This is a genomic window from Mesorhizobium sp. WSM3224 (assembly GCF_000427725.1).
Lineage (GTDB): Bacteria > Pseudomonadota > Alphaproteobacteria > Rhizobiales > Rhizobiaceae > Mesorhizobium.
This window is the reverse complement of sequence record NZ_ATYO01000017.1, coordinates 56,737-160,321: the sequence shown is the minus strand read 5'-3', so window position 1 is coordinate 160,321 and position 103,585 is coordinate 56,737. Positions and strand designations below refer to the sequence as shown.

Below are 103,585 nucleotides of genomic sequence, written 5' to 3'. Positions count from 1 at the left end.
GGGTGTGGGTGTCGGAGGTGTCGACATCGCCGTAGGTGACGGTGCCCGAGGTGGTGCGGGCGGCGGCGTTGTCGTCGCCTTCCGAGACCGCGCCGTCGTCATGCGCCGTGATGATCGGCGCGTCGTTGGTGCCGGTGATGGTGACGACGACATCGCGGGTGATGACACCGCCATGCTGGTCGTCGAGCGTGACGGTATAGGTCTCATGCACGACCTGGCCGGCCGCGAGCTTGTCGAGGGCCGAATCCGCAGCAGTAAACGTCCAGGTGACCAGGCCGCCGGACCCGGTGCCTGTGGTGTCGGTCGTCTTGACCGCGTTGAGCGAACCAAGCTGGCCGCTATAGTCGGTGCCCTTGAACACCGCCGAGACCAGGTGCACGTCGGTAAGGTCGACATCGCTGAACGCAATGGTTCCACCTGCGGTCTCGGTCGGAGTATGGGCGTCCTCGGTAACGGCGCCCGCAAGCGTGGCGGCGCCAATCACCGGCACATCATTGGTGCCAGTGATGGTGATAACAACATCGCGGGTTATGACACCACCATGTTGGTCATCAAGCGTGACGGTATAGGTCTCGTGCACGGTCTGGCCGGCCGCAAGCTGGTTGAGCGCAGCATCCGAGGCCGTGAAGGTCCAGGTTATCAGGCCGCCGGAGCCGGTGCCTGTGGTGTCAGTCGTCTTCATAGCGGCGAGCGATCCGAGCTGGCCGCTATAATCGGTGCCCTTGAACGCAGCTGAGACCAGATGCATGTCGTTGAGGTCGACGTCGCTGAACGCGATAGTTCCGCCGGCGGTCTCGGTGGGGGTATGGGCATCCTCTGTAACAGCGCCCACAATGGTGGCTGCACCAATTACCGGCTTGTCGTTGGTGCCGGTGAACTGAATTGTGGTCGTAGCCCAGCTCAGCGTGCCGTTGCCGAGCTGAATGGCGTAAGTCAGCTTGTCAGTAAGAACCTGCCCCTGCGCAAGCGACTGCAACAGCGTATTGATATCCGCCGTGTTGTAGTGGATCGTGCCATCACTGGCGATCCAAATACGGGCCCCCAGATAGCTCAGGTCGGTGGTCGGGGGCGTCCCTGGAGCGCCGGCAAGCGCTACGCTGTCGCTGGAATATGTGGTGTCGCGCACCAGCAAGTCCGACGGCGCGGGTGTTTTCGTTGCTGTCGATGCACTAATCGAGTCGTCGATGGAATAGAGCTGCTTGGCCGCACCTCCCAGATCATTCGCCAATACATTCAGGATCAGAACGCCAGTCGAATCCTCTGAAAAGAAAAGGACCTCATCCTTGGCCTGCGGCGTGTTGGAGAAGGAAACAGTCGTGCCGCCTGCGCCGGCAACCTGCTGAGTGGCCATTTTTTATCCCCCTGTCGGCAGACGCGGCGCATCTGCTCGTGGCCGCACGTGACGGCCGACAACCCCATGCCGAAACCTTTATGGCGTTCGGCGCTCAGTTACGTGAGGTGGGAGCGATCAATGCACCGAGCCGCAACCCCTCGCTCCCGCCCGCGGATAGCCAGCATAAGCGTGGCAATCCACCAGACAGGTGGTGGCTCAATGATGATTGCTACGACGGCTATGATCCCCGCCTTGCGTTTCCCTAACCCCAGTAGCGCCATGACTCGTTGTTGCCGGTCGGGAGATGTTCACGCTACCTTTATATTAGGACATTATTAACTCTACGGAAGCAAGGGTCAACGTCCAATCGAATGAAGGGTTAATGCCATTATGCGTACTTGTACGTGCATGTTTCTAACTTGCCCTTCGGGAACTCACCCATCCGCCCTACGATCGGGATGGGCCCTCAGGCGTCATCTTGATTCATCGGGAAACGCCCTTGAACGCCCGCGTCCGGCGCAACCAGGATTTCCAGTTTGACGGCCGCAATGTCGGCTTTCGAGATAGAAGAAACCCACATCGCGTGCTGCGCGCCGGAGCTCTCGAGGAATCGCCTGCGGGAGTCCGGATCGGAATTGTAGCCGGAAAAATCCAGCACCGGGATTGTTCTCGCGTCGCTGACGTTGCTCATTTCCACCCTCTTTCTCTGAGGCGGAAAGCGTTTCATCACCGAGGTGGGAAACAAAGAAAATGCCGACCTTTTCGGCGGCGGCCGAAAGAATTCGCGTATCGAGGACGCAGCCGCGAAGGAGAATTTCGGTTAATTCCCAAAATGTTAGACCTTGACCCTGGTCGCACGCAATATCGCAACGAGGTGTGAGGCTGCCGCTTCGAGTAGGAGACCTATGTCAATCGGCGCCGAACTTTGACCCCTGATTGGAGTGCGCCCCTGAGGGTGGACAGATCGGAATGTGTGGATTGACCAGCCTTCCGGGTTTTCGGAGAGAGAACCCATGGCAAAGCACCGCAGTCACAGCATCGAGTTCAAACGCCAGGTCGCGCAGGAGTTCATCGCCGGCGAGACACTGCACGGCTTGGCTAAGCACCACGATGTCTCGCGCAACCTGATCCGCATCTAGGTCCGCAAATATGAGCAAGGCGCGTTCGACGATGATGCGCAGGCTGCCGACCTGATCCAGGAATACGAAGCCCGGATCACAGCGCTCGAACGGTTGGTCGCGCGGCTCTGTCATAGCTCGGCTTGCGGCCCCGGTAGCGGTCTTCCTGCGCCCGAGCGGCCTCTATCCCTGCCCGCTGGGCCTCTTTCGAGGGTTCGGCCTGCACTTGTGCGGTTGCCGCCATGAAGCCTATCAGTGCGTCCCGCACCGCCATCTGCATCGGGTCTTTGGTCGCGCCGTCGAAGGTCATGTTGTTGATCACCGTGCGGACCACCACACCCTTGCGCATGAACTCCCGGATTGTGTCGCAAACGTCCTGGTAGTTGCGGCCCAGCCGGTCCACCCAGCGGACCACCAGCATGTCTCCTCGCCGCAGCATATCGCGGAGCCGTCCGCCCGTACATTGGGCCACCCGCATGTCCGATTAGACGCACCGTCGCTCGTCCCCACGCAACATGAAGCGAACATGCACGTTGAATTGACAGCGGAAGCCTTGATCAGGGGAAGGTGACTACGATGTCAAAATTCAAAGACGCCCTCGAACGCGGCAAGAAGGCCCAACGCCAGCACGAGGTTCGTGCGGAAGAGGACGCTCCGTTGGCAGACTTCGGCGCACAGGCCAAAGCTTGGTTGGATGAGGTTGTGGTTGCAGTTCTGAAGGCAGCCAAGGGCGAGGTAGCGGAAGATGTGACCATCGAGATAGACACCGCGCCGGACAGTCAAGTCAAAGTGGTAGCACCCTCTGTGAGGTTTCAAGTCTACCCAAAGGGACGAGATGAGAATTCAGCTGTAAGGACCTTCACAGTCACAGTTCCGGTCAGCGGGGAGGTATCTGTCTCGGCACCCGGCATGGTGGCGGAGGATGTGGGCAATATAGGCGAAAGGTCCGACGAGAGGTTCCGCAACTTCCTTGCGAAATTGATCGAGGAGGCGGCAAAGCAAAACCATCCGCCCATGTGAGATGACCAGGTGCCCTCTGTCGAATGTCAGCGTTCGTTGTGCCTGACAAATGAGTGGTAGAGAGGCATTCGGGTCTGCCCGATGTCCTACACCAGCGAACCCGTGGAAGCCGCTCCGGCCGCTACGGCACGAAAGAGGCCTATTGGTGGCCGAGCGTGGGGCCGGGCGCGACCCCGCCGGGAGATATGCGCTGCTGCAACTGTTGAGTTCGACCCCTCGGATTTTTTCGTCAGTTTGAACGGCCCCCTCCATTCTCGGAACCATTTCGTGGTGGCCGAGTTTCGACCGCACCCGAAGGATCTCCGGAAATGGCAGAGTTTGACAGAACAGGGCAGAAGTCTGTTGAAGAGGACATGCAGCAACTGATCCGTTCGGAAGACAATCGTCGGCGGTTGCGCGTCATGCTAAATTCTAGCCGTCGACCCAGGATTGCCGCGTCCTCTCGCTTTATTACTTGAGGCGCTGCAGCAGGCCAATCAGGATCCAATGCCGGACTCCAAACGGACAACCCGCTAAACGCGTTAGATATTCTCGCCCCGAAGTTCACCATGGCCCAACGTTACGACATAGAGAAAACACCTGAAGGCACGTGGGACATCGTAGACGTATTCACCGGGCTGCCGGTGATAGAGGCGGGCGTCCCATTGATCGACATGCCCATCGAAGAGGCCGACGATTTGGTCGACCTTCTAAACTGCCGCGATAGGGAACAGCGGGACGATACTTAGGACCTCTCCCTATAACAGTTTCGTCAACCATTCCGTCAGCAAGGTCGACACGTCTCGAACATCTATTTGATTTCGTTCACGCAGAGGATCAAGATCGGGTGTCGTTGGCGTCCTTTGAGGGCGGGTCGCATGAGCGTCCATAGCGTCGGCCCAGTTCTGACGGCAGAACAGGTAATTGTCGAACTCCTCGAAAAGGCAAAGCCCGGAGACCTTGTTTCGTTCAAAGCGGCGATGGAACAAGCTCGGGAGGCTGCACCACATTTGCTGGAAACCGATGAAGAGCTAACCGAGACTATCGTGACCGTTGCAACCGCTTTCGGCCTGTTCGTCGCCTTTGACAGTCGCGAGTAGCCATGGCTCTCCACTGGTTCAACCCTCCGGTCTACGTCAGGACTGACCGCACTGGGATCCGCTTCGGGGTCAGCCACGTCGAGGGTGCCGTCGAGCAGCTCCTGAAATGGACCAAGCGCGGCCCCAAGTGGAAGCAGGCGGTCGAGACCTGTATGGCCGCCATCGAAGGCAACGCGCCCTCGCAGGATGCTCGTAGGGCATTCGAGGCGGCGGCTAAGGAAGAGAGCATGTTCCTACCACCTGGATAGGTTCTTGCTGCGAGCCACGCCTCGCGAAAACATGGCACATTCGAGCTAGGCCGGCGGCCTTTCGTACGGAAAGTCCGGCAGCCGTTCCCAGCTACGTTAGCTGTCGCTAAGGCGCTGCCCCGGTCCCGCCCCGTTCCGCCGGATGAACTCCACTTCCTTCCCGGTGACTTCCCGAAGCCAGGCAAATTGCCAAAAGCTCGGCCCTCTTGCAATATCGCGCGCGATATCCAATATGCCTGTATGAGACTGCTTCTCGATACGGCGATTATGGTGGCGGCGATCCGAAGTGACGCTGGCGCCTCGCACCAACTCTTAGTGGCGGCTTTGGAGCGCCGGCTGACGCTCGTCGTTTCGGTGACGTTGATGATCGAGTATCAGGCGGTCATGACAAGGCCCGAGCACCTGGAGGCGTCCGGGTTGTCGGCCGAGGATGTGAACACGCTGCTAGATGCCGTGGCGGCCGTCGCCGAGCCGGTTCGCCTTGTCTTTCTCTGGCGGCCCGCCGTACGTGACCCGGACGACGACATGGTGTTGGAAGCTGCGGTAAACGGACGGGCGGATGCTATAGTGACGTTCAATCTACGCGATTTCGACAAGGTGGCCGAGCGCTTCGGTACGATTGTCCTGTCGCCGGGTGAAGCGCTGAGACGATTGGAGAGAAAGACATGAGGAGAAGCAATTTCGCACTGCGGCTTCAGTTCTCGCTTCTGGATGAGGCGCGCAAAGTGGCTGAGAGCGAAGGCGTGCCGCTCAATCAGTTCATTAATGTGGCGGTCGCCGAGAAGCTTTCGGCGTTGCGCACGGAAAGTTATTTTCAGGAACGCGCTGCCCGTGCCGACATCCCTAAGGCGCTGGACATTCTGAAGCGGGCCGGCAGAGGCAAGGCGCCGATCAAAGGCGACGAATTTCCGGAGTAGTACTCCCTGGGATGGAGCGGTATCGCTCGTAACGGAGCCTGCCGGTGTCCGAAGCGTTCGCCTGACCGAAAACTGCCGGTCACAGCTGGCGCGGCACACACCACCGCGTAGCGGCTGTGGCCTTGATGGGCTGGCTTCGGCCCGGTTTGCTCTCGACAAGCGGACCGCTCGCTGGCCGGGAAAAAGCATCAACGAGTCTTCGCGGACACTGCTTCCGCTTCGGAATCGGGGTGCCTCACCTTGAAGGTCGGTGAATACCCGAAACCAGAATCGGAACTCCTGTGTCCTCCCGTCGCAGTGCGCCGGGAAGGCGCAACAGGCGATTGCGGTCGCGGCTGTCTTTCCCCAAAAGGCTTTCGCTGCCTCTGCAGCTTCAGGCACCGTCCATTTCTTCAAGGCGGCGTCGCGGTTGAAGGCGTCCACCAAATCGGGATCGCTCGCCGCCGGGTGGTGAGATGCAGGAGCGTCCAGTGCTGCCAACTCGCTGGGGCTGAAGGGTGACGGGAGGCAGACGCTTCACTGTAATTTGTGGGACTCTCGGCTGGAGCCGGACGTTGGGCTGGACGGTTCTTCATGGCTCGTCTCCATCTTCGTCTTTCAGGCGCGAGAACAGCAGCCAGCCCGTCGCGTGCAAAGCTTGCGACGCCGCTCGCTGTGAAAGAACTGTTCCGGCATCGTCTGCCGGGCGATGCACACGAGATCGCTGAGCGCCGAGCGGATTTGCGGCCAGGGGAACTCCGAGCATTCCTGCCAGGCCTCGCCCTCGCGCAACACGGCATCGAGCTTGCCCGCCACACCGGCGAGAGTCGTGGCGGGGGTCGTCGAGAACGCTTCCAGCAGATCCTCCGCCCGGTCGCCAGCCTCGCGCTCAGCTCTGAGCGCGGCCGTGTAACCGGTTTCCTCGGCAGTCGCATCCCAGCGTGACTGGTGTGCTGCGAAATCAAATTCGGCCTTCTCGCGGAGAGCCACCATATCTGGCCCTTTCCCGAGCAATTCATAGAGCGCCGCGATCGAATGGACCGTCACGTTCCCACCCTCGGGCAGGCGAACGGTCACACAAGGAAAGCCGACGCTCTCGACAAGCCTCGTCTCCAGGCGCTGCTGGCTGCGGCAAAGCCGCTCGCTCAGCTTGTGGGCCGTCTCCCACTCCCGCCAAAGCGCAAGCGCTGGGTCGGGAGGCGGACTCGTTACAACAGTGTTGCCGGCAAGCGCACTTTTCTCAAGCAGCAAAGTGGTGGACGTGATCATCCCTCCCGCAAGCACTCGCCTGCGGGTGACGAAAGGCGGAGTCATGCTATTGTCGGAATCAGCCATGATCCGAGCTCCAATCAGCTTGGGTTGTGGTAGGCCGGACGGGATGGTGCAAACATCCTGTTCGGCCGCGAACATTGTCGCAGCGTAAATCCTTTGACAATTTGACAAGCTATTCGCAAAAAGTCAACCTTAGAGACATACATTTGGCTCATAGTAAAATTTCAGCTGCACAGTGTCGGGGCGCTCGCGCGATGTTGGGAATGAGTCAGAGCGAGTTAGCGGACGCTGCCAAGGTCTCACGGCCCACCGTAGTTGATTTTGAGCGAGGTACCCGCGTCCCACACCCGAACAATATGGCAGCGATCCGCCAAGCATTAGAGGCTGCCGGTATGGAGTTCATCCCAGAGAATGGTGGCGGCGCTGGTGTTCGGCTGGCTCGTCGATCTGACGATGACTAGTCTATCCTTAGCAGCAAAGGGCAAATTTGACCCGAACCGACATTCATGGTTCAACGGTTGGATAGCAGACATGCTCCTATGCCGTCGTAGAGGTGAGCGTAGCGAACTGCTGAAAGTCAATGCCTCGTCGGGGCAATCCCAACCCGTTGGAAAGGGGCATCGTAGGAGCGCGGTTATGAAGCTTTTGCTAAATCCAACACGCTGGATGGTAGAGGCGTCACAGTCTTGTCCTTCTCCACATACGCGGTGCCGCCCGGTTTCATCGCGAGATCGGAGCGGCGCCCTTTTCGATCGCGGTGCTGCGCAAGCGACGGCACAACACGTCAGCCAGAGCCGGCTCTTCGACAGCCACGACCACTTGGCGGTTCTGTTGCCTAATGGCGAACAGAGCCTCCACCAGATTCATCGCACGAAAATCGTCGATGTGCTGGACCGGATCGTCGAGAAGCAGCGTTTGGAGCTTTGACCATGGCGGAGAGAGAGATGGATCGCGAATACGAACGACAGCCCGACCGCGCGCCGTTGGCCGCTGGAAAATAAAAATTGCGGATTTTTACCCTCTCCGACAGTGAAGTTTAAAGAGGCCTATCTCTCCGCCAAAATCCGTCTCTATGTCTCGCCATTCGGTGTGCGGCCTCAACCGCGCGGCCATGAGCAGGGCATAGCGCCGTGGCGCTTCATCGACGGAGGCAAGACATTCACGGTTGCACCCCCGGGGCCGTTTCAAGGCAGACAATGGCGAAGCGCTGCTATCGGCGGCACTGGCCGCGCTCGGCATGGCGTTATTGCCGGATTTCCGGATCGAACTCCACATAGCTCCGGCGCCCTCGTCGCGCCGCTGCCGGATATCACGCCTTTCGCGGCGGGGCTTTATGTGGTGCGTCCTCCGGGGGACTTCCCGCCGCGGAAAGTCAGAGCGCTGATCGACATCATGCTCGAATATCACGGCGGCAGAGGGCGGCCGGCGGACAGTCCACGGCCAAGTTGTCATCTTCCGATCACAGTCGCGCTACTCCTTGACCGACACCTGACGCATTTCAGACAGGCAGCATTAGGGCTCGAAGCGGACCGGCAGCTTCTGCGTCCGAAGTCGATAGCGGACGTTCAGCCTGGTGGAATTGGGACCCGACCGACCATTACTGACAATCAGGAGCGGTTCTGCTTGCCGTCGGCAATCACATCGGCAGGGCATTGAAGAAGGACCGACCTATAGGGGTCCAGCAACCAGCTGTGGATCGATCTCACAAGGTTGGCATTTCCATCTATGACGCCCTCCAAATGCATGCTCGGCGGGACGAGCAATTCGACTGCGTCCGGCGAAAGATTTGCCACCAAGATGCGGATATTTTCGCCTAAGCGGTAAGCGACGGCGGATACGGCCGGATGAGTAACGAAAACCTCGTAGCGCGCGGTACCGGCCGCGGCAGCAAGCTCGGCATGAACCGCCTGCAAGGGCCGCCGGCGGCCGTGATCGTCCAAGAGCCCAAAGGGTCCGGCCGGCGCGGCGATGACGAGGCGATGGACACCAGCCGCAGCCGCTCGAGACGCCACCCCGACAGCGAAAGCCGCGCCGAACAAGGCGCCATGCCGGGGATCATTGCCTGCGGCGGGCACACGCGAGAGAGCAGGGTTTGTCGCCACGGCCTCACCATAGGGATTGTGGCGCATGCCGATCGTGCAAGGCCCAAGCCAGATCGGTTTTCCAGGACATAGACGCCGCGCCGTGGCGATGACGGACGGATAGACGCTCAAAGTCTCCATGACTGATAGATCGTCGGCGGCATGGACGCTGGCGGCGTTGCCGAAGAAGATGAAATCGGCATCGCCGGTCGGCGGGTTGCGATTGAATTCCGTGAACAGGGACGGCGTCCCGGCGCCAATGGCGGCGGTGATGCCAGTTGACTTCACTGCGTCCAACAAGTCGCTGATTGGGTGCTCGCCTGGAGGCAGCGAGTTCGGGGGACGCGTCCTGAATTCGCGCCGGGGTGAAATCAGCACAGCACTTGGTTCCACGCCCGATGAGCGGATGGCGTCGGCGACAGTCTTTGCCTCGGCTCGTGGATTGACGGCATCAAAGATTGCCTCGATCGCAAGCCGAGCGCCGATCGAAGTGGCGAACCCCGCTGCCTTGCTAAGCATGCTTGCATCATGCCCGCGCGCGCCAACGAAGCGGACAACGATCTCCTGTGCCGACCCGAGCGAGGAAGCGCCCGCCATCGCCGCGGGCAAATCGTCAGGATCCAGGAACAATGCCATGGCCGGCATCCGTCCGGCCGGCCCACCCAGTGTCAGTGTCGCCTTGTCGGCGGCCTTGAACAGAGCCGCCGATGCCTTGGCCGCGATGGAGACCTCGATGCGCTGGATGTCCTTCGAACCCTTGGCAATGACATAGGGGCGCGGCTTCGACAGCGGGCGGATATAGGTCTTGAACGAGGCGTCGGTCCAGTTGCGCTGGTCTTCCATCTCGAAGGCATCGCCTTCCATGGTGACGGTGCAGACCATTCCAGGTGCCGGCTCGTGCGTCAGCGCAGCAATGTCGAAGGCCGGCTGGTCGGGGCTGATCGCGTCAGGGAACACCGTCTCCTCGTTCTCGCCAGAGCTGTGGCGGATGGTCAGCCTTCCGCCCGCCGCTTCCGAAGGATGAAGCACGACGAAGCCGGTGCGGTTGGTCGGGAAATCGGTAAGGGCGACGCCTTCCGCCTCCACGCTCAGCACGCCCGGGGCCTCGCCTGTAATCTTCATCCGGTAGGAAAAGCTGCCCTGGGGACCGGCGCACTGCCCATCATAGGCAACCTCGAACGCCGACTTGCGCTCCGAAATCCGCATGTTCGAAAGTTCGGCCTTGTACGTCCCCCAGGATGCGTCCCGCGCCAGATAGTTGATGGCGCGGACGACCTCGATGCCAGCAAAGCGGATCGTGCGAAGGTTGCCGTCTTCGAGGATCACGGTCAGCGGTCCGGCGGTGAGGGTCCGGCGCTCGGCGACCGGTTCGTCCGTGCCAAACAGATCGAACGCACCGGTATCGCCGCTCATATCGGTTCCTGGATTTTCGCGTTCTCCCGCACGGTGTAGGCGAGAACGGTTTTGCTGATCACCAGGTCGCGCGAGCGTTCGTCGAATTGCCGGAAATGCGCCGAGGCGAGGTGCAGGTCGAAGGCGGCGCGATCCCTGTATATCTCGTAGAGGAAGACATGAGTGGCAGTTGCCGCATCCGCCGGCGTCAGGACATCGAAGCGCAAACAATCCGGCTCGAGCTTGACGGAAAGCGCCGCATTCTCGGCGACCAGCCGATGGAATTCGAGATAGGCGCCTTCGACAAGTTCGAATGCCACGGTGATTGCGAAGGCGACGGCGCTTTCACTGCCTAGTCCCGGCGCCTTTTCCCGACTCGCCGTCATGGCGCCCCCCGGCCGTTTGCGATGGCGCCCATGCTTTCATTCCACCGTTCCGGAACAATGGCCCGGCCTTCGGCGGCCGCGCGGTAGGCCGCATCGACCAGGGCGTAAGTCTTGAGGTTGTCCCGGCCCGACGTTTCAGCGGGGATACCGCGGTGCAGGCAATCGAGGAAATGGCGGCAGGCGGACAACGCGCCTTCCTGCGCAACGTGCCAAGGGTGGCTCGTCCACGACAGCAACGGCGAGCCGATGTCCTCCTCGGTCGTCGTTCCATTGCTGGTGACCCGCATATGCGAGCCCCCGCGAACGACGATCGAGCCGCGGTCGCCCTCGATCTCGATCAGTGTTTCGGGGAACGGGTCGGGGTCGCGGCGCGCCTCATAGGTGCATTCAACTATGCTGACCGCGCCGCCGCGATGGCGAAGCAGCATCGTTGCGGTGTCCTCCGCTCGCACCTTGGGATTGCGGCGCTGGGTCTCACAGGAGATGCGCTCGACCTCGCCCAGGAAGAAGCGTGCGAGGTCGAGCATGTGGATGCCGACATCGGCGATCGCCAGCCGCTCCTCGTCATAGAGATAGGGCTGCGTTCGAAAGACGTCGAAGCCGGTTCGGAACGTCACGCGCGCCCAGCTCGGCGTGCCGATGGCGCCGCTGTCGATGACGCGGCGCACATGCCGCATCGGCGCCTGGAAGCGGAAATTCTCATGCACGGCGAGCCACACGCTGGCCTTTTCGGCGGCCTCGACGATGGCGGCGCAATCTTTCCAGGTTGGCGCGAAAGGCTTTTGCACGATGGTGGCGACCCGCTTCGCGATCGCCAGTTCGCAGAGCGCGCGGTGCGTGTCGTGACGGGTGACGATGTCGACGGCATCGAGCCGCTCGGTCGCCATCATGGTTGCGGCATCCGTGTAGGACGGAACGCCGAAGCTGCGGCCGGCCGTTTGCGCCTTGCCGGCATCGACATCGCAGACCGCGGCGAGCATGGCGCCTTCGTTCGCGAGATCCTTCCACGCATGCAGATGGTTCTGCGCGTAGAAGCCGCAGCCGATCACGCCGATCCGGATCGCCCCCCTCGCCATTTCTATCCCGCGACAATCGGTGTTCTGAGGATGCCGATGCCCTCGGCTTCGATCTCGACGACGTCGCCGGCCTTCATGAAGACCGGCGGCTTCTGGAAGATGCCGACGCCGGCCGGCGTTCCGGTCGATACGATGTCGCCGGGTTCGAGCGGGATGTATTGCGACAGGAAGGAAATCAGCAATGGCAACGAAAATAGCCAGTCGGAGGTGCTGCCGTTCTGCAGCGTCTTGCCGTTGAGCCGGGTCTTCAGCGCGACATTGTCCGGATGCGGCATCGCGTCCGACGTGACGATGCACGGGCCGATCGGCGCAAAGCCGGCGAAGTTCTTGCCGATGGTGATCTGGTTGTCCTTGAACTGCACATCGCGTGCGGAAATGTCGTTGAGCAGCGTGTAGCCGAAGATCGCCGGCATCACGTCGGCTTCCTTCGCCTTGTGCAGCCTCCTGCCGATGACGGCCGAAAACTCCACCTCGTAGTCCATCTGCTCGGTCCTGATCGGCTTTTCGACTGGCACGTCAGGCCCGACCACCGAGCTCGGCAGCTTGCTGAAGAAGAACGGTTCGGTCGGCATTTTCGCGTTGGGGTTTTCCTCGGCGTGGCCCTTGTAGTTGATGCCGGAGCACAGCACCTTGCCCGGCCGGATCGGCGCTTCGAGCGTCACATCCGTCAACGCATAACGCGGCGCCTTGGCGGCACCGGCGCGGATCTGGTCCAGCATCTTCTTGCCACCGAGCACGATCTCCATCACGCTGCCGGCGATGCCGGCCTCCGTCAGGCACGCAACATGGTCGCCGTCGAGCATGCCGGCATGATGGTCATTGCCTCCCTTGCGATGGGAGAAGGTAACGAGTTTCATCTAGGTCTCCGGAAGGAATACGGCCTTGTGCAAGGCCATTGGATTTTCTGCGAGTTTCTGGAAGACGCCGGGCGCTTCGCCGAGGGCGAAGGAACTTGCGATTTTCGGATAGTGGATTTCGCCGGAAGCGAGCAGGGCCAATGCCTCGGGAAAACAGTCGACCGATGCCCGCGAGCCGAGGATCGTCACTTCCTTGCGGGTGAAATCGAGGCCCGGGAAGGTGATGCCCTGGCCCTTCTTGACGAGGCCGAGGATGACGACGCGTCCGCCGGCGGCGACGAGATCGATCGTCTCCTCCATCGCCGGTGCGGCCCCTGTCGCTTCCATCACCACCGGCATGCCTTCGCCGCTGGTGATTTCATGCACGCGTTCGAGAAGCCCGGCACCGCCGGCGACCGGTACGGCGCCGAGGTCGGCCGCGGTCGACAGGCGCTCGGCCGAGAGATCGGTGGCGTAGACCTTTGCACCAAGCGCGCGGGCCACTTCGACGATCGCCAATCCGATCGGCCCGGCGCCGAGCACCAGCACAGTGTCCTCCGCGGTGACCATGCCGCGGCGGCAGCCCTGGACGCCGATGGCCACCGGCTCGGCGAAAGCCGCCTCGAAGTCGGCAAGCGTATCCGGCACGACGTTGAGGTTCTGGGCCGGCGCCGTCACGAAATCGGCGAAGCCGCCCTCGCGATGAACACCGACGATGGTGAGGTTGGCGCAGCAGTTGCGCTTGCCGATGCGGCAGGGATAGCAGTGACCGCAGCCGATGAACGGGTCGACAACGACACGCGTGCCGATCTCCGGCCCGGTGGTGCCGGGACCGTAGGCCTCGACGACACCGGCGATCTCGTGACAGCCTATCCGCGGATAGGTCACATAGGGGTTCTTGCCGGTGTAGATGTAGAGGTCGCCGGCGCAAAGGCCGGCAGCCTTGACCCGGACCAGCACCTCTCCCGCTTGCGCCTGAGGCTTCGGCGCCTCGGCCATGCGGATCGAAAGGGGGGCGTCGAAGATCGCTGCGCGCATCTGGTCAGGCCGCCTTGGCCGGCCGCACGACCTTGCCGTCGCGGTCGAATTCGATCCAGTCGCCGGCACGCAGCAGATAGGGATCGGCAATCGCCTCGCCGCGAGCCTTGGCCTCGCGATGGTGCTTCATGTATTCGGCGACGTCCTTGTCGCCGTCCAGCTTGATGTAGTGGCAGGGCAGCACGGTATCGAGGCCCAGCCATTGCGTGGCAAGCACACCTTCATACGGGCTCATCTCGCCGGTCAGCATTTCGCCCGGCATCGGGTTGAGATGCAGGATTTCCTGCGGGTTGGCGATGCCGATGCAGCCGACATTCGGCTTGTAGAGCTCGGCCTGCAGCTTGAGGTCCGAAAAGATCGCCGTATCGCCGTAGTGATAGAAGCGCAGATTGTCGTCGGCATAGACGATGAAGGCCATCGGCACGCCGGAAATGAAGGAATTGTCCTTCAGCCTGATCTGAGACCAGTGATGACATTCGAGCGGCTGGATCTCGATGCCGGCCACCTTGACCCGGATGCCCCAGGTGGTGGCGCGGATCTGGCTGGCCGGAATGCCACGATCCATCAGCCAGGCCTTGACCTCACCGCCGCAGACAACCGGGCAGCCATATTTTGCGGCGATCTTGTCGGTGTCGCCGAGGTGATCGAAGGCAGCATGGCTGACGATGACCAGGTCGACATGGTCGAACTCGGTCGACTTCGTTGCCGCGCCCGGATTCTGATCCAGGAACGGATCGCACAGGATGCGCAATCCGTCGCGGGTCAGGATTTCGTAGGCGGCGACGCCGTGGAAGCGCATGCGGGTGGTTGGATGGGCCATGGTCAATCCGTCTTCTTTCTTTCGACGAGCAAAGGCAGCTTCGCCAGGCCGCGCCGATCGCCCCTTGTCTTCCAGCGCGGCGCTGCCCCCGGGTCGAGGGCAAGGCCGATACCGGTTTCGATCAGGGCCTCCAGCGCGACTGCCAATTCCATGCGGGCAACGCCGGCACCGGCGCACAGATGCGGCCCTGCGCCAAAGGTGAGATGCCTGTTCGGCTTTCGATCGAGGCGCAGTTCGTCCGGCGCCTCGAACACGGCCGGATCGCGGTTGGCGGAGCCGAAAGCCAAGGCAACGATGTCGCCGGCCCGAATCCGGCGGTCATGCACGCACAGGTCACGCGCGGCGTTGCGGCCGAAAACCTGGATCGGCGCGGAAAAGCGCAGGAATTCCTCCACGGCCGTCGGGATCAGACCTGGCTCGGCGGCCAGTCGCGCCAGGCTCGCCGGGTTTTCGGCGAGCCAGTGCAGCATCACCGAAAGGCCATCGGCGGTGGTCTCGAACCCGGCGCCGAACACCACCGTCATGAAGGACCGTATCTGGCCGTCTTCGAGCCTTTCGCCATCGATCTCGGCGGCCATCAGCATGCTGATGAAGTCGCCCGTCGGTATTGCCCGGCGCGCAGCGATCAGCCCGTCTATATAGGCAACGAGTTCGCGGCTCGCGGCGGCACCCGCGACCGGGTCGCCGACGTCGAACATCCTGGTGATCCAGTCGACCCAGCGTTCGGAATCGGCCAGCGGCACGTCGGTAAAGGCGGCAAGCGAGGTGATCGCGACCGGCACGCAGAACTCGGCCACGGCGTCGGCGCTGCCCTTCTGCGCCATGCGTTCGAGGATCGACCGGGCGAGATCTTTGATGCGCGGCGTGATTTCCGCGACCCGTTCCGGCGCGAATACCGGATTGACGAGAGCCCGGTAGCGGGAATGGTGCGGTGGATCGATCTCGATCGGCAGCATCGGTTCGGTGCGTGGCGTGATTACCGGGATCGCGGTGACGCCGGCGACGCTCGAGGTAAAATCGCGCCAGTTAATGGCGCCGGCGCGCACATCTTCATAGCGCGTCATCAGCCAGAAGCCGCCATGCTTGTTGGAGCGGGCGACCGGACAGTCGCGGCGCAACCGGTCATAGACGGTGAACGGATCGCGCACGAAAGCCGGATCGTGGATGTCCACGTCCTGCGGAATCTGCGGCTTGTTCAGTGTTGCGGGGCCCGACATGGCTTTCTGTCTTGAAGTTTGGATGGCCACCCGGCGGCGGGGGAGATCATCCGCCGCCGGACGCTGCGCGAGCCCTGGACCAGAACCCGCTGTCCCGGTTCAGCCTATTTCACCTTCAGCGCTGTCAGCACCTTGTCGACATTGTCCTTGGTGACGAGCAGGACCCCGGTATCCAGCGTATCGGGAACCGGTCGGCCGCCGTCGCTCGCGGCGAGGCCAGCGGACCTCAGCCCGTTGTGATTATAGTCGTGCAGGATCTTCACGGCGTAGTAGATGAACAGTTCGCGGTTCTGCACCACGATGCCGTCGACCCAGCCGTCCTTGGCGGTCTTGAAGAAGTCGGGCGTCTGCTCCATCGCGGTCACCTTGATGTCGCCCGGATTCTTGCCGGCCTCGCGCAGCGCAGTGATGATGCCCGCTCCCGATTCCGAATCGAAGCCTGAGATGCCGGCGATGTCGGGATTGGCGGCCAGGACAGCCGCGGTAACCTGCGCCGCCTTCTGCGCATCGCCGCCGTCGTCTTCATTGGAGACAATGTTGTATTTGCCGCCGCCATTCGCCTCGATATAGGCCTTGAAGCCGGCCACGGCCTCGCGCATGTTGCCGGCATTGATGATCGACATCATGGCAAGCTTGCCGCCCTTCGGCAGCATCTCCATCATCTTCTTGGCCTGGGCGACGCCGACCTGCGTCCAGTTGGTACCGATATAGGCGAGACGGCCGGAATTGGGCAGGTCGCCGTCATCGACGACGGTCGGGACGCCCTGCTCCAGGCACTTCTTGACCGATTCAGTCAGCGACGGATCCCAACCGCCGACGACCGAAACGCCATTCGGCTTCTGGGCGCAGACCTGGTCGACCGCGGCGATGAAGCCCGGAAGGTCGAAATCCGTCGGCCCGGCGACGACCACCTTGACGCCGAGTTCCTCGGCGATCCTCTTCATGCCGACATAGTCGTACTGCACGAAGAGCGGCAGGTTCGCCTTGTTGGAAATCCAGTAGTAGGTCTCCTTGGCGTCGGCGGGGCCGAACGACGATTCCTGTGCGCGCGCCGGCCCCGTCACGGCCGACGCGAGCGCCGCTAGTCCCAGTGCGATTAGTGTCGATTTCAGTATTGAGCGCATTTTTCGTTCCCTCCTGATCGGTTTCTCTTCCCAGTTTTTTTGCACGTCTCACCGGCCTGGCCGGATTTCTCCCCGGTGCCGAACTAGCCGCGGCCCGCGGTCTTGAAGCGATCGAGCGAGACGGCGAAGAGCAGGACGAGGCCCACGACCAGTCCCTGCCAGAACACGCCGACCGCGTTGATGATCATGGCGTTCTCGATCAGCGCGATGAAAAGCACGCCGAGAATGCCGCCCAGAACGGTGCCCTCGCCGCCTTTGAGGCTGGCGCCGCCAAGCACCGTCGCGGTGATGACCTTGAGCTCGATGCCGACGCCGGCATTGACGACCGCGCTGTTCAGCCGCGCCGCTCCGAGCACCCCGGCAATGCCCGCCAGCGCACCCATGATGACGAAGCCGATCAGGATCAGCCTGTCGACCCGGATGCCCGACAGTTGCGCGGCGCGCGGATTGCCGCCGACAAAATAGAACTGGCGGAAGAAGCGGGTGCGGGCGATCAGCCAGCCGCCAATCAGAACGATGACGAGCATCGCCCAGAACGGCGACTGGATGCGCAGGAGCGGGTCCGCGACGCGGCCATATTCGGCGAAGTCGTCCGAAATCGGCGTGACACCGGTTCCGGCCGTCACATAGGTCAGGCTTCGATAGATGGTGAGCGTGCCCAGCGTCGCGATCAGCGCGTTGATGCCGATGCGAGTGACGATCAGGCCGTTGATCAGCCCGGCCACCGCCCCCACCACCACGCCGATGGCCAGCGCCGCCTCCGCCGGCCAGCCCCACCAGCCGGCAACAACGCCCGCCCACACGCCGGAAAGCGCCAAAGTCGACCCGACCGACAGATCGAACGTCCCGGCGATCATGAGAAGCATCATGCCGCAGACGAGGATGCCGACCGGAGCCAGATTGAGCAGCACTGCTCGCATGTTCGGCCCGGTCGGAAAATTATGGGGATAGATGATGGTCATCGCCAGCGCGAGCAGGACCACCAGCACGAACAAGGTCAGCTCGCGCGAATTGGCGAGACGGCGCACGATGCGCAGCAGCAGCGACTCCCGAGGCTCGGCCGGCGCTTGCACTTCGTTCTGGGAAACCTGTACCACGCTCATGCTCCAACCGCTTCCTTGCGTACTTCCGCCACGGACGATGTGAACCGGGTCGCCAGGCGCAGCACCTGCTCTTCGCTTGCGCCTTCACCAGGGAGTTCTCCGACGGTGCGGCCTTCGGCCATCACGACGATCCGGTCCGCCAAGGCCAGCACCTCCGGCAGATCCGACGAGACGACCAGGAGCGCGACGCCCCTCTCGGCCAGGCCGCGCAACAGGCGATAGATTTCCGAGCGGGCGCCGACATCGACGCCGCGCGTCGGCTCGTCGACGATGAGCAGGCGCGGCTCCATGGCCAGCCATTTCGCCAGCAGCACCTTCTGCTGGTTGCCGCCGGAAAGCTCGCCGACGATCTTGCGGACGCTCGGCGTCGCAATACGCAATTCGTCGACGAAGCTGCCCGCAAGCGCCTCGGCCTTGGTGTTGGAGAAATTGGCGCCGGACGAAACCTTCGACAGCACGGTCGCGGCGATGTTGTTGACGAGGTCCATGCCGAGGAACAGACCCGATGTCTTGCGGTCCTCCGGCACCATGCCGATGCCGGCGTGTTTGGCGTCCCATGGCCCTTGGGGATCGATCGGCGCGCCGCCGACACTGATCGTGCCGGCCTTGCGGCGCCTGGCGCCGAAGATCGCCTCGCAGAATTCGCTGCGCCCGGAGCCGATCAGCCCGGCAAGGCAGACGATCTCGCCGGCCCGCACGGTAATCGATGCCGACTGCACCAGAGGAGGTGCGGACACCGCATTGGCTTCGAGAACGATCGGCCCTGTTTGCCGCGCCGAAGCAGAACGGGAGAGATGCACCTCGCGGCCGACCATGAGCCGGATCAGCTCATCCGTCGTCGTCTCGGCGACCTTTCGCGTGCCCGCCAGCCGGCCGTCTTTCAGCACCGTGACGGAATCGCAGAGCGCAAAGATCTCGGCCAAGCGGTGCGAGACATAGATGATCGAGACGCCGTCCCTGGCCAGCCGGCGCACGATCTCGAACAGCTTCTCGGTTTCCGTCAGCGTCAGCGCCGCCGTCGGCTCATCCAGGATCAGGAGCTTCATGTCGCGCGACAGCGCCTTGGCGATCTCGACGATCTGCGCCTGTGCCGGCGACAGGAACGTCACCTTCATCGTCGGATCGATGGCGACGCCGAGCTGCGCGATCAGCGCGCGCGCCTTTTCGCGCATCAGCCTGACGTCGACCTGGCCGAGCCACCGCGTCGGCTGGCGGCCGGCGAAGATGTTCTCCGCCACCGAAAGCTGCGGCACCAGCGAGCCTTCTTGATGGACGATGCCGATGCCGAGATCGCCCGCGGCCTTCTCGTCAAATTCACCGAGTTCCGCGCCATCCAGCCGCACTTCACCCCTGGTGCGGCTGTAGACGCCCGCAACGATCTTGCCGAGCGTCGATTTTCCCGCGCCATTTTCGCCGAGCAACGCCCGGATCTCGCCCGGCTCGACCGACATCGAAACGTCGTCCAGCGCCCGCACGCCGGGGAACCACTTCGAAAGGTTCGAGACTTGGAGACGCGCCATGTCCGGCCTCAAACTCTGGCGAATGAGGCGGTCATCACTGCGCCTTCGCCTGGAGGTAGTGGGCCTGCTTGGCCTGGATCATCCAGACCATGGTTTCATTGACAGGCGTGGCCACGCCGGTGCGCTTGCCGGCATCGACGATGGCGCCGTTGATCACCTCGATCTCGGTCTGGCGGCTGGCCTCCACATCCTGCAGCATCGAGGCCTTGCCGCCGACTGCCTTTTCGAGCAGCCCGGTGATCGCAGCCCAGCGCTCGTCATAGTCGAGCGCGATGCCCTGCGCATTCGCCACGGCCACGACCTCCTTCAGGATCGCCGCCATCAAGCTCTTGGTGCCGTCGAAGGCGACGAGCTCATGCGACATGAAATGCAGCAGGCCGGCAACGGGCAGCGTGCAGGCGTTCAGCGCCAGCTTCTTCCAGACCTCGTCGAGGATCTTGTCGGACCGGGTGGTCTCGATCTGCGCCGCGCGGAAAGTCTCGATGACCTTGCCGAGGCGCTCGCTCGGCTTGCCGGTCAGCTCGCCGATATAGGTCATGCCGGAGCCCGGATGCTTGACACGGCCCGGCGCCAGCAATGTGCCACCATGGTAGGTGAGCCCGACCAGGACGCGGTCTTCGCCAACGATCGAGGCGATGCGTGGTGCGTTGCCCCAGCCATTTTGCAGGCTGAGCACCGCTGTGTCCTTGGCGATCATGGGTGCCGCCGCCCGAACGGCGGCTTCGGTGTGGTAGCACTTGACGAAATTGATGACGAGATCGACAGGCCCGACAGAAGCGGGTCTGTCGCTCGCCGGCACCCTTATCACTGGCTGCGACCCGTCTTTCTCCTCGATCGTCAAGCCGTTGTCGTTGATTGCCGTGACCGCCGCCTTCGAGACGTCGATAAGCGTCACGTCATTGCCAGCCCGGGCAAGATATCCTCCGAATATCCCGCCCATGGCTCCGCCGCCGCCCAGAATGGCGATTTTCATCAATCTTCCTCCCATTGACGGCCGCAGCCGCCCGGCAAAAGCGCGTCGATCCGCCCGGTTCGGTGCGTGCCGTACCAAACCAGCGCCGGCCGATGCCCGTTGAGCCCGGCCTTGTCGTCCCGCTCTTCAATCTTGAGATTTCAGCATTGCAAGCTGTTGCATGGTTGTCAAGCATGATGGTATGAAAGGTCTATGGTCGACCCTCTCGTCATCGAACGCAAGAAACTCTTCGAGCATGTGGCTTCACATCTCGAAGGACAGATCCTCTCCGGCAAACTGAAACCTGGAGATCAATTGCCGCCCGAACGCGACCTGCAGTCGCGCTTCGGCGTCGGCCGCCCCGCCATCCGCGAGGCGCTGATCTCATTGCAGAAGGCCGGCCTCGTCGAACTCACCAATGGCGCCCGCGCCAAGGTGCTGATGCCGACCGCCAGCCATATCTTCACCGGCATGGCGCCGGCGGTCAGGCAGATGCTGTCTACCGAGGAAGGCCAGCGCTCCTTTCAGGGCGCGCGCATGTTCTTCGAAGTCGGCCTCGCCCGGGAGGCCGCCCGTACGGCGACGCCTCAGGATCTGGTTTCGCTGCGCGAGGCGCTCGAAGCCAACCGGCTGGCTATCGGCGACCGCGAGCGCTTCACCAGCACGGACATCGCCTTCCACTTCGAGCTTGCTCGCATTGCCCGCAACCTTGTCTTCGTCGCCCTGCACGATCAGATCTCGGAATGGCTGAAGGAACAACGCGTCGTCACGCTGGCCGCCGACGGCCAGGAACAGACGGCCTACGAGGCGCACCGGGCCATCTATGACGGCATCGCGGCGCGCGATCCGGATCGTGCCGAACTGGCTATGCGCGAGCATCTCAATCAGCTGACGACGATGTTCTGGCGCCAACGGGCGAGCGAGCACGAGACCGGCGACCGCGGCGAATGAAGATCGGCGTCATCGGCGACGATTTCACCGGTTCGAGCGACATCGCCAACACGCTCGCCAAGGCCGGCGCGCGGACGGTTCAATTTGTCGGCACGCCGGCCGCGCGACTGGAGACCGAGATCGACGCCGCGGTCATTGCGCTGAAGACGCGCTCGATCGACGCCGGCGATGCGGTGGCGCAATCGCTGGCTGCCTGCAGATGGCTGGTTGCCAACGGCGCCGAGCAGGTCGTTTTCAAATACTGCTCGACTTTCGATTCGACGCCGCAAGGCAATATCGGACCGGTCGCGGAAGCGCTGCTTGAGGAGCTGGACGCGCCGCTGGCGCTGGTTTGCCCGGCTTTCCCCGCCAATCGCCGCACGCTCTACAATGGGCACCTCTTCGTCGGCGACCACCTGCTCAGCGAGTCGGGCATGGAAAACCATCCGCTGACGCCGATGACCGATCCCGACATAAGGCGATGGCTTTCGCGCCAGACATCTCTAAAGGTCGGTCATCTCACGCTCGAGAGCTTGCGCTCGGGTGGTGCGGAAGCGGCCTTGGGCATTGTAGAACGCAACAGCGAAAGACTGATCGTCGCCGACGCGATCTCGGATGACGATCTCCTGGCGCTGGGCCGGATAGCCAGGTCCCACCGGCTGGTAACCGGCGGCTCCGGCATTGCCATGGGCCTGCCCGGCAATTTCGGCATCCAGCCTGCTATCGGCGACCTGCGGGAATTCGCGGGCAGCGACGGTCCAGGCTTCATCCTCTCCGGCAGCTGCTCTTCGGCGACGCGCAGGCAGATCGCCGCTTATGGCGGTGCCCGGCCGTCGAAGCGCCTGGCTGCCGCCGAGGTGCTCGATCCGGGCGCTGCCGTCGCCAGCTGTCTCGATTTTCTGGCCAGCCACAAGGATGCCGGTCCGCTTGTCTATTCGACGGCGGAACCGTCGGAGGTGGCCGCGGCGCAAGCCCGATACGGGCGCGAAAGGCTGGCGGCATTGTTCGAGACGATCTTCGCCGAGCTCGCTCTGGAGGCGGTGGCCGCCGGCTTCCGGCGGATCGTGGTTGCAGGCGGCGAAACGTCCGGCGCGGTTGCCTCGGCATTCGGAGCGGCGGCGCTCGAGGTCGGCCCGGAGATCGACGCCGGGGTGCCGGCGCTCGTGCTCGACGGCAAGCCGAGGCTGGCCTTGGCGCTGAAATCGGGCAATTTCGGCGCCGACGATTTTTTCGAACGCGCGCTCGACATGCTGAAAGGCTACGGCCGATGACCCTGGGAGAACAGCGACTGCGCGACGAGTTTTGCCGATGGGGCGAATCCCTGTTCATGCGCGGCTACACCGCAGGCTCATCCGGTAATCTGTCGGCTCGGCTTGCCGACGGGTTCCTAGTGACGCCGACCAATTCCTGCCTGGGCTATCTCGAACCCGGCAGACTGTCGAAGCTGGATGCTCAAGGCGCGGCTGTGTCCGGCGATGCTCCGACCAAGGAAATCCCGCTCCACATGGCATTCTATGAAGCGCGACCGCAGGCGGCTGGTGTCGTGCATCTTCACTCGACCTATGCCACGGCGCTCTCCTGTCTCGAAGACACCGACCCGGAAGACGCCATTCCGCCAATCACCCCCTATGTGGTGATGCGCGTCGGACGCGTGCCGCTCCTGCCCTACACCCATCCCGGCTCGGCCGATGTCAGGCCGCTGGTGCTGGCCAAGGCTCCAAACCATGCGGCCGTCCTTCTGGCCAATCATGGGCCGGTGGTTTCGGGGCGCAGTTTCAGAGACGCGGTATTCGCCGCGGAAGAGCTGGAAGAGACGGCAAAGCTGGTGTTGCTGACAAGACAGCTGGCCGTGCGGCGACTGGATGCGCAGACCGTCGCCGAGCTTGATCAGCGTCGGCAGAAGTGAACGTCCGGACGCTCTTGTCCGGTGCGAACGCCTGAACGGCGGGTCCCCTGAATGCCTATTCGAACGAGTAGGTAAATCCTTCCGCGGACGCACCCACGATGACTTTCGTCATCTTCTTGCCCTCCAGCGAGCGATTGAGCACGCCGCGGCTGAGTTCCGGCAACAATGTGTTGGTGAGGATGGCATCGATCATGCGCCCGCCCGACTCGATCTCGGTGCAGCGCGCCTTGACCAGGTCCATCACGCCGTCGCCGATCACCAGTTCGGCATCGTTGGTTGCCTTGAGGCGCTTGGCGATCTTGCCGAATTGATGCCGGGCGATCGCCTCGATCATCGCGTCCGAGAGCGGATAATAGGGGATGGTCACCACGCGGCCGAGGAAGGCGGCAGGAAACACTTTCAGCAGCGGGGCGCGCAAGGCTGTGTCAAGATCGTCGATGCCGGTCCGCACCGCGCCGTTCTTGGTGCGGTCCATGATGACGTCGGACCCGACATTCGAAGTGAGCAGGATCAACGTGTTCTTGAAGTCGATCCTGCGGCCTTCGCTGTCATCCATCATGCCCTTGTCGAAGACCTGGAAGAAGATCTCGTGCACGTCGGGATGCGCCTTCTCGACCTCGTCGAGCAGGATCACCGAATAAGGTTTTCTGCGCACCGCCTCGGTCAGGATGCCGCCCTTGCCGTAGCCGACATAGCCGGGCGGCGCGCCCTTCAGCGTCGAGACCGTGTGCGCCTCCTGGAACTCCGACATGTTGATCGAGATCAGGTTCTGCTCACCGCCATAGAGCATTTCGGCGAGCGCCAGAGCGGTTTCGGTCTTGCCGACGCCGGAAGGTCCGCAAAGCAGGAACACGCCGACCGGCTTTTCCGGCGCGCCGAGGCCGGCGCGGCTGGTCTGCACGCGCCTGGCGATCATTTCCATCGCGTGATCCTGGCCGACCACCCGCTCGGACAGCGTCGCGGCGAGCCTGAGCGCCTTCTCGGTCTGGCTGGACAGCATTCGTCCGGTCGGAATGCCGGTCCAGTCCTGCACCACGGCGGCGACAGCATTGCGGTCGACCGAGGGCAGGATCAGCGGCGTCTCGCCCTGCGCGGCCGCGAGTTCAGCCATCAGCTCGCGTAGCCGCGCCAGGTCGGCGGCGGCTTCATCCGCCGGCTCAGCAGAAGCCGCATCGGCCTTTGCGGATTTGGATCCCTTGGCTTTCGAGGCCTTGATTTTCTTGGTCTCGGCTGGCTTTTGCTCAGGCGCCTTTGCCGCGCCTTCTGCGCTCTCGGTCTCCGCGGCGGCGGCCTCTTCAGCCGCCGCCGCATCGAGCGGCACGCCCTCGCCGCGCAATTTTGCGCGCAGGTCGAGTATCTCGGCCACCAAAGCCTTTTCCCGGTCCCAGCGCGCCTGGGCGGCGGCCAAACTGGTCTCGGTTTCCGCCAACCCGGCGTCGACGCGGGCCTGCCGGTCGGCCACGTCGATGCCGATCGCCGCCTCGCGGCCGATGATGCCGTTCTCGACCTCCAGCGCCTGACGGCGGCGCAGGATATCCTCGACCTCGGCCGGCGTCGCATGTTGCGAGACCGCGACGCGGGCGCAGGCGGTGTCGAGCAGGCTGACCGCCTTGTCCGGCAATTGCCTGGCCGGGATATAGCGGTGCGAAAGCGAAACCGCCGCCTCGATCGCCTCATCCAGGATCTGCACCTTGTGATGCTGCTCCAGCACGCCGGCGACGCCGCGCAGCATCAGCACGGCCACCGCTTCCGACGGCTCGTCGATCTTGACCACCTGGAAGCGGCGGGTCAGCGCCGGGTCCTTCTCGATGTGCTGCTTGTACTCGGCCCAGGTCGTGGCGGCGATGGTGCGAAGCTCGCCGCGCGCCAATGCCGGTTTCAAGAGATTGGCCGCATCGCCGGTCCCGGCCGCGCCGCCGGCGCCGATCAGCGTATGCGCCTCGTCGATGAACAGGATGATCGGTACCTCGGAGGCCTGCACCTCGTCGATCACCGCCTTCAGCCGCTTCTCGAACTCACCCTTGACGCTGGCGCCCGCCTGCATCAGCCCGACATCGAGCATGCGCACGCTGACATTCTGCAAGGTCGGCGGCACGTCGCCCTGGGCGATGCGCAGCGCAAAGCCCTCGACCACCGCGGTCTTGCCGACGCCCGCCTCGCCGGTCAGGATCGGGTTGTTTTGCCGGCGTCGCATCAGGACATCGACGATCTGTCTTATTTCCGGATCGCGTCCGACGACAGGATCTATCTTGCCGTCGCGGGCGCGCTGGGTCAGGTCGGTGGCGTATTTGGCAAGCGCCGAATCCCCGCCCGGACCGCGCTTCATCGGCGTCTCGGCAGCCGCTGCGGCGGGAGGCGAGCCGGCTTCGAGCGAGCCTTCGGTGACATCGGCGAAGCGGGAAATGACACCATCCGCGTCGATCTTGTCGAACTCGGCGCTGATCTTGGACACCAGGCCTTCCAGCACCGGCGTCTTCAGGCAGGCAAGCAGGATGTGAGCACTGCGCACCTCCTCCACGCCGAACTGCAGCGTCGCAAGGCTCCAAGCATCGTGAATGGCTTGAAAGATATGCTCGGACATTTCCTCCACCGACGTGGCGCCGTAGGGCAGCTTGTCGACGGCGCGGGTCAGGTCGGCGGTCAGCCGGCTTGTATCCAAGCCGGCATCGGCCACGATCATCTGAACATCCGAGCGATCGGATAGAACCAGTTGCTCAATGAAATGGACAAGCTCGACATAAGGGTTGCCGCGCAGCTTGGCGGCGCTGGCAGCTGCCATGAAGGCACGCTGACAGAGAGGATTCAGCTTGGCGACCAGTTCCTTACGCTTGAAGCTCTGCGATGACCGGCGCTGTTCCATTGAACCTGCTCCCCGCAACCTGCCGACCCTACCCTGCCATATAAGCGGCTGCTTGACAAAGCCGCGTGACGGATAAGGCGTTTTGAATCTATCCGGGCGGCACCGCCCGGTTACACAAGCCTTGCAAACTCGTTGCAACAAACACTGGATTGCGGTCCGAGCTATGCGAGCCATTTCACATACCGGGTCCGACAATCGCGCAATGGGTTTCGCCGCAAGAGGCGGTCGTGTTTAGCTTCCGTTAGTTTTTGCGCAGATGCTCAATTGTCGTCGCGTGAGGCCGGTGATAACGTTACATCACATGGGGTCTCAGGGCCGCTGGCTGGGGGTAGGTGTGATTGATCTCGCACTCTGGCTGAATCCTCTGAACGGTGCGAATCCGTCGGGTGAGGACTTGCGCAACGACCCGGCTTTCCATGAGCTGGAGCGCCTGACCGAAGCCCAGCTCAAGGTCGTCCACGATGGCGGCAACAAGACCTCGCAAGCCACTGTCCCGGTAGACTGGCCGGCCGTTCTGGAAAAGGCGGAGGAATTGCGGCTTCGCGGCCGCGACTTGCGTCTGGTGGTTCTCGTCACGCGCGGCCTTGCCAATGAAGAAGGACTGGCCGGCCTCGCCCAGGGGCTGACGCTGATTGCGCGGACCTTCGAGCAGTATTGGGACACGATGCACCCGTCGCTGCGCACCGGCGCGCCGCGCGAAGCCGCCTTACGCCGCATCAACGCGCTGCTCGATCTGCAGAACGGCCAGGAAGGCTTGCTGGCGAACCTCAGGCAGGTGGTCTTCTTCTCGCCGCGCGCGATCGGGCCGATCAGCGGCCGGGACCTGGAACAGGCGGCGCTCGACGAGCGCGTCATGCTCCAGGAAGCGGCCTCCGGCCTGGGAGCCGCCGAAAAGGCGGCCCTGACGAGCGCTCACAACCAGCTGTTGAACCGGGTGCGCACCGGCTGTGCGGCACAAATCGATCAGGCAGCGGACGCGATGACGTCGCTGCAGGCCGACGCGCGTGCCGCGATCGCCGCCCTCGACGCAGTCGACGCCGCGCTCAACGCCCGCATCGAAGGCAATGGCGCCACTGTCCCGGAATTGAAGAAGTTCCTGCAGCGTTTGTTGACGACGCTGGAACGGAATTCCGGCGCCGTGGCAAACGGCGCCGCGAAGCCCGCTCCGCAGGCAGCGGAACTAGCAATGCCCGCCCGAAACGGTCATGCAGGCGAAGCGAGGGGGGCCGAGACGATGGCAAGTGTGGCAAGCTCTGTGGAAGCGGGCGCCGGCCTGCCGGACCGAATCAACTCGCGCGACGAAGTCGTCAAATGCCTCGACCTTGTCGTCGCCTTCTACGACCGCACCGAACCGTCGAGCCCCATCCCGCATCTCGCCCGGCGCGTGCGCCGGATGGTGCACATGGATTTCGTGGAACTGATGGAAGATCTAGCCCCGTCGGGGCTGAAGGAGTTCCGGCTGCTTGCCGGTGTCCCCGATCCCAAGAAGCCGGCCCAGAAGGATGAAAGGTAGAAAAGCATGCCAGCAGAGAGCAAAGCCAAGGTCATCGAAAGAAACCGCGCGCCGCGCGTGCAGATCGCCTACGACGTTGAAACCTACGGCAGCCCGACGACGATCGAACTGCCGTTCGTCATGGCCGTGATGGCCGACCTTTCCGGCGCTTCACAGACCAAGGAAGCGTCGAAGTCGGTCCTCGACCGCAATTTCGTCGAAACCGACGCCAACCGCTTCCCGAAATTCATGGAAGCGATGGGACCGCGCGTGAAGGCGCGGGTGAAGAATACCCTGCCGCAGGTCGAGGGTCAGGAGCGGGACGAAGAGCTGGCGATCGATCTCACCTTTTCCAAGATGGGCGATTTCGCGCCGGACAAGGTTGCCGAGCAGGTCCCGCAGCTGGCCGAGATCCTGAAGATGCGCCGTCAGCTCGAGGAGCTGCTCGGCTTCATGGACGGCCGCGTCGACGCCGAAAAGCGCATTGCGCAACTTCTGAACAACGAGCCGCTGCTGAGCAAGATCGCCAGCCAGGCGATGGATGACGGCAAGGGCGAGGAGTAAGTCATGGCCGAACAGCAAAAGACAGCAGCCGCCACCGCCGAGGCGGAAGCCATCGATCTCGGTGAATTCAGCGGACTTCTCGAAAAGGACTTCAAGGTCAAGAAGGACGACAGCGAAAAGCTGCAGCAACTGGTGCGCAACCTGGCGCTTGCCGCTCAGTCGCGCTCCGAGACCACGACCATCTCGTCCAACGCGATCAAGTCGATCAAGTCGCTGATCGCCGGCATCGACAAGATGCTGACGACGCAGGTCAACGAGATCCTGCATGCGCCGGAAGTGCGCGAGATGGAAGGCACCTGGCGCGGCCTCTGGTACCTGATCAACAACACCGAGACGGATACCAAGCTCAAAATCCGGGTGATGAACATCTCCAAGGAGCAGCTGGCCGATACGCTCGAAGACTATGAAGGCCAGATGTGGGACCAGAGCCCGGTCTTCAAGAAGGTCTACACGGACGAGTATTCGATGCTGGGCGGCGAGCCGATCGGCTGCATCATCGGCGCCTACGAGTTCTCCAACCATCCGCGCGACGTCGGCCTGCTGCGCAACATTTCGGGCGTCTGCGCCTCGGCGCATACGCCGTTCATCGCGGCAGCCTCGCCACGGCTGTTCCGCATGGACAGCTGGCAGGAACTGCCGAACCCGCAAGACCTGCAGATGATCGTGAACAACCCGGCCTATGCCTCATGGCAGTCGCTGCGCGAAAGCGAGGACGCCCGCTATATCGGCCTCACCATGCCGCGGGTGCTGGCGCGCCTGCCCTACGGCTCGGAGACCGTTCCTGTGAAGGGGTTCACCTTCGAGGAAGAGGTGGGCGGCGACCACAACAAATATGTCTGGATGAACGCCGCCTTCCCCATGGGCGTGAACATCAACCGCAGCCACAAGCTCTACGGCTGGGGCACCCAGATCCGCGGCGTCGAAAACGGCGGCACGGTGCTCAACCTGCCGGTGCACGCCTTCCCGACCGACGACGGCTCGATCGCGATGAAATGCCCGACCGAGGTCGCCATCGACGATCGGCGCGAGGCGGAATTGGCCAAGCTCGGCCTGATGCCGATCCTGCATCGCAAGAACACCGACCTTGCGGCCTTCATCGGCGCGCATTCGCTGCAGGATGACGAGACGCGCGCCGGGCGTCTGGTCGACCCCGACGCCCAGTCGAACGAACGGCTGAGCGCCAACCTGCCCTACCTCTTCCCGGTCTCGCGCTTCGCGCACTACCTCAAGGCGATCGCGCGCGACAAGATCGGCTCGTTCAAGGAACGCACCGATATGGAGACCTGGTTGACCGAATGGATCAACCGGTACGTGCTGGCCAATCCGGCCTTTGCCGACGACAAGGCGCGCGCCAAGCGCCCGCTTGCCGCGGCGGAGGTCCAAGTCGACAGCGTCGAAGGCCGGCCCGGTTACTACAATGCCCGTTTCTATCTGCGTCCCCACTACCAGTTGGAAGGCATCAACGCCTCGCTCCGGCTGGTGTCGGAACTGCCGTCAGTGAAGGGCTGAAATCATAAGCAAAGTCATCTTGTTGCGTTTGAAAGCGGTGGAGAAAGACAATGCCAGACAGAACCGATGCGCCTTCGATGAAGATCGACGGTTTCCTGAAAGTCCCGGATATCAAGGGCCCGAGCAAGCGCGACGGCCATGAAGACGAAATCGAGATCCATGGCGTCGATTACAAGATGATCGCGCCCTACGACCCGAATTCGCTCTCGCGGCGCGGCCGCGTGTCGATGGGTATGATCAAGTTTTCCAAGCACTACGACAAGTCGTCGCCCTACCTGAAGAAAGCGTTGTTCGAGAACAAGGCGCTCGACGAAGTCGTGTTTTCGGCTCGCCGCACCATTGATGGCGAGACCAGCGACTATCTGGTCGTGACCCTTACCGACGCCTCGATCATGGAATACGACATGCGGCAGGCCGCCGACGAGGCGGACCTGATCGAGGAAGAGGTCAGCTTCGCCTACAAGAAGATCAAGTTCGTCTACGACAAGGACGACGAGATCGAAATGGACGTCTATGTCGGCAAGTGAGGCCAAGCGGCCTGGCGCGAAAGCGCAGCTTGCCGGCAGTTCCCGGGCAAAGCGCGAGGCGGTCCAGCCCTCTCTCTGGGACCGCCTCGTCAACGACTTGCCCGGGCTGACGTCGGAGATCGACGGGCTGCGCCGTCTGCTGGAAGAAGAACTCGGCGCCGAGCGCGTCGAGGCTCTTCTTGCCGGCAGCGCGCGCGTCATCGATGCCGATGCCGAACTCACGTCCGAGCAAAAAAGACGACTGCATAGGCTGGTCTTCCAGACCGACCATCGCACCGAAATCGAAAGCCGAGGCGTGGTGGTCTCGGCGCGCGTGCTCAGGGAAGCCGTCCGGCGCGACATCGAGGCCCTGTTCAACACCGAGCGCTTCGAGTCCGTGCCGATGCTTTCCGATGCCGAGCACGAACAGCCACTGGACGAACTGCCGCCGCTCGCCGACTTTCCGGAGGTTCGCCGCAGCGTGATCAATTATGGCGTGCCGTCCTTTTCGGGCCGCTCGTCGCGGGATTTCGACCGCGATACTCTGGCGCGCGAGATCCGCGCGGTGCTCGCAACCTTCGAGCCGCGTCTGAAGGAGAGCGCGACGACCGTCAATGTCACGCTCGGCGACAAAAGCGTCGGCCTCAAGATCGAGATCGACGCGGTGCTGATCATGACGCCGACGCCCGAACGCATGCGGCTGCGCACCACGATCAATCTCGACAACGGCCTGGCGCGAACCGAATTCCGGGAGACCTGAGATGGATCGGGTCTTCGTGGAGTATTACGAAGAGGAACTGACCCATATCCGGGCGCTTGCCGCGGAATTCGCCGACATGCATCCGGCGGTCGCCCGCAACCTTTCCCTCGACACGGTCCCCTGCCCCGACCCTTATGTCGAACGGCTGCTCGACGGCGTGGCCTTTCTCGCCGCGCGGGCGCGGCTCAAGGTCGACGCGGAGCGCTCGCGCTTCTCGCGGGCCGTGCTCGACGTGCTTTACCCGGATCTGGTGACGCCGGCGCCGGCGACAGCGATGGCCGTGCTGAAACCCGGCCAGCAGGTGCAGTCGATGATCGCCGGCCACGGCGTCCCGCGCGGCACGCGGCTGGTTTCCGGCCTGCATCCAGGGCTTTCGACGCGCTCGACCTTCACCACCGCGCAAGAAGTCACGCTGTGGCCGATCGCGATTACCTCGGTCAGCTATTTCCAGGATCGCAGCGCGCTGGCGGCGGCCGGTATCGCGCCGGTCGGCGGCATGCGCGGCGAGGCGGCGTTCCGCATCGCGCTTGCCCGAACCGGAAAAGGCAAGCTCAGCGAATTGTCTCTCGACCGTCTCGATCTCTATTTCGCCGGGCGCACCAAGGCGCCGCTGCTGTTCGACACGATCTTCGGCGCCTGCTCGGCCGTCGGCGCGCGGGCGGAAGGCAAGACCAATCCGCTCACGGCGCTGCCCGAGCCCGAGATGATCGGCATAAGCGACGATGAAGCGCTGATGCCGCGCACGCGCCCGACCTTCGAGGGATACCGGCTGCTGCGCGAATATTTCATGATCCCCGAACGCTTCCACTATGTGCGGATCGCCGGCCTGCAGCCGGTGGTGCGCAAGTGCGACGGGGGAATAGAGATCATCTTCCTGTTCCGGCGTCCGGCGCCGGAGCTCGCCGATGTGACCGCCGCCGATTTCGAGCTGTTCGTAACGCCGATCATCAATCTCTTCGAACGCGAGTGCAACGTCATCGAGATCGATCCGCGCCGGACGCGCCAGGTGCTGCACGCCGACCGCACCCGGGCGCGCGACTTCGAGATTTTCCGGGTCAGCAGGGTGGAAGACGCCGACGCGGAAGGCAACGAGGCGATAATTCCAGAATTGTTCAGCCTGGGGCAGAACCGCGGCAGCGGCTGGGTCTATTCGACCGAGCGACGTCCCCGTCGGGCCACGGAAGACGAGCGGCGCGACGGCCTGACCCGCACCTCCTACACCGGCGACGATGTGTTCCTCGCCGTCTCGAGGCCGGCCGGCAGCCAGCCCAACCGGCCGCTGAAGCGGCTCGACGTGATGGCGCTGTGCACCAACCGCGACCTGCCGATCCTGGACGACACGCCGGCGCTGACGCTGGAGACCGCCGATCCGGTGGAAGCGGTGCGGTTGCTGGGCGCGCTGCGGCCGCCGCAGCCGGCGATCCCGGCAGCGCTGCCGGCGGGCGCAGAAGGCGAATCCCGCGCCGACAATCTCGCGTGGCGGCTGGTGGCGCAGCTCTCGCTCAATTTCCTCAGCCTTGCCAAGGAAGGCCGCGGCGTCGATCCGCTGCATGCATTGCTCGACCTCTACGCCGATCGCGGCGATCCGAGCCTTGCCCGCAATGTGCATTCGATCACCCGCATCGACTCGCGACCGGTGATCGAGCGGCTCAAGATCGACGGGCCGATGTGTTTCGGACGCGGCACCGAGGTGACGCTGCATGTCGACCAGTCGGTGCTGGCGGGCCAAAGCACGCTGCTGCTTTCGGCCCTGCTTGCGCGGCTGTTTGCCCGCCATGCCGGGATAAACGGTTTCGTGCGGACGCGCACGCGGTTGCTGCAGAAGCAGGAGGATGTGCCATGGCCGATGACGCCCGGCAATCGCTACCTGATCTAGCGCGGCCTGCCTCGAACGAAGGCGAGCCGCTGTCGGAGAGCTTCGACTTCTTCGAGCTGCTGCGCCGCCTGGAGCAGCGGCGCGGACTGTTCGGCCATTCGGGTCAGGCCGACCGCGAGCCGGCAAGGCTCGGCCAGCATGTGCGCCTGAGCTTCTCGGCGAGGGACGTGGTCAAATTCCAGGATGCCAAGGACAAGGCTCCGGCGCGGGTGACCGTCGCCAATCTCGGCCTGCTTGGACCGGAAGGGCCGATGCCGCTGCATCTGACGCGCTGGGTGCTCGACCGGCTGTCGCAGCGCTGGTTCACGGGCGTCGACGCCGAGCAGACCAGCGACACGACCTTTGTCGACTTCGTCAACATCCTGCAGCATCGCCTGATCGCGCTCTACTACCGCGCATGGGCAGACGCGCATCCGGCGGTGCAGGTCGAACGTTCGGTCGGCGGACGCGTCCGCGCCATGCTTGAAGCGATGGCCGGGATCGGCCTTCCCGGCACACAGGATCTCGAGCTCGACACTGTGCGGCTGCGCCAGGCCGGATCGCTGGCCAACCAGGTGGACGGCGCGGAGCGGCTGACGCTGTTCCTCGCCACGGCCTTCAAGGTGCCGGTGCAGATCAAGGAATTCGTCGCCGCCTGGATCACCATCCCGAAAGCGCTCCAGAGCCGCGTCGGCAAGGCCTATGCGACCCTCGGCAGCGGGGCGACGATCGGCCCGCGCGTCTTCAGCCGGCAAAGCAGGATCGAATTGCGCGTCGGACCGCTCGGCCTTGACGACTTCAAGTCGTTCCTGCCCGGAGAACGGCGCCTCGCCCTGTTCAAGAAGGCGGTGCGCGACATGATCGGGGAAGCGCTCGACGTCGATATGCGCCTCGTGCTGGCGCGCGACGCCGTGCCTCCGCCGCGCATGGGAGCCATCCAGCTCGGCCGAACCTCATGGCTTTCACGCCCCGCCGAAAAGGGGGATGCTGACGATCTCAGGCTGCAGACCGTCGTCGGCTGGCGGCCGGAAATGGCGGAGGCAGCCGCATGAGCCTGCTGCTGACCTTGGAACAGGGCCCGCGCTCGCAGGTGGTCAGGCAGACCCGGCTGGACGAGGGCGAGCTGGTGATCGGCCGCAGCGCCGATGCCGGCTGGCAGATCGACGATCCGGACATGTTCGTCTCGCGGGCGCACTGCAAGATCAGCGGCGGCCGGGATGGCTACTTCGTCACCGACACGTCGAGCAGCGGATTGTTCATCGACGATTCCGAGAGCGCTCTGGGGACCGGCAGGTCGACCCGGCTGCAAAGCGGCATGCGGCTGCGCATGGGCGACTACGTGCTCCATGTCGAGATCCAGCCAAGCGCTGGCCACACCTCGGTCGGCCAGGCGCCGATCGCCAATCATTCGACGCCGGCATGGTCATCGCCGCAATCGCGGACGCCACCTAGCATCGGTGGCGACGACTTCTTCTCGGCCAAGGCCGAGGAAGAGCCGCAGCGGCCGCGCCCGGCCGGGCTGCCGAACCCGTTCGAACAGCCTGTGCCCGGGGCTTACGACCGCGCTTCGAGCCAGCGCAGCTCACCGGCCTTCGACGACCCGTTCAGCCTCGATCCGGTGGCGACGCCTGCCTCGAACGAGGAGCCGACCGCCGGCCAGTCGGATCCATTCGGCTTCGGCGAGATGCCATCGCGCAACGTTACGGCCGAGCCTGCGCCAAAACCGTCCGCCTTCGACGACGATTTCAGCTTCGGGCCAGCCGCGACGGCCGCTTCCACCAACGGCACCGATCCAGCTGGTCGTGCCGGGCGCCCCGCCGAAAAGCCGCAGGCCGCTCGTCCCTGGGAGATACCGGTGCAGGTGGCCGATTCCCTTGCTCCACCGCCGCGCGCTGTTCATGTGTCCAAGCCATCGCGTCCAGCGCAACCGGCGCCCAGCGACATGGCGTTGCGCGCCGCGTTCCTGCGCGGCATGGGCGTCGAGGAAGCCGATTTCCCCGGGCGCGACGCGATCGCCGAAATGGAAAAGTTCGGTCGGGAATACAGGCTGATGCTCGACGGCCTGATGCAGCTCCTGCGCAAGCGCGCCGAGGAGAAGGGAAGCGCGCGCGTCGCCCAGACGATGGTCGGCGCTTCCGAGGTCAACCCGCTCAAATTCCTGCCGACGGTCGAGGATGTGATCGTCACCATCATCGCCGAACGCAGTCCTGGCTTTCTCTCCGGCGAGGCGGCGATCGGCGACGCGGTGAAGGACCTTGCGCAGCATCACGTGCGCGCCTGGCGCGGCGTGCAGGCCGCTCTGCGGCGCATGATCGACCGCTTCGATCCGGCCGCGATCGAGGAAGAGCTCAAAGCCAATTCCGCAATCGGCAATCTGCTCGCCGGCGGGCGCAATGCCAAGCTGTGGGAGCTCTACCAGAAACGCCATCGCGACATCGCCCAGAGCGCGGAATCGAGCTTCCTGGGCGAGATCGGCGCAGACTTCAGGGACGCATACGAAGAGGAGTAGGGACATGATCGACAGACGCGAATTCATCGTTGCCATCGGCGCGACCGGGCTGCTTGCGGCTTGCCAGAGCGGCCCGCCGAAACCATCGGTTGTCTCGGTCAACATAACCGGCGGCGCTGGCATGAATCCGGGACCGGGCGGCGGCGACCGGCCGGTGACCGTGCTGGTGATGCGGCTTGCCAGCACCGGCAAGTTCAATTCGGCCGATTATTTCGCGCTGCAGGGCGATGCCGGGTCGGCGCTCGGGGCCGACCTCATCGGCTCGGACGCGATCTCGGTCGCGCCGGGCAAGACCGCGGCAAAGACCATCACAGTCGAGCCTAATGCGACGGCACTCGGCTTCGTGGCGCTGATCCGCGAGCCCGGCGGACGCAACTGGCGCACGACCAAGTCGGTATCGCCGGGATCGAAATTCACCATCAACGTCAGTCTCGGCAAGGGCGGCATTTCCGCCTAGAGCGGTTTGCCGTTTCCAGGAAACGGCGAACCGCTCTATCTCATTGTTTTTACGCAATTCCGACGGAAAAAACGTTTCACACTTTTCCTGGAATTGTTTAGCGGCGCGACGACAAGGCGGCAGGACAGTGCAGAGAGTAACGGCATGAGCGATGCAAACAGGGTGCTTTGGTCGGAGGGCCTGTTTCTCAGGACCCAGCACTTCCAGCAGCAGGATCGGTTCTTCGAGGGCATGGTGCGCGGCGCGCTGCAGGCCGGGCAGCTCCATACGTTCGGTTTCCAGCAGCTGACGCTGGACCAGTCGCTGCTCGATACCGGCCAGGTCTCGATCGTGTCCGCCCGGGGCATCTTCCCGGACGGCACCCCTTTCTCCATCCCGGAACTGATGGACGCGCCAAAGCCGTTGCCGGTGACGGCCGACACCGGCGCCGGGCCGGTGCTGGTCGCGCTGCCGCTCGAACCGCCCGGCGGCGTCGGATTCGATCCGGCGCATGCGCAATCGACCGGCGCGCGCTACCACGGCAAAATCGTCTCCGTGCGCGATGCCGTCCAGAGCGGCGCCGACCCGGAAGACATCGAAATCGCCCGGCCGCAAGCGGTATTGCTTGCGCCCGGCAAATCGGTCGGCGGCTATACAGCCTTGCCGATCGCCGACATCAAAGGTGTGCGCGCCGACGGCGGCATTTCGCTCGACGAGACCTTCCTGCCGCCGACGCTGATCACCGGCGCGGTCCACTGGTACCGGCAATTGCTGCAGGAGGTCGTCACCGGCCTCGACCAGATCGCCGAGGCGCATGGCAAGATGGTGATGGGCGGCGCCGGCCGCAGCGTCGAAGATCTTTTGATGCTGCACCTTGCCAATGCCGCTCGCCCGCGGCTTGCCCATATGCTGGCGCAGGACGTCTTCCATCCGGCCGAGCTCTATCTCGAACTTGCCGGCCTCGCCGGAGAGATGGCCACCTACGGCTCGAGCTCGCGGCGGCTCGGCGAACTGCCGGCCTACGACCATATGGCGCCCGGCCCCGCCTATATGGCGCTGGCCGACGCCTTGCGTTCGCTGATCCTCAGCCTGCGCTACATCGAGCCGAAATCGCGCGCGCTGCCGGTGATGCGTCACGCCACCAATGTCTGGAAGGTGCGCATCGACAACCCGAAGCTCCTGGTCGCCAGCCGCATCGTCATTCGTGTCGGATCGGAATTGTCGGAAGACGCGCTGCGCAAGATCTTCGTCAACCAGGCGACCGTCGGCTCGGCCGACCAGTTCGAAGGGCTGTGGAAGTCGCGCCTGCCCGGCATTCCGCTGAAACCGCTCCATTCGCAGCCGCGCGAAATCCCCTATGACGGCGACCGGCTATGCCTGGAGCTTGACCAGAAGAGCGAGCATTGGGCCTCGCTGCTCGACGCCCCCGGCTTCGTCATCGGTGTTTCCGGTGTGCTGCCGAGCGAGCCGCAGGTCGACTGCTATTCGGTGAACAGGTGAGGCCATGAGCCGGGATGATCCTTTCGGACTGTCGGAGGATCGCGAGCGCACACGCATCCGGCTGACGGGCGCCGCGCCCCGGCCGATGGCGCCGCTGGCGCCGGGCGCGCCGGTCAAACGGGCGCGTGCCCATCCCAACACGCTCATCAACATCTTCGCGCCGCTGCTCGAATTCGCGCCGGAGCTCGAAAGCGCGCTGGCGCCGGAGAACCCGGAAGTGATGCGCACGCGCCTGCTCGACGAGCTGGTGCGGGCCCGCGATGCCGCTATTGCCGCGGGTTCATCGCTGGAGCGCGCCGACCAGGCTGCCTGGGCGGTAGCGGCGCTGCTCGACGATCTCGCGCTCAACACGCCGTGGGGCGGGGCCAGCGCCTGGCCGCGCCAGCCTCTGGTGGTCATGCTGCGCGGCGACGTCGACGCCGGCACCCAGTTCTTCACCCGCCTCGACGAGCTGGAGCGCCATCCGAACCGCGACCGCGAGATGCTGGAGCTGCAATATTACTGCCTGGCGCTCGGCTTCCGCGGCAAGTATCGGGTGCCGGGTCGCGCGGGCGACCGGTCGCTCAATGCCGTGCGTGTCGCAGCCGCGCGCTTCCTGCGCGACGCCGACGCCGAGGACGCGCCGCTGTCGCCGAACTGGAAAGGCGTGATCGCCTCCGACGAGCCGCAGCGCTTCATCGTTCCGATCTGGGTGATGGCGCTTGCCGCGATGGTCGTTGCCGCCGCTGCCTATATCGGCCTGTCGATGGGCTTGAGCAGCCAGGCGGTCGAGCTCTCCGCGCTGGTACGCACGCTGCCGCCGGCCTCGCGCGGCGACGTCACCCGCGCCGCGCCCAAGCAGGATGCCCCTGAACCCGAAGCGCCGCAGCCGGTCGATTTCGCGCTGCTGCCCGAGTTCAAGGCCGAAGCGCCGGACAATCTCAAGGGGGCGCTCAGCGGCACCGAGAGCGTCTCACTGGCCAAGCTTGTCGTTCAGTCCTCCAACCCCGAGCTGTTCCAGTCTTCGCGGCCGACGCTGACCCAAGGCTATGAGCCGCTGATCGCCGCGATCGCCAAGGTGATCCTGGACAACAAGGAGCTGATCGGAAAAATCACCGTCGTTGGCCATACCGACAATGTGCGCCTGCAAAGGTCCAACCCGCTTGCCAGCAACCAGCGTCTGTCGGAGGCGCGCGCCGAAACCATAGCCAAGCTTCTGGTGCAAGCAGGCGTGCCGCAGGAGAGTATCTCTTCCGAAGGCCGCGCCGAAACCGATCCGGCGGCCGACAACTCGACGCGCGAGGGCCGTGCGCTCAACCGGCGCGTCGAGGTTCTGGTCGAGAAGAGGCTCTGAGATGTTCATCCTGCGCTTCCTCTGGGCAGTCATCACCTCGCGATTTCTGTGGACGCTGATCGGCATTGCGCTGCTTTCGCTGTTGATCTGGGTGTTCGGCCCGATCGTGCAGGTCGGCCCTTACGCACCGTTCGAATCCGACAATGTGCGCATCGCCATGATCGCCGGGCTGGTGATCCTGTGGCTGATCTGGCTGATCATCGCGCAGCGCCGCGCGATCCGCGCCAACCGCATGTTCGTCGCCGAGATCGCGGCGCCCGTGGCCGAAAAGCAGCTGACGCCCGGCGAAGAGAGCGTCGCGGCGGTCGGCGCCAAGTTCGGCGAGGTGATGGCGGAACTGAAGCGGCGCAAGCTCGGCGGCAGAAAATTCCTGCGCGAGATGCCCTGGTATGTCATCGTCGGACCGCCGGCCACCGGCAAGACCACCGCATTGCGCCAGTCCGGCCTCAATTTCCCGATCGACCTCACCGACGATCTGCAGGGCGTCGGCGGCACGCGCAATTGCGACTGGTTCTTCTCCGAGAACGCGGTGCTGATCGACACGGCGGGCCGCTACGTCCAGCAGGAAAGCCAGCCGGACGTCGACGCGGCGGAATGGCTGGGCTTCCTCGACCTTTTGAAAAAGCACCGGGGCCGGCGTGCGCTCAACGGCGTCATCGTCGCGCTGTCGATCGACGCGCTCTCGGAAGGAGACGAGGCGATCAAGGCGCATGGGCGCAAGATCCGCCGCCGGCTGGCGGAGCTGAACGATCGGCTCGAAATCCGCCTGCCGGTCTACCTGATGCTGACCAAGGCCGACCTGATCAAAGGCTTCGAAGCCTTCTTCGGCGGCCTGTCGACGACGGCGCGCGAGCAGGTGTGGGGCACGACTTTTCCGCTCGACGCCCGTGTCAACGCCGGCACGATCCAGACAGAACTTGGCAGACTTGCCGGCGAACTGGAGCGGCGGCTGGTGCCCCGGCTCGAGGACGAGGACAAGCTCGGCCAGCGTGCCGAAATCTTCCGCTTCCCGGCGCAGTTGGCCAGCCTCTCCGAGCCGATCCAGGCGCTGATCGAGGCGATGTTCGGCGAGAGCCGCTACGAGGAAGCCGCCTGGCTGCGCGGCCTCTATCTGACCTCGGCGACGCAGGAAGGCGCGCCGATCGACCGGCTGACCGCGGCGTTGTCATCCTCCTTCGGATTGCCGCCGCGCCGCGCCATGCCGGCGGCGCGCGTTGAGAAGCGCAGCTTCTTCCTCAGGAACCTTCTCACCGAGGTGATCTTCAAGGAGGCCGGTCTCGGCATGTTCGATCCGCTGGCGCAGCGTCGCCGCGCCTGGATCTGGCGCGGAGCGGCCGCAGCCTGCGCGCTCGCGGCCCTGCTCGCCGGCGGACTGTTCACCTGGTCCTATCTCGACAACCGCTATGCGATCACCGAACAGGCCGGCCAGTTCGAAGCGCTGCAGCAGCCTCTGACCGACGTCGCCGCCATGCCGGCCGCGGTCGAGCAGCCGACGATGGACGGCGCGCTGGCGGCGATGGATGCTGTGGCGGCGGCTCGAACCGCGCCGCCGGATGCTGTTCACAACCTGCTCGGCCCGACAGCCTCAGCCGAGTTGGTGCGCGCGCAGACCGACACCTATGACCATGCGCTACGCAATGTGCTGGAGCCGCACATGGTCGCGCTGCTCGAAGCGACGATGTGGCGGCAGATCCGCGATCCGGATTTCATGCTCGGCGCGCTGAAGACCTACCGTATGATGACCGGCCTGTCGCAGATGGACACCGATTTCGTGCAGAGCTGGTGGGTGAACAGCCTGCCGCAATTCGCGCCGGCTGCGCCCTTCCCGACCGCGGACGCCGAAGAGCATCAGCTCGCCGCGATCCGCCGCATGGCGGTCGACGACAGCTACATCGCGCCGGACAAGGAGCTGGTCGCCGAGGCGCTGAAGACAGTGTGCACGATCTCGCTGCCGGAGCGCGCCTACAAGCAGCTTCTGGCCGACCCCGAAGTGGCTGCGGCGAAGGAATGGGTGCCGGCCAATTTCGCCGGACCGAACGGCGCCAAAGTGTTCGCGCGCCGCTCGGACAAGACATTGCGTGTCGGCGTTCCAGGCCCCTACACCTATGCCGGCTTCCATGATGCGATCCTCGATCGGGTCGAGGATGTCGCGGGACAGGCGGCGCTCGACCGGGCGGTGTTCGCCGGCGGCTGCTCGGAGAATTCGGAGACGTCGGTCTCGGCGCTGTCGGAAGACATCCTGAAGCTCTATTACGACGATTATATCGCGCAATGGGATAGCTTCCTGCGCGACATGCGGCTGGCGCCGCTGACCGACCTCAACGTCGCCAGCGAGAACCTCAAGGACCTGTCGAGCGCCGACTCCGCGCTGAAGCGCTTGTTGACCGCGGTGGTGCAGGAGACCGACCTGACCCGCTCCGACGAGGCACCTGCCGACGACAAGAGCGGCGGCGCCGCCAAGACCGGGTCGAAGCTGTTGAGCAAGCTCGGCAAACTCGGCAAGGTGGTGACCACGGGCGCCAAGCTCCTGCCGCGCGCCGGCTCCGCCAACCAGGTGGACATGACCGGCAGCCTGGTGGCCGAACATTTCAAGCCGCTCAAAGGCACGATCGCCCAGGTCGACGGCCAGCCGCCGGCGCTCGACGCCGCCGTCGTGGCGCTGACGGCGCTGTCCAACGTGCTGCAGACGGTGACCGCAAACCCCAACCCGCAGGATGCGATCAAGAAGCAGGGCGGCCTCGCCGAACTGACGGGCGCTGTCGCCAGGCAGGCGCAGATCCTGCCTTCGCCGATCAACGACTGGCTGGGCGGCATTGCCGGCGACACCAGCGGCCTGTCGCAGAAGGCCGTCACCAACGAGCTCAACGCTATCTGGCGGGCGGACATACTGCCCTTCTGCCAGGCGGCGCTCAACAACCGCTATCCGTTCAGCCCGGACAGCGCGGTCGACGTCAATGTGCGCGATTTCCAGCGCCTGTTCGGGCCGACCGGCCTGATAGATGCCTTCACCAACGACCATCTGATCAACTATGTCGACACCGCCAGCGAGCCGTGGAAATGGCGCGCCGATTTCGGCCTCGACCCGGCGGCGCTGGCGGCGTTCGAGCAGGCGCGGCATATCCGCGACGACCTGTTTCCCGGCGGCACCGGACCGGTGATGAACTTCACGCTGGAGCCGAAGGACCTGTCGCCCAACGTGGCGAGGGTGACGCTCAACCTCGACGGCCAGAACCTCGCCTACTACAACAACGCGACCAGGCCGCAGCCGATGACGTGGCCCGGCAAGGACGGCACCGGCGTGATCTCGCTGGCCTTCCAGCCGGTCGACGGCTCGCCCGAAGTGATGCTCAACGAGACCGGCAGCTGGGCGTGGCTGAGAATGCTGCGCGGCGGCCGCTTCAACGCGACCAAGCTCACCGACGTCTACAGCCTGCGGCTCGGCACGAAGGGGATGTGGGCCGATTTCGAGCTCAAGGCGGCCAGCGTCGAGAACCCGTACACACTCGAAATGTTTAAGAAGTTCACATGTCCGCCGCAGATCTGATCACGCCCGGCTTTTACGGCAAAATGCCCGCCACCGGCGATTTCGTGACGCGGCGGCTGCCGGCGGATTTCGTGCGCGTATGGGACCGCTGGTTGGCGCAGAACATCGTGCCGCTGTTTGGGATGGAAACCTGGCCCCAGAGCATGGCGCTGCGTTTCTTGGCTGGCCCCGCCTTCTTCGGCGCCTCGATGGGCGTCATTGTACAGAGCGCGGACCGGGTCGGCCGGCTGTTTCCGTTGAGCGTCGTCGTGCTGCTCCCCGTAGCACCGCTGAAGTTGGCCTACGCGGACGTGTGGTTCGAAGGCATTGAAACCGCCGCCTTCGCCGCGCAGCGGGGCGAGCTGACGCCGGACGAGCTGGAAGCGGCGCTGGGCGGACTGTCGGTTTCGCTTGTCGGTGGCGAAAGCGATGTCATCGACGATCTCGTGGCGTGGACAGCGCACTCCGATATTTTCGACGTCGATGCGCAGGCGCCGCAGCCGACGCTGGAGCAGATCTTTGCCGCGAGTTGGGAGACCAGCTGATGCAGGTGAAATTGAGCACAGAGGATGTTTTCCAAAGCTGGTTCTTTTGAAGGTGGTTGAGGCCCGTTGCTTGCCTAGGGACGCGTTGTCAAAATGTGGATACTGTCCAACGATACGCCGTTCGCTGCCCAGGAGAGTTGGACGCGTGACGAGCGCGGCCACGAGGTGTGGCTGATCGCGATCAAGGCGTCGTTCGAGATCGATCCGGACGGCAAACAGCGACTCTTGAAGGACCAGACGCCTGTGAACCTGGCGCCCGTCTATGGCTCGGATCCCAACGAGCTTCTCGACGAGACCGACCTTAACCTCGAGAAGAGGCACACAGATATTCTGATCGAAGGGCACATCTACACACCCGATGGCCGCCCAAACGTCGAAAGCGTGGCGCGCATCAAGGTCGGCGATGTCGACAAGAGCGTAAAAGCGGTGGGCAACCGCGTGTTCATGCCCGGCCCGGTATCCGTGCGATTGGGCCGGTCTGAACCATTTACGAAAATGCCGATCAGCTGGCGCCGCACCTACGGCGGCACGGATATGGAAGCATCGAAGCCGGACTGGGACCAGCGCAATCCTGTAGGCACAGGATTTGCCGTCGACCCGCAGCGCCTGATCGGCAAAAGCGGACCGAATTTCGAATATCCCGACGCTCCCTATCGCGATCACAGAAGCGGCAGGCCGGCCGGCTTCGGCGCGGTGGCACGGCATTGGCAGCCGCGCATAAAATATGCCGGCACCTATGGCGAGGAGTGGGAAAAAAACCGCGATCCGCTTTTACCCCGCGATTTCGACCGTATGTACTTCCAGTGCGCGCCCGAGGATCAGCAAACCCAGACCCCCCTGATCGGTTATGAGGCCGTCCGATTGGGCAACTTCACGGAGGAGGGCTTCTGGCAGTTCCTGCTGCCGCGCATCACCTTCGATATGAACACTGAGTTCTACAACCGGCCTGATCGCAAAAACGGCGAAGCGATCATTCACACGCTTCGCATCAAGCCCGACCTCAGGCAGTTCTCGATCACGTGGATGTCGACGCTGCCGGTGCCGTTCGACGAGGAGCGCCTGAAGCAGACGACGCTGAGCATCCGCGAGCGCACCGGTATTTCTCCAACGATCGCGGCGACGGGTGTTTGGCTGGCGGACGAAGAAGACGAATGATGGCGAAAGGGGACACGATCGTCGTTGTCGGCGTAGGAGCGCGCACACCGCTGGGGTTTGACGCGGCCGCCAGCGCTGCGGCGGTGCGTGCCGGAATCTCGGCCATCCAGGACCATCCTTATATGATCGACCGGTACGGCGAGCGGATGAAGGTGACACGCGATACCGGTGTCGACGTCGATCTGCGCGGGGCCGACCGGATAGTCGAGATCGCGCAATCGGCGGCCTTGGACGCGTTGCGGCCTTTCCTGAAATCGGGCGCCACCCTGCCGGTGACGCTCGTGCTGTCCACTGGTGAACCCCGGCCAGGGCAGCCGGAAGGGTTCGCCGCGCAGGTCGATACGCGTCTTCGCCAACGCCTGGCGCAGCATGTCGTCCTGGAGGGCGGCGGCTCGACGGCGGGCGGTCATGCCGGCGGCCTACTCGCGATCTATCACGCATGTAAATCGTTGCGGGACGGCCGAGCCAAGCTTTGCCTTGTCGGCGGCGTCGACAGCTATCTTGAACCGGAAACGCTGGAATGGCTGGACGAGAACGAGCAGCTTCATTCGGAGACGACCACTTACGGTTTCTGCCCAGGCGAAGCGGCCGGGTTTGCGTTGCTGACAACGCATGCGGCAGCGCGCGCTCACGGACTTGTCCCGTTGCTGGAAATCGTCGGCGCTTCGATCGCCAGCGAGGAAAATAGAATCAAAACCGAAACCGTCGTGCTGGGAGAGGGCCTGGGCGCGGCTTTCCGCTCGCTTTTCCAGGATGCGCCGATCGACAAAGTCGATCGCATCATCTGTGACATGAACGGCGAGCGCTATCGCGGCAACGAGTATGGATTCGCCGTCATCCGCAATCCTGGGCGCTTCAAGGATGCCGCCGATTTCGAGACACCCGCCGATTGCTGGGGCGATGTCGGCGCGGCATCGGGGGCCTTGTTCATCAGCCTGGTCACGGAAGCAGACGCGCGCGGCTATCAGGCCGGCCCGCTGTCGCTGATCTGGGCAAGCTCCGAGAACGGCGCTCGAGCAGCCGTATTGCTCGGCGGACCGAGAAGGGTCGGCTGATGCCCACTCATATCGTCGTCAACAATCTTGGCTTGACCTACAAAGGCACGATCGGCCTGTCGATCGCGACTATCCCCGACGTCTGCAAGACCCCCAGCCCCGGCGGTCCTATTCCCTTGCCTTACCCCAACATCGCCAACCAGAGCACGCTAAAGGACGGCACCACGACGGTTCTGGCCAAGGGGGGCAAGATGATCGCCATCAAGGGCTCGCAATACGCGATGAGTTCAGGCGATGAGCCGGGCACGGTCGGAGGCGTCAAGTCGAACGTCTTCAAGAAGGCGACCGACTGGATCACCTATTCGTTCGACGTCAAGATGGACGGCGGCAACACCTGCCGCCACACCGACAAAAAATTCCACAACGACAAGAATACCGTGAACCTTGCAGGAGATGTCGATCCGCTTAAGGCAACCGATTGCTTTATGCTCAACATCCGATGCGACAAGAAGATGAAGAAGCGGGGAAAAAAGAAATGGACCGCCTGCATGTGCAAACAGCTTTGCGCCAAGGTGGCATCTCTTGACCGCGCCAGGCTGAATCGCGGTGTAAACACGCCGAAGGGCAAATCCCTTCGAAGGGTCGATTACAGCCAGTCGGATTATGATTCCTACAAGGCGGTATATACCGAACGCTTCGCCGCGCGCGCCGCCGACAAGAAGAACAAGATGGAGAGCCAATTCGCGCATCCATGCGCGGCCAAGGAATGGAACGACATGAACCCCAGGCCGTCAAACCCGACAGAAGGCGGGTCAAACGCGCCCTTCAATGCCGATCACCTGCATGACGCAGCGCTCGGCGGCCCACTCGCCAGCATGCGCAACTTCAAGATGCTCAATACACGGGTGAACACCACGATCGGCGCCGCCATGGGCCGATACAACCGCGACAACTCGGGCGATCACGATGGCTTACCAATCCGCGCGCATCCGAGCTGCCAGTGTCCGGATGGTCCTCCGGATTCATGATTGCCTGCAAGGAGAAAATCCATGTCCAGTGACGAGACTGTGCTTTCGCTTGTAAAACAGATTGCCGATCGAGCCATCGAGCATCGATCTTTTTTCAGGATAAAGAGAGAGCCGGTATTCAGGCCGGGAGCGAACGAGCAGAGCATCGAGAAGCTGAAAAAGCTCTGGCGCCATCCTCTTCCGGATGATTATCTGAATCTGCTCCGCAGGCACGATGGCATCGACAATCTGGATGCACCCAACGTCTTCTTGTTATCGACCAAATACATCCTCGATAACCCAGAAATGGACGAGATCTTTGTCGATGCGGAGATGTTCAGAGATGGTGAGATCTTCATCTTCGCTCAGGCCGACAGCGATGCTCACTCCGTTGCCTTCAGGGCAAGCAGGAAAGGGAAAATCGATGTCGTGGACTTCGATTCCGGTGGCATCCGCAAGGAGCATCAGGATTTCGTAGCCTATCTGGAATCGCGGAGAGCCGAACTCGAGAAAGATATTGCACGCCACAAGGCGGACCGGAAAGGTCTGACGCGATGAGTTCCACCCGTCGGCCGTCGGATACTTTCCTCAAGGTCGAAACTCGTTTCGACGAGAATATCCCGCGGTGGGAACTCAAACTTGTTTTCGTTCTCTATTTCGATCGTCCCGTCGAAATCACTTATATCAGCCGCATCTACGACCTGTACATGTCGCGCTTCGGCAAGAGGATGCGCAGATATCTGGCGACCTGGTCGGATTCATTCATCGAGGAATTCGACGAAACGGTGCATCGCAGGTTTCTCGATGAATATCTGCCGGATTTTTACCGGACACTGGAATGGGGGTACGCCTTCGATGATGGCAATCTGCTCGGTGCCTTTCTGTTCGTCTTCCACAGCTACAAACCCGTGAGTGAGCCAAACAAGTCGAGCTTCTGCCGCTTCGAGTTCCCACATGACTATGATCAGGCCGACCTTCAGGCGTTTGTGTCGGACGTTGCGGCTCTGGCGCCATTCACCAGCGGCAGCTGTGGCTTTGTACTTCAGCCGTGGCCCGACGATGTCGACGCATTCGACCATATGTATGCGGTATGCCGAAGATATTGGGGCGTGGAAGCATGGAACCAGGATGTGACCGTCAATTGGCTCGGCAACCGTTTCAAATGCATATCCTGGCTTACCCTCTTGGGCGCTTCGGTGCTGGAGGAGTTCCCTGAAGTTCAATCGGCGGCACGCCGTGCCGCTCACGCCCATAGGCAGATTCCGACAGGCGCGATATACCAAACCCGACCCAGTCCAGCACTCATCGACCTCAACCGGCGCGAGGACTTTCAACCGGAAGCCAGGCTCGCCAAGGCACTTCTTCCAGCGCAAATCGTGGCGCACGGCTCCTTTGGCGGAAACCGGTGGACCGAGGACAACTCAGTTCAGTGGCTGCACAGATTTACGTCTAGCTAGCGCAGCTTTTCATCGGAAGGGCGGCGGTTCGCCTTATAGCAATTTCAGTACGACCTACGTCAGGAAGCCGCCAGCCAGCCGGTGGCACTGCCCCACGCCTTGACCTTGTCCGCAAACGGTACCCTTGCGAACTGATCCCCAAAATGATCGCTGAAGGCCTGATCCACCTGGCCCGGATCGGTTGTGAACAGGTCAGCCTCGCGGGACTCGGGAAATAGCTCCAGTAGGGCGCCGCCAGCAGCAGCGGCCAGCGCCGGACTACGCATTTGATGTATCAGCCAATGGAGGAGAGTGCGATCGCCCAGCATGCCAGCGCCTCGAACCGCCAGTGGCGCGGTTTTGGGTGATTTCAGCAGTCCGCCCATCCACGACCGCACATCCTGGTCTGGCGCGGCCTTAATCGCCGCCCGAAGGGCAGTCAGTGCGTCGGGGCCTCCGTTCACCGCCGCTTCGCGCAGTCGTGGGCTAGCCAGATCACCAGAGCCGAGTTCAGTCAACGCCCAGGCAGCCCAGAACCGCGGCTGCTCTTCGCCATCCTCAAGCGCCGCCCGCAATTCCCCTACAAGGTCGGTCCGTCTCAATTTTCCGGCGAGGCGCAGGCTGGCGGCTCGCACGCGCATGTCCGGGTCGCGGACGAGGCGCGCCAGCAATTGTCCCGGATTAGCGTTATGGCCAAGGCAAGCCGACACGCCTAAAAATCGCTTGAATGCATCCGGCGCGCCGATCCAGTCGCGCACGAAAGGAGCTATCGTTGCAGGCTTATGCCATGCCAATGCACCGACCAATCCACGAGCCTCGTCCGTGCTTTGACGGCCGAGCTCGATCGCCTCAGCGACGCGGCGATCATTGTCCTCTTCGATCGACATCCATCCGTAGAGGAACAGTTCGCCCTTCTCGGGAAAATCCTTATAGGCGGCGACGACGAACGGCCAAGCGGCCGGTCCAGCGATGCGCAGACCATCGAGGTTCGCTTCCAAGCGTCTGTCTACGCCGGCGACCACATGAAGGTCGGGCGGATCGCCCAACATTAACGTGTCGCGCTGCGCCCAGAAGAACGCGGCCTGCTCGGCATGCTGCCTGACGACATCCGGAACCACAGGCCGGTCCGGCGCGCCCTTCATTTTGCTTCGAGCCGAGGCCGACATCAGTTGAGATCGATCGAGCCGCCGCGTATGCGATTGGCGGCGCTCGCCTGGCTGGTAACGTAAGTTCCGCGAATGGTGATGCGGCCGTCCTTTTCCATGAGGATCGTCGCCTTGCCGCAGCGCAGCTCGACGCGCTCCTCTCCCACGATGCGCACACTCTCACCGTCACGGATGACCTGCGGCGATGAAGCCTTTCGGGGCGGTTCAACGATGCGCCCGACAATCAACGGGCGGAGGGGATCGCCATCCTGAAAAAGCAGGGCGACTTCCGCGCCGATCATGTCGGAGACAAGCTCGGTTAGGCTGCGGGCCGGAACCGCGGTCTCTTGTGGATTGCCGGGGAAAACAACCAACGGGGCTCCCTCATTGAACCCCAGAAAAATCCCTATCACGACCCCTTCGATGCGTTCCCTTGTCTCGCTCATTTTGACGCCCTCAGTTTTCAGTGATCGTCGAGCCCTTCATCGTGATGTCACTAGAGGCCTTGATGCTGATCTTGCCTGAGCCCTTCACTGAAATGTCCTTCCCCTCGATACCGATCGTGCCGTCCTTCTTCATCATGATTTTGGCCGAACCACACTGGATCAAGATTTCGTCGCCGGCATCTATCACCAACTTCTTGCCAACCTTGATCGAACTGTCTTCGCCGACGCTGATCCCGCTGTCCTTGGCGACAGTCAGCGAATGGGCGCCTCCAACCGTCGTGGCATCATCGTCCGCGATACTGGCACTACGGCCGGCGCCAACGTTGAACGTCTGGTTGCTGCCGATGGTCACACTTTGATCCGCGCCAACATTGACGGTCTGCGCGGCACCGATGTCCCAGCTGTCCGCTGCACCAATACTGTGGCTTTGATTGACACCCACCGTGACAGAGCGCGACGCGCCGATGGTGTTGGTCTGCGAGGCGCCCACGGTCCTCGCTTCCGCTGCTCCCACCGTGTCCACGCGCGCGATACCCACCGTGACGGTCTGGTTGAGACCCACCGTCTGCGAGTGGTTCGCATCGATGTTTTCCGTGGAATTGGCGACGACGTGGATCGTCTCGTTCGCCATCACCGTCAATGACCGGTTCGCGCCCACCGTCTCGGTGTCGTTGCTGCCGATGTTGGTGGTCTGGTCGACGCCGATCTTGACCGTCTTGTTGTTGCCGACGTCTTCATCGAGGTTATGGCCGACGGAGTGCTTGGCGTCGTGGTCGATGCGGTCGGACTGGTCGTGCTGGACCGTCTTGTTGCGATCGTGCTTGATCAGCAGGTGGTGGTCTTTCTGCGCCTGGAAATTGACCAGCTCGGAGCCCGCCTTGTCCTCGAACATCAGCTCGTTGTAACCGCCGCCGCCTTTCGAGGAATTCGACTTCCAGCCTGACTGCGTGGCGTTGCCCGGCAGCCCATAGGGCGGCATCTGCGAAGCGTTGTAGACCCGGCCAGTGATGATCGGCAGGTCCGGATCGCCCTCGATGAAATCGACGATGACTTCCTGGCCGATGCGCGGGATCTGGATGAAGCCCCAGTTGCTGCCGGCCCAGGTCTGCGACACACGCACGAAGCAGGAAGAGTTCTGGTCCTTCTTGCCGATCCGGTCCCAATGGAACTGCACCTTCACACGCGCATATTTGTCGGTGAAGATTTCCTCGCCCGAAGGGCCGACCACCGTCGCGGTCTGCGGTCCGCGCATGATCGGCCGCGGCGTGATGCGCGGCGGCCGGTAGGGCAATTTGGTTGGCGCCACGCCCAGCACCACCTTGAAATTCTCGCTATGGGCTTCGTTCTGGGTCCGATAGCCCGGGTCGAACAGCCGGTATTCGGCGCTGACCACCAGATAGTCCTGGTTCTGGTCGTCGCGCGGAAAACTTTCCAGCGCGAACTTGCAGCCGGAAAAAAGGCCGCGCACCGTGCCCACCGCCGTGCTGTGCTGGTGCACCGCCTGAAGTTCCTCGCGGCGGATTCCCGCGATCGTGTCGCCGCGGCCGACGTCGAGATGCGCGCCGGGCTGGCGATAGTTTTCGCCTGCGGCCTCCTTGTGGCCAAAGGGTTGGGCGGATTTCGCCATCAGATCGGCGCCGGGCTTCTCGAAATCATAATCCGTATGGGCGTAGGCGCCCGGCCGAACCGCGCTGCCCGGGATCCATTCGGTGATGTATTCGACGTCGCGGCGCGAGCCGTGGCCTTCGAAATTATAGAGCACCTTCTCGTAACCGGGCGCCGGCTTCAGCTTGCTCATCGCATCGCACAGCACCAGCGTGTGCTTGCCCTCGTCATGCTCGAAGAAATAGAAGATGCCTTCGTGCTCGAGCAGCCGCTGCACGAAATCGAGATCGCTCTCGTCGTATTGAACGCAGTACTCACGCTGGGGGTAGGACCCCTGCAGCCGCTTCTCGCATTTGGCGATGCCGTATTTCGAGAATATCTTTTCGACGATCTCCACCGCCGTCATGTTCTGGAAGATACGGCAATCGGTGGTGTGGCCGAGGAACCAGAGCCACGGCCTGACGGTGGCCTCGTAGAAGGCCAGTCGGTCCTCGATACGGGTAAGCTTGAAATCCGACACAAGGCCGCTGAACCATCGCTTCGGGTCGGATTCGCCTTCGACCGAAACGACACCGCCCAGCATCTTCAGCGGATCGACGTCACGGTTTTTGCTGACGAAGCCGACGGTATAGGCGAAACAACGGCTGATCTCATCGCGACCGATGAGATGGGTAAAGGTCAGGTCGGCGCCCGCCGGCGTCTGTACAACCGTGGCACGTTCGTTCGGCATGGGTCGTACCCCCTCCTCGACGCGGCCGCCAGTGTGATGGTTTGAAGCCCCCGCTCTATTAACTGCATCACGTTCGGGACGTTCGAATTCACCGCACCGTACGGCCGCCAACCTAGCACATGTTTGATGGAGGCCAAATAACAGCGATGGCTAAACAGCGCCCATGCGCCGGTGTGAAACACTCCTCTCCCGCTGCGCTTGCAAGCTGCTAGAATGCCAGAGCAATCCCGGGAAAAGCGCGCAGCGGTTTTCGTCGGGAATTGCGTGGAAAATAAGCATTTATTGACCAAGTTCGGCGACGCTTCCGGATGTTCATCTCTCTCCAGATCAGCAATGTCGACGGGCTGCCGGCCGGCATCGCCGCGAGTTACGCCGCCCGCGACCGCAGTTTCGAGATCGGCCGCGAGAATTGCGACTGGACGCTGTCCGATCCGGACAAGTTCATCTCGGGCCGACACTGCGAGGTCCGCTACCAGGCGGGTTCGTTCTGGCTCTACGATGTCTCGCGCAACGGCACTTTCGTCAACGGCTCAAGCCGGCGTATGGCCGGGCCGCATCGGCTGGCCCAGGGCGACCGGCTGCTGATCGGACGTTATGTCGTCGGCGTTTCGATCGAAGACGAACGAGCCGCGGCCGGACATCCGCAGGCCAGGACCGGGTCGACGCAGCGCGAGCCGCCACCCTCGACGGGCCGCCCGCAGGATCCCGGTCGCGAGCCATTCTTCAACCCGACGGAGCAACACCCGACCGAGCCGGTGTCGGCATCGTCGGCGCCGCAGCCCGGCCCGGCAGCCCCGGCCAATCGGCCGGCGGAATCGGATGCGATGTTGCGCGATATCGCCAAGGCGGCCGGCCTTGCGCCGGAATTGCTGCAGTCGCGCGATCCGCATGACGTCGCCGCTGAGATCGGCGCGGTGCTGAGGACCACGGTCGAGCAATTGTCCATGCTGCTCAAGGCGCGCGCGGCGGCCAAGGTGCTCGCCAAGAGCGCGCACCGCACCATGATCGGCGCCGAGGACAACAACCCGCTGAAATTCGTGCCGGGAACCGACGACATACTGGAGATCATGTTCGCCAAGCGCAGGGCCGGCTATCTCGATGCGAGGCATAGTATCGAGGATGCGTTCCGCGACCTGAAGACGCACGAAATCGCAACTTACGCCGCCATGCAGGCCGCGCTGTCGCGGCTGCTTGACGACCTGTCGCCGGAGGCGATCGCCAAAAAAATCCCGCCTGCCTCCTTCTCGTCCAGGAAAAGCCAAGCCTGGGATGCGCTTGTCGCAACCTGGCGGACGATGGAAGACAAGCACGAGAACGGCATGCTTGATGTCTTCCTCGCCTATTTCGCCGAGGCCTACGCCAAGGCCGACAAGCAGAAATAGCCGCATGCGCACGGACCGCGCCACCCGTATGTGACGGGTCTCATAGAAGAAGCCGCCTCTTCGATCATCTTGCATTCCGATTTCAATCGGCGGCCCGTTTCAATTGAGTGCCCGGGCGATTAGAATGGGCAGGGACGCTTGCCTGGCGGGCAAAGCGGCGTGGCTTGGGGCGTGTGCAGCAATGGCATGTTTCGGCGAAATGAGCCTTTCCATACGGCCCGCCGCCGAGGCTAAGCCTGCAGCGCATCTCCCATCCGTCCGAACACGTGCTCGTTGCGCCGCGACGGTGGGTCGTCGCCGATGAACTCGAAGGACGATTCCTCCGGACCGACGGATAAAACCGTCATCCGCGCGCCACGGCCGAAGCAGAAACCGCTTGCGCCTTCCGAGAGGTCCGGTCCGGAAGGCATGCAGCCTGCTCCATCGCCTGCCCGCGAATCGACAGTGTTCGATCCCAGCGGCGGCCGGCAGATCCCGCCCGGCTGGTCGTCCGGAACCGTGCTCTTTCAAGGGCCTGCTCCGGGAGCGGCCGCAAACGCGGCGCCGGGGTTGCAGCAGGATGCCCTGCTCAACGCCGCCGGCGGCGTGAGATACCCTGCGGCAAATCCGATCCTTGCCGCCGCGGCGCCGTTGCTGATGCTGTTCGGCCAATTGCGGCTGATGCCGGTCGAACGACAAGCGGCGCCGTTGGCGGAGCATATAGCCGAAACGATCGAGACCTTCGAGCGAACAGTCGCGAAAGCCGGCATCGGAGAAGAAGACGCGCGGATCGCCAAATTCGCCGTTTGCGCAACGGCCGACGACCTCGTCGGCAATTTGCCCTGGCCGAGCAAGGACAGCTGGCTTCAGCACAGCCTGGTGGCGCAGTTCTTCCACATCCGACCAACGGGCGCCGGCTTCTACGAGGCGCTGAACAATATCCTCGCCAAGCCGGAAGCGCATTGCGACCTGCTCGAACTGATGCACACCTGCCTGTCGCTGGGCTTCGAAGGCCAGTATCGGGGGCTGGCGGGCGAGCGAAACACGCTCGAACGCGTCCGGCGCGACGTCTATGACACGCTGCGCTACTTCAAGCCGCGCACCGCCGATGACGTCTCGCCCCGCTGGCAAGGCATGGCGGCGGCGATGTCGAAGCCAAGGGCGCGGCTGCCGCTCTGGGCCCTCGCGGCCGCCGCGGCGACGCTGGTGACAGCGGCCTTCTTCGGACTGCGCGTCATGATCACCGATCAAGGCGACGCGACCGCCGGCGCATTGCTTGCGCTCAACCCGTCGACGCCCGTCACCATCGAGCGCGCCAGCGTGGCGCCGTCCGCCGAACCGGTGCAGGCTAGCCCGCCACTGCCGGCGGTTCCAGACACGACCCAGATCGACCGCATCCGCGCGGCGCTTGCCAAGGAGATTGCCGCGGGCGGGCTGAGCGTCGGCCAGAAGGGCGAGTTCATCGTCGTCGAGATCAACAACCAGCTTTTGTTTGCTCCCGGCCAGGCGGAGCTGAAGCCGCAATTCCAGCCGATCGCGGCCGACGTCGCCACGGCGCTCGACGCCGAGCCCGGGCCGGTAGAAATCGTCGGTCACACCGATAATGTGAAGCCGAAGAAGTCGAGCACGTTCAAATCCAATTTCGATCTCTCAGTCGCCCGCGCGAAAGCCGTCCAGGCGATGATGGCCAGGCAATTGAAGGACCCGTCCCGGCTCAGCGTCGACGGCAAGGGCGAGGACGAACCGATCGCCGACAATGGCACGGCGGACGGCCGCGCCAGGAACCGCCGCGTCGACGTGATGATCCCGAAACAGGAGACCTTGCAGAACGGTTCCGCGGAGAACGGCAACTGATGCGCTGGATGCTGCGGATCTTCAGCTTGGCTGCGCTCGCCGGTTTCTCGACGGCGGTCTGGTATGCCGGGCCGCTGATCCGCTTCGCCGATACGCGCCCGCTTGGGCCTGCGTGGCTGAGGGCAACGATCGTCGGCGTCAGCGTCGCGCTGCTTGCGCTGTTCTACGGGGTGCGCTTCTGGCGGCGGCGCAAGGCGCAAAAGGCGCTCGAAACGGCCATCGTGCGCAGCGACGAGCGGAACGACGATTCGCAGGTGCTCGAAACGCGCATGAGCGAAGCCATCGCGACGCTGAAGCGGACGAGCGGCAAGCGCAATTTCCTCTATGACATCCCCTGGTACATCATCATCGGCCCGCCGGGCGCCGGCAAGACGACGGCGCTGGTCAATTCCGGGCTGAAATTTCCGCTTGCCGGCTCCGGCAGCGCGCAGCCGGTGGCCGGCCTCGGCGGCACGCGGTCCTGCGACTGGTGGTTCACCGACGAAGCGGTGCTGATCGATACGGCCGGCCGCTACACGACGCAGGAATCGGATCGCGAACGCGACAAGGCGAGCTGGCTCGCATTCCTGGGATTGCTCAAGAAACACCGCACCAGGCAACCGATCAACGGCGTGATCCTCGCCATCAGCCTTGCCGATCTGATCGGCTTCGACGACCAGCAGCTAGACGCGCATGTCGCCGAAATCAGGAGCCGCCTGCGCGAATTGCACGAGACGCTGAAGATCCAGTTCCCGGTCTATCTGCTGTTCACCAAGGCCGATCTCGTCTCCGGCTTCATGGATTATTTCGGCAATTTCGACGAGGCGCGCAGGCGCAAGGTGTGGGGCGCGACCTTCCAGACCGCCGATCGCAGCAAAAACATGGCTGGCGAGGCGCCGGCAGAATTCGACGGATTGGCGCAGCGGCTCGCCGAAGGGCTTGCCGACCGGCTGCAGGAAGAGGCCGACCCGGTGGCGCGGATCGCGCTGTTCGGCTTCCCGGCGCAGTTCGGCGCGCTGAAGAACCGGATAACGCAGTTCGTCGGCAGCCTGTTCGACGCCTCGCGGTCACAGGTCAATGTCAGCCTGCGCGGGCTCTATTTCTCGTCGGGCACCCAGGAAGGGACGCCCTTCGACCAGGTGCTGGGCGCGATCGGCCGCAGTTTCGGCAGCTCCTCACAGGCTCATCTTTCCGGCACCGGCAAGAGCTTCTTCCTGCACGATCTGCTGGCCGACGTGATCTTCCCGGAATCGGGCTGGGTATCGTTCGACCGGGCCGCCGAGCGGCGCGCCAGGCTCGTCAGGTCCGGCAGACTTGCCGCGATTACGCTGGCCGCCCTGGCGGCGCTTGGCATGCTGGGCCTCAGCTTCTTCGCCAACAAGTCGCTGATCGCTTCGACAAGGCAAGCCATGGCGCATTATCGCGACAGCGCCGATTCGCTTCTGAAGAGCACGACGGTGACCGACGTCGATCTCGAAAACGTCATCGGCCCGCTCGACCAGTTGCGCAATCTGCCCGCCGGTTTCGAAAATGGCGACCAGGGCAAGCCGATCGAGGAGACGTTCGGGCTCAGCCAGCGGGAGAGGCTGCTGTCGGCCTCCAAGACGGCCTACCGGCAGGCGTTGGAGCGGACCTTCCGCTCCCGGCTCCTGGTTCAGGCCGAGCGGACGATCCAGGCCAAGATGGCCGATCCGATGGCGCTCTACGAACCGCTTAAGATCTACCTGATGCTGGGCGGCAAGGCGCCGAAGGTCGATGACGAACTGATCGTCTCCTGGATGAAGCAGGATTGGGAAGAGAACCGCTATCCCGGCGAAAACAACCGCGAAGGCCGCGCGCAGCTCGAAAAGCATCTGCGCGCCATGCTCGCGCTCGACGACGCCTACGATCCGGTCTTCGCGCTCAACCAGCCGCTGGTCGAGGCCGCGCAGCGCTCGCTTGGGCGCATGAGCCTCGCCGACCGCGCCTCGGCGCAGATCAAGTCGGCGGTCTACGCGGTAAGGCTGCAGGATTTCTCCGTCGCCGCGAAAGCCGGTCCGGAAGCGCAGCTGTCGTTCGAGCGCACGGACGGCAGCGAGCTTGCCGATCTCCAGGTTCCCGGCCTCTACACGCGCGCCGGCTTCAATCGCTTCTTCCTGCCGCAGCTGTCGCGCATCGCGCAGATGCTCGTCGACGACCAGTGGGTGCTGGGCGGCGGCGGCGAACAGGGCGGCATCGACCAGGACCTGCCCAGGCTCGGTCCCGAGCTCATCGACCGCTACGGCAAGGAATTCGCCGCCGCCTGGAACGGCGTGCTCGACCAGCTGAAGCTCAAGGCGATGTTGAAGGACAAGCCGCAATATCTGGCGCTCTCCGCCCTCGCCTCGCCGGACTCGCCCCTCGACCAGCTGTTCACGGCGATCGCCGATGAGACCGCGTTGACGACGGACAGTGCCGCCGCCGAGGCCGAGACCGGCACGGCGCAGCAGGATCCGGCCGCCATGGCCAAGGGCCTGGCACGTATCGGCCTGCAGATCGCCGGCGGCAAGTCGCAAAGCCGCGCCGGCGCAAGCTCGGCCGCTGCGCAGAACGCCGGCGCGAGCGTCGAGGCGCAGTTCCGGTCGTTCCAGGCGCTGGTCAGCGGGGCCGCCGGCCGCCGGCCGCTCGATGCGCTGACGCAGAATTTCCACGACATCTTCCAGAGCCTGAAGCTTGCGGCCGATGTCCCCTCGCAGACCGAGCGCGTCAACGCCAACCTGCAGCTGCAGATCTCGACATTGCGCGCCAATGTCTCACGCCTGCCCAAGCCGCTGGCGCGCATGGTCAACGCCGCGGCGGACGAGTTCGAAGGCAATGTCGCCGAAGCCTCTGTCGCCAACCTCAACCAGAGCCTCGACCAGACGGTCACGCGGCCTTGCGAAGAGGCGGTCAACGGCCACTATCCCTTCGCCAGCGACGGCACCGAAGACATCTCAATGGCGGATTTCGCCAAGCTGTTCGCGCCCGGCGGCCTGATGGACCGGTTCTTCGCACAGAACCTCGCGCCGCTGATCGACATGACCGGCCAGGAGTGGACATGGAAGCAGGATGCGCGTTCCAGCAAGGGCCTTGCGAAGTCGACCTTGAAGGCGTTCCAGGCGGCGGCGGAAATCCGCGGCGCCTTCTTCCCCTCGGGCGGATCGACGCCGTTGGCGTCGATCACCTTCACGCCCATCTCGCTGAACAGCGAAGTCGACAGCGCGCTTCTCAACGTGGACGGGCAGACGGTCCAGAGCGCTCAGGCCGGCAACGCGCCTAGCACGGTAACGTGGCCGAGCGGCGCCGCTTCAGGATCAGCGAGCCTCACCCTCGTCCCGGAAATGCCGGGCCGCGAGTCCGCGCTGAGGTTCGATGGGCCGTGGGCGTTGAAGCGGCTGCTCGACAAGGCGACCATCACCGGCGACGGCGCCAACACCGAAGCCCGCTTCGTCATTGGTGGGCGCGATGTTGCCTACACGATCCAGGCCGGATCAGGGGCCAACCCCCTGTTGCTGCCGGCTTTGTCCGGCTTCAGCTGTCCGAAGGCGTTCTGACCATGGCTGCGCTCCAGAACATCACCGGCTCGATCCTTCATTTCTGTACTCTAATGTATGCGCTTATGGCAGAGTGGCCCGGGCACGCGGCCCATGGCTGGTCACAGAGGACGCTCGCGAAGCGCTTGGTGGCAATTTGAGCACTGTCGCCCTTCCCATCGACAGCTTCGGCGTGAGCCACAAGGGCTGCGTGCGCGACCACAACGAGGACAATTACCTCATCGAGCCGCAGACCGGCCTCTGGGTGGTGGCTGACGGGATGGGCGGGCATGAGGCCGGCGAAGTCGCCTCGGCCAGCATCGTCGATCACCTGGCGACGATCGGCATTGCCAGCTCGGCGCCGGACCTTCGCGCCCGCTTCGAGGACCGACTTGGCCGCGCCAATGCCGAGATCCGCGACATATCGCGATCGCGCGGCATCACCATCGGCTCCACTTTCGCGGCCTTGCTTGCCATGGATGGACGCTTCGCTTGCCTATGGGCGGGCGACAGCCGCATCTATCTCGTCCGCAACGGCTCGATCTTCCAGGTTTCGAAGGATCATACCGAGGTGCAGGAATTGCTCGACCGCGGCATGATCAGCGCGGAGGAGGCGCGCACCTGGCCGCGCCGCAATGTGATCACGCATGCGGTCGGCGTCAGCGACGAGCTCGAGATCGACTTCCAGCAGGGCGAATTGATACCGGGCGATGTTTTCGTCCTGGGCACCGACGGACTGACGGCGCATGTCAGCGACGCCGAGATCGAGACCGCGGCCGGATCCGCCACGCCGCGGGCGGCATGCCAGAGCCTGCTGGACATGGTGCTGGCGCGCGGCGGAACCGACAATGTAACCATTGTACTCGTGAAGATCGGCGGCGGGCGCAACGACGCGCTCCATTCGGATCGGTCCGCAGCGGAGGGCCTGGCCAGATGAGCGACGACGACAAGACACGGCTGTCGACGAACATCGCCTATACCGGCGTCGGCACGCAGCTGAGCGGCATTTACGAGCTCGACGAAAGGATCGCCTCCGGGGGGATGGGCGAAGTCTACCGCGGCCACAATATCCAGACCGGCGACCATGTCGCGATCAAGATCGTGCTGCCCGAATTCGCTCGCGACCAGACGATCCTGTCGTTGTTCCGCAAGGAGGCGTCGATCCTCAACCATCTGTCGCATGACGCGGTGGTGCGCTACCACGTCTTCACCATCGATCCGGGGATCGGCCGTCCCTATCTTGCGATGGAGTTCGTGGACGGCGAGTCGCTGTTCGACATCATGCGGCGCGGGCCGATGCCGGGGGAAGATGTGCGCCGGCTTTGCCATCGCCTCGCCTCGGGGCTCGGCGCAGTGCACCAGGCGGGCGCGGTGCACCGCGACCTCTCGCCCGACAACATCATCCTGCCGGGCGGCCGGGTCGAGCGCGCCAAGATTATCGATTTCGGCATCGCGCGCTCGGCGACCGGCGGCGAGACGCTGATCGGTGGAAAGTTCGCCGGCAAATATAACTATGTTTCGCCGGAGCAGCTCGGCCTCTACGGCGGCGATGTCAGCGAGCAATCCGATATCTACAGCCTCGGGCTGGTGCTGGCCGCGGCACTGCGCGGCAAGCCGCTCGACATGAGCGGCTCGCAATACGAGGTCATCGAGAAACGCCGGACGGTGCCGGTCCTGTCGGATATCGATCCCGGTTTCCACGAACTCCTCGAAGCCATGCTGCAGCCGGATCCGCGCGACCGGCCGGCAAGCATGGCCGAGATCGCCAGGGCGACGCGGGGCGAGGATGTCGAGGCGACATTACCGCCGCCGATGTCGTTTGGAGCACGCGAACGCCCCGGCCTGCCGCGCGCCGGCTGGACGGCACCGCCGGACTCCAAACCGCAGCCATCGGCGCCTCCGGGCGAGCCGCGCTTCGTCGAACATGTGCGCCCGGCGCATCTGTCGGAGCCACGGCCTGCGCCGGCTGCCGCTGCGGCCAGCGCGCCGGCGCCGGCCGCGCCGAAAAGGGCTTCGCGGACGCCCGCCATCGCCGGCGGCGTCGCGGCGCTCGCGATCCTGGTGGGCGGCGGGCTTTATTTCAGCGGCATCCTGGCGCCGGCGGAAAAATCGACGCCGCTGACGCCGAAGCCGGTCGCGGAAGCAGCCAAACCAGCGACGGACGCGACGCAACCGGAGGCGCCGAAACCTCAGGCGTCGGCCACGCCTCAGCCGGAACCACCAAAACCTGACAGCGCCTCCGCCATCGAGACGGCGAAGCCACCCACCCAACCCGATGCGGAGGTCAAGACACCCGTCGAGAAGCCGACGCCACCTGCCGCTCAGCCGGAGAGCCAGGCCGACAACCAGGCGCATGTCCCCCAGGTCGAGACCAAACCCGCGCAACCGACCAGCGAGCCGCCGACGGTCAAGACGCCGAATCCGAGCCAGACGGCTGAAAACAAGCCGGCGCAGGAAGCAAATCCGCCGGCGGCCAAGCCCAGCGTAAAAGACCTCGTGGACATGCTTTCCAAGTTGCCCAAGCCGAAGGCTTCCCCATCCCCGACTTCGGAAAGCCAAGCGCCGGCGCGGCCGACCAGTCCGCCGGCCGAGCCGCAGGCACAGACCCCGACAGCCAGCCAGCCAGAAACGCCTGCCGCGCCGACCCAGCCGGCGCAGCAACCACAGCCGCCGGCGACCAAGCAGCCCGACGACACCGACGTCGCCATCAATGTACCCAAGCCGGCGCTTCCGTCACCGGAACAGGATATGGCGACGTGGAACGAGTATCGCGCCTGGGTGCGCGATTTCAGCGGCGGCAGCTGTTTTTACGTGAACGTGACATCGGGTCTCGGCGCTTCCCCCGCGATCGAGGGATTCGGAACGGCGGTCCAGCCCTTCGAGCAATTGCTCAACGATTTCCAGACCAGGTTCCATATCGAGCCGGACATCAGCGTGCGCCTCATCACCCCATCCCAGTGCGGAGTGCCCACCTTCCTTCGCTTTCTCGACCGGAGCTCGGCCGAGAAGCCACAGCTCGTCCTCGACCGGACGTCGGTCCCGGACGGCTCGCCGGTCAGCGGCGCGCTGTATACGGGCGGCGGGCTGATCTCGAACATAATTCTGATCGACCACAAGGGCGTCGCGTTCAACCTCGATGACCGCATGGTGCCGCAAGCCGACAAGGTGACCTTCAACATCCCGATCGGCCTTGCCGCCACCGACAAGGCAGCCGGCAAGGCGGTGCCGCAGATCATGCTGGTGATCACCGGACCCAAGGACATCCAGGCCGCCATGTTCTCCAGACCGACACTGGCCTCGGAGCTGTTGCCCAAGATCCTCGAGGAGATCGAGGCCGACGGATCACAGTTCTCCGCCACGGCCACGTATTTCCGGCTTGGCGGATAGCATGAACGCCGATGGATCTTCGCACCCTGCGTTCATTGTGCCAGCCCTCGCCACGCAAGCAGCGTAGCCGGCTGCGATTCCTGTTGCCGGGCCGCGCGGCGCTTGCAGCGCTGCTCGGCGCGGCGCTGCTCTCGATCCTTTCGCCCAACAAGGCGCATGCCGAATTCACCGTCTGCAACCAGACGCTCGATGTCGTCAATCTCGCCGTCGGACAGAAGGTCGACAATGGCGACCAGACGGACGGCTGGTGGACCATCGGCGCCAACCAGTGCGTCAACGTCATCCGTGAGGAGCTGACCAACCGCTACATCTATCTCTACGCGACGGACGTCTTCGGCCACGCGATCCTCAACGGATCGACCGAGATGTGCATCGACCGGCGGCGCTTCTCGATCCGCGGCATCGACGAGTGCTGGCAGCGCGGCCATATCGCGGCGCGCTTCGTCGAGGTCGACACGCTCGAGCAAGCGCGCTGGACCTATTTCCTGACCGGAAGCAGCCCGTGACGCACTCGATCGACACGAGCTTCAAGGCAAAGAAGCAGGCGCGACTGGCCGAGCGCCGGCGCAAGCTCTGGCGCCGAGCCGTTGCCGGCCTTGCCACGCTGTGCGTCGTTGCTTTAGCCACCGGCTTCTATCTGACCAAGGACTATTGGTCGTTCGGCGACGAGGACGAAGAGCTGCATGCCGTCGAGGACATGGAAGACGTACCGCCCGACGCCTCGGTCTATGTGCCGGCCATCATCGATCTGGCCGGTGACCCGATGTGGATCACGCTTGCACCCGACGCCGATACCGCGACGAAGGGCCATACCATAGCGCGCCCGGCCGAGCTCGACAGTTCAGGCGCCTCGCCGCAGATCGACATTCTGTCCGACGTGATGCTGAGCGCCAGCGAAAAGTTCATGACGACAATCCCGTCGACGCAAGAGGATTTCGCCTTCTTCCAGGCACAGCGGCAGGCAGCTCCCAAGCCTTCGGCAACGGTGCCCGATGATGCGCAACCGGCCCCGCCCGCTCCGGCCGCGGCGTCGGACGATCAGCAGGGCGATCTGGGGAACGACCTTCAGGCGGCGCCGGACGAGAGCGACACCTCTGCCGGTTCGGCCCCCAAGGCCGACGCCGACGACCCCGAGGCCGGCTGGGGCGAAACCATCGACCAGGGCGAGGCAGCGCTTCCGACTTTCAAGAAAACCGCGATCGAAAACAACACGACGGTTGCGACCGTCACCAGCGAATATCAACGCTTCGAGGCGACCGAGGATAGCTTCGTGAAGATCCTCAACGACCGCAGCCTGGACAGCGTGGCGCTCGACGCGCATTTCTCCGCCGATGATGCGAAGCTTGCCGGCGAGGCGCTGAAGATGCTGTTCAATCGCGACGGGCTGGAGCCCGGCTTCGTCGTCGCCATGCGCGGCTTCCGGCCGAACCGCGAGACGACGACCATGTCGCTGATGCAGGTCTCCGTCTACGCAAAGAACGTCTATGTCGGCACGCTGACGCGCAATGCGGCCGGCGCTTTCGTGTCGGGCGTCGATCCCTGGGTCCGCGAGGACCTCTTCAACTATTCCGGCGCCTCGGACCAGGGCGGGCCCAAACGTCAGTACCGCCTGCTCGACGCGATCTATTCGACGGCGGCGCGCAACAAGGTGCCGACCAGCGTGATCGGCGAGGCGATCATGTATCTGTCGCGGGGACAGGACCTCGACGCCTTCGCCAGCGAGGACCAGCGCCTGGTGCTGATCTATTCGCAGACGCCGCGCGGCCAGGGCGAGATCTCCGGACGAGTGCTCTATGTCGGCGTCCAGGGCGCGGAAAAGAGCCTCGACTGTTTCGTCTTCCAGCAGAGCGACGGCCAGTATGCCTGCGTGACCGGCGACGATCAGGTCCGCTCGCTGACCGTCACCAACGGCATGGTCACGCCGGTGGCCGGGGTGATGACCTCGACCTTCGGCCCGCGCAAGCATCCGATCCTCGGCACGGTTCGGATCCACAAGGGCGTCGACTGGGCGGCACCGGTCGGCACGCCGATCGTGGCCGCCTTCGACGGCGAGATCTCTTTCCAGGGCGATGGCGGCAGCTACGGCAACCTGGTGAAGATCGCGCATGCCAACGGCCGCGAGACGCGCTACGCCCATATGCAGAAATTCGCCATCGCCAGCGGCGTCGGCGCCAAGGTGAAGGCCGGCGACGTCATCGGCTATATCGGCACCACGGGGCTTTCGACCGGCCCGCATCTGCATTTCGAGCTCTACCTGAACGGCGAGGCGATCGACCCGCTGGGGACGGTCACCTCGGTCGCCACCGCCGTCTCCGTCAGTTCCGGCGGTCCCGGCGATTCTGCCGTCGAGACGCTGACCGACCGCATCGTGCATGTCGAAAGCGGCGGCAGCGCCCGCGCCAAGAATCCCAACTCGTCGGCGACCGGCGCCGGCCAGTTCATCACCAAGACCTGGATCCGGATGATGAACACCTATCGTCCCGATCTTGCCCGATCGCTTTCGACCGCCGACCTGCTCGCGCTTCGCTATGATGCCACGCTGTCGCGCGAGATGGTGCGCAACCTGGCGCGCGAAGGGGAAGCCTATCTGCGGGCCCGCGGCCACCAGATCACCGCCGGGCGCCTCTATCTTTGCCATTTCCTCGGCATGGAAGGGGCGCATCAGGTGCTGGCCGCGGCCGGTTCGTCGCAATTGAGCGCCGTCCTCGGATCAGCCGTCATCCAGGCCAACCCGTTCCTGACTGGCAAGACGGTCGGCTACGTCATCGATTGGGCCGAGCGGAAAATGGGGCAGAAAGCGCCGCGCGTGGTAATCGATCAAAGCCAGCCGGCGACGACCACAACCGAGGTCCGGCAGACGTCGCCGGAGTTCGAGAAATACAAGCAGGCAATAACCGCACTGATAGGTTCTATCCAGGATACGCTTGAGCCAGGCTAGACGCAGTTTTTGGTTCACCAAACACCGCGTTTTTCGCCGGGCCGATTGGTTTTCAGGCCTGCGAATGGTACATTAGCGAATATTCATGGAGGAATTTTCGGGCCTTTCATGAACCAAATCTGTGGCCGGGATCACAGACACCCAAGAGACATTTTTGGCAGAAGCGCCGTTGTCGCTTGCGAAATTCAGCATACGCAGACATCGATAACGCGCCCCGTGGGGGCGGAGGGCTGATCCATGAAAGCGTTCGCCATCCTTTTGGGCGGGTTCATCCTGCTTTTCCATGCCGCGTTCGGCGCCCAGGCCGCCGCGTCCGACACCAAGCGTGTCGCGCTGGTCATCGGCAACAGCAAATATGTCAATGCCGTCGCTTTGCCCAACCCGGCGAACGATGCCCACCTCATCGCGTCCACGCTGCGCAATGCCGGCTTCGAAGTGATCGAGGGCGTCGACCAGGACAATGCCGGCATGCACAGCCTGATCAGCAAATTCACAGAGGAATCCTACAATGCCGACCTCGCGGTCATCTTCTATGCCGGGCACGGCATGCAGGTCGACGGCAAGAACTACCTCATTCCGGTCGATGCCGAGCTGACATCGCCGGCCTATCTCAAGACCCGCACCGTCCAGATCGACGAGTTCATGGCGGCGCTGCCGGCCGATCCCGCCGTCGGCATCATCATCCTCGATGCCTGCCGCGACAACCCGCTGGCGCGCACGATGGCCGCCGCGCTGCCGAAGAGCCGCTCGCTCGGCGCCGGCCTGGCGCCGGTCGATGCAAAGGCGGACGGCATGGGCACGGGCGGCGTCCTGATCGCCTATGCGACGGACCCCGGCGCCATCGCTTTCGACGGCAATGGCGTCGACAGCCCCTATTCGCTGGCTTTGGCCAAGCACCTGACCGAGCCCGGCGTCGAGATCCAGAGCGCGCTGACGCGCGTGCGCGGCGAGGTGACGGAAACCACGCAGGGCCGGCAGCGGCCGTGGCACAATGCATCGCTGGGACGCGAGGTGTTCCTCGGCAAGCCAGCGGCGCCCATCGCAGCGCCGGTGGCCGACGCCGACAAGACGACGGCAACGCCCGCCCCCGCTCCGGTGGCGAGCGAGCCGCCGTCATGGGAGGTCGAGCAGCGCCTTTGGGACGAGGCTTCGAAGAAGAATGCCATCCCCTATTACGAGGCCTATCTCGACCAGTTCCCGAACGGCCGTTTCGCCACGGTGGCAAAGCTCACATCGACCAGCTGAAGGATCCGACGGCGGGCAAGCAGGTCGCGGCGCTCGACACGGAGGATGCTAACGCCAATCCAGGTTCGGCTATCCGCACCTCGGTCGGCATCACCGACGAGATGAAACAGACGCAAGGCACCGAGTTGACGGAAAGCGCTATCGGGCTCGACCGCGACGGCCGCATCGATCTGCAGCTGCGCATCGAAGCGCTGGGCAACGAGCTTGGCCGGGTCGACGGCAATCTCGGCCAAAGGACACGCCAGGCGATCGGCGTCTGGCAAGGCAGGAACGGCTTGCCGCCAACCACCTATCTGACGCGCGAGCAGCTGGCCTTCCTGGTCATCCAGACCGACCCGATGATGGATGCCGTGCGCGCCAAGAACGCCGCCGACCAGGCCCGCACCGCGCCACCGAAGAAACAGGTCGTGCAGAAGACCCGCACGCTGAAGCCGGTGGCGCAGCAAAAGCCGCGCAGGAAACAGACGCAGGTCGTCCAGCGGAGGCGCGACAGCGAGACCGTGGTCCGCGAGGACGCGCCACCGCCAAGAGACAACAACGACTTCCTGACCAAGGCATTGATCTTCGGCACCGGCATTGCGGTGGGCGGCGCGCTCAAGAACTGATTGAGGGTAAAAGTAGGCCCTGGCCTGTGGGCAGGGCTCTAGCCGCTAGTTCTAGTCTCGCTATGAGCTTGTTGACGCCAGCGACCTATTCGGTCCTGATCCGCATTTCCACCCGGCGGTTGACCGGATCGTAGGGATTGGCGACACGCGGGTGCGTCTTGCCCAGGCCGATCGCTTCGAGCCGCGCCGATTCAACGCCGTTCGCTTCGAGGAAAGCGGCCACCGATTGCGCCCTTCGCTGCGAAAGGGTCTGGTTGTAGCGATCCGGGCCCGTCGCATCGGTATGGCCCTCGACGACGAAGCTGAACGTGCTCAGCCGGTTGTCCTTCAGCGCCTTGGCGAATTCGTCCAGCTCCGAGCGGGCGGTCTGGTCGAGCTGGGCCGAATCCAGGGCGAAGTTGATCATCATGTCGAGGCCGGTTTTTTGAGATGAACCGCTCTTATCGGCCTTGCTCTTGCACTCTTCCTCGGTGCCGACGCAGATGCCGCGCGAGGCGCCAAGATTGCCCTGGCCGGCGAAGAACTTCACGATGTCTTCCGACTTCTGAAGCGGATCGGCGAACACGTGCGTTGAAAAAAGCACGGCCGCCAATGCCAAAGCTGAGCTGCCCCACCTCATGACCGTCACTCCTGTTTGATGTTTGAGCGGGTTTCGCTAGTGCGAACTATATCAAATCTCGAAGCGATTGTCTGTGAACAAGCGCACGTTGCCAGCGACCGCCACCTGCTAAAGGCTAAGGCTTGACCGGCGCTCGGCCGCAGGCTTGAGTGCTAGAGCGGTTCGCCGTTTCACGGAAACGCCGAACCGCTGTATCTGTTTATTTTACGCAATTCCGGACGGAAAGCCGTTTCACACTTTCCTGGAATTGCTCCAATTCGCTGGTTCTCGGGGTGCGGCAGCCATGGCCAATGAACTCGGATACAGAACAGCACGGGATCTCTTCCTCGCCTGTCCCGCGATCGCGCGGGACATGAAATCGCCGGCCGCCGCCCAGCCCCCACTCGAATTTTGCCGCGCGCTGCTCGCCGGGCGCGTGCCGGAGGAAGCAGTCACGTTCTGCGCCTACCTCCTGCCCGAACGCGCCGCGGTCTGGTGGGGACATGAATGCCTGAGCAATCTCGCCGAGCTTCTTGCCGACAGGGATATCGAATTGCTCGCGCTTGTCAGTGACTGGGTGGGCGAGCCCGGCAATCCCCACCATCGGGCGGCGCTGGGCGGCGCCGTCGACCAGTCGCCGACGACGCCGGCCGCATGGATCGCGCTGTCGGCAGCCTGGCGTGATCCGGCCTTCGACATGATATCGACCGGATTTCCCGCCGCCCATGCCGTCAACGCCGGTATCCTGGCGGGGCTTGCCCGCGTCTCGACCGCGGACCGCTTTGGCGTGCTTTCGGCCTTCGTCGAAATGGGCATCCAGATGGTGGAGATGGAGGCGCAGCGGCAATCGGTCGACGCGTATTAGGATTTCCGCCGGCAAGGCTCCGAAAGCCCTAATCCAGTGTCATTTGCAGCCGCCTTGCGCCCATCTGGCGAGCGCGACCTTGAAGCGGGTGCCGAGCGGATGCTGCAGGCGCAGGACGGAGACGTCGTTGGCGGCGAAATTCTTTGCCTGGTCGCAGAGGCGGGTCTCGTTCCACTGATGACAGCCTTCGCAGTGCTTGCCTTGCCAGACCGACTTGTCGAGGCCTTCGACCGGACTGAAAAGCGGCTCTCCCTTGATCAATTGGGCGATGCTCTTGCCATCGATCGCCGGGTCGCCGAACTTGACCGGACGATCGAAGAAGATCGGCCCGTCCGTCGCCAGCTTCGGGATCTTCTCGCGCAGCAGGTTGAGCGCAAGCTGATCGTCGGTCTGGCCGGACGCCGCGCCGGTATTGCGCGTCTCGGAACCCGCCTCTGCCTGCGGCGCACTCGCCTCGCCGACGATCAGCGGCGCGTTGAGGTCGACCTTGTGCAGGACGACCTCGGTGGTCAGCGAGACATTGATCCAAGGACGCTGCTTGCTGGCGGTCGCCTTGAAGACGTCGCTGGTCACCCTGTTCATCGCTTCGGTGATGGAGACGTTGGATTCACCGATATGCTGGAGCAGCGCCGTGGTAAAAGGCGAGTGGTCGCCCGACCCGTCATAGGCGAGTTGGTTCGGACTGGCGGCGAAAGCGACCAGCGTGCCGGCGCCGCCATTCTCGATCGGGATTTCGGCCAGACCGCTGCTTGCGCCCTTTATGCCGGCGGTCTTTGCCAGCACGTCGGCAAGCGGGTTGTCCCGGCATGCGTCCAGGAAAACGAGCCTGATGCTGGTCTCGCGCGACATCTGGCGCAGGATGAAATCGACCGAGACCGCCTCGAAATCGAGCGAGGTCTCGTCCTCGAGTGCGGCATCGACCGGAAGCAGATAATTCTTGCCCGAGACCTGCAGGCCATGGCCGGCATAGAAGAAAAGCGCGATGTCGGCGCCGCGCACCTGCTTGGCGAACTGCGCGACCGTACCTTGCGTCTGCTGCTTGGTAAGGTCGAAGCCCGAGACCACCTCGAAGCCGAGGTTCTGCAGCCGCTCGGCTATGGCCTGCGCATCCCGCGCCGGGTTGGCGAGCGGCGCCGCATGCTGATACTGCGAGTTGCCGAGCACCAGCGCGACGCGCCGCTCGGCACTTGCGGCTGTCAACGTCAAGAGCAAGGCAAGCGCCGCAAGTCCGGCGGCGCGAAACATGCCACCGCAAAGGGCGATCGGACCGGAACTCACCACGACCTCAATTGGCGGGCTTGCTGGCGGAGAACTCGATGCGCCGGTTGAGCGCCTTGTTCTTGGGCGTGTCGTTGGCGGCGACCGGCTTGTCCTCGCCATAGCCGGCGGAGCTTATCTGGCCGCGCGGAACGCCGTCGGCTACAAGCGCATCGGCGACCGCCTGGGCGCGTCGCTCCGACAGCAATTTGTTCGTCTCCGGCGATCCGTCGGAATCGGTGTAGCCCGACACCTCGACCTTGAGGGCCGGGCATTTGCCGACGACGCCTTCGACCTCCGCCAGCAGCGGGCGGCTCTTGGCGTCGAGCCTTGCACTCGCCTGACGGAAGTAGATGGCGCCGGTGCGCGAGAGCACGGCAAACCTGTTGAGGCATTCCTCGTCGCTGAAATTGGCTTTCGCGGCATCGGTGGCGACGGGACCGACCTCGGCGGCGCTGGCCGCAACGGTCTGCACGGCGGCCGGCTTGCCGCCATCGGCGGTGAAGACGAAATCAAAGGAAACCGACGCGGTGGGCACTATGTTGGTGACATTGGCGGCCTGCTGCAATTTGTCGATGTTGGGCAGCAGGCCGAAATCCTCGACATGGACGGCGACAGGCGCCTCCGAAGCGACGGAAACCTGGGTATCGCTGATCATGGTGACGACGACGCTCGCCTCGAGATCCTTGTCGACGCCATGCAGGTTGAGGCGGAACGGCAATGTCGTCTTCACCCGGCGCTTGGCCGGCAGATCGGCGAACGCCGCCGGGTCCACCTTCGCCGTCAGCTCGGCCGTCGGATAGGTGAATGTCTCGAAAAACAGGAAGCGCATGCGGACGTTGCGCAGGTCGACGCCGGTATCGACGGAATTGAGGTCGAAACTGATCTTGGCGTCACCGGCCGAACTCAGCGTGCCGGTGATGTTCCTGATCTTGTTGGTCTCGACGATCGTGTTCTTCTTGACCGACTGATAGGTGAGCACCGAAGCGGACGGATCGAGCGTCCAGCTCGGCGCGGCGCTCGCGATCTGCGGTCCGAAGACCAGCAATGCGGCAACAATCAAGCCAAAGGCCGCGGGCTTGGCTCGCACTTTTCGCAAGAATGCGACGACTTCGAACATGGAACGCCCCCGCCAGGACAACCCGATCTCGATACCGGCATGTGGCGAGAGCATAGAGCACTTGAACCGGATTGGCGAGCGGTTCAAGCGGGATGCGAAAAAGTGGCGCCAGTCACCACACGTCGAAAAGAGCATCGTAGGTCGAGGACGTTATCACCACCCGCCACCGCCACCGCCACCGTTGCCGCCACCACCTATTGGCGCAATGACGGGCACGGTTTCGTTCTTGACCGGTTTGATCAGCTTCTTGGCAGTCACCTTCTTCTGCTTCACCACCTTCGGCGTCGTCGTCACGCGAACGTGCTTGGTGGGATATTTGGTTGTCGGCGTCGGCTCGAACCTGGGCGTCACAGTTGTACACCCAGCAACCGCAAAGGATAGGAATATTGCGATGACCGCCTGCTTCAATGCCCTGCCCACTATTGCCTCCTTGTTGATCAGAACAGGTCCCGACGCGGATTGGCTTGCTCCCAGACGGCTCTGGCCGTCCGGATCAGTTGATCGTCGACCGAGCCGCCTGCGGGGATTTTCGATTTGAGTTCCGAGCGCAGCTGCTTCAAGGCAGCCGACTTCGGCTTCGCGCCGAACTGCGCCAGGGTTCTACGCGCGCTCGGTAGCTCGTTGCGAAGATCGAGCCCTGCCGCAAACGCCAGATAGCGGACGGCGACGGCTTGGTCGGATTTGTCGCCTTTCTGCATCTCGATAGCCGCGCGGTCATACGCGCCGGAATAGTCTCCGCGGGCGCTCGCAAGCTCGAAAAGCCGTTGCGCTTCGTCGAGGTTCTGCGTCACGCCAACCCCGTCCCGATACATGCGCCCAAGGCTGCCGGGCGCATAAGGCTGGCCAAGGTCCATCGCCTTCTGGAAAAGCGTCTGCGCCTGCTTCGTATCCTTCTCGACGCCACGTCCGCTGAGATAGTTGCGTCCGAGAATATTCATCGAATACATGTCCTGGCGCTCGACGCCCGCCTTGAGGAAGGCAACGGCGCGAGCCGGGTCGGCGGGCACGCCATTGCGGCCTTCGGTGAAGATCGCGGCGAGATCGTTCATGGCATAGGTATGCCCCATGGCCGCCGCCTTGAGCAGCAGGTCCAGGCCCTTGCCGGTATCGCGCTGGACGCCGAGGCCATTGAACAAGGCCCGCCCCCAGGCGGTCATTCCATAGGGATCCCCTTTGTCGGACGCCTTCGCGTAGAAACTGTTGGCCTTGCTCGGGTCCACGGCCGTTCCTATGCCGGACGAAGCGATATAGCCGAGCTCGAACACCGCGCGAACATGCCCCTTGTCGGCAGCGTCCTGGATCGCCTTCTTTGCCTCGTCGACCTTACCGGCCGCCAACAGCGCTCGTCCGAACTCGTATCGGAAACGGGCGACGTCCGGATAGGCCTTCACCGCCGCCCGGCAGACATCCACGGCGTTGCTGCTGATTTCGTTCGGCAGCAGGCCGGGAACAACGCCCTGCAGGTCGAGAGGCTCGCCAGCCTCCCTGTCGCAGGGCTCGACGCTCGGCGACAACTTCATCGTCGCCGGCTTTGACTGCGTGTTGTCAGCCCGGATTTCGAAGCCGACTATCAATGGTTCGACGGCGCCTATCTGAGGTTCGTAGCGCAGCTGGTCGACTTCGCCGGCCATCAGGCTCGATTCCGGCGACAAGGTCCGATCCGGCAAGGACAGCGTCCCGGTTGCCGGATAGCTCGCAAGCTTCAGGCTGACCCCCGTATCCTTGGTCGGAAAATCCAGCTTCAGCGGAACCGGGCCGATGCCGACCGGAATGCTGACGTCATGGTTCTCGATCGCCTCGGCGGCGCCGGCGATGTGGATGCCGCGCTCCAGCACCTGCTGCTTCTGCTCGGACTCGAGCGAGGCCACGAGCTGCCTGCCCGCGGCACCGTCGCCGTTCTTGACCCGGAACACCAGGATGCCCTGCGATCCACCACCCCACTCGTCATGCGTGGCATAGGCCAGCATATCGACCTGGTCCTCGGCGTCGGCGCCCTTCGGCACATCCATCTGAAGCCGCGGCAGATCCTTGCCCTCAATCGGCTCGCCCGTTGCGACCGGCTTGCCGTCCAGGATCAGACGCCCCAGCGCCGGCGGCCTTTCGATGCTGATGGTGACCGCGCCGCCATCGACATCGACCGGCACCGGCAGGTCGAGCGCGACCGGCCCGACGCCCGACGGTACGGTCTTTTCCAGCACCGGCGGCAACGCCGGCCGGTTGGCGCGGCGCATCAGCACCACCTCGTCGATCAGCGAGGAGTTCTCCCACGGAACCTGCGCGCCTTTGGTGGCTTCGACTACGTCGCGGCGGACGGCGGCCATGACGGAGCGTATCTCCTGGTTCGGCGCCAGCGCGCGGCGGGAGAAGGCGGATGAAAACGGACTGAGATCGCCGGACCCGTCATAGGCGACCGCGCCGGGCTCGGTAGCGAAGGCGATCAGCGTGTTCAGCGAACTTTTCACCTGCGCAAGGCCGGTGCCGCCGGCCGCAATCAACTGGTCGCGCAGCCAATAGTCCTTGCGCGGGAAAGGATTGTTGCGGCAGGCGTCGAGGATAATCACCTGGATCTTCGATTTAGCGCGCAGCTGCTGCAGGACGTCGTCGAGCTTGACCGCCTGGACCTCGATATCGGCTGCACCCTTGAGCGATGCATCGACCGGGATCAGGAAATTTTCACCGCCGATCTGGAAGCCGTGACCCGAGTAATAGACGACCGCAAGATCGGCGCCGTCCGCCGCCGCGAGATAATTGCGGAACTCCTTCTCGAACTGGAGTTTGGTGAGGTCCTTGGCGACGAACACATCGAAGCCGGCCAGCCGAAACGTGTTCGACACATCCTCGGCATCCTTGTCCGGATTCTTGAGCGCCGGGATTTCGCGGTATTCGGAATTGCCGATGACAAGCGCAACCCTTCGATCGGCATGCGCCTGCACTGTCGTGAGGCCCACGAGGATGAAGGCTGCAATCAGCGCACAGCATCGCAGCATGGCAAAATCCCTAACTGCTATCACCTGTCGGCCACAGGAACGCAGCTTGCGGCATCGTGGTCTGTTAAAGACTTCACAATCCGCCAAGGCGACAATGCAAGGAACCGCGCCGGCAAGGCGGATCGCTTATCCAATCAATTGCTAAAATAGCTCAGAGGCCTGGATGCCGCAATGACCCGAGTGCGTGCGTCGCCGCCTGCCGACGCTGGACTGCCATCGGGATAGGCGGCGTCTTCTCGCTGACGCAGATGGCGCTGTTGCCCACTCTGGCTACACCCCGCGACGTTGGCTGCAACGAAGCCGAACCAGTCGCGATTGAGCGGCCGTTTCAACCCACGCTGATTTCTGCTTGAATACTCTCCCACCCATCCTGGAGCACGTCCATCGCAAACGATCCCTTCGCCCCATTGCGGCAACGCTTCCTGCTCCGGTGTGCCGATCAGTTGGCGGAGCTGAAGGCTATCGCTTGTCAAGGCGGCCCCCTGCCCAGTGATCCGCTGATCAGGATCGCGCATTCGCTGGCGGGAGCGGCGGGAACGTTCGGCTTTGCGGAGATCAGCGCGCGAGCGTCCGCGCTGGAGACGCTGCTGATCGATCAATCGGATGGCGGGGCTGGCCGCACCGCTCTCGATGCGCTCATCGCGGAGATCGAGTGCACGCTGCAATGACGCGGCGGGTCGTGCTCATTTCTTTGTGCCGGACAGGCCGGTCCTGGTCATCTCGCCCCAGCCCTGGTTACCGCGCAGGAATTGCCACCAGCCCTTGACGCGCCAGAAATTGTTGAGCTGGCGGTAGCCGAAATTCTCGATCACGGCGGCCGCCGTCAGCACGGCGAGGTCCCTGGCCCGCGGGAAGCGCTGCAGCTCGGCCTCTTCGAGGATCAGCGAGCAGACGCTGACGCAGACGCCATAGGTGAAGATGAGCGCGGTGAAGGCGAGAAGATATTCGGCCGAGAGGATGCCGAGCAGCCAGAAGGCTGGGATCAGGATATAGCCCAGCACCTCAGCCACAGGCCCCAGCACGTCGACGACCAAGATATGGCCAAAGCCGAGGAATCCGACACGGCCATAGCGCGGGTTGAAGAGCATCGAGCGGTAGCGGAAGAAGCATTCGAGCGCGCCGCGCTGCCAGCGCGAGCGCTGCCGGGCAAGAACGCTCAGCGTCTCCGGCGCCTCGGTCCAACACACCGGCTCGGGAATGAACTGGATGCGGTATTCGCGCTTCATGTCGCGCATATGGCGATGCAGCTTGATGACGAGGTCCAGGTCCTCGCCCATCGAGCCCTTGGTGAAGCCGCCGACCGCCACCACTTCCGCGCGGCGGAACATGCCGAAGGCGCCGGAGACCAGCATCAGCGTGTTGATGCTGCTCCAGGCAAGCCGCGCCATGAGAAAGGCGCGCAGGTATTCGACCACCTGGAACAGCGGCAGCAGCCGGCGCGGCAGATGGATCTCGCGCACCCTGCCAGCCTCGATCTTCGAGCCGTTGGCGATGCGGATAGTGCCGCCGACAGCGATGGTGCGCTCGGGATCGTCGATGAAGGGCTGGGCGGCGCGCATCAGCGCATCGGGCTCGAGGATGGAATCGCCGTCGATCACGCAGAACAGCGGCGCGCGGCAGACATTGATGCCGGCATTCTGGGCGTCGGCCTTGCCGCCATTTTCCTTGTCGACCACGAACAACCGTTCGGTCATCGGCGAGGAATAGAGGCCACGGATCGGCTTGTGCGCGAGCGCCTCCTCATAGGGCCGGTGGAACTTCACCAGCTTGAAAGCCTCAATAAGCCGCTGCAGCGTGTCGTCCTTCGAGCCGTCATTGATGACGACCACCTCGAAATTCGGATATTCGAGCGCCAGCATCGAATGCACGCTCTCCACCACGTTCAACGCCTCGTTATAGGCGGGCACCAGCAGCGCGATCGGCGGCGCGACATCGCTATATCGCTGCCAAAGCAGCGCCGAGCGGGCCACCGGCGGGCGCTTGGAAAGCGCGTAGCCGGCGACGACGAGCTGCAGGAGGTAGATCGTCGTCTGCGCCAGCCCCGTTCCGATGATGAACCAGGACAGGATGGTGGCGGCAAGAACGATCTCGTGGCTCCAGCCGGCAATCATAAGGCTGGCCCCTCGGCAAGAATGAGAGAGGCGGTGCGCTGGCTTCGCGAAACCTCGCTGGCCGCGATCTCGCGCAGCAGCCGTTCTCCTGATTGACCGAAGGAGCGCAGCGCGTTGGCGGCGGCATAACGCACGGTCCAGACCTCGTCGTCCATCAGCCTGGAGAGCGGCGCCGCGAGTTCGGGAAAGCCGAGGCGCCCCGCGGATTCGGCGGCGGCGGCGCGCACCTCCCAGTCGTCGTTTTCCATAGCGCGCTTCAGGATGGCCGGCGCCTGGGCGTGACCCGTGAGGCCCAGTGCCCGCAGCGCAGCAGCGACAACCTCGGGTGCGGCATCGCCAGCCAGGCCGGCGAAGAAATCGGCGAAGCCGAAGCCGCCGGCGCGGGCGAGCGCGTCGATCGCAGCCGCCCTGACGAAGGGCGAGGCGTCCGCTCGCGACGCATGGACCGCGAGTTCGTTGAAGCGCGAGCGCGGAAAGCGCCTGAACAGCTCGATCAGGCGCCGCGACCGCTGCCCCGCCACGCCGATAAAGTCCAGCGCGGTGCCGAGCAGAGGCAGGCTGCCCAGATCGCAGAGCGCGATTGCCGCCGCGATCCTGACTTCGCGCGAACGGTCCTGGGCGAGCGCCGAAAGCAGGCTTGCCGACGCATCCTCAGAACCCAGCGCCGCCAGCATCTCGGCCGCATGGATGCGGTCGGCGACGTTGCCTTTCTGAAGCTGCCTGCCGACACGGGCCGGCAGGCCGCATTCGTTGAAGGCGACAAGCACGTCGTCCCTCTCCTCGCCGCGCAACAGCGAAATGAACTCGAAGCCGGCATCGATCGCGATGCCGGCTGGTACGCCAAGCAGCCTCACCTTCAAGGCCTCGCGGTCGCGGTTTTCGGTGAAGGCGATCAGCGCGGTCAGCAGTTGGCGCCGCTGGTCGGCCGCCGCCCTGCCCCGGCGCTCCTGCAGCATGCGGCGCGCAATCAGGAACAGCATGATCACCAGGGAAACGACGCTGAGCAGTATCGACAGGTCCCAGATATACCACATGGTCAGAACCGCGCCGTCAGGCCGAGGCCGAATATGCTTCGGTCGAATGTCGGGCGTTGTTCATGCGCGATGCTGGCGCGCAGCGTCAGCGGATCGCTGACGTCGAAGGAAATACCGCCGAAGATGGTGCGCGTCGGGATCAGCGCGCCGTCGTCGATCTCGGGGGCGTCGGCGTAGCCGCCGAAGACATTGAAGCGCGGTGTCACCGCAAGGTCGGCACGAAGCACATAGCCATCGGCGCGCGTGCCGATATCGTCCTGGGCGTGTACCCAGCGGGCGGACAGCCCCAGACGGCCATCGAGGATGTAGCCCTGCACCCAAGGCGAGATGCTGGTTACGTCGGTATTGGCGAAATTGTCGTAGCGGGCGTCGATGTTGAGCGAAAGCGGGCCGAACGCCTTTGCCGGCGCCACAACCTGCCACGAACCTCCGGCGCCGATGGAATAGCGCGCCAGGAAGTCGGCATCCGGCGTTGCCGCGGCCAAGGCGTAGGCGGAGAACGCCGGCGAGAAAGCCTGGTCGATGCGACCCTCGATCTGAACGTCGGTGTGGCCGAAGCGGGTGGCCACGCGGGTGCGCCCGGAAATGGTCGTGCGCGGCGACAGCCGATAGGCAAGACCGGCGGAACTGTCTGTCCAGTCGCGAAGCCCGTTGGTGAGATCGCTCACCTCGCTGCCGACGTCGAGCCGCCATTTGCGTGGTGGCGGCACGGCCAGCCTCTGCTCGACATCGGCGGAGCCGGGCTCGATGGCAAGCGCCTGCTTATAGGCTTCCCGTGCTGCATCGTCGTCGCCCTGGGCCCGGCGCACGTCGCCGATCCCCACCAGCGCCTCGGCGTTGCGCGGATCGACCGCAAGCACGCGCTGGAACGACTGCTCGGCCCGTGTGTAATCGGCTTCAAGCAGGGCGATCCGGGCGTCGAGGTCGAGCGCCTCTACATTGTTCGGTGCTGTCGCCAGCACGCCGTCCACCAAGGCGCGAGCGTGCGGCGCGTCTCCCTGCCAGATCGCCAGGCGGACCTTGCCCAGCCGGGCATCGAGGAGGCCTGGTTTTATGGCCAGCGCCTGGTCGAAGAAATGCCCGGCCTCGTCGAAGCGCTGGCTGGAGCCCACGACCAATCCAAGAGCGACCAGGATGTCGGTGTTCCGTGGCGCCAGCTTGAGGGCACTGCGATAGGCTTTCTCCGCCTCGGGCAGCTTGCCAGCAGCGCGCAGGTGCCTGCCCTGCTCCATCAGGCCGGGAACGGGATCGGCCCGCCTGCGAGGCGGCTCCTTCGCTGGCGTCGCGGCAGCCGGAACCGGCTTCAGCTGGCCGGCCTGCCTTGCCTTGCGGATGTTCTCGATCAGCGTTCGGGCGTCGGCATTACCGGGATCGGCCTGCGCGACCGATTCGGCGAGCCGCAGCGCGGCGTCCGGATTGCCGGAGCGGAACTCGACCTCGGCCATGCCGAAAGAGGCATCCCGATAGGTCGGCGCAAGGGAAAGTGCCTTGGAAAAAGCGTCTCGCGCCGCCGTCAAATCGTTGCGGCCGAGCTCCGCGAAGCCAAGCTGAACCAGGGCGTCGGCGTTGTCGGGCTTGAGCGCCAGCGCGCGCCGGAAAAGATCCGCCGCCTCGTCGAAATGCTGCGCTTGCCTGGCTTTGACGCCGGACGCGTAGAGCTCGTCGACCGTCTGCGCCAGCACCGCGTGGGGAGCCACCGCGATCGCCAGAACCAGGCATGTGGCAAGCACCGAGCGCCGGCCGCGCCGCATCAGCGTTTGCCGCCCTTGCGCGCGATCAGACGCGCCAGCCGGGCCAGAAGCTCCTCGGGGATGAATGGCTTCACCAGGTAGTCGTCGGCTCCCTTTTCCAGAGCCGAGACAATGTCCCTTTCACCCTTGCGGGCAGTCAGCATGACCACCGGCGTTTCAGATAGAGCCGAATTGCCCTTGATGCGCGCCAGCACCTCCAGGCCGTCGACCTTCGGCATCATCGCGTCAAGCACGATGATGTCGGGTTCGTCCTGCTCCGCCTTCGCCAGCGCTTCGGCGCCGTCTGCCGCCTTGATGACCTCGTAGCCCTTCGCCCGCAGCCTGAATTCCATCAATTCGAGCAACAGGGGGTCATCATCGCAGATCAGAACTTTTGCCTTATCTCCATTCACAAGTCCTGCTCCGGTTCCGTCGCCCCCCGGAGTAATCAACCCATGAACCGACATCCGCCAATGCGGTCCATGCCAACAGCGCGCGAGTCTCGCCGCGCCGGCCAATGCCGCGCAATCATAATAAAGCTGATTCGCGACGGCCGCACTTCGATGCAATCAGTAGATGAATATCGGTGCATGGTATAGGAGGCGTAAACGGCAAACGGCGCTTGCCACAACCTTCTTGCCACCCCGCCGTGGGTCAGGCCTGCTTCCCGCCGGATGAAAGCAGCTTCCTGACTTCGCCGGCGAGCGCCAGCGGGTCGAAGGGTTTGGCGATGACCCCGACCGCTCCCATGGCGAGATAGCGTTCCACCTCGTGCGTCTGGGTGCGCGCCGTGATGAACGCCACGGGAATGGACGCCGTCAGCGGCGAATCGGCCAGGCGCCTCAGTGTTTCCGGCCCGTCCATGTCCGGCATCATCACGTCAAGCAGAATGAGGTCGGGCCGCCAATCGGCGGCATCGGCCAGCGCCTCGATGCCCGAAGCGCTGGACCGCACCTCGAATTCCGGGTCGAGCTCGAGCGACATCTGAGCGATTTCGCGGATGTCGTCCTCGTCATCCACATAGAGGATCCTTGCCAGCATCGTGTCACTCCTCGGCATGAGCAGGCTTGGTGCTGTCGCGAGACGAAGCCAACATGCTTCTGACCAGCTTCGCGACGTCGATTTCGGATGCCTTGGTCTTGGTCATGATCGCCTGCACGCGATCGCCGAGCTTCTGGTCGAGTTCCGCCGCCGAGAACACGATGACCCCGGTCTCGAGCGGCAGATCGGTGAGCAGATCCAGCCCCGATCCGTCGGGAAGCGCGATGTCGAGGATGACAAGGTCGAAGCGATGGCGTGCGATCGCCTGCTGGGCCTCCGCCAGCGTTTTCGCCGAGGTGATCGAGACGCCCGAACCCAACCCCTCCGACATCACCGCAAGCACACCCTCATCATCCTCGACATGCAGGATCCGCGGCTTCGGCTCTATCCTGCGGCCGACGATCTTGGCGAGAGCGGCGTGAAGCCGTTTCGAATCCACCGGTTTCTCCAGCCAGTCGACGATGCCGACGGCGCTGCCGTTCAGCGAGCGCCGGGCCTCGTCAGCGACGGCGGAGATGACGATGACCGAAATGTCGGAATTCACAGGCGATGCCCGTATATCGTGGAAGAGCTTGATGCCGGATTCCCCCGCCAGCTTGATATCGAGCGTCAGCGCCACGTAATCGCGAGACCGCAGGAGCGCCTTGGCGGTGTCGATATCGGGGGCGACGTCGCTGGAAAAGCCTTCCGCGTCGAGCAGCGCCGCGATCACCGCAGCGATGTCGGCTTCGTCCTCGCAAATCAGGACACGCAGGCGGCGATCGCGCTTCCGCGACCGGCGCTCGACCAAAACCGGCTTTTCGGCCTGCCTGTGCGCTTCGGCAAGGTCGACGTGAAACGAGGTTCCCTTGCCTTCCTCTGTTTCGAAGGAAACGGCGCCGCCCAGCTTTTCAACGATGGTCTTGACGATGCTCAAGCCCAAGCCGGTGCCCCCCTTCTTGCGGGTGCTGGACGCGTCGGCCTGCTCGAACTTGCCGAATATGCGGCTGCGGAACGCTTCGGGAATGCCCGCTCCCTGATCGATCACGGAGATACGCAGCATGTCGCGATCGCGGCGCTGGAGCTTCACCATCACGGTGCCGCCGGGTTCAGAGAATTTGATCGCATTCGACAAAAGGTTCGCCATCACCTGGTGCAGGCGGTCCGGGTCGATATTGGCCTCGGCGCGCGGGGCGTCGTCGACCAGGACGATGCGTATCCTGCTCTCGGCCATGTAGTTGGCACTGGCGGCGATGGTCTGCTCCAGGACCGGACGCACGGGCATCTGCTTGATCTTGAAGGTGATCACGCCTGATTCGATCTTCTCCATGTCGAGGATATCGTTGATGAGGAGAACCAGCCTTTCGCTGTTGTTGTGGGCGATGTTGACGAGGTTGGCGGCCTTGGACGGCAGTTCGCCCGCGACGCCGGCCGCGATCAAGCCGAGCGAGCCGCGGATCGATGTCAACGGGGTCCGCAATTCGTGGCTGACCGTCGAGATGAAGTCGTTCTTGAGCTCGGCGTTCCGCTTCTGCTCGGTGATGTCGCGATTGTAGGTGATGACGCCGACGATCTTGCCGGCCTCGTCGCGGAAAGGCGCCTTCAGTGTGTAGAGCCAACCCTGCCTGCCGTCCGGGAACAGCGCGGGCTGGTCGATGCGCGATGTTTGCCCGGCCTCCAGAGCGCCGGTCTCATCCTGCCTGAAACGCTCGGCCACGTCCTTCGAATAGAAATCGAAATCCGTCTTGCCGATGAGGTCTTCGACCGAGGCAGCGCGCATCATTTCGGCGGTGGCTGGGTTTGCGACGACGAAGCGGCCGTCGACATCCTTGACGTTGAGGCAATCCGGCAGCTCGCGAACCATGGCGCGGTAGACCATGTTGGACATAGCGAGATCGCGCCGCCGTTGCTGCCTATCGAGCAGCACGCCGATGACGAAGGTGCCGAGAAGACGGAACACAAGGGACGGGAGCGTGCTCTGCTGCACAAAGCTGGCAAGGACTTGCGGAGGGATGACCAGAAGTGTGATGAGCCCGGCCAGCGCGACCGACACGCCGAGGCCGAGTATGTCGAACATGGTGCGCGACCGGACCGCGACGACGTGATGCCAGGCCAGGCCGACGATGGCGGTGATCAGGATGCTCATGACGCCCGCGGCGGCACCCTGCCCGCCGAGATAGAGCCGATAGGCGATGGAGCCTGCGGTAGCGATGGCCATCGCCGGCCATCCACCGAAGAACGCGGCTGCGCCGATAAACGCGGCGCGCAGGTCGACGACGAAGCCGGAGACGGACAGCGCCGTCGCCATGGAAATGATGGCGCCCATACACATGACCAAGCCGAGAAGCAGCGATTGTATCCGCCGCGGGAGACGCCCGGTGAAATCCGCCACAAGGTCCCAGGCGACGACCAGGATGGAGACCAGGGCAAGATTGGCGAGGAGTGAATGCCAGATGTCGGTCATGACTTTTCTGCTCCCTTTTTCCGATAAATATCGGCAAAACCTATCCGAGGTCTAAAGAGGCTGCTCGCTAGCCAAAAGCGTCCACGCGAAGACCTCGGCGTCACCAACGTCGTTGATCGCCTGTCCTTGCTTCTTCAGGCGCAGATTCAGTGCCCGATGTTATCGCATATGGCAGCGCTGCGCGCATGTCGGGATCGACGCGCAGGCGTCGCTTCAGTGGCGGCACGGCACGCTGGCCGTAATTCGGCCGCTTGCAGATGCGGCAGGAGACGCCTGTCGGCTGGAAGACGGCGCGGCCCGCCAGGCTGAGGCCGTCGGCATAGACGAAGTCGTCGGCACGCGAAACCCCGCAGCCCAGCGCGATCGCATAGCGCTGTTGCGGCGCGGCAAAGCCGCCTCGCTCGCCGCCGGCAACAAGACGCTGGCGCCGCAACTCGTTGAAAGCGCTGGGGCGCTGTGTACCGAGGACGTTGTGGTCGGCGGCGTCATTCCCCGGCAGGACTATCAGTTCCTGCTGGACCGCGGCGTGGCCGCGGTCTCTGGCCCCGGCGCCAACGCGCCCGACGCCGCGCATGCCGTGCTCGACCTCCTGGAGGGTCGGCGCAACGCCTGACGAACCCATCCGCACTGGAATTGGACCGGCAGCGATCCCGGCGAAGATGCCCGGATTTTCAGCCGGGCATCCTCGGACACGACCACCGCCTGGGCGGAATTTATTTCTCCGCGTAAGTCGGCTTGCCGTCGGCGCCCTTCTTCCATTCGTAGATGACATAGTCGGGACGCGTGATGTCGCCCTTCTGGTTATAGCCGATGTCGCCGATCGCCGTCTTCCACGGGCCGCTTGCCTTAATGGTCGCGGCGACCTTCTGCGCATCGTCGGCCGAGCCGGTCTTGTCGATCGCCGCTGCGACGATCTGAACCGCAGCGTAGGAGTAGAGCGTATAGGCCTCCGGCTCGAAACCCGAGGCACGGAACTTTTCGACGATGGTCTTGGCTGCAGAGTTTTTCCGTGGGTCCGGCGAGAAGGTGTTCAAGGTGCCGATAACTGAATCGCCCGCGATCGAGGCCAGCTCGTTCGAGACCATTCCGTCGCCCGAGAACAGCGTCGCCTTCAGGCCCTGATCCGCCGACTGGCGCATGATCAGACCCGCCTCGGTGTGGAGACCGCCGAAATAGATCAGCGTGACGCCGGCCGCTTTCATCTTGGCGATGAGCGCGGAGAAGTCCTTGTCGCCGACATTGATGCCTTCATACATCACCTCGGTCAGGCCGTCGGCGTTCAGGTCCTTCTTCGCGACATCGACGAGGCCCTGGCCGTAGGGTGTCTTGTCGTGGACGATGGCGATTTTGGCGTCCTTGAAGTTCGCGGCGATATAGTCTCCCGCCACCTTGCCCTGCTGGTCGTCGCGGCCGCAGGTGCGGAACGTGTTCCAAAGGCCTCGCTCGGTATATTGCGGATTGGTCGATGCCGGCGAGATCTCGAGCACGCCGTTCTCGGCATAGACTTCCGAGGCCGGGATCGACACGCCCGAGTTGAAGTGACCGACCACATACTTCACGCCGTCAGCGACGAATTTGTTGGCAACCGAAATGCCTTGCTTCGGATCGGAAACATCGTCGCCGATCTCGATCTTGATCTTCTGGCCGAGCACGCCGCCAGCCGCGTTGATGTCCGCCGCCGCCTGTTCGGCGCCTTTTTGGAACTGCGCGCCAAACGCCGCGTTCGGGCCGGTTATCGGCCCGGCGACGCCGATGACGATGTCCGCCCAGGCATTGCCCGCGAAGGCGGCAAGCGCGGCCCCCGCGACCGCTGACAAGAGATATTTCTTCATATGGAGCTCCCATTTTCGTGGCGGGCACTGGTTGAAGCTTCGATGCGATGCCCACGTCCGACGCATCGAGCAGACTTGCAGGTCATGACCGATGCCGGCGGTCAGGGCATGAGGCCGAGACCGGCCCCCGTCACGAGAACGTCTCGCCTTCGATCCGCATCCAACCTGCCCCCGCGCGGCTGCGCTGTCGGGGCATATTGGCTGCAAGCGAAGTGGCATGCGATGACCGTAGGACCCAGATTTGGTGATCGATTTTGCAATGTTTCGGGAATGCGTCGCCTGCGTGCTATGCGCGGACGCTTTGTCCCGCGCATCGACGTCGGACGATGCCTCGCGGCGGAACAAAGCCGGGCTCTTGCCGGTCCATTTGTGGAATGCGCGATGAAATGCGCTCGGTTCGGAAAAGCCGATGTCGGCGGCGAGGTCGGCGACACTGCGACTGCCGTTGAGCAAGGCCTCCATCGCCAGGGCCCTGCGCATCTCGTCCTTGATCGAGCGATAGCTCTGGCCCTCCAACTGGAGCCTGCGGCGCAAGGTCGGCACCTGCATGCGCATGCCGGCGGCAAGCCTCTCGAAGCTCGGCCATGCTGCGGGCACCGTGGCGTGGAGGCGTCCGCGTATGGCCGCCGACAGCCCTTCGTCATGGCGGTAGCGCACGAGAATGTTGGCTGAAGCCCTGCGCAGGAATTCCCGCAAGGCGCAGGCGTCGCGGATAACAGGCAGCTTCAGGAACTCGGCATCGAAGACCAGGCGGCTATCGGGCTGATCGAACCGTACCGGCGCGCCGAAGAACAGCCGATGGTCGCTCCCCATCGGCGGGATGCTGCATTTGAAATCCACCCAGCGGATGGGAAGGCGCCGACCCACCAGCCAGCAGTTCACGCCATGGACGATGATCCAGAAGGTGCGATAGGCGAAAGCCGACCGCAGCGGGCCCGAGTTACTCAACGTGACTTCTGCGAGGCCGTTCCTGACGATCAATTCGCCATGCGGATCGTCGAGCACGACGCGCAGGAAGCGCAAGCCCCTGCGCAAGGCATGCTCCAGCGTCTCGGTTGAAAGCAGCGCCTGGCAGAGCAGCGCGAAGCTGCCGGCCCGCATCGGCCGGGCGCCTTCGCCGAAGAACTCGTCGTCCATCGTCTGCGCGACGGCGTGCCAGAGTTCGCCATATTGTTGGGTCGAGATCGGTTCGGAAATCACCGGCGGCAGCCCGACACGAGCCAACAGGGGTTCCACCTCGACGTTGTGGCGGCGAAGGCACTCAAGCGTATCGTCCATGAAACAGGGAGCGATCATCCGGCGCTGCATCGCGTGGGGTTCCGTGCTTCCTCTTGACCTCGCTAGCGCTCGCCCCGATCGAATGTGGCGGCGCCCACACCCTGCTGCCGCAAGGCGGTCCTGGCGATTTTCTGCGTCGGCGTCCGCGGAAGCGGCGTGTCGGTGATTTCGATGTAACGCGGCACCATGTGGCGCGGCGCCGATGCCCTGAAATGCGCAAGCAGCTCGGCCGCCTCCAGCGTCGAGCCCGCGCGTCGCTGGGCCACGACCATGATGTCCTCCTCGGTGAACTCGGACGGAATCCCGAACGCTGCGCTTTCGACAATGTCGGGGTGCTTCTCGGCGATGGTCTCCACCTCGTAGGCGGAGATGTTCTCGCCCCGCCGCCGGATCGCCTCGTTCAGACGGTGCTTGAAGTAGAGCCAGCCATCCTCATCAATGCAGCCGGCATCGCCGGAATGATACCAGAGGTTTCTGAGCGTCTGCACCGTCTTGGCGTCTGCCCGGTAGTAACCGGAAAACATGCTCCAGTTCTTGCGCGGGCGCGACACGATCTCGCCGATGGAACCGTGCGGCAGGGGCCGGTCCCTGTCGTCGACGATCGCGACTTCCCAGTCCGGATGCGGCCGCCCGCATGAGCCAGCTTTCGTATCCCCCACTGTGTCGAGAGTGACGAAACCTGTCTCCGTCTGCCCGTAGCCCGTGACGAGCCGCATGCCGAAGCGCCGCTCGAATGCTTCCTTGTCCGGGACCATGGGAATGCACTGGCATATGCGCACCGGGTTGGCGCCGTCGCCGTCGGACGACGGCTGGCGCGACAGGATGACCGCCATGGCGCCTAGCAGGTTCGTCGCCGTGGCGCCGCTGGCGCGGACCTGATCCCAGAACCGCGAAGCGCTGAAGCCGTCGACCAGCGTCGTGCGGGTGCCGTAGATAAGCGGCAGGTAGACGCCGAACATCTGCGCGTCGGTGTGGAACAGCGGCAATGCCGAGAAATAGCTGTCGCCGACCGTATAGCCGAGATTGAGGGCCATCGCCGCCGCCCAGGAATAGCAGTGATGGTGGGACATCAACGCGCCCTTGGCCGGGCCGGTGGTGCCCGAAGTGTAGAGGATCGCCATCGGGTCGGAATAATGGATGTCGGCGAGATCGAAATGCGGCTGCGGCGCCATGCATTCCTCGAAACCGACGATCCGGCCGATCCGGATGCCGGCTGCCCGAGCTTCGCCTGGATCGACGCCGACGAGGATCAGGGTACGCAGGTCCGGCAAACGGTCCTGGACCCTGGCGAGCTCGTCAAGCGCATTGGCGTCCGCGACCAGGACTTCGGCGCCGCAATTGTTCAGGTTGTGGCAAAGCAGATCGCCCTTCAGGCCGGGATTGGCGGGCACCTCGATCGCGCCCAGGCTCGATACGGCGAACCACATCGCGACCAGCTCGAAACAATTGGGCAAGAGCATCGCCACGCGGTCGGACTTGCCGATGCCCAGGCCGCGCAGGCCCCGCGCCAGCCGTCCCGAGACGATCTGCATCTCCTCGAAGCCGGCGGAGCGTCCGCAAATGTCGATGAACGGGCTGTTGCCCAGGCGCTCGGCCTGCTTGAGCAGGATTTTCGGCAGCGCCCGGCTCTCCAGATCGTCGTCGTGCTGGCCGGGGATGTAGAAGGAAGGGGCAACTTCAAGCATGGTCATGAATCAGAAATTCTTTGCTCGCGCCTGCGCATCGGGAGACAGGAAACCGCTCACGGTGGCCCGGGTCTCGAGCGCCATTGCGTCCGCGAGAGAGGAGTGGAAGCCGTTGTTGATGGCGTGCTTGATGTCGGCCACGGCATTTTCCGGACGTTCCGCTATCGCCAAAGCGAGCTTCCTTGCCTCGTCCAGCAGTTGCGCCTCGGGAAAGAGCTTCCACGCGATGCCGACCTCGAGCGCTTTCCTGGCGTCATGCCTTTCGCCCAGGATCATCAGCTCCTTGGCGACCTGCGGGCCGGCCTGCTTGGTCAGCAGCGCGGTGACGCCGCCGGTGACGAACAGCCCATAAGTGACTTCGGGGAAGAACCAGCGCGCGTTGTCGGCGAATAGCGTGAAGTCGCAATTCACCGCCCATTCAAGCGCGCCGCCCACGCACCAGCCATGCACCGCGGCGATCACGATCTTGCGCGACTGCATGATCTGCAGGGTGATATTCTGGATGGCGTCCACCCAGGCCTGCGTCGCCGCTTCGGAAGTGGTCTGCTCATCGAGGTCCTTGAGGTCGTCACCGGAGCAAAAGGCGCGTCCCTCACCATGCAGGATGACGGCGCGGATCGAGGGGTCCGCTTCGGCCCGAGCCAACGCCTCGGACAAACCGTCGACAAGTTGCCTGTTCATGGCGTTGAGCCGTTCGGGACGGTTGAGCTTGACCCAGGCGATCGCGCCGTCGTGCCTGGAAATGACCGCGCCTGTCTTGCCATCCCCCATCTTGGCGTCCCCCATCTTGACGTCATTTGTCATGGCGTCCTCCTCAAACGATCATCGGTTCGGCATAGGAGCCCCAGACCTCGCGCAGCGTTGCGCAGATCTCGCCAAGCGTCGCCTTCGCCTTCACGGCTTCGATGGTCGTCGGCAAAAGATTGGCCTCGTCGGATCTTGCCTGTTCGGCGAGTTCGTTCAGCAGTTGCCGGACGCGGGCGCCGTCACGCCCTGCCCGCACCGCGTTGAGGCGGTCGATCTGCAACTGCGTGCACCGCTCGTCATAGGGATGGATGTGCACCTCGGCCGAGCGGCTGGTCTCGTCGACATAGCGATTGACGCCGACAGAGATCTTTTCGCCGGCGTCGATCTTGCGGAATGTCGCATAGGCTGAGTCCGCCAGCTTCTGCTGGAACCAGCCTTCCTCAACCAGCTTCACCGCGCCGCCGCGCTCATCCACTTCGTCCAGAAGTTTCCAGATCTCGGTCTCCATGTCGCGGGTGAGGCGCTCGATGAAATAGGAGCCGCCGAGCGGGTCGATCACCGAGGTCACGTTGATCTCGTCGCGGATGATCTGCTGGGTGCGGATGGCCAGCTTCATGGCCTCTTCGGTCGGGATGGCGAAGGCCTCGTCGAGGCCGTTGGTGTGCATGCTCTGGCAGCCGCCCAGCACGGCGCCGAGCGCCTGGATGGCCGTGCGCATGAGGTTGTTGTGGTGCTCGACCTTGGTCAGGCTCATCGCTGCAGTCTGCACATGCACCCGCAGCCGCATGGACTCCGGCTTCCTGGCCTTGAAGCGCTGCGCCATGATCTTGGCATAGACCCGCCTGGCCGCCCTGAACTTGCAGATCTGCTCGAAGAAATCCTGATGGCTGATGAAGAAGAACGACAGCCTGGGCGCGAAGTCGTCAATGTCCATGCCGGCGCCGGTGACCTCCTCGCAATAGGCGATGGTGAAGGCCATGATGAAGGCGATCTCCTGGAGCGCGTTTCCGCCGACATCCGAAAGGTGATAGCCGCTGAGGCTGATCGGATTGATCTTCGGCGTCGCCTTGGCGCTGTACATGATGAGGTCGCGCAGCAGCCGGACGGCCGGGCGCACCGGATAGATCCACTCCTTCTGCGCGACATACTCCTTGAGTGGATCCGCCTGCAGCGTGCCTGCCAGCTTGTGAAGGTCGTAGCCGCGCCGCGCCGCGACGGCGACATACATGGCGTAGACCACCCAGGCAGACGGATTGATGGTGAGCGAGACCGAGATCTTCTCCAGGTCTATACCGTCGAACAGCCGGTCGACGTCGTCGACCGTGTCGATGGCGACACCGACGCGCCCGACTTCGCCGAACGCCCTCGGATCGTCCGAGTCCAGGCCAAGCAGCGTCGGCAGGTCGAAATCGGTCGAGAGCCCGGTCTGACCGGTCTGGATCATGTATTTGTAGCGCTGGTTCGTGGCCTCGGGATTGCCGAAGCCGGCGACCTGTCTGATGGTCCAGGGCCGGCCGCGATACATCGTCGGATAGGCGCCGCGGGTAAAAGGATAGGCGCCGGGGAAACCCAGCTCGTCGGCGGGAATGTCGGCGATGTCGGCGGCCGTGTAGACGCGCTTCAGCGGAATGCCGCATTCCGTCTCGTAGGCCGGCTTTTCCTCCGGCCTGCTGCCGAGCGCGGCGGCGAGTTCCCTTTCCTCCCACGCGGCCTGCTTTTCGCGGATGTCCCCGATCGCGGTTTCGGAAAACAGGTTCATGTCGCTCGCACCTCGTTCGCCCAGCCGAGCAGAAGGTAAGCCGCGCCGGAGGGATCCATGTCCCTGTTCACGACGGCCTGGATGTGCTCTCCGATCTCGTCGGCCCGCTCGTCGAATTTGCGCTGGAAAAGATGTTTGGCCGCGCCGAGGATCCGCGTCCGGCAAATGCCCCGCTGCCGCTCGGCCAGCTCGCCGCTTTCGCGAAGATGCGACCAGTGCCTGGAGATGGCATCCTTCAGCTCGCCGATGCGCTCGCCCGAAACCGCGCTGACCGGAAGCACCGGCGGCGTCCATTTAGAGCCCGTCCGTTCCGAACCGAGGGTCATCATCCCGCGCAGGGCCGAAACGGTCGCCGCCGCCTCCGGCTTGTCGGATTTGCTGACGGCATGGATATCCGCGATCTCCAATATGCCGGCCTTGATCGCCTGAATGTCGTCGCCGAGCCCGGGCGCCGAGAGAACGACGATGCTGTGCGCCGCCGTCACCACTTCCACTTCGTCCTGTCCGACGCCGACGGTCTCGATGATGATGGGCGAGTAGCCGGCGGCGTCGAGGACATCGACCGCCTGCAGCGTCGACCGGGCAAGGCCGCCCAGATGGCCGCGCGTCGCCATGCTGCGGACGAAGGCGTGGGAGGATGAGGCCGCCTCGCTCATGCGCACCCTGTCGCCGAGGATCGCGCCGCCGGAGAACGGGCTGCTCGGATCGACGGCGACGACGCCAACCTTGCGCTCCTCCGACGCGAACGCCCGGATGAGGCAAGAAACCAGCGTGGACTTGCCCGCTCCCGGAACGCCGGTGATGCCGACGACATGCGCCTTGCCGGTGTGCCTGTAGATCTCCGCCAGCGCAGGCGCTGCTTCCGGATAGCCGGCCTCGGCGCGCGTTATCATGCGGGCGATGGCCGCAACATTGCCCGCGAGGATCTCGGGCACGAGCTCGATCGAGGGCCTGTATGCCGCGCGTCTCACTGGTCTCGGAGGTGTAAAGACAGTCATACCCGGCCACGAGCAGCAATCAGGTTCCTGATTGTCGTCACGATCAGTTCGGCCCGCGCCTCTTGCGGCACGATCGCGTCGACACCGCTGTCCCACAGTGCGGCATAGTCCTGCTCGGGAATGACCCCGCCGGCGACGACGAAGATGTGATCGGCCTTCTCTTCGCGCAGGCAGCGTCCCAATTCCCGGAACAGCGGCACATGCGAGCCGGAAAGCAGGCTGACGCCGATGACGTCAACGTCCTCCTGGACAGCCGCCGCCACGACTTCGTCCGGCGACTTGTAGAGGCCGGTGTAGACGACTTCCATGCCGGCATCGCGCAGGATCCGCGCAACCACCTTGGCGCCCCGATCGTGTCCGTCCAACCCCAGCTTGGCGACAAGCACGCGGATGGTGCCGGTCATCGCGTTCCGCTCCGCCGCGTCGCCCGAGGCCTGTTTGATGCTCGCTTCGTTCATCAGCCCCTGCTTGTCATTCGGCGGCCATGCCGGCGCGGCCGGCGCCGCTGGATAGCACCGCCTCGATGGCTTCCGAGATCGTCCGCAATCCGAGGTCGAGCTCGTCCTCGGAAATCGTCAGCGGCGGCGCGATGCGGAACACGCCGCCCATGCCGGGGAGCTTGACGATGTTCATGCTCAGCCCGCGCCTGAACGCCTCGGCGGCAATTTTGGCGCCGAGCTCATGATCGGGCTCGCGGCCCTGGCCGTTCTTGACGATCTCGACCCCCAGCATCAGGCCGCGGCCGCGCACATCGCCGACGCATTCGTAACGCTGCTTGAGGCCGGACAAGCCGTCGAAAAGCTTGCCCCCGAGAAGGCGCGCGCGCTCGACAAGGCCCTCCTCTTCCACGACATCGAGCACGGTCAGGCCGACGGCGGCCGGCAGCGGATCGGACACATGGGTGGTGTAGAACAGGAAGCCCCGTTCATGCGCCGTTTCCTCGATCTCGGCCGTCGTCATGACAGCCGCCAGCGGAAGGCCGGCGCCGATGGTCTTCGACAAGGTGAGGATGTCCGGCGTGACGCCGTCGCGCTGGAAGGCGAACATGTCGCCGGTACGGCCGACGCCGGTCTGCGCCTCGTCGAGGATGAGCAGCATGCCGCGTTCGCGGCACTTCTGCTTCAGCGCCGCGAGGTAGCCCTGCGGCAGTTCCAGCATGCCGCCGCTCGACAGGATCGGCTCGGCGATGAAGGCCGCCAAACTGCCGGTGGACTGGCTGTCGACCAGGGCGAAGGCGTCATCGAGCTCGGCGGCCCAGTCGAGCGAGCCGTCGGCTTTCTTGAAGCGCGGGCGAAAGCTGTTCGGCGCGGGTATGGCGATCGAGCCGACCGCCGCAGGCCCGTAGCCCTTGCGGCCCGCGCTATAGGTGGCGGAAGCGGCAACCCCGGTCATGCCGTGCCAGCTTTTGGAGAAGGCGACGATCTCGTGCTTGCCGGTCACCAGTTTCGCCATGCGGATGGCCGCCTCGTTCGCTTCGGCACCGGTCGAAAGCAGGAGCGCCCTCTCGAGGCCGGGCGCCAGCGCGGCGAGGCGCTCGGCAAGCTCGACAACGGGTCGGGACAGCATGCCGCTGAAGAGATGCGCGACCGTTTCGACCTGACGGCGGACCGTCGCGACGATCCTGGGATGGCCGTGTCCGAGCAACGCACTCATCTGGCCGGAGGTGAAGTCGAGTATGGGCCGGGAATCGGCGTCGTAGACGAACGACCCTTCGGCTCGCTCGATGATGGCGGGCTCGAAGGCGCCGCCGTATCGGATGAGGTGCTTTCGCGCCGCCGACCAGAAGGCATTATCCAGATTTCTTGACATCCGCAGCCTCGCTAAAAAACACAGGCTTCAAGATTAGCGTCTGGCGCTACAGCAGTAAAATTGATAGATATCGGACTCCGATATCAATGGAATTGATATGCCCGCACCCCTCGATCTCAGATTGCTGGCGACCTTCGTTCGCGCGGCGCATTCGGGAACGCTCAGCGCGACGGCGGTGCAGGTCGGGCGCACGCAATCGGCGGTGACGATGCAGATACAGCGGCTCGAGGACGCGCTCGGCGGCCAGAGCCTGTTCCATCGCAGCGGCAGCGGCGTCCGCCTCACCGGCAGCGGCGAGCGCTTCCTTGCTTATGCCGAGCGCATTCTCAAAATCCACGATGAAGCGGTTTCGGCTTTCTCCGGCAAGGGCCTGCAAGGTTCGATCATCTTCGGCAGCCCGGAGGATTACCTCAGCGCCTTCTTTCCCACGCTTTTGAGAAGTTTCGGGAGCCTCTATCCGGACATCGAGATCAAGGTCGTATCGGCGCCGACAGTCGAACTGCACAATCTGCTGCATTCGCGCCAGGTCGATCTGGCGCTCGTCTCCATTCCGGACGCGAACGCCTCCAACGAGGTCGTGCGCACGGAACCGATGGTCTGGGTCGGCAGCAAGCCGACATTGGAACTCCACGAATTCGGCGAGACCGTTCCGCTGGCCCTGCCGGCATCGAATGCGATGGACCACAAGGCGGCCTGCGATGCCATGTCCCGCGCCGGGCTGCGCTACAAGATAGCCTATGCCAGCAACAGCCTTACCGGCCTGATAGCCGTGGCGCGCTCCGGTCTGGCGATAAGCGTGATGACGCAGAAAGCCGTCCCGTCGGATCTCTTCATCCTCAACGCGCCGCTTCCTAAATTATCCCGCCTCGGCGTTTTGATCGCCTTTGCCGAGACGACGAGATCGCCAGCCGTCGAGGCGTTTGCCAGTCATATCCGCGGCGTCCTGCCGTCGTTGTAGTCGACTTGCCGTCAAATTGGGCGAGCGATGGTCCGACCATCGATTGGCTCTCCCCAGAGGTAACCAATCCCCGCTAAAGCGCATCGCGTTGAAACGGATTCAATCGACGCGCTTTAGTCTTTGTTTTTGATGCATGTCTATTCCCCAAAACCGCTGCGCACTTTTGGGCGACATGCATTAGATAGCGGACGCAATCGGATGAAATGTCGGGAAGCAAAATGATCTTACTGACGAGAGCTGTGGTTCAGCCTTGGAATTGCGACATGATGGGCCACATGACGACGCGGTTCTACGTCGCGTTTTTCGATGACGCCATCAATATCCTGCTCGGCCAGGCGACCGGCTGGGCGCCGACGACGCCTGAATGGGCCGACCGGGGGTGGGCGGACGTCCGACATGAGATCGACTTTGTCGGCGAGGTGGCGTCCGGGGTTATCGTGGAGATCTACGGCGCAGTCCGCAATGTCGGCCGCACGTCCATCCAGACGGACTACGAGATGCGCAGGCTCCATGGCGGCCAAATCGCGGCCAGGCTGACCGCCAAAACGGTCTTCTTCAACCTTTCGGAACGAAAATCCACCCCGCTGACGGAGCCGATGCTCGAGCGCCTGAAATCCTGGATGACCGCGACGCCAGGCCACGGCGGCGCCGCCTGAAGCTGGTTAAGTGTCCTCCTCGAACAGCGAGGACCTGGTGGCTCTATCCCGCGTCAGCCACATGATCGGAGCCTGGAGAAGGCAGGCGCGGCTCCCACACTCCGAGCTTGCGCAGGACACGCACCTCATCGCGTATGAGGGTCGTCAGCGCAACAGCGGCAACGATGTCCGACGTGTGGGCGAGGAGGGCCTGTTCGAAACGCTCGCCCAATCCAACATCGACGCCATCCGCGCATGCAGCTTCAACCGCATCGTCACCACGGATCCGCACAGCTTGAACGCGCTGAAAAACGACTACCGCCATTTTGGCGGAGAGTTCGAGGTGCTCCATTACACGGCGCTGCTTGCCGAGCTGGTCACGGCGGGCAGGCTACACATCGCACCGGCCGGCGGCGCCCTGGTGACCTATCATGATCCCTGCTATCTCGGCCGCTACAATGGCGGTTTCGACGCGCCCCGCGACCTCATCAGGGCGGCAGGCTATGTCCTGCACGACATGCCGCGCTGCCGCGAGAATTCCTTTTGCTGCGGCGCCGGCGGCGGCCGCATCTGGCAAGGCGACGACGGCGTCAAGGAACGCCCCAGCGAAAATCGCATCCGCGAGGCGCTTGGCCTCGGCGTCGGAATCTTCGTCGTCGCCTGTCCCAAGGACAAGGTGATGTACACCGCCGCAACCGATGCGCTTGGCGTGGCAGGCGGGCTGAAGATCGTCGACGTGGCTGAACTGATCAGCCTGCGGGAAGCGCCTGCCGTTGAAAATTTCGACGACCGCGTCGACGGCAACGCGGCCGGCGGCTGACGCCGCCAGCCGCTCTTTACCGGGTCAGGCGTCGCTCCACATTGCGTCCGGCACGACCACCAGCTTGCCGACGAAGTCCTTGCCCATGAAGTCTGTCTGGGCGCGGTGGAAATCGGACAATCTGTATACGCCGCCGACCAGCGGCTTGATCTTTTTTTCCTCGATGTAGCGCACGATACGGCGGAAATCGGCGCGCGTGCCTTGGCTTGAGCCATGCAGTTGGAGCTGCTTCAAATACATGGTGCGCAGGTCGAGCTGCACCACGGGCCCAGCAATGGCGCCGGCCGTGGTGTAGCGGCCCTCGGGCCGAAGAATGCGAAGCAGATCGTTGAAGATCGCGCCGCCGACAAGATCGGCGACCACGTCGATAGGCTTGCCGCCTGTCGCCTCATCGACTGCGGTGAGCAGATCGGCCACGCCGCGCGTGATCACCTTCTCGGCGCCGATGTCGAGCACGGCCTGTTCCTTGCCCTTGCCGGCAACGGCATAGGGGATGGCGCCGCGCGCGCGTGCCAATTGCACAATGCCTGAGCCGACACCACCTGACGCGCCGGTAACCAGCACCCGTTCGCCGGCCTTCAGGCCCGCGCGCTCCAGCATCTGCTCGCCGGTAAGGTAAGCGCAGCAGAAGGTGGCGAGCTCGACATCGCTGAGGTCGGTACCGACGACATGGGCGTTCTCGGCCGGCAGCGCCTGGTACTCGGCGTAACCGCCGTCGCGGCCGTGGCCCATATAGTCGATGTCGGCAAGCGAATCGTCGTCACGGTTATAGATCGAGAAATCGACCATGACGCGTTCGCCGATGCGATCGGCGGACACGCCGTCACCGACGGCGACGATGGTGCCCACCGTGTCGGTGCCCTGGACGCGCGGAAAGGCCAGCGTGTTGCCTTGCCGGCGCCAGGTCGAGACCGCCCCGGCGTCCTCCTCCGTGCCGTAAGCACCCTGACGCACCCAGACATCGGTGTTGTTCATGCCGCAGGCGCTGACCTTGACGAGCACTTCGCCGGCGGCCGGCGCGGGCACTTTCACATCGGTGCGGTAGACGAGCTTCTCCAGACCGCCATGGCCCATGAGCTGCACGGCGGCCATTGTTGCCGGGACGGTTGTGGTCATTGCATTCATGTCACTCTGTTCTTTTTCTTTCACGCAATTCCGGACGGAAAACCGTTTCGCACTTTTCCTGGAATTGCTTCAGATGCTGGCAAACACGCTTTTTATCGCGTCCGCCGTCTTCGCCACCACGGTGTCGGCCTCCTCGCGCGTCAGGCAGAGCGGCGGCGCGAAGCCGAGGATGTCGCCCTGCGGCATGGCGCGGCCGATGACGCCGTTCGCGGCAAGCGCGGTGGCGATCTGCGGCCCGACCTTCAGCGACGGATCGAAGAAGACGCGGTCGTCGCGGTCCTTCACGAATTCGATCGCCGCCAGCATGCCGTCGCCACGCACCTCGCCGACATGCTTGTGGCCGCCGACGGCCTTGGCGAGCTCGGCGCGGAAATAGGCGCCGGTCTCGCCGGCGTTCTGTACCAGATCCATCTCGTCGATCAGTTCGAGATTGGCTACACCCGCGGCAACGCAGATCGGATGCGCCGAATAGGTCCAGCCGTGGCCGAGCGAGCCGAGCTTGTCGGAACCCTTGACCAGCACCTGCCAGACCTTGTCGGCGACGATGACGCCGGACAGCGGCGCGTAGGCCGAGGTCAGGCCCTTGGCGATGGTGATCAGGTCCGGCTTGATGCCGTAATGATCGGAGCCGAACATGGTACCGAGACGGCCGAAACCGGTGACCACTTCGTCGGCGACAAGCAGCACATCATATTTGTTCAGCACACCTTGAATCTTTTCCCAGTAGCCAGCCGGTGGCGGCACGATGCCGCCGGTGCCGAGGATCGGCTCGCCGATGAAGGCCGCGACCGTGTCCGGACCTTCTGCAAGGATCATCTCCTCCAGCTTGTCGGCGCAATATTGCGAGAACTGCTCCTCGCTCATCGATCGGTCGGCGCGGCGGAAATAGTAGGGCGCCTCGGTGTGCAGGATCGGCGCGCGCGGCAGGTCGAAAGCGTTGTGGAACAGCTCAAGCCCGGTCAGTGATCCGGTCATGACGCCCGAACCGTGATAGCCGCGCCAGCGCGAGATGATCTTCTTCTTCTCGGGCCGGCCGAGAACGTTGTTGTAGTACCAGATCAGCTTGATGTTGGTCTCGTTGGCATCGGAGCCGGAGAGGCCGAAATAGACCCTCGACATGCCCTGCGGCGCGCGATCGATGATCATCTTGGACAGCCGGATCGAGGCCTCGGTGCCGTGCCCGACATAGGCATGGTAGTAGGCGAGGTTTTTTGCCTGCTCGGCGATGGCGTCGGCGATCTTCTGGCGGCCATAGCCGACATTGACGCAATAGAGGCCGGCAAAGGCATCGATGCTCTTCTTGCCGGTGTTGTCCCAGACGGTGACGCCTTCGCCGCCGGCCATGATCCTAGCTGGTGACTCACCCCGCGCGTGCGTGCCCATATGCGTCGAGGGATGGAAGAAGTGATCGCGGTCCCAGGCCGAGAGTTCATTGGATTGTTCGAGCATTTTTTTAACTCCTTGAAAGTTCGGGGATCGCCTATGCGACATCCAGGCAAAGGTATTTCAGATCTGTGAAGGCTTCGAGGCCGTGGCGCGAGCCCTCGCGGCCGATGCCGGATTGCTTGACGCCGCCGAAGGGAATCGGCGCGCCGGTGATCTTGACCCGATTGATCGCGACCATACCGCACTCCAAGGCGCGGCCCATGCGCGCCTGGCGGGCGCCGTTCTCAGTCACGACATAAGCGACGAGGCCGTATTCGGTGGCGTTGGCGCGGTCGACCACTTCGGCTTCAGAATCGAACGGCGTCACGGCGGCGACCGGGCCGAACGTCTCTTCGCGCATGATCAGCGCATCGTCCGGCACGTCGACGAGCAGCGTCGGCTGGTAGAACAGCGGGCCGGCCGCGTGGCGCTTGCCGCCGGCAAGGCAGCGCGCACCGCGGGTGAGCGCATCGGCTACCTGCTCTTCGACTTTCTTGACAGCACGCTCATGCATCAGCGGCCCGATATCGGCATCGCCGGAGAGCCCGTTGGCTGTACGGAGCTGCTCGATGCGGCGCGCGAAAGCGGTGCAGAAGCGGTCGTAGACCGGCCGCTGCACATAGATGCGATTGGCGGCAAGACAGTCCTGGCCGGAGGTGGCGAATTTGGCGTCGAGCGCGATCGTCACAGCCTTCCCGATATCGGCGTCGTCGAAGACGATCAGCGGCGCATGGCCGCCGAGTTCCATCACCAAGCGTTTCATCGTCGGCGCGCTCTGCGCGGCGATCAGCCGGCCGACCTCGGTCGAACCGGTGAAGCTCATGGCGCGGACCCGGGCATCAGCACACATCGCGCCGACAATGGTGCGCGCACCGCCGGTGACGATGTTGAAGACACCGGCCGGCAGCCCGGCGCGCTCGCCAAGCTCGGCCAGCGCCAGCGCCGACAGCGGCGTCTCTGAAGACGGATGCGCCACCACGGTGCAGCCGGCGGCAAGAGCTGCGGCGGCCTTGCGGGTGAGCATGGCCGACGGAAAATTCCACGGCGTCACGACGCCGACCACACCGAGCGGTTCGCGGTGGACCGTCATCTGAGCATTCGGCAGATGGCTGGTGACGCTTTCGGCGTTGAGGCGTTTTGCTTCCTCGGCGTACCACTCGATGAAGGAAGCGGCGTAGTCGATCTCGCCAAGCGATTCCTTCAGCGGCTTGCCCTGTTCCAGCGTCATCAGCAGCGCCAGATCGTCCTTGGCGGCGATGATCAGCTCGAACCATTTTCGCAGGATTCTGGAGCGCTCCTGCGGCAGGATCGATCGCCATGCGGAGAACGCGCGGGATGCCGCGTTGATCGCCTTCGTCGTCTGCGCTGCATCGAGCGCGGCCACAAAGGCGACGGTGGCGCCGGTCGCCGGATCGGTAACCTCAAAACTTTCCGCCGCTTCGCTCGCGGTCCAGTGGCCGTCGACATAAGCGAGCGCGCGCAACAACCGGCGGTCGGTGAGGCGATCAAGCGCTTCATGGTGGTTGGTGCGGGCAAAATGCGCAGACATCAGTCGGGTCTCCCGGTGAGGCGATGTGGAGAGACTAGTCGCGCGATCGAGACAGAGAGGCTGTTTCGGCAAGCTGACAGAGAGAGATTGTCTCTATTGGTCGGTTGCCGCAGAAAATCTCTCTACTTCACGATTTCCCCGGCAGCAGATCGGCTACCGGCAGAACGGTCTCCTCCTTCACCGTCTTGGTGACGATGTAGGTGAAGTAGCGGTCGATGCCGATCTCGCGCTCGAGCAGGCTGTCGACCAGACGCTGATAGGCATCGATGTCGCGTGCCATCACCTTCAGCACGTAGTCGACGCCGCCGCCGACCGACCAGCAGGCGACGATCTCCGGGACATCGCGCACGACCCGTTCGAAACGGTCGAAATCCGCCTGGCGGTGATTGGCCAGGGTCACTTCCATCAGCACCGTCGCCACAGGCGCGACAGCGCGCATGGCCACGGAAGCGTGGTAGCCGGACACGATGCCGGCCTTCTCCAGCTTGCGCAGCCGCATCCAGCACGGCGTCGGCGACAGGCCGACCTTCTCGGCCAGCGCCAGCTTGGTGATGCGCCCGTCGCGCTGGATGGCGTCGAGAATCCTGAGGTCGATCGGGTCGAGTTTCGCTGCCGCCATGCCGGCTCCGTTTTCTGCTCGGGACACCATGACGATGCATTATTTCGATTGTCAATTGCACTGATTTCGATCTCTAATAAGTCATGACATTATGGCAGCCAGATCCAGCTCTCATCCGCCGCCCGGCCTATCTCTCGCTGGCAGACCAGTTCGCGCGCGCGATCCATGACGGGCGTCTGGCCACTGGCGCGCGGCTGCCGACGCATCGCCGCCTTGCCGATGACCTGAAGCTTTCGGTGCAAACGGTCAGCCGCGCCTATGAGGAACTGATCCGCCGCGGGCTGATTTCGGGCGAGGTCGGCCGCGGCAGCTTCGTGCAGACACAGCGCCGCGAGCCGGAGCCGCCCTACCTTCCGGAGCGGCTGGGCGAGGTCATTGACCTCTCCATCCTGAAGCCGGTCTGCGAGCCGATGCATCTGGAGCGGCTGAAGCAGGCGCTGGGCTGGCTCGCCGACAACCTGCCGTCGAGCTCGGCGCTGTCGTTCCGGCCGAACATGATTTTTCCGCGCCACCGTGCCGTCGCGGTCGAATGGCTCAAACTATGCGGCCTCGAAGCGTCGCCGCAGAACATCAGCCTGACCAACGGCGCTACCGCCGGCATGACGGTAGCGCTGATGAGCGTGGCGCCGCCCGGCTCGACCGTCGCCACCGAGGCAATCGGCCACCACACGCTGATCCCGCTTGCCCGCTATCTCGGCTTCAACCTCGAAGGCCTGCCGATCGACAGCAACGGCCTCATTCCCGAAGCGCTGGACGAGGCTTGCCGTCTGTCGGACATCCGCGCCGTCTTCGTCCAGCCCTCGGTGATCAACCCGACGGCAACGTTGATGGACGCCACAAGGCGCGAGCAAATCGCTGCGGTGGCGCGCAAGCACGACATCGCCATCATCGAGAACGACGTGCTTGGGCCTCTCGTCGAAGGCCGGCCGCCGGCGGTCGCCGCTTTCGCGCCCGAGCGCACGCTCTACGTCACTTCCTTCACCAAGATCGTCCTGCCTGGCCTGCGCATCGGCTATCTCGCGGTGCCCGACCGTTACGTCGCTGCCGTCGCCAACCGCCACCTTGTCTCGAACTGGATGGCGACGCCGATGGTGGCGGAGATCGCGACGCGCTGGGTGAACGACGGCACGGCGATGGAGTTGGTCAACTGGCAGCGCGCGGCACTGAGGCGGCGCCAGGAGATCGCAGCGGAGGTGCTGACGGGGGTCGAATACCGCGTCCACCGCGACGGGCTGCATATCTGGCTCGAATTACCGGGCGATCGTGCCGAGGACAGCTTCGTCGCGCAGGCACGGCTTCGCGGGGTGGCGATCGCGCCGGGCACTTCGTTCCGTATCGCCGAAACAGCCTGGCATCCTGCCGTCCGAATTTCACTGGGGTCGACCACCGAAGGGGAACTGCGCGCGGGCTTGAGCGTTGTCGCCAAGCTCTTGCTTGGCGATCCTGAACATCTGCTGCTCGCCATTTGATGCACAAAGGGAGCACAAATTGCCCTGAAATTGTGCCGCGCTGGAATTATTGTCATGATATTATTTTCCTGATTGACATGATTTAGCGCGTTTCGCATCGTTAAGGGCATAGGCCTCTCCAGAACGGGGAAATGGATTGCCCGCGCCCATCATCAAGGTCGACGCCATCTCGAAAAGCTTCGGCACCTTCAAGGTGCTGGACGGCCTGTCGATGCAGGTCATGCCGGGCGAGAAGCTGGCGCTGATCGGCCCGTCCGGCTCCGGCAAGACGACGATCCTGCGCATCCTGATGACGCTGGAGAAGATCGACGGCGGCCACATCCAGGTCGACGGCGAGCAGCTCTATCACATGGAACGCAACGGCCAGCTGCTGCCGGCGGACGAGCGGCACCTGGCTAAAATGCGCCAGAAGATCGGCATGGTCTTCCAGCTGTTCAATCTCTTTCCGCACAAATGCGTCATGGACAATGTGACGCTGGCGCCGATGCTGACCAAGGGCGTTGCACGCGCCGCGGCCCAGAAGCGGGCGATGGAACTGCTCGACATGGTCGGTCTCGCCGACAAGGCCAAGGCGATGCCGGCGCAGCTTTCCGGTGGCCAGAAGCAGCGCGTGGCGATCGCAAGGGCCTTGGCGCTGTCGCCGAAGATCATGCTTTTCGACGAAGTCACCTCGGCGCTCGACCCCGAGCTGGTCGAGGAGGTGCTCAACGTCATGCGCAAGCTCGCCGCCGAGACCGACATGACGATGCTGCTCGTCACCCACGAGATGGGGTTTGCCCACGACTTCGCCGACCGCGTGCTGTTCTTCGACCGCGGCCGGATCGTCGAGGAAGGCAAGCCCGACGAGATTTTCCGCCATCCCAAACAGGAGCGAACGCAGAGCTTCCTGAAGAAGATCATCGCGGCCGGACATCGCGTCTGACCGCAATGCAAAAGGGCGGCGTGGTCCTCCCCGGGCGGCGCAGCCGTTCCGAGGCGACACAGTCGCCGCAAACCAAGAAGAGACACAAGGAGTTGGGAACAATGAAGAAACTTGGCATTCTGGCTGGCGTCGCCGGCCTCGCAGTGAGCACGATGCTGATCGCCTCCGGTGCGCGTTCGGCCGACGACGCCAAGCTGGAGCAGCTCAAGCAGCAAGGCTTCGCCCGCGTCGCCATTGCCAATGAGCCGCCCTATACGGCGGTGGCCGCCGACGGCAAGGTCTCGGGCGCGGCGCCCGACGTGGCGCGAGAGATCTTCAAGCGCCTCGGCGTCAACGACATCGTCGCTTCGATCTCCGAATATGGCGCCATGATCCCCGGCCTGCAGGCAGGCCGCTTCGACGTCGTCACCGCCGGCCTGTTCATGAAGCCGGAGCGCTGCGCGGCAGTCGCCTATTCCGAGCCGGTGCTGTGCGATGCCGAGGCAATGCTGGTGAAGAAGGGCAATCCGAAAGGCTTCAAGAGCTATGAGGACATCGCCAAGGACACCTCCGCCACTGTCGGCGCGCCGGGCGGCGGCACCGAAGAGAAGCTGGCGCTGACTGCCGGCGTGCCGCGCGATCGCGTCATTGTCGTGCCGGACGGCCAGAGCGGTCTGAAGATGGTGCAGGACGGCCGAATCGACGCCTATTCGCTGCCGGTCCTGTCGATCAACGACCTAATCAAGAAGGCCAACGATCCGAACCTCGAAGTGATCGCGCCGGTGCAGGGCGCGCCGGTCTACTGCGATGGCGCTGCCTTCAAGAAGGGCGACGAGGCGCTGCGCGATGCCTATGATGTCGAGCTCGCCAAGCTGAAGAAGTCCGGCGAGTTTGCCAAGATCATCGAGCCCTATGGCTTCTCAGCCAAGGCGGCGATGTCGACGACGCGCGAGAAGCTCTGCGCGGCGAAGTGATCTTTGATCTTTCCTTCTCCCCGTTTACGGGGAGAAGGTGGCCCGACGGGTCGGATGAGGGGCGGCACCTTGCTTTCGTAAGTTCGCGCTGCCCCTCATCTGCCTACCCATCCTACGCAGCAGCTGCGCTGCAGCTACGGAGGGTGAACCGGCATCTTCTCCCCGTGAACGGGGAGAAGGGACTTGTCGCAGCGGCCTCGCACAACCGCAAAAACGCTAGGAAATTTGGCACCCTATGACCCAGTGGTCCGGCTATCTCGGCCTGATATTGCAAGGAGCGCTTGTCACCATCGAGCTGACGCTGATGGGATCGGTGCTTGCGCTGGTCATGGCCTTCCTTGCCGGCATGGGGCGTGTGTCGCGCTTCTTCATCGTGCGGGCGATCGCCACGACCTACATCGAATTCTTCCGCGGCACTTCGATCTTCGTGCAGCTGTTCTGGGCGTATTTCGTGCTGCCTTTCGCCGGCCTGTCGCTGACGCCGCTGCAGGCAGGCGTGCTGGCGCTGGGGCTCAATGTCGGCGCCTACGCAGCAGAGGTGGTGCGCGGCGCCATCCTGTCGGTCGGCCGCGAGCAATATGAGGCCTGCACGGCGCTCAATCTCGGGCGCTGGCAAGGCATGCGCCACGTGATCCTGCCGCAGGCGCTGCTCGTCATGCTGCCGACCTTCGGCAACAACGCGATCGAGCTGCTCAAGGCGACGTCGGTCGTGTCGCTGATCTCGCTCGCCGATCTCACCTTCCAGGCACAGGTCGTGCGCTCGCAGACCGGCAGCACGCTGATGCCCTTCGTTTCCGTGCTCGTCATCTATTTCGGGCTCGCGCTGATCATATCCTGGGGCATCCGCTCACTGGAGCGCCGCATGGCGCGCGGCCTCGATGGAGTGCGTGTCTGATGGAGTGGGATTGGAACTTCGTCCGCGAGATCATGCCTACGCTAATCCAGGGGGTGAAGATCACCATCCTGGCGACGGTGCTCGGCTCGGTCCTGGCCGCGATCGTGGGGCTTGGGATCGCGCTGGCGCGGCGCTCGGAGAACCGGATCGTCGCGCGCAGTGTCGGCTGGTTCGCCGAGTTCATTCGCGGCACGCCGCTCCTAGTGCAGCTCTATTTCATCTTCTATGTGCTGCCCGACATCGGCATTCTGCTTCCGCCGCTGGTGGCGGGCGTCATCGGGCTTGGCCTGCACTACGGCACCTACACGGCGGAAGTCTATCGCGCCGGCATCGAGAATGTGCCGCGCGGCCAGTGGGAGGCGGCCAAGGCCTGCAACCTCAGCGGCTATAATACCTGGACGCACATCATCCTGCCGCAGGCGATCCCGCCGATGATCCCGGCGCTGGCCAACTATTTCATCGCCATGTTCAAGGAGACGCCGCTGCTTTCGGCGATCACCGTGCTGGAGCTGATGAACCAGGCCAAGAGCGTCGCTAACACCTATTACCGCTACATCGAGCCGATGACGCTGGTCGGCGCCTTCTTCCTCGTCATCAGCCTCTGCTCCGTCGTACTCTTGCGCTGGCTGGAGCACCGCTACGGCAGGATCGAAAGATGAAAGTCATGAACCAGTTGCCCGAAATCCGGCTGGCGCCGAGCCGGCCCGCCCTCGATGTGCGCCCGCTGGAAAAACGCGTTGGCCTGATCGCCTTGGCCACCGACC

90 protein-coding genes and 5 pseudogenes (1 of these 95 cut by a window edge) are annotated in these 103,585 nt (G+C 63.9%); 51 read left to right on the top strand and 44 right to left on the bottom strand.

The annotated features are described in order from the left end of the window. Nucleotides 1–1,351, bottom strand: a 1,351-nt coding sequence (locus tag YU3_RS0123450; RefSeq protein WP_027168523.1) for a VCBS domain-containing protein, incomplete at its 3' end; no start/stop codon positions are given. Nucleotides 1,352–1,799: 448 nt separating this feature from the next. Next, the gene (locus tag YU3_RS0123440; protein ID WP_156913575.1) at nt 1,800–2,024 is read right to left on the bottom strand and encodes a hypothetical protein; all 225 of its coding nucleotides are present in this window, start codon (nt 2,022–2,024) and stop codon (nt 1,800–1,802) included. Nucleotides 2,025–2,346: 322 nt separating this feature from the next. Here YU3_RS0123440 and YU3_RS41810 point away from each other — a divergent pair. After that, nucleotides 2,347–2,697, top strand: a pseudogene (locus YU3_RS41810) (transposase). On the opposite strand, the pseudogene YU3_RS37280 reads toward YU3_RS41810, so the two are convergent. Continuing rightward, nucleotides 2,579–2,902: pseudogene (locus tag YU3_RS37280) on the bottom strand (recombinase family protein); the annotation flags it as partial. The pseudogenes YU3_RS41810 and YU3_RS37280 overlap by 119 nt on opposite strands. 125 nt (nt 2,903–3,027) lie before the next feature. Between YU3_RS37280 and YU3_RS0123420 the strand changes: the two are divergent. From YU3_RS0123420 to YU3_RS0123395, 6 genes are all read left to right on the top strand, one after another. Then, nucleotides 3,028–3,471, top strand: coding sequence for a hypothetical protein (locus YU3_RS0123420; RefSeq protein ID WP_027168521.1), 444 nt, complete (start codon nt 3,028–3,030; stop codon nt 3,469–3,471). A gap of 548 nt (nt 3,472–4,019) precedes the next feature. Further along, nucleotides 4,020–4,199, top strand: coding sequence for a hypothetical protein (locus YU3_RS0123415; protein WP_036259303.1), 180 nt, complete (start codon nt 4,020–4,022; stop codon nt 4,197–4,199). Nucleotides 4,200–4,328: 129 nt separating this feature from the next. Then, nucleotides 4,329–4,550, top strand: coding sequence for a hypothetical protein (locus YU3_RS0123410; RefSeq protein ID WP_027168519.1), 222 nt, complete (start codon nt 4,329–4,331; stop codon nt 4,548–4,550). 2 nt (nt 4,551–4,552) lie between these two features. Then, nucleotides 4,553–4,798: a DUF982 domain-containing protein gene (locus tag YU3_RS0123405; protein WP_027168518.1), complete on the top strand. Its 246-nt coding sequence runs from the start codon at nt 4,553–4,555 to the stop codon at nt 4,796–4,798. Nucleotides 4,799–5,038: 240 nt separating this feature from the next. Next, nucleotides 5,039–5,467 (top strand): putative toxin-antitoxin system toxin component, PIN family, encoded by a 429-nt coding sequence (locus YU3_RS0123400; protein WP_036259300.1) that lies wholly within the window; start codon nt 5,039–5,041, stop codon nt 5,465–5,467. Next, nucleotides 5,464–5,715, top strand: coding sequence for a hypothetical protein (locus YU3_RS0123395; protein WP_027168516.1), 252 nt, complete (start codon nt 5,464–5,466; stop codon nt 5,713–5,715). The genes YU3_RS0123400 and YU3_RS0123395 overlap by 4 nt, the downstream gene beginning before the upstream one ends. 597 nt (nt 5,716–6,312) lie before the next feature. Here the strand turns inward: YU3_RS0123395 and YU3_RS37275 are convergent. Then, nucleotides 6,313–7,104 (bottom strand): hypothetical protein, encoded by a 792-nt coding sequence (locus tag YU3_RS37275; RefSeq protein WP_198021701.1) that lies wholly within the window; start codon nt 7,102–7,104, stop codon nt 6,313–6,315. Here YU3_RS37275 and YU3_RS42165 point away from each other — a divergent pair. Together YU3_RS42165 and YU3_RS41340 are read left to right on the top strand one after the other, a co-directional pair. Beyond that, nucleotides 7,056–7,427 carry a helix-turn-helix transcriptional regulator gene (locus tag YU3_RS42165; protein ID WP_280797562.1) on the top strand — a complete coding sequence of 124 codons (372 nt, stop codon included), beginning with the start codon at nt 7,056–7,058 and terminating at the stop codon, nt 7,425–7,427. The genes YU3_RS37275 and YU3_RS42165 overlap by 49 nt on opposite strands. Continuing rightward, complete coding sequence (locus tag YU3_RS41340) at nt 7,378–7,893, top strand: hypothetical protein (RefSeq protein ID WP_198021705.1); 516 nt, start codon at nt 7,378–7,380, stop codon at nt 7,891–7,893. Before YU3_RS42165 ends, YU3_RS41340 begins: the two co-directional genes overlap by 50 nt. Before the next feature lie 680 nt (nt 7,894–8,573). Here the strand turns inward: YU3_RS41340 and YU3_RS37270 are convergent. From YU3_RS37270 to YU3_RS0123325, 11 genes are all read right to left on the bottom strand, one after another. Then, the gene (locus YU3_RS37270; protein WP_051334054.1) at nt 8,574–10,460 is read right to left on the bottom strand and encodes a hypothetical protein; all 1,887 of its coding nucleotides are present in this window, start codon (nt 10,458–10,460) and stop codon (nt 8,574–8,576) included. Next, complete coding sequence (locus tag YU3_RS0123370; RefSeq protein ID WP_027168514.1) at nt 10,457–10,825, bottom strand: antibiotic biosynthesis monooxygenase; 369 nt, start codon at nt 10,823–10,825, stop codon at nt 10,457–10,459. The genes YU3_RS37270 and YU3_RS0123370 overlap by 4 nt, the downstream gene beginning before the upstream one ends. Beyond that, a complete protein-coding gene (locus YU3_RS0123365; RefSeq protein WP_027168513.1) occupies nt 10,822–11,901 on the bottom strand; it encodes a Gfo/Idh/MocA family oxidoreductase in 1,080 nt (359 codons plus the stop codon). The genes YU3_RS0123370 and YU3_RS0123365 overlap by 4 nt, the downstream gene beginning before the upstream one ends. Before the next feature lie 2 nt (nt 11,902–11,903). Beyond that, on the bottom strand, nt 11,904–12,758 hold the full coding sequence (locus YU3_RS0123360; RefSeq protein WP_027168512.1) for a fumarylacetoacetate hydrolase family protein: 855 nt from the start codon (nt 12,756–12,758) through the stop codon (nt 11,904–11,906). Then, on the bottom strand, nt 12,759–13,775 hold the full coding sequence (locus YU3_RS0123355) for a zinc-binding alcohol dehydrogenase family protein (RefSeq protein WP_027168511.1): 1,017 nt from the start codon (nt 13,773–13,775) through the stop codon (nt 12,759–12,761). Nucleotides 13,776–13,779: 4 nt separating this feature from the next. Beyond that, a complete protein-coding gene (locus tag YU3_RS0123350; protein ID WP_027168510.1) occupies nt 13,780–14,595 on the bottom strand; it encodes an MBL fold metallo-hydrolase in 816 nt (271 codons plus the stop codon). A gap of 2 nt (nt 14,596–14,597) precedes the next feature. Continuing rightward, nucleotides 14,598–15,812, bottom strand: a complete 1,215-nt coding sequence (locus YU3_RS0123345; RefSeq protein ID WP_027168509.1) for a cytochrome P450 — start codon at nt 15,810–15,812, stop codon at nt 14,598–14,600. Nucleotides 15,813–15,916: 104 nt separating this feature from the next. Beyond that, nucleotides 15,917–16,936, bottom strand: coding sequence for a substrate-binding domain-containing protein (locus YU3_RS0123340; protein WP_027168508.1), 1,020 nt, complete (start codon nt 16,934–16,936; stop codon nt 15,917–15,919). A gap of 83 nt (nt 16,937–17,019) precedes the next feature. Then, the gene (locus tag YU3_RS0123335) at nt 17,020–18,039 is read right to left on the bottom strand and encodes an ABC transporter permease (protein WP_027168507.1); all 1,020 of its coding nucleotides are present in this window, start codon (nt 18,037–18,039) and stop codon (nt 17,020–17,022) included. Then, nucleotides 18,036–19,559, bottom strand: a complete 1,524-nt coding sequence (locus YU3_RS0123330) for a sugar ABC transporter ATP-binding protein (RefSeq protein ID WP_027168506.1) — start codon at nt 19,557–19,559, stop codon at nt 18,036–18,038. The genes YU3_RS0123335 and YU3_RS0123330 overlap by 4 nt, the downstream gene beginning before the upstream one ends. Before the next feature lie 34 nt (nt 19,560–19,593). Beyond that, complete coding sequence (locus YU3_RS0123325) at nt 19,594–20,532, bottom strand: 2-dehydropantoate 2-reductase (RefSeq protein WP_027168505.1); 939 nt, start codon at nt 20,530–20,532, stop codon at nt 19,594–19,596. 192 nt (nt 20,533–20,724) lie between these two features. On the opposite strand from YU3_RS0123325, the gene YU3_RS0123320 reads away from it, so the two are divergent. From YU3_RS0123320 to YU3_RS0123310, 3 genes are read left to right on the top strand one after another with little or no spacing between them, the layout of a single operon-like run. After that, nucleotides 20,725–21,462 carry an FCD domain-containing protein gene (locus YU3_RS0123320; protein WP_027168504.1) on the top strand — a complete coding sequence of 246 codons (738 nt, stop codon included), beginning with the start codon at nt 20,725–20,727 and terminating at the stop codon, nt 21,460–21,462. After that, nucleotides 21,459–22,712 carry a 3-oxo-tetronate kinase gene (otnK, locus tag YU3_RS0123315; RefSeq protein ID WP_027168503.1) on the top strand — a complete coding sequence of 418 codons (1,254 nt, stop codon included), beginning with the start codon at nt 21,459–21,461 and terminating at the stop codon, nt 22,710–22,712. The genes YU3_RS0123320 and otnK overlap by 4 nt, the downstream gene beginning before the upstream one ends. Next, nucleotides 22,709–23,347, top strand: coding sequence for an aldolase (locus tag YU3_RS0123310; protein WP_027168502.1), 639 nt, complete (start codon nt 22,709–22,711; stop codon nt 23,345–23,347). The genes otnK and YU3_RS0123310 overlap by 4 nt, the downstream gene beginning before the upstream one ends. 55 nt (nt 23,348–23,402) lie before the next feature. Here YU3_RS0123310 and tssH read toward each other — a convergent pair whose 3' ends face one another. Beyond that, nucleotides 23,403–26,207, bottom strand: coding sequence for a type VI secretion system ATPase TssH (gene tssH / locus YU3_RS0123305; protein WP_027168501.1), 2,805 nt, complete (start codon nt 26,205–26,207; stop codon nt 23,403–23,405). A gap of 334 nt (nt 26,208–26,541) precedes the next feature. On the opposite strand from tssH, the gene tssA reads away from it, so the two are divergent. The 18 genes from tssA to YU3_RS0123215 all read left to right on the top strand — a co-directional run bounded on the left by tssA (nt 26,542) and on the right by YU3_RS0123215 (nt 47,353). Next, on the top strand, nt 26,542–27,720 hold the full coding sequence (tssA, locus tag YU3_RS0123300; protein WP_027168500.1) for a type VI secretion system protein TssA: 1,179 nt from the start codon (nt 26,542–26,544) through the stop codon (nt 27,718–27,720). A gap of 6 nt (nt 27,721–27,726) precedes the next feature. After that, nucleotides 27,727–28,263, top strand: a complete 537-nt coding sequence (gene tssB / locus YU3_RS0123295) for a type VI secretion system contractile sheath small subunit (protein ID WP_027168499.1) — start codon at nt 27,727–27,729, stop codon at nt 28,261–28,263. 3 nt (nt 28,264–28,266) lie between these two features. Next, nucleotides 28,267–29,772: a type VI secretion system contractile sheath large subunit gene (gene tssC, locus YU3_RS0123290; protein WP_027168498.1), complete on the top strand. Its 1,506-nt coding sequence runs from the start codon at nt 28,267–28,269 to the stop codon at nt 29,770–29,772. Nucleotides 29,773–29,849: 77 nt separating this feature from the next. Further along, the gene (locus YU3_RS0123285; RefSeq protein ID WP_027168497.1) at nt 29,850–30,299 is read left to right on the top strand and encodes an Hcp family type VI secretion system effector; all 450 of its coding nucleotides are present in this window, start codon (nt 29,850–29,852) and stop codon (nt 30,297–30,299) included. Beyond that, on the top strand, nt 30,286–31,038 hold the full coding sequence (tssE, locus tag YU3_RS0123280) for a type VI secretion system baseplate subunit TssE (RefSeq protein ID WP_027168496.1): 753 nt from the start codon (nt 30,286–30,288) through the stop codon (nt 31,036–31,038). The genes YU3_RS0123285 and tssE overlap by 14 nt, the downstream gene beginning before the upstream one ends. Before the next feature lies 1 nt (nt 31,039). Then, on the top strand, nt 31,040–32,914 hold the full coding sequence (tssF, locus tag YU3_RS0123275; RefSeq protein ID WP_027168495.1) for a type VI secretion system baseplate subunit TssF: 1,875 nt from the start codon (nt 31,040–31,042) through the stop codon (nt 32,912–32,914). Further along, nucleotides 32,878–33,945, top strand: a complete 1,068-nt coding sequence (gene tssG, locus YU3_RS0123270; protein WP_027168494.1) for a type VI secretion system baseplate subunit TssG — start codon at nt 32,878–32,880, stop codon at nt 33,943–33,945. The genes tssF and tssG overlap by 37 nt, the downstream gene beginning before the upstream one ends. Then, entirely contained in the window at nt 33,942–35,402 is a 1,461-nt protein-coding gene (gene tagH, locus YU3_RS0123265) for a type VI secretion system-associated FHA domain protein TagH (protein ID WP_027168493.1), read from the top strand. Before tssG ends, tagH (YU3_RS0123265) begins: the two co-directional genes overlap by 4 nt. Nucleotides 35,403–35,406: 4 nt before the next feature. Continuing rightward, entirely contained in the window at nt 35,407–35,859 is a 453-nt protein-coding gene (tssJ, locus tag YU3_RS0123260; RefSeq protein WP_027168492.1) for a type VI secretion system lipoprotein TssJ, read from the top strand. A gap of 144 nt (nt 35,860–36,003) precedes the next feature. Next, nucleotides 36,004–37,338, top strand: a complete 1,335-nt coding sequence (gene tssK, locus YU3_RS0123255) for a type VI secretion system baseplate subunit TssK (RefSeq protein ID WP_027168491.1) — start codon at nt 36,004–36,006, stop codon at nt 37,336–37,338. A gap of 4 nt (nt 37,339–37,342) precedes the next feature. Then, nucleotides 37,343–38,671, top strand: a complete 1,329-nt coding sequence (gene icmH, locus YU3_RS0123250) for a type IVB secretion system protein IcmH/DotU (protein ID WP_027168490.1) — start codon at nt 37,343–37,345, stop codon at nt 38,669–38,671. Between the two features lies 1 nt (nt 38,672). Further along, nucleotides 38,673–42,215 carry a type VI secretion system membrane subunit TssM gene (gene tssM, locus YU3_RS0123245; protein WP_027168489.1) on the top strand — a complete coding sequence of 1,181 codons (3,543 nt, stop codon included), beginning with the start codon at nt 38,673–38,675 and terminating at the stop codon, nt 42,213–42,215. Continuing rightward, nucleotides 42,197–42,739, top strand: a complete 543-nt coding sequence (gene tagF / locus YU3_RS0123240) for a type VI secretion system-associated protein TagF (RefSeq protein WP_027168488.1) — start codon at nt 42,197–42,199, stop codon at nt 42,737–42,739. Before tssM (YU3_RS0123245) ends, tagF begins: the two co-directional genes overlap by 19 nt. 165 nt (nt 42,740–42,904) lie before the next feature. Beyond that, complete coding sequence (locus tag YU3_RS37265) at nt 42,905–43,894, top strand: DUF2169 domain-containing protein (protein WP_245273626.1); 990 nt, start codon at nt 42,905–42,907, stop codon at nt 43,892–43,894. After that, complete coding sequence (locus YU3_RS0123230; RefSeq protein WP_027168487.1) at nt 43,891–44,949, top strand: beta-ketoacyl synthase N-terminal-like domain-containing protein; 1,059 nt, start codon at nt 43,891–43,893, stop codon at nt 44,947–44,949. Before YU3_RS37265 ends, YU3_RS0123230 begins: the two co-directional genes overlap by 4 nt. Continuing rightward, a complete protein-coding gene (locus YU3_RS39575) occupies nt 44,949–45,917 on the top strand; it encodes a DUF4150 domain-containing protein (RefSeq protein WP_084508242.1) in 969 nt (322 codons plus the stop codon). The genes YU3_RS0123230 and YU3_RS39575 overlap by 1 nt, the downstream gene beginning before the upstream one ends. 21 nt (nt 45,918–45,938) lie before the next feature. After that, complete coding sequence (locus tag YU3_RS0123220) at nt 45,939–46,454, top strand: SMI1/KNR4 family protein (protein ID WP_027168486.1); 516 nt, start codon at nt 45,939–45,941, stop codon at nt 46,452–46,454. Next, a complete protein-coding gene (locus YU3_RS0123215; protein ID WP_027168485.1) occupies nt 46,451–47,353 on the top strand; it encodes a type VI immunity family protein in 903 nt (300 codons plus the stop codon). The genes YU3_RS0123220 and YU3_RS0123215 overlap by 4 nt, the downstream gene beginning before the upstream one ends. A gap of 59 nt (nt 47,354–47,412) precedes the next feature. Here the strand turns inward: YU3_RS0123215 and YU3_RS0123210 are convergent, their stop codons facing one another. The 3 genes from YU3_RS0123210 to tssI are packed head-to-tail and all read right to left on the bottom strand — an operon-like array spanning nt 47,413 to nt 51,258. Continuing rightward, complete coding sequence (locus YU3_RS0123210) at nt 47,413–48,474, bottom strand: HEAT repeat domain-containing protein (RefSeq protein WP_027168484.1); 1,062 nt, start codon at nt 48,472–48,474, stop codon at nt 47,413–47,415. 23 nt (nt 48,475–48,497) lie between these two features. Beyond that, nucleotides 48,498–48,923 (bottom strand): DUF6484 domain-containing protein, encoded by a 426-nt coding sequence (locus YU3_RS0123205; protein ID WP_027168483.1) that lies wholly within the window; start codon nt 48,921–48,923, stop codon nt 48,498–48,500. Nucleotides 48,924–48,933: 10 nt separating this feature from the next. Further along, nucleotides 48,934–51,258, bottom strand: coding sequence for a type VI secretion system tip protein TssI/VgrG (gene tssI, locus YU3_RS0123200; RefSeq protein ID WP_027168482.1), 2,325 nt, complete (start codon nt 51,256–51,258; stop codon nt 48,934–48,936). A gap of 308 nt (nt 51,259–51,566) precedes the next feature. On the opposite strand from tssI, the gene tagH (YU3_RS0123195) reads away from it, so the two are divergent. Next, entirely contained in the window at nt 51,567–52,640 is a 1,074-nt protein-coding gene (gene tagH, locus YU3_RS0123195) for a type VI secretion system-associated FHA domain protein TagH (RefSeq protein WP_027168481.1), read from the top strand. Nucleotides 52,641–52,870: 230 nt separating this feature from the next. Here the strand turns inward: tagH (YU3_RS0123195) and YU3_RS41805 are convergent, their stop codons facing one another. Further along, nucleotides 52,871–53,050, bottom strand: a complete 180-nt coding sequence (locus tag YU3_RS41805) for a hypothetical protein (protein ID WP_245273625.1) — start codon at nt 53,048–53,050, stop codon at nt 52,871–52,873. Between YU3_RS41805 and tssL the strand changes: the two genes are divergently transcribed. The 8 genes from tssL to YU3_RS41795 all read left to right on the top strand — a co-directional run bounded on the left by tssL (nt 53,049) and on the right by YU3_RS41795 (nt 66,157). Beyond that, on the top strand, nt 53,049–54,473 hold the full coding sequence (gene tssL / locus YU3_RS0123190) for a type VI secretion system protein TssL, long form (protein ID WP_245273624.1): 1,425 nt from the start codon (nt 53,049–53,051) through the stop codon (nt 54,471–54,473). The genes YU3_RS41805 and tssL overlap by 2 nt on opposite strands. Continuing rightward, the gene (tssM, locus tag YU3_RS0123185; protein ID WP_198021700.1) at nt 54,473–58,003 is read left to right on the top strand and encodes a type VI secretion system membrane subunit TssM; all 3,531 of its coding nucleotides are present in this window, start codon (nt 54,473–54,475) and stop codon (nt 58,001–58,003) included. Before tssL ends, tssM (YU3_RS0123185) begins: the two co-directional genes overlap by 1 nt. A 136-nt stretch (nt 58,004–58,139) precedes the next feature. Then, a complete protein-coding gene (locus YU3_RS0123180) occupies nt 58,140–58,919 on the top strand; it encodes a PP2C family serine/threonine-protein phosphatase (RefSeq protein WP_036259285.1) in 780 nt (259 codons plus the stop codon). After that, nucleotides 58,916–61,369 carry a protein kinase gene (locus YU3_RS0123175; RefSeq protein ID WP_027168477.1) on the top strand — a complete coding sequence of 818 codons (2,454 nt, stop codon included), beginning with the start codon at nt 58,916–58,918 and terminating at the stop codon, nt 61,367–61,369. Before YU3_RS0123180 ends, YU3_RS0123175 begins: the two co-directional genes overlap by 4 nt. 11 nt (nt 61,370–61,380) lie before the next feature. Beyond that, complete coding sequence (locus YU3_RS0123170) at nt 61,381–61,875, top strand: DUF1036 domain-containing protein (protein ID WP_027168476.1); 495 nt, start codon at nt 61,381–61,383, stop codon at nt 61,873–61,875. Next, entirely contained in the window at nt 61,872–64,307 is a 2,436-nt protein-coding gene (locus YU3_RS0123165; protein WP_027168475.1) for a M23 family metallopeptidase, read from the top strand. The genes YU3_RS0123170 and YU3_RS0123165 overlap by 4 nt, the downstream gene beginning before the upstream one ends. Nucleotides 64,308–64,544: 237 nt before the next feature. Next, nucleotides 64,545–65,552, top strand: a complete 1,008-nt coding sequence (locus YU3_RS41800) for a caspase domain-containing protein (RefSeq protein ID WP_245273623.1) — start codon at nt 64,545–64,547, stop codon at nt 65,550–65,552. A 101-nt stretch (nt 65,553–65,653) separates the two neighbouring features. Beyond that, entirely contained in the window at nt 65,654–66,157 is a 504-nt protein-coding gene (locus YU3_RS41795) for a peptidoglycan-binding domain-containing protein (protein ID WP_245273622.1), read from the top strand. 85 nt (nt 66,158–66,242) lie between these two features. Here the strand turns inward: YU3_RS41795 and YU3_RS0123155 are convergent, their stop codons facing one another. Then, the gene (locus YU3_RS0123155) at nt 66,243–66,776 is read right to left on the bottom strand and encodes an OmpA family protein (RefSeq protein WP_027168474.1); all 534 of its coding nucleotides are present in this window, start codon (nt 66,774–66,776) and stop codon (nt 66,243–66,245) included. 283 nt (nt 66,777–67,059) lie between these two features. Between YU3_RS0123155 and YU3_RS0123150 the strand changes: the two genes are divergently transcribed. Then, on the top strand, nt 67,060–67,620 hold the full coding sequence (locus tag YU3_RS0123150) for a hypothetical protein (protein WP_027168473.1): 561 nt from the start codon (nt 67,060–67,062) through the stop codon (nt 67,618–67,620). A gap of 39 nt (nt 67,621–67,659) precedes the next feature. On the opposite strand, the gene YU3_RS38775 is transcribed toward YU3_RS0123150, so the two are convergent. The 4 genes from YU3_RS38775 to YU3_RS0123130 all read right to left on the bottom strand — a co-directional run bounded on the left by YU3_RS38775 (nt 67,660) and on the right by YU3_RS0123130 (nt 72,984). Continuing rightward, nucleotides 67,660–68,898: a caspase domain-containing protein gene (locus YU3_RS38775; protein ID WP_027168472.1), complete on the bottom strand. Its 1,239-nt coding sequence runs from the start codon at nt 68,896–68,898 to the stop codon at nt 67,660–67,662. 7 nt (nt 68,899–68,905) lie between these two features. Further along, the gene (locus YU3_RS0123140; protein ID WP_027168471.1) at nt 68,906–69,997 is read right to left on the bottom strand and encodes an OmpA family protein; all 1,092 of its coding nucleotides are present in this window, start codon (nt 69,995–69,997) and stop codon (nt 68,906–68,908) included. Between the two features lie 153 nt (nt 69,998–70,150). After that, nucleotides 70,151–70,348: a hypothetical protein gene (locus YU3_RS0123135; protein ID WP_051334052.1), complete on the bottom strand. Its 198-nt coding sequence runs from the start codon at nt 70,346–70,348 to the stop codon at nt 70,151–70,153. Nucleotides 70,349–70,434: 86 nt separating this feature from the next. Beyond that, entirely contained in the window at nt 70,435–72,984 is a 2,550-nt protein-coding gene (locus tag YU3_RS0123130) for a caspase family protein (protein ID WP_027168469.1), read from the bottom strand. 443 nt (nt 72,985–73,427) lie between these two features. On the opposite strand from YU3_RS0123130, the gene YU3_RS0123125 reads away from it, so the two are divergent. Continuing rightward, nucleotides 73,428–73,652: an Hpt domain-containing protein gene (locus tag YU3_RS0123125; RefSeq protein WP_245273621.1), complete on the top strand. Its 225-nt coding sequence runs from the start codon at nt 73,428–73,430 to the stop codon at nt 73,650–73,652. A 15-nt stretch (nt 73,653–73,667) separates the two neighbouring features. Here the strand turns inward: YU3_RS0123125 and YU3_RS0123120 are convergent, their stop codons facing one another. The 7 genes and pseudogenes from YU3_RS0123120 to YU3_RS41790 form a co-directional block, all read right to left on the bottom strand. Then, nucleotides 73,668–75,095, bottom strand: coding sequence for a glycosyltransferase (locus YU3_RS0123120; protein ID WP_027168467.1), 1,428 nt, complete (start codon nt 75,093–75,095; stop codon nt 73,668–73,670). Then, entirely contained in the window at nt 75,092–76,129 is a 1,038-nt protein-coding gene (locus tag YU3_RS0123115; protein WP_027168466.1) for a HEAT repeat domain-containing protein, read from the bottom strand. The genes YU3_RS0123120 and YU3_RS0123115 overlap by 4 nt, the downstream gene beginning before the upstream one ends. 2 nt (nt 76,130–76,131) lie before the next feature. Beyond that, nucleotides 76,132–77,880: a YaiO family outer membrane beta-barrel protein gene (locus tag YU3_RS0123110; protein WP_027168465.1), complete on the bottom strand. Its 1,749-nt coding sequence runs from the start codon at nt 77,878–77,880 to the stop codon at nt 76,132–76,134. Continuing rightward, a complete protein-coding gene (locus YU3_RS0123105) occupies nt 77,880–78,272 on the bottom strand; it encodes a response regulator (protein ID WP_027168464.1) in 393 nt (130 codons plus the stop codon). The genes YU3_RS0123110 and YU3_RS0123105 overlap by 1 nt, the downstream gene beginning before the upstream one ends. A 241-nt stretch (nt 78,273–78,513) precedes the next feature. Continuing rightward, nucleotides 78,514–78,900: a response regulator gene (locus tag YU3_RS0123100; RefSeq protein WP_027168463.1), complete on the bottom strand. Its 387-nt coding sequence runs from the start codon at nt 78,898–78,900 to the stop codon at nt 78,514–78,516. A gap of 4 nt (nt 78,901–78,904) precedes the next feature. Continuing rightward, complete coding sequence (locus YU3_RS0123095; protein WP_027168462.1) at nt 78,905–81,343, bottom strand: ATP-binding protein; 2,439 nt, start codon at nt 81,341–81,343, stop codon at nt 78,905–78,907. A 100-nt stretch (nt 81,344–81,443) separates the two neighbouring features. Beyond that, nucleotides 81,444–81,740: pseudogene (locus tag YU3_RS41790) on the bottom strand (short-chain fatty acyl-CoA regulator family protein); the annotation flags it as partial. Here YU3_RS41790 and YU3_RS41785 point away from each other — a divergent pair. Beyond that, nucleotides 81,738–81,956, top strand: a pseudogene (locus YU3_RS41785) (methylmalonyl-CoA mutase); the annotation flags it as partial. The pseudogenes YU3_RS41790 and YU3_RS41785 overlap by 3 nt on opposite strands. Before the next feature lie 100 nt (nt 81,957–82,056). On the opposite strand, the gene YU3_RS0123085 reads toward YU3_RS41785, so the two are convergent. The 8 genes and pseudogenes from YU3_RS0123085 to YU3_RS0123055 form a co-directional block, all read right to left on the bottom strand. Continuing rightward, nucleotides 82,057–83,175: a branched-chain amino acid ABC transporter substrate-binding protein gene (locus YU3_RS0123085; protein ID WP_027168460.1), complete on the bottom strand. Its 1,119-nt coding sequence runs from the start codon at nt 83,173–83,175 to the stop codon at nt 82,057–82,059. A 345-nt stretch (nt 83,176–83,520) separates the two neighbouring features. Further along, a pseudogene (locus tag YU3_RS39570) lies at nt 83,521–84,453 on the bottom strand (AraC family transcriptional regulator ligand-binding domain-containing protein); the annotation flags it as partial. Nucleotides 84,454–84,515: 62 nt separating this feature from the next. After that, nucleotides 84,516–86,144, bottom strand: a complete 1,629-nt coding sequence (locus YU3_RS0123080) for an AMP-binding protein (protein WP_027168459.1) — start codon at nt 86,142–86,144, stop codon at nt 84,516–84,518. 3 nt (nt 86,145–86,147) lie between these two features. Then, on the bottom strand, nt 86,148–86,942 hold the full coding sequence (locus YU3_RS0123075) for an enoyl-CoA hydratase/isomerase family protein (RefSeq protein ID WP_245273617.1): 795 nt from the start codon (nt 86,940–86,942) through the stop codon (nt 86,148–86,150). A gap of 10 nt (nt 86,943–86,952) precedes the next feature. Then, a complete protein-coding gene (locus YU3_RS0123070; RefSeq protein ID WP_027168457.1) occupies nt 86,953–88,644 on the bottom strand; it encodes a methylmalonyl-CoA mutase family protein in 1,692 nt (563 codons plus the stop codon). Next, a complete protein-coding gene (gene meaB, locus YU3_RS0123065; protein WP_027168456.1) occupies nt 88,641–89,615 on the bottom strand; it encodes a methylmalonyl Co-A mutase-associated GTPase MeaB in 975 nt (324 codons plus the stop codon). Before meaB ends, YU3_RS0123070 begins: the two co-directional genes overlap by 4 nt. A gap of 23 nt (nt 89,616–89,638) precedes the next feature. Beyond that, nucleotides 89,639–90,046, bottom strand: a complete 408-nt coding sequence (locus YU3_RS0123060) for a cobalamin B12-binding domain-containing protein (RefSeq protein WP_036259317.1) — start codon at nt 90,044–90,046, stop codon at nt 89,639–89,641. A gap of 67 nt (nt 90,047–90,113) precedes the next feature. Continuing rightward, nucleotides 90,114–91,451, bottom strand: a complete 1,338-nt coding sequence (locus YU3_RS0123055) for an aspartate aminotransferase family protein (protein WP_027168454.1) — start codon at nt 91,449–91,451, stop codon at nt 90,114–90,116. Between the two features lie 97 nt (nt 91,452–91,548). Here YU3_RS0123055 and YU3_RS0123050 point away from each other — a divergent pair, with 97 nt between their 5' ends. The 3 genes from YU3_RS0123050 to YU3_RS0123040 all read left to right on the top strand — a co-directional run bounded on the left by YU3_RS0123050 (nt 91,549) and on the right by YU3_RS0123040 (nt 93,864). Then, on the top strand, nt 91,549–92,409 hold the full coding sequence (locus tag YU3_RS0123050) for a LysR family transcriptional regulator (RefSeq protein ID WP_027168453.1): 861 nt from the start codon (nt 91,549–91,551) through the stop codon (nt 92,407–92,409). 203 nt (nt 92,410–92,612) lie between these two features. Continuing rightward, entirely contained in the window at nt 92,613–93,065 is a 453-nt protein-coding gene (locus YU3_RS0123045) for a thioesterase family protein (RefSeq protein ID WP_084508238.1), read from the top strand. 10 nt (nt 93,066–93,075) lie between these two features. Further along, a complete protein-coding gene (locus YU3_RS0123040; RefSeq protein ID WP_156913573.1) occupies nt 93,076–93,864 on the top strand; it encodes a (Fe-S)-binding protein in 789 nt (262 codons plus the stop codon). A gap of 24 nt (nt 93,865–93,888) precedes the next feature. Here YU3_RS0123040 and YU3_RS0123035 read toward each other — a convergent pair whose 3' ends face one another. From YU3_RS0123035 to YU3_RS0123020, 4 genes are all read right to left on the bottom strand, one after another. Then, a complete protein-coding gene (locus YU3_RS0123035; RefSeq protein WP_027168450.1) occupies nt 93,889–94,989 on the bottom strand; it encodes an alcohol dehydrogenase family protein in 1,101 nt (366 codons plus the stop codon). Between the two features lie 69 nt (nt 94,990–95,058). Next, the gene (locus YU3_RS0123030; protein WP_027168449.1) at nt 95,059–96,438 is read right to left on the bottom strand and encodes an aspartate aminotransferase family protein; all 1,380 of its coding nucleotides are present in this window, start codon (nt 96,436–96,438) and stop codon (nt 95,059–95,061) included. Nucleotides 96,439–96,469: 31 nt separating this feature from the next. Continuing rightward, on the bottom strand, nt 96,470–97,963 hold the full coding sequence (locus YU3_RS0123025; protein ID WP_027168448.1) for an NAD-dependent succinate-semialdehyde dehydrogenase: 1,494 nt from the start codon (nt 97,961–97,963) through the stop codon (nt 96,470–96,472). Nucleotides 97,964–98,090: 127 nt separating this feature from the next. Then, nucleotides 98,091–98,582: an Lrp/AsnC family transcriptional regulator gene (locus YU3_RS0123020; RefSeq protein ID WP_027168447.1), complete on the bottom strand. Its 492-nt coding sequence runs from the start codon at nt 98,580–98,582 to the stop codon at nt 98,091–98,093. Between the two features lie 83 nt (nt 98,583–98,665). Here YU3_RS0123020 and YU3_RS0123015 point away from each other — a divergent pair, with 83 nt between their 5' ends. From YU3_RS0123015 to eutA, 6 genes are all read left to right on the top strand, one after another. After that, nucleotides 98,666–100,051: a PLP-dependent aminotransferase family protein gene (locus YU3_RS0123015; protein ID WP_027168446.1), complete on the top strand. Its 1,386-nt coding sequence runs from the start codon at nt 98,666–98,668 to the stop codon at nt 100,049–100,051. Between the two features lie 136 nt (nt 100,052–100,187). Beyond that, entirely contained in the window at nt 100,188–100,973 is a 786-nt protein-coding gene (gene ehuA, locus YU3_RS0123010; RefSeq protein WP_027168445.1) for an ectoine/hydroxyectoine ABC transporter ATP-binding protein EhuA, read from the top strand. 101 nt (nt 100,974–101,074) lie between these two features. Next, entirely contained in the window at nt 101,075–101,926 is an 852-nt protein-coding gene (ehuB, locus tag YU3_RS0123005) for an ectoine/hydroxyectoine ABC transporter substrate-binding protein EhuB (protein ID WP_027168444.1), read from the top strand. Between the two features lie 235 nt (nt 101,927–102,161). Next, nucleotides 102,162–102,821 carry an ectoine/hydroxyectoine ABC transporter permease subunit EhuC gene (gene ehuC, locus YU3_RS0123000; RefSeq protein ID WP_027168443.1) on the top strand — a complete coding sequence of 220 codons (660 nt, stop codon included), beginning with the start codon at nt 102,162–102,164 and terminating at the stop codon, nt 102,819–102,821. Then, complete coding sequence (gene ehuD, locus YU3_RS0122995) at nt 102,821–103,480, top strand: ectoine/hydroxyectoine ABC transporter permease subunit EhuD (RefSeq protein ID WP_027168442.1); 660 nt, start codon at nt 102,821–102,823, stop codon at nt 103,478–103,480. The genes ehuC and ehuD overlap by 1 nt, the downstream gene beginning before the upstream one ends. Before the next feature lie 5 nt (nt 103,481–103,485). Beyond that, nucleotides 103,486–103,585, top strand: partial view of an ectoine utilization protein EutA gene (eutA, locus tag YU3_RS0122990; RefSeq protein WP_027168441.1) — the beginning only. The gene runs 677 nt beyond the window's last position; only the first 100 of its 777 coding nucleotides appear in the window; its start codon is at nt 103,486–103,488; its stop codon lies beyond the right edge, outside the window.

Excerpts from the sequence above, each read along its gene's own strand:
- YU3_RS0123440 (WP_156913575.1), bottom strand. The coding sequence starts at position 2,024 with ATGAGCAACGTCAGCGACGCGAGAACAATCCCGGTGCTGGATTTTTCC.
- YU3_RS0123420 (WP_027168521.1), top strand. The coding sequence starts at position 3,028 with ATGTCAAAATTCAAAGACGCCCTCGAACGCGGCAAGAAGGCCCAACGC.
- YU3_RS0123415 (WP_036259303.1), top strand. The coding sequence starts at position 4,020 with ATGGCCCAACGTTACGACATAGAGAAAACACCTGAAGGCACGTGGGAC.
- YU3_RS0123410 (WP_027168519.1), top strand. The coding sequence starts at position 4,329 with ATGAGCGTCCATAGCGTCGGCCCAGTTCTGACGGCAGAACAGGTAATT.
- YU3_RS0123405 (WP_027168518.1), top strand. The coding sequence starts at position 4,553 with ATGGCTCTCCACTGGTTCAACCCTCCGGTCTACGTCAGGACTGACCGC.
- YU3_RS0123400 (WP_036259300.1), top strand. The coding sequence starts at position 5,039 with ATGAGACTGCTTCTCGATACGGCGATTATGGTGGCGGCGATCCGAAGT.
- YU3_RS0123395 (WP_027168516.1), top strand. The coding sequence starts at position 5,464 with ATGAGGAGAAGCAATTTCGCACTGCGGCTTCAGTTCTCGCTTCTGGAT.
- YU3_RS37275 (WP_198021701.1), bottom strand. The coding sequence starts at position 7,104 with ATGTTCGCGGCCGAACAGGATGTTTGCACCATCCCGTCCGGCCTACCA.
- YU3_RS41340 (WP_198021705.1), top strand. The coding sequence starts at position 7,378 with ATGGTGGCGGCGCTGGTGTTCGGCTGGCTCGTCGATCTGACGATGACT.
- YU3_RS37270 (WP_051334054.1), bottom strand. The coding sequence starts at position 10,460 with ATGAGCGGCGATACCGGTGCGTTCGATCTGTTTGGCACGGACGAACCG.
- YU3_RS0123370 (WP_027168514.1), bottom strand. The coding sequence starts at position 10,825 with ATGACGGCGAGTCGGGAAAAGGCGCCGGGACTAGGCAGTGAAAGCGCC.
- YU3_RS0123365 (WP_027168513.1), bottom strand. The coding sequence starts at position 11,901 with ATGGCGAGGGGGGCGATCCGGATCGGCGTGATCGGCTGCGGCTTCTAC.
- YU3_RS0123360 (WP_027168512.1), bottom strand. The coding sequence starts at position 12,758 with ATGAAACTCGTTACCTTCTCCCATCGCAAGGGAGGCAATGACCATCAT.
- YU3_RS0123355 (WP_027168511.1), bottom strand. The coding sequence starts at position 13,775 with ATGCGCGCAGCGATCTTCGACGCCCCCCTTTCGATCCGCATGGCCGAG.
- YU3_RS0123350 (WP_027168510.1), bottom strand. The coding sequence starts at position 14,595 with ATGGCCCATCCAACCACCCGCATGCGCTTCCACGGCGTCGCCGCCTAC.
- YU3_RS0123345 (WP_027168509.1), bottom strand. The coding sequence starts at position 15,812 with ATGTCGGGCCCCGCAACACTGAACAAGCCGCAGATTCCGCAGGACGTG.
- YU3_RS0123340 (WP_027168508.1), bottom strand. The coding sequence starts at position 16,936 with ATGCGCTCAATACTGAAATCGACACTAATCGCACTGGGACTAGCGGCG.
- YU3_RS0123335 (WP_027168507.1), bottom strand. The coding sequence starts at position 18,039 with ATGAGCGTGGTACAGGTTTCCCAGAACGAAGTGCAAGCGCCGGCCGAG.
- YU3_RS0123330 (WP_027168506.1), bottom strand. The coding sequence starts at position 19,559 with ATGGCGCGTCTCCAAGTCTCGAACCTTTCGAAGTGGTTCCCCGGCGTG.
- YU3_RS0123325 (WP_027168505.1), bottom strand. The coding sequence starts at position 20,532 with ATGAAAATCGCCATTCTGGGCGGCGGCGGAGCCATGGGCGGGATATTC.
- YU3_RS0123320 (WP_027168504.1), top strand. The coding sequence starts at position 20,725 with ATGGTCGACCCTCTCGTCATCGAACGCAAGAAACTCTTCGAGCATGTG.
- otnK (WP_027168503.1), top strand. The coding sequence starts at position 21,459 with ATGAAGATCGGCGTCATCGGCGACGATTTCACCGGTTCGAGCGACATC.
- YU3_RS0123310 (WP_027168502.1), top strand. The coding sequence starts at position 22,709 with ATGACCCTGGGAGAACAGCGACTGCGCGACGAGTTTTGCCGATGGGGC.
- tssH (WP_027168501.1), bottom strand. The coding sequence starts at position 26,207 with ATGGAACAGCGCCGGTCATCGCAGAGCTTCAAGCGTAAGGAACTGGTC.
- tssB (WP_027168499.1), top strand. The coding sequence starts at position 27,727 with ATGCCAGCAGAGAGCAAAGCCAAGGTCATCGAAAGAAACCGCGCGCCG.
- tssC (WP_027168498.1), top strand. The coding sequence starts at position 28,267 with ATGGCCGAACAGCAAAAGACAGCAGCCGCCACCGCCGAGGCGGAAGCC.
- YU3_RS0123285 (WP_027168497.1), top strand. The coding sequence starts at position 29,850 with ATGAAGATCGACGGTTTCCTGAAAGTCCCGGATATCAAGGGCCCGAGC.
- tssE (WP_027168496.1), top strand. The coding sequence starts at position 30,286 with ATGTCGGCAAGTGAGGCCAAGCGGCCTGGCGCGAAAGCGCAGCTTGCC.
- tssF (WP_027168495.1), top strand. The coding sequence starts at position 31,040 with ATGGATCGGGTCTTCGTGGAGTATTACGAAGAGGAACTGACCCATATC.
- tssG (WP_027168494.1), top strand. The coding sequence starts at position 32,878 with ATGGCCGATGACGCCCGGCAATCGCTACCTGATCTAGCGCGGCCTGCC.
- tagH (WP_027168493.1), top strand. The coding sequence starts at position 33,942 with ATGAGCCTGCTGCTGACCTTGGAACAGGGCCCGCGCTCGCAGGTGGTC.
- tssJ (WP_027168492.1), top strand. The coding sequence starts at position 35,407 with ATGATCGACAGACGCGAATTCATCGTTGCCATCGGCGCGACCGGGCTG.
- tssK (WP_027168491.1), top strand. The coding sequence starts at position 36,004 with ATGAGCGATGCAAACAGGGTGCTTTGGTCGGAGGGCCTGTTTCTCAGG.
- icmH (WP_027168490.1), top strand. The coding sequence starts at position 37,343 with ATGAGCCGGGATGATCCTTTCGGACTGTCGGAGGATCGCGAGCGCACA.
- tssM (WP_027168489.1), top strand. The coding sequence starts at position 38,673 with ATGTTCATCCTGCGCTTCCTCTGGGCAGTCATCACCTCGCGATTTCTG.
- tagF (WP_027168488.1), top strand. The coding sequence starts at position 42,197 with ATGTCCGCCGCAGATCTGATCACGCCCGGCTTTTACGGCAAAATGCCC.
- YU3_RS0123230 (WP_027168487.1), top strand. The coding sequence starts at position 43,891 with ATGATGGCGAAAGGGGACACGATCGTCGTTGTCGGCGTAGGAGCGCGC.
- YU3_RS39575 (WP_084508242.1), top strand. The coding sequence starts at position 44,949 with ATGCCCACTCATATCGTCGTCAACAATCTTGGCTTGACCTACAAAGGC.
- YU3_RS0123220 (WP_027168486.1), top strand. The coding sequence starts at position 45,939 with ATGTCCAGTGACGAGACTGTGCTTTCGCTTGTAAAACAGATTGCCGAT.
- YU3_RS0123215 (WP_027168485.1), top strand. The coding sequence starts at position 46,451 with ATGAGTTCCACCCGTCGGCCGTCGGATACTTTCCTCAAGGTCGAAACT.
- YU3_RS0123210 (WP_027168484.1), bottom strand. The coding sequence starts at position 48,474 with ATGAAGGGCGCGCCGGACCGGCCTGTGGTTCCGGATGTCGTCAGGCAG.
- YU3_RS0123205 (WP_027168483.1), bottom strand. The coding sequence starts at position 48,923 with ATGAGCGAGACAAGGGAACGCATCGAAGGGGTCGTGATAGGGATTTTT.
- tssI (WP_027168482.1), bottom strand. The coding sequence starts at position 51,258 with ATGCCGAACGAACGTGCCACGGTTGTACAGACGCCGGCGGGCGCCGAC.
- tagH (WP_027168481.1), top strand. The coding sequence starts at position 51,567 with ATGTTCATCTCTCTCCAGATCAGCAATGTCGACGGGCTGCCGGCCGGC.
- tssL (WP_245273624.1), top strand. The coding sequence starts at position 53,049 with ATGCAGCCTGCTCCATCGCCTGCCCGCGAATCGACAGTGTTCGATCCC.
- YU3_RS41805 (WP_245273625.1), bottom strand. The coding sequence starts at position 53,050 with ATGCCTTCCGGACCGGACCTCTCGGAAGGCGCAAGCGGTTTCTGCTTC.
- tssM (WP_198021700.1), top strand. The coding sequence starts at position 54,473 with ATGCGCTGGATGCTGCGGATCTTCAGCTTGGCTGCGCTCGCCGGTTTC.
- YU3_RS0123175 (WP_027168477.1), top strand. The coding sequence starts at position 58,916 with ATGAGCGACGACGACAAGACACGGCTGTCGACGAACATCGCCTATACC.
- YU3_RS0123170 (WP_027168476.1), top strand. The coding sequence starts at position 61,381 with ATGGATCTTCGCACCCTGCGTTCATTGTGCCAGCCCTCGCCACGCAAG.
- YU3_RS41800 (WP_245273623.1), top strand. The coding sequence starts at position 64,545 with ATGAAAGCGTTCGCCATCCTTTTGGGCGGGTTCATCCTGCTTTTCCAT.
- YU3_RS41795 (WP_245273622.1), top strand. The coding sequence starts at position 65,654 with ATGAAACAGACGCAAGGCACCGAGTTGACGGAAAGCGCTATCGGGCTC.
- YU3_RS0123155 (WP_027168474.1), bottom strand. The coding sequence starts at position 66,776 with ATGAGGTGGGGCAGCTCAGCTTTGGCATTGGCGGCCGTGCTTTTTTCA.
- YU3_RS0123150 (WP_027168473.1), top strand. The coding sequence starts at position 67,060 with ATGGCCAATGAACTCGGATACAGAACAGCACGGGATCTCTTCCTCGCC.
- YU3_RS0123140 (WP_027168471.1), bottom strand. The coding sequence starts at position 69,997 with ATGTTCGAAGTCGTCGCATTCTTGCGAAAAGTGCGAGCCAAGCCCGCG.
- YU3_RS0123130 (WP_027168469.1), bottom strand. The coding sequence starts at position 72,984 with ATGCTGCGATGCTGTGCGCTGATTGCAGCCTTCATCCTCGTGGGCCTC.
- YU3_RS0123120 (WP_027168467.1), bottom strand. The coding sequence starts at position 75,095 with ATGATTGCCGGCTGGAGCCACGAGATCGTTCTTGCCGCCACCATCCTG.
- YU3_RS0123115 (WP_027168466.1), bottom strand. The coding sequence starts at position 76,129 with ATGTGGTATATCTGGGACCTGTCGATACTGCTCAGCGTCGTTTCCCTG.
- YU3_RS0123110 (WP_027168465.1), bottom strand. The coding sequence starts at position 77,880 with ATGCGGCGCGGCCGGCGCTCGGTGCTTGCCACATGCCTGGTTCTGGCG.
- YU3_RS0123100 (WP_027168463.1), bottom strand. The coding sequence starts at position 78,900 with ATGCTGGCAAGGATCCTCTATGTGGATGACGAGGACGACATCCGCGAA.
- YU3_RS0123095 (WP_027168462.1), bottom strand. The coding sequence starts at position 81,343 with ATGACCGACATCTGGCATTCACTCCTCGCCAATCTTGCCCTGGTCTCC.
- YU3_RS0123085 (WP_027168460.1), bottom strand. The coding sequence starts at position 83,175 with ATGAAGAAATATCTCTTGTCAGCGGTCGCGGGGGCCGCGCTTGCCGCC.
- YU3_RS0123080 (WP_027168459.1), bottom strand. The coding sequence starts at position 86,144 with ATGACCATGCTTGAAGTTGCCCCTTCCTTCTACATCCCCGGCCAGCAC.
- YU3_RS0123075 (WP_245273617.1), bottom strand. The coding sequence starts at position 86,942 with ATGACAAATGACGTCAAGATGGGGGACGCCAAGATGGGGGATGGCAAG.
- YU3_RS0123070 (WP_027168457.1), bottom strand. The coding sequence starts at position 88,644 with ATGAACCTGTTTTCCGAAACCGCGATCGGGGACATCCGCGAAAAGCAG.
- YU3_RS0123060 (WP_036259317.1), bottom strand. The coding sequence starts at position 90,046 with ATGACCGGCACCATCCGCGTGCTTGTCGCCAAGCTGGGGTTGGACGGA.
- YU3_RS0123055 (WP_027168454.1), bottom strand. The coding sequence starts at position 91,451 with ATGTCAAGAAATCTGGATAATGCCTTCTGGTCGGCGGCGCGAAAGCAC.
- YU3_RS0123050 (WP_027168453.1), top strand. The coding sequence starts at position 91,549 with ATGCCCGCACCCCTCGATCTCAGATTGCTGGCGACCTTCGTTCGCGCG.
- YU3_RS0123045 (WP_084508238.1), top strand. The coding sequence starts at position 92,613 with ATGTCGGGAAGCAAAATGATCTTACTGACGAGAGCTGTGGTTCAGCCT.
- YU3_RS0123035 (WP_027168450.1), bottom strand. The coding sequence starts at position 94,989 with ATGAATGCAATGACCACAACCGTCCCGGCAACAATGGCCGCCGTGCAG.
- YU3_RS0123030 (WP_027168449.1), bottom strand. The coding sequence starts at position 96,438 with ATGCTCGAACAATCCAATGAACTCTCGGCCTGGGACCGCGATCACTTC.
- YU3_RS0123025 (WP_027168448.1), bottom strand. The coding sequence starts at position 97,963 with ATGTCTGCGCATTTTGCCCGCACCAACCACCATGAAGCGCTTGATCGC.
- YU3_RS0123020 (WP_027168447.1), bottom strand. The coding sequence starts at position 98,582 with ATGGCGGCAGCGAAACTCGACCCGATCGACCTCAGGATTCTCGACGCC.
- YU3_RS0123015 (WP_027168446.1), top strand. The coding sequence starts at position 98,666 with ATGACATTATGGCAGCCAGATCCAGCTCTCATCCGCCGCCCGGCCTAT.
- ehuB (WP_027168444.1), top strand. The coding sequence starts at position 101,075 with ATGAAGAAACTTGGCATTCTGGCTGGCGTCGCCGGCCTCGCAGTGAGC.
- ehuC (WP_027168443.1), top strand. The coding sequence starts at position 102,162 with ATGACCCAGTGGTCCGGCTATCTCGGCCTGATATTGCAAGGAGCGCTT.
- ehuD (WP_027168442.1), top strand. The coding sequence starts at position 102,821 with ATGGAGTGGGATTGGAACTTCGTCCGCGAGATCATGCCTACGCTAATC.